This window comes from Campylobacter sp. RKI_CA19_01122, assembly GCF_025771325.1.
Lineage (GTDB): Bacteria > Campylobacterota > Campylobacteria > Campylobacterales > Campylobacteraceae > Campylobacter_D > Campylobacter_D lari_D.
Map to the genome: position 1 here is coordinate 1 of NZ_JAKMPZ010000007.1, position 98,241 is coordinate 98,241.

General features: G+C 28.9%; 89 protein-coding genes, 11 tRNA genes, 1 other RNA gene, 3 pseudogenes and 1 CRISPR repeat array. Of the genes and pseudogenes, 45 read left to right on the forward strand and 59 right to left on the reverse strand.

What is annotated here, in order from left to right; genetic code table 11:
- Window positions 1–49 precede the first annotated feature (49 nt).
- Together L8U37_RS04900 and L8U37_RS04905 are read right to left on the reverse strand one after the other, a co-directional pair.
- Complete coding sequence (locus L8U37_RS04900) at window positions 50–916, reverse strand: hypothetical protein (protein WP_263659583.1); 867 nt, start codon at window positions 914–916, stop codon at window positions 50–52.
- A gap of 102 nt (window positions 917–1,018) precedes the next feature.
- A tRNA-Leu gene (locus tag L8U37_RS04905) sits at window positions 1,019–1,195 on the reverse strand.
- Window positions 1,196–1,302: 107 nt separating this feature from the next.
- Here L8U37_RS04905 and L8U37_RS04910 point away from each other — a divergent pair.
- Window positions 1,303–2,433: a tyrosine-type recombinase/integrase gene (locus tag L8U37_RS04910; protein ID WP_263728729.1), complete on the forward strand. Its 1,131-nt coding sequence runs from the start codon at window positions 1,303–1,305 to the stop codon at window positions 2,431–2,433.
- Window positions 2,434–2,478: 45 nt separating this feature from the next.
- On the opposite strand, the gene L8U37_RS04915 is transcribed toward L8U37_RS04910, so the two are convergent.
- Together L8U37_RS04915 and L8U37_RS04920 are read right to left on the reverse strand one after the other, a co-directional pair.
- Complete coding sequence (locus L8U37_RS04915; RefSeq protein WP_167333027.1) at window positions 2,479–2,757, reverse strand: helix-turn-helix domain-containing protein; 279 nt, start codon at window positions 2,755–2,757, stop codon at window positions 2,479–2,481.
- Window positions 2,757–3,680 (reverse strand): AAA domain protein, encoded by a 924-nt coding sequence (locus tag L8U37_RS04920; RefSeq protein WP_043019841.1) that lies wholly within the window; start codon window positions 3,678–3,680, stop codon window positions 2,757–2,759. Before L8U37_RS04920 ends, L8U37_RS04915 begins: the two co-directional genes overlap by 1 nt.
- Window positions 3,681–3,796: 116 nt before the next feature.
- Between L8U37_RS04920 and L8U37_RS04925 the strand changes: the two genes are divergently transcribed.
- From L8U37_RS04925 to L8U37_RS04945, 5 genes are all read left to right on the forward strand, one after another.
- Window positions 3,797–4,489, forward strand: a complete 693-nt coding sequence (locus L8U37_RS04925; RefSeq protein ID WP_263666686.1) for a helix-turn-helix domain-containing protein — start codon at window positions 3,797–3,799, stop codon at window positions 4,487–4,489.
- A 238-nt stretch (window positions 4,490–4,727) separates the two neighbouring features.
- A complete protein-coding gene (locus tag L8U37_RS04930; RefSeq protein ID WP_039628371.1) occupies window positions 4,728–4,949 on the forward strand; it encodes a hypothetical protein in 222 nt (73 codons plus the stop codon).
- Complete coding sequence (locus L8U37_RS04935) at window positions 4,939–5,208, forward strand: type II toxin-antitoxin system YafQ family toxin (RefSeq protein ID WP_144667570.1); 270 nt, start codon at window positions 4,939–4,941, stop codon at window positions 5,206–5,208. The genes L8U37_RS04930 and L8U37_RS04935 overlap by 11 nt, the downstream gene beginning before the upstream one ends.
- A 91-nt stretch (window positions 5,209–5,299) precedes the next feature.
- Window positions 5,300–5,635, forward strand: coding sequence for a hypothetical protein (locus tag L8U37_RS04940; RefSeq protein ID WP_263666685.1), 336 nt, complete (start codon window positions 5,300–5,302; stop codon window positions 5,633–5,635).
- 212 nt (window positions 5,636–5,847) lie between these two features.
- Window positions 5,848–6,015 carry a hypothetical protein gene (locus tag L8U37_RS04945; RefSeq protein ID WP_263666049.1) on the forward strand — a complete coding sequence of 56 codons (168 nt, stop codon included), beginning with the start codon at window positions 5,848–5,850 and terminating at the stop codon, window positions 6,013–6,015.
- A 73-nt stretch (window positions 6,016–6,088) separates the two neighbouring features.
- Here the strand turns inward: L8U37_RS04945 and L8U37_RS04950 are convergent, their stop codons facing one another.
- Together L8U37_RS04950 and L8U37_RS04955 are read right to left on the reverse strand one after the other, a co-directional pair.
- On the reverse strand, window positions 6,089–6,562 hold the full coding sequence (locus tag L8U37_RS04950; RefSeq protein WP_263728730.1) for a hypothetical protein: 474 nt from the start codon (window positions 6,560–6,562) through the stop codon (window positions 6,089–6,091).
- A 93-nt stretch (window positions 6,563–6,655) separates the two neighbouring features.
- Window positions 6,656–7,126 carry a recombinase RecT gene (locus tag L8U37_RS04955; protein ID WP_263728731.1) on the reverse strand — a complete coding sequence of 157 codons (471 nt, stop codon included), beginning with the start codon at window positions 7,124–7,126 and terminating at the stop codon, window positions 6,656–6,658.
- 947 nt (window positions 7,127–8,073) lie between these two features.
- Here L8U37_RS04955 and L8U37_RS04960 point away from each other — a divergent pair.
- The gene (locus tag L8U37_RS04960; RefSeq protein WP_263666682.1) at window positions 8,074–8,271 is read left to right on the forward strand and encodes a hypothetical protein; all 198 of its coding nucleotides are present in this window, start codon (window positions 8,074–8,076) and stop codon (window positions 8,269–8,271) included.
- Window positions 8,272–8,332: 61 nt separating this feature from the next.
- A CRISPR array of direct repeats spans window positions 8,333–9,555; the repeat unit is 36 nt; unit sequence GTTTTAGTCTCTTTTTAAATTTCTTTATGATAAAAT.
- Between the two features lie 146 nt (window positions 9,556–9,701).
- Here the strand turns inward: L8U37_RS04960 and cas2 are convergent.
- The 19 genes from cas2 to tig form a co-directional block, all read right to left on the reverse strand.
- Entirely contained in the window at window positions 9,702–10,127 is a 426-nt protein-coding gene (gene cas2 / locus L8U37_RS04965; protein ID WP_263666681.1) for a CRISPR-associated endonuclease Cas2, read from the reverse strand.
- Window positions 10,114–11,016, reverse strand: coding sequence for a type II CRISPR-associated endonuclease Cas1 (cas1, locus tag L8U37_RS04970; RefSeq protein ID WP_263666679.1), 903 nt, complete (start codon window positions 11,014–11,016; stop codon window positions 10,114–10,116). Before cas1 ends, cas2 begins: the two co-directional genes overlap by 14 nt.
- The gene (cas9, locus tag L8U37_RS04975) at window positions 11,006–14,008 is read right to left on the reverse strand and encodes a type II CRISPR RNA-guided endonuclease Cas9 (RefSeq protein ID WP_263666678.1); all 3,003 of its coding nucleotides are present in this window, start codon (window positions 14,006–14,008) and stop codon (window positions 11,006–11,008) included. The genes cas1 and cas9 overlap by 11 nt, the downstream gene beginning before the upstream one ends.
- Window positions 14,009–14,558: 550 nt before the next feature.
- Window positions 14,559–15,056, reverse strand: coding sequence for a hypothetical protein (locus tag L8U37_RS04980; RefSeq protein ID WP_263665906.1), 498 nt, complete (start codon window positions 15,054–15,056; stop codon window positions 14,559–14,561).
- 1,163 nt (window positions 15,057–16,219) lie between these two features.
- Window positions 16,220–16,304, reverse strand: a tRNA-Leu gene (locus L8U37_RS04985).
- Window positions 16,305–16,309: 5 nt separating this feature from the next.
- Window positions 16,310–16,386, reverse strand: a tRNA-Arg gene (locus L8U37_RS04990).
- Window positions 16,387–16,413: 27 nt separating this feature from the next.
- Window positions 16,414–16,490 (reverse strand) — tRNA-Arg (locus L8U37_RS04995).
- Between the two features lie 3 nt (window positions 16,491–16,493).
- Window positions 16,494–16,570: transfer RNA gene (locus L8U37_RS05000), tRNA-His, on the reverse strand.
- 12 nt (window positions 16,571–16,582) lie between these two features.
- Window positions 16,583–16,660, reverse strand: a tRNA-Pro gene (locus tag L8U37_RS05005).
- An 88-nt stretch (window positions 16,661–16,748) separates the two neighbouring features.
- Window positions 16,749–17,471 carry a TerC family protein gene (locus L8U37_RS05010; protein ID WP_263728732.1) on the reverse strand — a complete coding sequence of 241 codons (723 nt, stop codon included), beginning with the start codon at window positions 17,469–17,471 and terminating at the stop codon, window positions 16,749–16,751.
- A gap of 42 nt (window positions 17,472–17,513) precedes the next feature.
- On the reverse strand, window positions 17,514–18,086 hold the full coding sequence (gene purN, locus L8U37_RS05015; RefSeq protein ID WP_133318986.1) for a phosphoribosylglycinamide formyltransferase: 573 nt from the start codon (window positions 18,084–18,086) through the stop codon (window positions 17,514–17,516).
- A complete protein-coding gene (locus L8U37_RS05020) occupies window positions 18,077–19,423 on the reverse strand; it encodes an NAD(P)H-hydrate dehydratase (RefSeq protein WP_263728733.1) in 1,347 nt (448 codons plus the stop codon). The genes purN and L8U37_RS05020 overlap by 10 nt, the downstream gene beginning before the upstream one ends.
- Complete coding sequence (gene rmuC, locus L8U37_RS05025; protein ID WP_220566475.1) at window positions 19,407–20,747, reverse strand: DNA recombination protein RmuC; 1,341 nt, start codon at window positions 20,745–20,747, stop codon at window positions 19,407–19,409. Before rmuC ends, L8U37_RS05020 begins: the two co-directional genes overlap by 17 nt.
- A gap of 2 nt (window positions 20,748–20,749) precedes the next feature.
- Window positions 20,750–21,436: an NYN domain-containing protein gene (locus L8U37_RS05030; RefSeq protein WP_220566474.1), complete on the reverse strand. Its 687-nt coding sequence runs from the start codon at window positions 21,434–21,436 to the stop codon at window positions 20,750–20,752.
- 8 nt (window positions 21,437–21,444) lie between these two features.
- Window positions 21,445–22,953: a YifB family Mg chelatase-like AAA ATPase gene (locus tag L8U37_RS05035; RefSeq protein WP_263660668.1), complete on the reverse strand. Its 1,509-nt coding sequence runs from the start codon at window positions 22,951–22,953 to the stop codon at window positions 21,445–21,447.
- A complete protein-coding gene (gene def, locus L8U37_RS05040) occupies window positions 22,950–23,474 on the reverse strand; it encodes a peptide deformylase (RefSeq protein ID WP_263664912.1) in 525 nt (174 codons plus the stop codon). The genes L8U37_RS05035 and def overlap by 4 nt, the downstream gene beginning before the upstream one ends.
- Complete coding sequence (locus tag L8U37_RS05045) at window positions 23,471–24,511, reverse strand: GGDEF domain-containing protein (RefSeq protein WP_133318992.1); 1,041 nt, start codon at window positions 24,509–24,511, stop codon at window positions 23,471–23,473. The genes def and L8U37_RS05045 overlap by 4 nt, the downstream gene beginning before the upstream one ends.
- A 12-nt stretch (window positions 24,512–24,523) precedes the next feature.
- Window positions 24,524–25,114 carry an ATP-dependent Clp endopeptidase proteolytic subunit ClpP gene (clpP, locus tag L8U37_RS05050; RefSeq protein ID WP_133318993.1) on the reverse strand — a complete coding sequence of 197 codons (591 nt, stop codon included), beginning with the start codon at window positions 25,112–25,114 and terminating at the stop codon, window positions 24,524–24,526.
- A complete protein-coding gene (gene tig, locus L8U37_RS05055) occupies window positions 25,114–26,433 on the reverse strand; it encodes a trigger factor (protein ID WP_263728734.1) in 1,320 nt (439 codons plus the stop codon). The genes clpP and tig overlap by 1 nt, the downstream gene beginning before the upstream one ends.
- Window positions 26,434–26,542: 109 nt before the next feature.
- On the opposite strand from tig, the gene folE reads away from it, so the two are divergent.
- The 10 genes from folE to L8U37_RS05105 all read left to right on the forward strand — a co-directional run bounded on the left by folE (window position 26,543) and on the right by L8U37_RS05105 (window position 35,239).
- A complete protein-coding gene (gene folE, locus L8U37_RS05060) occupies window positions 26,543–27,115 on the forward strand; it encodes a GTP cyclohydrolase I FolE (protein ID WP_133318995.1) in 573 nt (190 codons plus the stop codon).
- Window positions 27,115–28,422, forward strand: a complete 1,308-nt coding sequence (fliI, locus tag L8U37_RS05065) for a flagellar protein export ATPase FliI (protein ID WP_220566469.1) — start codon at window positions 27,115–27,117, stop codon at window positions 28,420–28,422. Before folE ends, fliI begins: the two co-directional genes overlap by 1 nt.
- Window positions 28,423–28,479: 57 nt before the next feature.
- The gene (locus L8U37_RS05070) at window positions 28,480–28,968 is read left to right on the forward strand and encodes a hypothetical protein (RefSeq protein WP_133318996.1); all 489 of its coding nucleotides are present in this window, start codon (window positions 28,480–28,482) and stop codon (window positions 28,966–28,968) included.
- A 53-nt stretch (window positions 28,969–29,021) separates the two neighbouring features.
- Window positions 29,022–29,201 (forward strand): putative motility protein, encoded by a 180-nt coding sequence (locus tag L8U37_RS05075; RefSeq protein WP_133318997.1) that lies wholly within the window; start codon window positions 29,022–29,024, stop codon window positions 29,199–29,201.
- Window positions 29,202–29,280: 79 nt separating this feature from the next.
- A complete protein-coding gene (locus tag L8U37_RS05080; RefSeq protein WP_263728756.1) occupies window positions 29,281–30,426 on the forward strand; it encodes a hypothetical protein in 1,146 nt (381 codons plus the stop codon).
- Between the two features lie 126 nt (window positions 30,427–30,552).
- Window positions 30,553–31,731, forward strand: coding sequence for a NifS family cysteine desulfurase (locus L8U37_RS05085; protein ID WP_263728735.1), 1,179 nt, complete (start codon window positions 30,553–30,555; stop codon window positions 31,729–31,731).
- Window positions 31,732–31,741: 10 nt separating this feature from the next.
- Complete coding sequence (locus tag L8U37_RS05090; RefSeq protein ID WP_220566466.1) at window positions 31,742–32,713, forward strand: iron-sulfur cluster assembly scaffold protein; 972 nt, start codon at window positions 31,742–31,744, stop codon at window positions 32,711–32,713.
- An 85-nt stretch (window positions 32,714–32,798) separates the two neighbouring features.
- A complete protein-coding gene (gene nhaA / locus L8U37_RS05095; protein WP_133319000.1) occupies window positions 32,799–33,959 on the forward strand; it encodes a Na+/H+ antiporter NhaA in 1,161 nt (386 codons plus the stop codon).
- The gene (gene nhaA / locus L8U37_RS05100) at window positions 33,956–35,110 is read left to right on the forward strand and encodes a Na+/H+ antiporter NhaA (RefSeq protein WP_263660661.1); all 1,155 of its coding nucleotides are present in this window, start codon (window positions 33,956–33,958) and stop codon (window positions 35,108–35,110) included. The genes nhaA (L8U37_RS05095) and nhaA (L8U37_RS05100) overlap by 4 nt, the downstream gene beginning before the upstream one ends.
- A gap of 54 nt (window positions 35,111–35,164) precedes the next feature.
- Window positions 35,165–35,239: transfer RNA gene (locus tag L8U37_RS05105), tRNA-Glu, on the forward strand.
- Between the two features lie 190 nt (window positions 35,240–35,429).
- On the opposite strand, the gene L8U37_RS05110 is transcribed toward L8U37_RS05105, so the two are convergent.
- The 6 genes from L8U37_RS05110 to L8U37_RS05135 are packed head-to-tail and all read right to left on the reverse strand — an operon-like array spanning window position 35,430 to window position 40,329.
- Window positions 35,430–36,056, reverse strand: coding sequence for a trimeric intracellular cation channel family protein (locus L8U37_RS05110; RefSeq protein ID WP_220566464.1), 627 nt, complete (start codon window positions 36,054–36,056; stop codon window positions 35,430–35,432).
- 29 nt (window positions 36,057–36,085) lie between these two features.
- Window positions 36,086–37,129, reverse strand: a complete 1,044-nt coding sequence (locus tag L8U37_RS05115; protein WP_133319003.1) for a Cj0069 family protein — start codon at window positions 37,127–37,129, stop codon at window positions 36,086–36,088.
- Between the two features lie 54 nt (window positions 37,130–37,183).
- Window positions 37,184–38,272 carry a chorismate synthase gene (gene aroC / locus L8U37_RS05120; RefSeq protein ID WP_263728736.1) on the reverse strand — a complete coding sequence of 363 codons (1,089 nt, stop codon included), beginning with the start codon at window positions 38,270–38,272 and terminating at the stop codon, window positions 37,184–37,186.
- On the reverse strand, window positions 38,269–38,937 hold the full coding sequence (gene rnc / locus L8U37_RS05125; protein ID WP_263659574.1) for a ribonuclease III: 669 nt from the start codon (window positions 38,935–38,937) through the stop codon (window positions 38,269–38,271). Before rnc ends, aroC begins: the two co-directional genes overlap by 4 nt.
- Window positions 38,930–39,370 (reverse strand): ribonuclease HI, encoded by a 441-nt coding sequence (gene rnhA, locus L8U37_RS05130; RefSeq protein ID WP_263660658.1) that lies wholly within the window; start codon window positions 39,368–39,370, stop codon window positions 38,930–38,932. The genes rnc and rnhA overlap by 8 nt, the downstream gene beginning before the upstream one ends.
- On the reverse strand, window positions 39,367–40,329 hold the full coding sequence (locus L8U37_RS05135) for a hypothetical protein (protein WP_263665677.1): 963 nt from the start codon (window positions 40,327–40,329) through the stop codon (window positions 39,367–39,369). The genes rnhA and L8U37_RS05135 overlap by 4 nt, the downstream gene beginning before the upstream one ends.
- A gap of 74 nt (window positions 40,330–40,403) precedes the next feature.
- On the opposite strand from L8U37_RS05135, the gene dnaG reads away from it, so the two are divergent.
- Both dnaG and L8U37_RS05145 read left to right on the forward strand, forming a co-directional pair.
- On the forward strand, window positions 40,404–42,191 hold the full coding sequence (gene dnaG / locus L8U37_RS05140) for a DNA primase (protein WP_263728737.1): 1,788 nt from the start codon (window positions 40,404–40,406) through the stop codon (window positions 42,189–42,191).
- Window positions 42,192–42,256: 65 nt separating this feature from the next.
- A complete protein-coding gene (locus L8U37_RS05145; protein ID WP_133319009.1) occupies window positions 42,257–43,240 on the forward strand; it encodes an MnmA/TRMU family protein in 984 nt (327 codons plus the stop codon).
- A 25-nt stretch (window positions 43,241–43,265) separates the two neighbouring features.
- On the opposite strand, the pseudogene L8U37_RS08220 reads toward L8U37_RS05145, so the two are convergent.
- Together L8U37_RS08220 and L8U37_RS08225 are read right to left on the reverse strand one after the other, a co-directional pair.
- Window positions 43,266–43,646 (reverse strand): annotated as a pseudogene (locus L8U37_RS08220) (methyl-accepting chemotaxis protein); the annotation flags it as partial.
- A gap of 1,077 nt (window positions 43,647–44,723) precedes the next feature.
- Window positions 44,724–45,347: pseudogene (locus tag L8U37_RS08225) on the reverse strand (hypothetical protein); the annotation flags it as partial.
- A gap of 372 nt (window positions 45,348–45,719) precedes the next feature.
- Here L8U37_RS08225 and L8U37_RS05155 point away from each other — a divergent pair.
- A pseudogene (locus L8U37_RS05155) lies at window positions 45,720–45,940 on the forward strand (hypothetical protein); the annotation flags it as partial.
- A 16-nt stretch (window positions 45,941–45,956) separates the two neighbouring features.
- On the opposite strand, the gene pbpC reads toward L8U37_RS05155, so the two are convergent.
- Window positions 45,957–48,161, reverse strand: a complete 2,205-nt coding sequence (gene pbpC / locus L8U37_RS05160; RefSeq protein ID WP_263728739.1) for a penicillin-binding protein 1C — start codon at window positions 48,159–48,161, stop codon at window positions 45,957–45,959.
- Window positions 48,158–53,443, reverse strand: coding sequence for an alpha-2-macroglobulin family protein (locus L8U37_RS05165; protein WP_263728740.1), 5,286 nt, complete (start codon window positions 53,441–53,443; stop codon window positions 48,158–48,160). The genes pbpC and L8U37_RS05165 overlap by 4 nt, the downstream gene beginning before the upstream one ends.
- 101 nt (window positions 53,444–53,544) lie before the next feature.
- On the opposite strand from L8U37_RS05165, the gene L8U37_RS05170 reads away from it, so the two are divergent.
- Window positions 53,545–53,907 carry a hypothetical protein gene (locus tag L8U37_RS05170; RefSeq protein WP_263726111.1) on the forward strand — a complete coding sequence of 121 codons (363 nt, stop codon included), beginning with the start codon at window positions 53,545–53,547 and terminating at the stop codon, window positions 53,905–53,907.
- A gap of 31 nt (window positions 53,908–53,938) precedes the next feature.
- Window positions 53,939–54,253: a hypothetical protein gene (locus L8U37_RS05175; protein ID WP_133319015.1), complete on the forward strand. Its 315-nt coding sequence runs from the start codon at window positions 53,939–53,941 to the stop codon at window positions 54,251–54,253.
- On the opposite strand, the gene L8U37_RS05180 is transcribed toward L8U37_RS05175, so the two are convergent.
- Both L8U37_RS05180 and L8U37_RS05185 read right to left on the reverse strand, forming a co-directional pair.
- Window positions 54,250–56,121 (reverse strand): mechanosensitive ion channel family protein, encoded by a 1,872-nt coding sequence (locus tag L8U37_RS05180; RefSeq protein WP_263728742.1) that lies wholly within the window; start codon window positions 56,119–56,121, stop codon window positions 54,250–54,252. The genes L8U37_RS05175 and L8U37_RS05180 overlap by 4 nt on opposite strands.
- The gene (locus L8U37_RS05185; protein WP_133319017.1) at window positions 56,118–56,756 is read right to left on the reverse strand and encodes a carbonic anhydrase; all 639 of its coding nucleotides are present in this window, start codon (window positions 56,754–56,756) and stop codon (window positions 56,118–56,120) included. Before L8U37_RS05185 ends, L8U37_RS05180 begins: the two co-directional genes overlap by 4 nt.
- A 160-nt stretch (window positions 56,757–56,916) precedes the next feature.
- On the opposite strand from L8U37_RS05185, the gene L8U37_RS05190 reads away from it, so the two are divergent.
- The 9 genes from L8U37_RS05190 to L8U37_RS05230 all read left to right on the forward strand — a co-directional run bounded on the left by L8U37_RS05190 (window position 56,917) and on the right by L8U37_RS05230 (window position 63,223).
- Window positions 56,917–57,618: a Bax inhibitor-1/YccA family protein gene (locus L8U37_RS05190; RefSeq protein ID WP_039629164.1), complete on the forward strand. Its 702-nt coding sequence runs from the start codon at window positions 56,917–56,919 to the stop codon at window positions 57,616–57,618.
- A gap of 102 nt (window positions 57,619–57,720) precedes the next feature.
- Complete coding sequence (gene secG, locus L8U37_RS05195; RefSeq protein ID WP_133319019.1) at window positions 57,721–58,065, forward strand: preprotein translocase subunit SecG; 345 nt, start codon at window positions 57,721–57,723, stop codon at window positions 58,063–58,065.
- A gap of 14 nt (window positions 58,066–58,079) precedes the next feature.
- Window positions 58,080–58,637, forward strand: coding sequence for a ribosome recycling factor (gene frr / locus L8U37_RS05200; protein ID WP_039668941.1), 558 nt, complete (start codon window positions 58,080–58,082; stop codon window positions 58,635–58,637).
- 2 nt (window positions 58,638–58,639) lie between these two features.
- Window positions 58,640–59,248, forward strand: coding sequence for an orotate phosphoribosyltransferase (gene pyrE / locus L8U37_RS05205; protein ID WP_133319020.1), 609 nt, complete (start codon window positions 58,640–58,642; stop codon window positions 59,246–59,248).
- On the forward strand, window positions 59,248–59,664 hold the full coding sequence (locus L8U37_RS05210) for an RDD family protein (protein ID WP_133319021.1): 417 nt from the start codon (window positions 59,248–59,250) through the stop codon (window positions 59,662–59,664). The genes pyrE and L8U37_RS05210 overlap by 1 nt, the downstream gene beginning before the upstream one ends.
- Window positions 59,661–60,683, forward strand: coding sequence for a ribonucleotide-diphosphate reductase subunit beta (locus L8U37_RS05215; protein WP_133319022.1), 1,023 nt, complete (start codon window positions 59,661–59,663; stop codon window positions 60,681–60,683). The genes L8U37_RS05210 and L8U37_RS05215 overlap by 4 nt, the downstream gene beginning before the upstream one ends.
- A gap of 124 nt (window positions 60,684–60,807) precedes the next feature.
- Window positions 60,808–60,975 (forward strand): dihydroneopterin aldolase, encoded by a 168-nt coding sequence (locus L8U37_RS05220; protein ID WP_133319023.1) that lies wholly within the window; start codon window positions 60,808–60,810, stop codon window positions 60,973–60,975.
- Window positions 60,976–60,985: 10 nt separating this feature from the next.
- A complete protein-coding gene (locus L8U37_RS05225) occupies window positions 60,986–62,503 on the forward strand; it encodes a disulfide bond formation protein B (protein WP_263660646.1) in 1,518 nt (505 codons plus the stop codon).
- Between the two features lie 90 nt (window positions 62,504–62,593).
- The gene (locus tag L8U37_RS05230) at window positions 62,594–63,223 is read left to right on the forward strand and encodes a protein-L-isoaspartate(D-aspartate) O-methyltransferase (RefSeq protein ID WP_263664091.1); all 630 of its coding nucleotides are present in this window, start codon (window positions 62,594–62,596) and stop codon (window positions 63,221–63,223) included.
- Here L8U37_RS05230 and L8U37_RS05235 read toward each other — a convergent pair whose 3' ends face one another.
- Complete coding sequence (locus tag L8U37_RS05235) at window positions 63,224–63,607, reverse strand: GNAT family N-acetyltransferase (RefSeq protein WP_263728743.1); 384 nt, start codon at window positions 63,605–63,607, stop codon at window positions 63,224–63,226.
- A gap of 117 nt (window positions 63,608–63,724) precedes the next feature.
- Here L8U37_RS05235 and L8U37_RS05240 point away from each other — a divergent pair, with 117 nt between their 5' ends.
- Entirely contained in the window at window positions 63,725–64,465 is a 741-nt protein-coding gene (locus L8U37_RS05240; RefSeq protein WP_263728744.1) for a carbonic anhydrase family protein, read from the forward strand.
- An 11-nt stretch (window positions 64,466–64,476) separates the two neighbouring features.
- Here the strand turns inward: L8U37_RS05240 and L8U37_RS05245 are convergent, their stop codons facing one another.
- Window positions 64,477–65,109: a poly(A) polymerase gene (locus L8U37_RS05245; RefSeq protein ID WP_263728745.1), complete on the reverse strand. Its 633-nt coding sequence runs from the start codon at window positions 65,107–65,109 to the stop codon at window positions 64,477–64,479.
- On the reverse strand, window positions 65,109–66,917 hold the full coding sequence (gene typA / locus L8U37_RS05250) for a translational GTPase TypA (protein ID WP_220567072.1): 1,809 nt from the start codon (window positions 66,915–66,917) through the stop codon (window positions 65,109–65,111). The genes L8U37_RS05245 and typA overlap by 1 nt, the downstream gene beginning before the upstream one ends.
- A 127-nt stretch (window positions 66,918–67,044) precedes the next feature.
- Here typA and L8U37_RS05255 point away from each other — a divergent pair, with 127 nt between their 5' ends.
- The 4 genes from L8U37_RS05255 to L8U37_RS05270 are packed head-to-tail and all read left to right on the forward strand — an operon-like array spanning window position 67,045 to window position 71,748.
- The gene (locus L8U37_RS05255) at window positions 67,045–67,383 is read left to right on the forward strand and encodes a hypothetical protein (RefSeq protein ID WP_133319030.1); all 339 of its coding nucleotides are present in this window, start codon (window positions 67,045–67,047) and stop codon (window positions 67,381–67,383) included.
- Window positions 67,384–67,386: 3 nt separating this feature from the next.
- Window positions 67,387–69,060 carry a flagellar hook-length control protein FliK gene (locus tag L8U37_RS05260; protein ID WP_263728746.1) on the forward strand — a complete coding sequence of 558 codons (1,674 nt, stop codon included), beginning with the start codon at window positions 67,387–67,389 and terminating at the stop codon, window positions 69,058–69,060.
- Window positions 69,061–69,110: 50 nt separating this feature from the next.
- Entirely contained in the window at window positions 69,111–70,118 is a 1,008-nt protein-coding gene (locus L8U37_RS08230) for a flagellar hook capping FlgD N-terminal domain-containing protein (RefSeq protein ID WP_263728747.1), read from the forward strand.
- A gap of 4 nt (window positions 70,119–70,122) precedes the next feature.
- Entirely contained in the window at window positions 70,123–71,748 is a 1,626-nt protein-coding gene (locus L8U37_RS05270) for a flagellar hook protein FlgE (protein WP_263728748.1), read from the forward strand.
- Between the two features lie 10 nt (window positions 71,749–71,758).
- Here L8U37_RS05270 and L8U37_RS05275 read toward each other — a convergent pair whose 3' ends face one another.
- Window positions 71,759–72,202 (reverse strand): hypothetical protein, encoded by a 444-nt coding sequence (locus tag L8U37_RS05275; RefSeq protein WP_133319033.1) that lies wholly within the window; start codon window positions 72,200–72,202, stop codon window positions 71,759–71,761.
- Window positions 72,203–72,254: 52 nt separating this feature from the next.
- Between L8U37_RS05275 and ffs the strand changes: the two genes are divergently transcribed.
- An RNA gene (gene ffs, locus L8U37_RS05280) (signal recognition particle sRNA small type) lies at window positions 72,255–72,352 on the forward strand.
- A gap of 4 nt (window positions 72,353–72,356) precedes the next feature.
- On the opposite strand, the gene L8U37_RS05285 is transcribed toward ffs, so the two are convergent.
- From L8U37_RS05285 to L8U37_RS05300, 4 genes are all read right to left on the reverse strand, one after another.
- Complete coding sequence (locus L8U37_RS05285; RefSeq protein WP_263691730.1) at window positions 72,357–73,580, reverse strand: HD family hydrolase; 1,224 nt, start codon at window positions 73,578–73,580, stop codon at window positions 72,357–72,359.
- An 83-nt stretch (window positions 73,581–73,663) separates the two neighbouring features.
- Complete coding sequence (locus L8U37_RS05290) at window positions 73,664–74,644, reverse strand: ABC transporter ATP-binding protein (protein WP_263728749.1); 981 nt, start codon at window positions 74,642–74,644, stop codon at window positions 73,664–73,666.
- Complete coding sequence (locus tag L8U37_RS05295) at window positions 74,644–76,227, reverse strand: ABC transporter permease (RefSeq protein WP_263728750.1); 1,584 nt, start codon at window positions 76,225–76,227, stop codon at window positions 74,644–74,646. Before L8U37_RS05295 ends, L8U37_RS05290 begins: the two co-directional genes overlap by 1 nt.
- A 19-nt stretch (window positions 76,228–76,246) precedes the next feature.
- Window positions 76,247–77,251, reverse strand: coding sequence for an extracellular solute-binding protein (locus L8U37_RS05300; protein ID WP_263728751.1), 1,005 nt, complete (start codon window positions 77,249–77,251; stop codon window positions 76,247–76,249).
- 190 nt (window positions 77,252–77,441) lie between these two features.
- Here L8U37_RS05300 and cgb point away from each other — a divergent pair, with 190 nt between their 5' ends.
- Window positions 77,442–77,882: a single-domain globin Cgb gene (gene cgb / locus L8U37_RS05305; protein WP_263728752.1), complete on the forward strand. Its 441-nt coding sequence runs from the start codon at window positions 77,442–77,444 to the stop codon at window positions 77,880–77,882.
- 11 nt (window positions 77,883–77,893) lie between these two features.
- Here the strand turns inward: cgb and L8U37_RS05310 are convergent, their stop codons facing one another.
- Both L8U37_RS05310 and L8U37_RS05315 read right to left on the reverse strand, forming a co-directional pair.
- The gene (locus L8U37_RS05310; RefSeq protein WP_133319039.1) at window positions 77,894–78,367 is read right to left on the reverse strand and encodes a GlcG/HbpS family heme-binding protein; all 474 of its coding nucleotides are present in this window, start codon (window positions 78,365–78,367) and stop codon (window positions 77,894–77,896) included.
- 9 nt (window positions 78,368–78,376) lie between these two features.
- The gene (locus L8U37_RS05315; protein WP_263662901.1) at window positions 78,377–80,005 is read right to left on the reverse strand and encodes a multidrug ABC transporter permease/ATP-binding protein; all 1,629 of its coding nucleotides are present in this window, start codon (window positions 80,003–80,005) and stop codon (window positions 78,377–78,379) included.
- A gap of 164 nt (window positions 80,006–80,169) precedes the next feature.
- Here L8U37_RS05315 and L8U37_RS05320 point away from each other — a divergent pair, with 164 nt between their 5' ends.
- Together L8U37_RS05320 and L8U37_RS05325 are read left to right on the forward strand one after the other, a co-directional pair.
- Window positions 80,170–83,793, forward strand: coding sequence for a filamentous hemagglutinin N-terminal domain-containing protein (locus tag L8U37_RS05320; RefSeq protein WP_263728753.1), 3,624 nt, complete (start codon window positions 80,170–80,172; stop codon window positions 83,791–83,793).
- A gap of 10 nt (window positions 83,794–83,803) precedes the next feature.
- Entirely contained in the window at window positions 83,804–85,483 is a 1,680-nt protein-coding gene (locus L8U37_RS05325) for a ShlB/FhaC/HecB family hemolysin secretion/activation protein (protein ID WP_263728754.1), read from the forward strand.
- Here the strand turns inward: L8U37_RS05325 and L8U37_RS05330 are convergent.
- Genes L8U37_RS05330 through L8U37_RS05360 form a run of 7 tightly spaced genes read right to left on the reverse strand, consistent with a single transcriptional unit; the run spans window position 85,480 to window position 91,881 of the window.
- Window positions 85,480–86,052, reverse strand: coding sequence for a type II secretion system protein (locus L8U37_RS05330; protein ID WP_133319043.1), 573 nt, complete (start codon window positions 86,050–86,052; stop codon window positions 85,480–85,482). The genes L8U37_RS05325 and L8U37_RS05330 overlap by 4 nt on opposite strands.
- On the reverse strand, window positions 86,049–87,056 hold the full coding sequence (tsaD, locus tag L8U37_RS05335; protein WP_263661599.1) for a tRNA (adenosine(37)-N6)-threonylcarbamoyltransferase complex transferase subunit TsaD: 1,008 nt from the start codon (window positions 87,054–87,056) through the stop codon (window positions 86,049–86,051). Before tsaD ends, L8U37_RS05330 begins: the two co-directional genes overlap by 4 nt.
- Window positions 87,053–88,441, reverse strand: coding sequence for a M99 family carboxypeptidase catalytic domain-containing protein (locus tag L8U37_RS05340; RefSeq protein WP_220566709.1), 1,389 nt, complete (start codon window positions 88,439–88,441; stop codon window positions 87,053–87,055). Before L8U37_RS05340 ends, tsaD begins: the two co-directional genes overlap by 4 nt.
- Window positions 88,438–89,517: a 1-deoxy-D-xylulose-5-phosphate reductoisomerase gene (gene dxr, locus L8U37_RS05345; protein ID WP_133319046.1), complete on the reverse strand. Its 1,080-nt coding sequence runs from the start codon at window positions 89,515–89,517 to the stop codon at window positions 88,438–88,440. The genes L8U37_RS05340 and dxr overlap by 4 nt, the downstream gene beginning before the upstream one ends.
- Window positions 89,514–90,242 (reverse strand): phosphatidate cytidylyltransferase, encoded by a 729-nt coding sequence (locus L8U37_RS05350; protein ID WP_263665114.1) that lies wholly within the window; start codon window positions 90,240–90,242, stop codon window positions 89,514–89,516. Before L8U37_RS05350 ends, dxr begins: the two co-directional genes overlap by 4 nt.
- An 11-nt stretch (window positions 90,243–90,253) precedes the next feature.
- Window positions 90,254–90,574: a hypothetical protein gene (locus L8U37_RS05355; protein ID WP_133319048.1), complete on the reverse strand. Its 321-nt coding sequence runs from the start codon at window positions 90,572–90,574 to the stop codon at window positions 90,254–90,256.
- A 2-nt stretch (window positions 90,575–90,576) separates the two neighbouring features.
- A complete protein-coding gene (locus L8U37_RS05360) occupies window positions 90,577–91,881 on the reverse strand; it encodes an NFACT RNA binding domain-containing protein (protein WP_263665115.1) in 1,305 nt (434 codons plus the stop codon).
- 41 nt (window positions 91,882–91,922) lie between these two features.
- Here L8U37_RS05360 and L8U37_RS05365 point away from each other — a divergent pair, with 41 nt between their 5' ends.
- The 3 genes from L8U37_RS05365 to L8U37_RS05375 are packed head-to-tail and all read left to right on the forward strand — an operon-like array spanning window position 91,923 to window position 93,859.
- Window positions 91,923–92,522: a molybdenum cofactor guanylyltransferase gene (locus tag L8U37_RS05365; RefSeq protein WP_263659548.1), complete on the forward strand. Its 600-nt coding sequence runs from the start codon at window positions 91,923–91,925 to the stop codon at window positions 92,520–92,522.
- Window positions 92,485–93,459: a phospholipase A gene (locus tag L8U37_RS05370; RefSeq protein WP_133319051.1), complete on the forward strand. Its 975-nt coding sequence runs from the start codon at window positions 92,485–92,487 to the stop codon at window positions 93,457–93,459. Before L8U37_RS05365 ends, L8U37_RS05370 begins: the two co-directional genes overlap by 38 nt.
- 1 nt (window position 93,460) lies before the next feature.
- Window positions 93,461–93,859, forward strand: coding sequence for a hypothetical protein (locus tag L8U37_RS05375; RefSeq protein WP_039629213.1), 399 nt, complete (start codon window positions 93,461–93,463; stop codon window positions 93,857–93,859).
- Between the two features lie 24 nt (window positions 93,860–93,883).
- Here the strand turns inward: L8U37_RS05375 and L8U37_RS05380 are convergent, their stop codons facing one another.
- Complete coding sequence (locus tag L8U37_RS05380) at window positions 93,884–95,236, reverse strand: Na+/H+ antiporter NhaC family protein (RefSeq protein ID WP_412174902.1); 1,353 nt, start codon at window positions 95,234–95,236, stop codon at window positions 93,884–93,886.
- A 134-nt stretch (window positions 95,237–95,370) separates the two neighbouring features.
- Between L8U37_RS05380 and ilvD the strand changes: the two genes are divergently transcribed.
- On the forward strand, window positions 95,371–97,047 hold the full coding sequence (gene ilvD / locus L8U37_RS05385; protein WP_263728755.1) for a dihydroxy-acid dehydratase: 1,677 nt from the start codon (window positions 95,371–95,373) through the stop codon (window positions 97,045–97,047).
- A 74-nt stretch (window positions 97,048–97,121) separates the two neighbouring features.
- Here ilvD and L8U37_RS05390 read toward each other — a convergent pair.
- The 4 genes from L8U37_RS05390 to L8U37_RS05405 all read right to left on the reverse strand — a co-directional run bounded on the left by L8U37_RS05390 (window position 97,122) and on the right by L8U37_RS05405 (window position 97,508).
- A tRNA-Ser gene (locus L8U37_RS05390) sits at window positions 97,122–97,209 on the reverse strand.
- Between the two features lie 36 nt (window positions 97,210–97,245).
- Window positions 97,246–97,319: transfer RNA gene (locus L8U37_RS05395), tRNA-Cys, on the reverse strand.
- 16 nt (window positions 97,320–97,335) lie between these two features.
- Window positions 97,336–97,424 (reverse strand) — tRNA-Leu (locus L8U37_RS05400).
- A gap of 9 nt (window positions 97,425–97,433) precedes the next feature.
- Window positions 97,434–97,508: transfer RNA gene (locus L8U37_RS05405), tRNA-Gly, on the reverse strand.
- Window positions 97,509–97,659: 151 nt separating this feature from the next.
- On the opposite strand from L8U37_RS05405, the gene L8U37_RS05410 reads away from it, so the two are divergent.
- A partial coding sequence (locus L8U37_RS05410; RefSeq protein WP_263661590.1) for a cache domain-containing protein occupies window positions 97,660–98,241 on the forward strand: 582 nt, incomplete at its 3' end.

The following is a 98,241-nucleotide window of genomic DNA, read 5'->3' on the forward strand; positions in this document are numbered from 1 at the left end:
GATAGAGAGTTAAATTTTAGTAAAACACAAAACAAGTGATACTATAACTTTAACCAAGTAATTCCATAGCATCTTTGTATACACTAACTAGCGAAGCTAAAGTAACAAAAGCACCGATGATTAAAAAAATCATTTCAATTTTTTTTCTTTTATTCTCTTTTATTTTTTCCTTTTTATCTTCTTCTTGATTTTGCTCAATATGCAAAATATCAACAAGATTTTCTATTTGAATTTTTAATTCTTGATGTTGTTCTAAAATATTATAATAATGAAATATAATTTTCCATATTGTGTGTTTTTGTTGGTAGTTATAATGTATTGGGTTGCTAAAAAAATATTTCAAATTAAAAACATAAAAATCTTTTTTAATATCAATAACATCATGGTAGTTTTCTTTATCTATAATACTTGAAGTCAAATTCAAATAATACTCCATTTTCTCACGATAAGCCAAAGAAAGTGCAAACATAGTCATTGTATCTTTAAATTTACTTTCACAATTGTTAAATTTAGCCTGAAACAAAAAGCCTTTTTCTGAAAACACAACTTTAATATCTGGATTATCATAACAATTTGATTTATCTATTTTTAATGTAAAACTACCTCTTAATAGTTGCGATATTTTACCATCATTCATATTTTCATCAGTATAAGCAACTATATAATCTATCACGCTTTTTTTAAATTGACAATACTCTTGACCTACGAAAACTCCATCTTTTATACATATAATACATATATCAAAAATTTTATATATTAGTATTGTACCTTTGGTATAATTTTGGTCTTCTATATTGGTATAAATTTCTAAATTTTGCGCCAAAAAGATATGAAAAAAATCCTTTAGCCTTGTATCTTTTTTAAATTTATCCTTGCAAAAATTTTCGATAATTTTAACTTGATATATATTTACCATAATATCTTCCTAATATTTGCAATATATTTTAATTTAAAATATTATTATTGTACAACTAAAAATAAATTATAGGTTTTCATATTTGAGTAAAATCTAGATTAGTGGTGCGGATGAAAGGACTTGAACCTTCACGCATTGCTGCACCAGATCCTAAGCCTAATGCGTTTTGTTATCATTTTTTATCAAAGTATTGAAAAATAGGCGTTTTATTGTTTAAGTTTATCTTAAAAATAGTATTATTTTATACCATTTTGAGAAAAAAACCGCTACCAAAACCGCTACCACTAAAATCCATTTGAGATACTATTTTTAGTATATTTTTAATTTTATATTATGTAAAAAATAATAAAATTTTCTGCGTAAATTAAAAGCAAAAAAGGAATATCTTGAAAAATCTAGTAAAAATAAAAGAATATAAGGGTATATATTTTATAGACAAAGATAAGAAATTAGAGGATATAAAAGAAATTAGTTTAGTAGAATTGCAAAGAAGATTAACTATACCATACGAATTAGCTATAAGATATTATGAAGGGAAAAAATCAAGTTATGAGATATTTCCTATTTTAAATAACACCCAGACCCTTAAAAAGAATTGTGAGTTAATTGCCTTGCAAAGAATTAATGGAAAATTTGCAAAGAAATTTAAAATTAAAGAACCTAAACTAAATGAAGTGTTTGAAGAATGGATTAGTATGCGAAAAAATACTATTTCTAAAAAACATTATGAGGTAACCATATTTTCATATAATGCACATATAAAAGATATTATAGGTAACATCAAAATAAAACAAGTCAAATTAAAAGATATGCAAAATATTGTTAATAAAATGATTGATCAAGGCAAATCTCCAAGAACAACAAAAACAATAAAAGATATACTTTCTCCAGTATTTGAATTTGCTATTAAAAATGATTATATAGAAAAAAATATAGCAAGAGAAATAGAGATACAAAAATTTGATAACAAAAGATATTTTACTATTGATGATGAGGATAGAAATGCTCTTTATAAAGCTATTATAAATTATGAAAATTTAACGATACGAGCTATGTTTATATTTCTTTTACATGGAAGAAGAAAAAGTGAAGTTCTTACATTAAAATGGGACAATATTGACTTTGCTAATAAAATTTATTTTTTACCTTCAAGCCAAAACAAATCAAGGAAAAACTTACAATTTCCGTTAAGTTCTTTACAAATAGAAGCTTTAAAAAGCATTGGAGTAAAAAATAAAGGATATATTTTTATTAAAGAAGATGGAAACCCTTATAAAGATATAAGATGGCATTGGGATAAAATAAATCAAAAATTAAAAACTCCTATTAGATTACATGACTTAAGACATTTAATAGGATATATAGGTATTAATATGGGTATATCTTTAGAAGCTATTGGAGAAACATTAGGACATTCAAGCATAGGAGTTACAAAAAGATATGCAAATATTAAAAATGAAACTATTAATAATACTCTAAATGCTATTTTTAGTAATTTTAAAACTGAAAAACACTAATTTACAATGGTTTTTTAGGTTTTTCGGTTTTTTGGTTAAGTGTGATTAAAATTTTAAACTATTTTTAGAGCTATTAAGTTTTAAATATTCATCAAGATCATCTTTTTTAAAAACAAGTTTTTTGCCAATTTTACAAAAAGGAACTTTTCCTAAATTACAATCCTTGTAAAGTTTTGAAGTGCTTATTTTTAAATAATTTGAAGCCTGTTGTACATTTAAATTTTCATCAGTTTTATTCTTGATTAATTCATTTTCTTTTAAAATCTTTTTAAAAATATCTTCAAGATCACTAGCTTTGCAAATTACTATATTATCCATATCCATTATTTTTCCTCATTTTTTAAGTAATAATAAATCGAATTGTTATCAAAACGATCTTTGAGCATGCACCATTTTCCTTTTTTTGCATATTCTTGCAAAAGTTTTCTTGCCTTTTCACGACCAACATATCTTTTGCAATTTCTTAAGACTAGGTTGATTAATTCATTTTGCTTAAAACGACCCATCTTTAAAATCTCTAAAACAGTTTTTATAAACTCTATCTCATAAGAACTCATCTCAACACTATCAAATTCCATTCTTTCTAAATTGCTAAAATTTAAAACTTTGAATGCTATTTTTTCAAGTATAAATCTTCCAAGTTTTTCTGGTCTTAACAAAATAGAATTCATCTCTTCAGTGTATTCACATCTATAGCTAAAATCAGCATAATCAACAATTTGATGACTATCAGAAAAAACTCCGCTTTTATTTAAATGGTGAATAAAAAGCACGGTTCCACCTTTTTTTCGAATTATTTTCTCTTTTGAAAATAAATAATTTGGATCAATAAATCTTCCTATTTTTCTAGTGACACAATTTAAAGAATCAACAATTATAAATACATTGAATTTCTCTTGAATTTTTATTATTTCGTCGCATATGTTTTCAAAATATATGAATTTTTTATCAGAGCATGTTAAATCTATTACAAAAAAACGGTTGGTAAAATTTTCAAGAAGATTTGCGAAACCATATTTTTTTAAACTCGAAAGTCCCATATCTGCATTTATATAAAACACTCTAATTTCATTATCTTTCTTTAAAATTTCCTTGCAAAAATACAAACAAACACTTGTCTTTCCACTACCACTACTACCATAAAGCAAACCCAAAGATTCTTTCGGTATCAAATCTTTTAAGAGCCATGATTCTTGACAAGATTGAAAATTTTCCAATTTCAATGAAAATTTTTTTATGTTTTCCATCTTATAATCCTTTTTTAGAATTATAAATTCTTTAATTTAAAATAATATAAATTTTTATTTTATTTTTAACAAAAATATTTTAATATTTTAATAATTTTATATAGGATAATTCTATTATGATAAAAGAAAATATTAAGTTTTTAAGAAAACAACGCAAATTAACACAACAAGAGTTGGGCGAAATTTTAAATGTAGGACAAAAAACAGTAAGTATGTGGGAAAAAGGAAATAACAATATTACACTTCCTACAATACTAAAAATATGTGAGCATTTTCAAATTAGTCCAAATGAGCTACTAGCAAATAATTTAGCGGATATGGAGCTACATAGAAATCTTAGAAATTACAATAGACTTACACATGAATTACAGCTAAAAAATGGCTTAAATGATTTTTTAAAATCAAACATTGTAAATATGCAACTTCAAAAAATATCTAAACATATTCGTTCTCTCAAAGGTGTAGGATTTATAGAGAAATTAAGTGAAAGCTGGAGTGGAAATGGAGAGAAAATGCTTTTAATTCTTCTCTTGTTTATTAAACATTTAAACAAGATAGAATTAAGCCGCACAACAATGAGTAAAAAAGATTTTATAAACATGTTAAAGAAATTTAAAATTTCTTTAAAAAATATCAAATTATACTCTTTAATTTTAAGTGAAAAAGACAAAATAAATACCATAGAGTGGGTAGAAAACAACTTAGATGAGATCGATGTAAATGCTTTATTTATTGATTTAAGAAAAGATGTTGAAAAAATAATTATAAATGAGCTTAATTCGTTTAATTATTTAATTTTTAAGGATTAAAACAGATAATATTTGCTGGTTGTTATTTACCAGCTAAAATTTTGCAACAGAATATGAAATCATTCTGTACAAAGATTTGTTAGTTTTTAAAATAACCGTTTTTGCTATTCTTTAATTCTTTATATTGTATTTTGATTGTTTTATTTATGTAATTTTACATAAATAAAAAGTTTTTCAAATTCACAACAAAATCCTTTATGCTATAATAAAAAATAAAATTATATAAGAAAGGATGTAGATGTCTATAAAAATTGAAATTAGTGGATTTGATAAGGATTTTTTGCCTGTTTTTGAGAGTTTGGCTAAAAGCCTAAGAGCTAGTTATTGTTTATTAGAGTATGATATCCCAGATGAGAATAAACAAAGTTCTATGAAAAAAGCTTTAGAAGAAATGAAAAATGGAGAATATGAAACTTTTAAAAACTTTGATGAGTATAAAAGGGCTATGCGTGAAATATGAAATTAGAGTTTTAAAAGAATACAAGAAAAATTACAAGAAGCTAACACTAAAAGAAAAAGATTTAGTAGATGAAATAGTTTATCGCTTATCTAACAATGAAACTCTTGAAAGAAAATACAAGGATCATAAACTAAAAGGTGAATTTAAAGATCTTAGAGAGTGTCATGTAAAACCTGATTTGCTCTTAATTTATCAAAAACAAGATGATAAGCTTATTTTAACCTGTATTAATATAGGTTCTCATAGTGAGTTGTTTTAAATAATTGAAGTTAAATTAATCAAGTTAATAAAATCCATAACTACACATTAAGTCACTTATGTCACTATAAAAAGAAAAAAAGGAAAACACTATGGAAAAATTATCCCAAGAAGAAATACAAAAAGCTATGAGAGAATGTGTAGTAGGTTCTTATACTTATGATCCAGCTAATCCTAATGGCTATTTTCAAGATTTATTTGATGTAGAAAATGAAGTTTTTGCTAAAGATTATGAGTTTATAGAAAAATGTGGTTTAGATGATATGGTAAAACACAAAGAAAGTGATTGTGTTTTTAAAGTTTTTTACAAACAAGATCACAAAGTTAGACTTCTTAGAGTTAGCAATATGCAAGCAATGAATAGTTTTGAAAGCTATAGGGGTATAATGGCAAAAATAATAGGTTTTAAGCCAGAAGATCAAGAGTGATAATAAAAGCAAACAGTTTTTAAGAAGTTTAGTGAATTTTTAGAAGAATATCATATTTTTCCTATAAATTCTAATATTAGGAAAAGAGATATCTAAAAAATTTTATCTCATCTAATGATAATATAATTAATAATATAGCAAATATAGCACTTATTACAAAAGAATATAATAATAAAATCAATAATAAAAATCCAAGCACATATATAAAAGAGTTGCTAAATAAAAAAATACAAGATAATCAACAAGAACAATTTTTTAAAGATTTAGAAACACATTTTATAACAAAAGATATGGTTGAATATTTATTAAATGATGATTTTGAGAATTTTATTATTAGTCGAACAGCTTTAATTTATGATTATATGAAAAACATTACTTAAATTCATAGGATAACTATGTTATCCTAACTATAAAAATATATAAATAAGATATAGTAAAAACTTTAAATAATTTTTATTTTAAGCTTTCTAGCATAAAATTCATCATAGCCCAAATGCTTGAAAGTATAGTTACTGTAGTTGCTACTGCAGTACCTAAAAGCCAATAAAGCGCTTTTTGCTTAGCGCTAGAAATTTGTTCTGAGAATTCAGTTTTAACTTCAGCTATTTCAGTTTTAATTTCAGCTATTTTGGTGTTAATAATTCCTTCTAGTCTTGCAACTTCAGAATAAATTAAACTTTCCAATCTTTTAATCTCTGATTGAAATAAATCTTTACTTACAAGCTCTTGTCTTATTTCTTCTATAGTTTGATTTTTAAGATTTTCAAAATTCAATCTTTGAGTAGTTGCTCTACCATTAACAAGTTCTTCAAAAGCTTTAATTAATTTTTGTGATTGTTCAGGATTAGAAAAAATACTTTCTAATAAAGCTTTAAAACTTTCATTAAGTATATACTCTTTTTCCTGAGCCATAATATTTCCTTGCATATTTAATCCTTTGTCATTATAACACAATTTGTTATAGGTTATTTATTTTATATATCAAGCTTTTGTATTTAACTTATATTAAGCTATTTTATACTAGATTGTAGGCATTTTCAATGTTTTTTGCGCATATTCACTATATGCAACTTCAACTACAAAAGGTTTATCGCCAACAGTTCTATAAACTTCACAAATTGCAACCAAATCTTGAGCGTATTGCCATTGATTATTCACTAATTTTGGATAGTTTTTAATCTCGCTATAAGAACGAATACCACCAAATTTTCCGCTTTTGTGAGCAATAGCTAAAAAGCCATCTCTGCCCACTAAAGGTTCTATTTTTTCAACCCACACATCTTTACCATTTTTTGTAACTTTTGCCCTATGAGGAACAAAAAATACTTGGTGCAAGAAAGGATCTAGATCATATTTAGTTACGACACTAAGGTAATATTTTATTTCTGTTTTATTGATCTTAGTTTCAGCAGGGAAGAAATGTTTTTTAATTAGAGCGATTCTTTCTTTGTTTAATTCTATATTTTGATTTGTATTTATTATTGCTGACATGTTTTTCCTTTTTTTTGATTTGATAATAAAAAAGGAATAGAAAATTATATTGCCCAGGAAGAGAATAAAAAAATCTATTCCCAACTTATAGGGTGTGCTAAGAAGCTAAAATAAAGACTAACTTTTTCTTTCATTAATGTATTTATCGTTAAAATAATGAGCTACTAAAACCAATGTGCCAAAAATAAGAGTGATAGCACCAATTAAAATAGCTATATTATAACCATCCATTCTCTCTCATTTTCTTTCAAAAAAAGATCATTCTTTAAGAAAGATCGATGATAGTGCAACTATCGCTCATTTGCAAACCATAAAGACTATTTACAAATAATCCTACGCCAATAGATTCCATGAATCTTAAGATTGTTTCGCAGGTATTTTTATAAATAATACTTTTTAAAATTTTTATTTATATTATTATCTAGCAATAAAAAATAAAAGCTAAAAGATATAAACATGCTTCTATTATAAAATATCAAAATCAATTATTTTTTATTATTATCGGTTTTTTTATCTTTATCAAAGTCATAAAATGTCACAAATATGGCAACTGCTATTGCAAAGGCTAATACAATATATTGTCCCATTTTATTTCCTTTTTTTGTTATAAAAATTATTAAATTAATATATTATCTAATCAACTTTAAAAATACAATATTATTTTTTAATTATAATATTTCAAAGATCTAGCTTTTATCAACTTTGTATTATATCCATAGTTACTTTGTTGATATTCTTGATATTTATGAAATCTACAAATTTCTACTAAGAATAGTTTAAATAATATATTTGCAGAAAAAATTGTTTATAAGTTATAAAGTCTATTTTTGATATATTCTTTATATTATTAGCTTAGGATTTTTAATGGGTGTAAGCGAAAATACTTTTGAAATTATCTTAGAAAAATTAAAATAAGCAAAATTAAATAATAAAACAAAAGGATAGATATGTTTAAAAACGAAGAATATATAAACCAGAGAAAAGCATTATGGATAAAAAGTTTTGAGGCTTTTAAAGATGATGAAGAATTTCACAAAGAACAGTTAGAGTTTGCTGAAGCAGGAATAAATGATGGATTTGAGGAAGATCAATTATATAAATTAATCCAAAATTGCAAAAATAATACAAAACAAACTTACCCATAAATATTTAAATTGTTTTAGCTAAAAAAACCAATTTCAGATATTATTGATTAATTTGTATATGATTTTAGTCTCTTTTTAAATTTCTTTATGATAAAATCCAGTTTGAGTAACCTTTAAACCGCCAGTGTTTTAGTCTCTTTTTAAATTTCTTTATGATAAAATTTCTTGGATTAGAAAATAAAGGTAAACCTTGTTTTAGTCTCTTTTTAAATTTCTTTATGATAAAATAACTAAAGCGTATGAGTTTGAAGCAAGAAGGTTTTAGTCTCTTTTTAAATTTCTTTATGATAAAATAAGTGGGATAGTGGATATTATTCTTACTTAGTTTTAGTCTCTTTTTAAATTTCTTTATGATAAAATATAGTTTAATCCTTTAAGTTAAATTGTTAAGTTTTAGTCTCTTTTTAAATTTCTTTATGATAAAATAAAAGACTTTTTCAAAATTTAGCTAGGCTAGTTTTAGTCTCTTTTTAAATTTCTTTATGATAAAATGTAACCATAGCTTGATATGGGGTAGCTTGAGTTTTAGTCTCTTTTTAAATTTCTTTATGATAAAATCATTAGTGTTTAACCTTACCTTAACTTGCGGTTTTAGTCTCTTTTTAAATTTCTTTATGATAAAATATAATGGTGTTGAAAATGAGTGTGAATCTTGTTTTAGTCTCTTTTTAAATTTCTTTATGATAAAATAGAGAACTAGAGCATTTAGGTATGCAAGAAGTTTTAGTCTCTTTTTAAATTTCTTTATGATAAAATTATGATGAGAGAAAGTCAAGCGATGATAATGTTTTAGTCTCTTTTTAAATTTCTTTATGATAAAATATGCAAGATTTATACGAAAAATATGATATAGTTTTAGTCTCTTTTTAAATTTCTTTATGATAAAATGAATTACAAGATGATGTAGAAAACGCAATAGTTTTAGTCTCTTTTTAAATTTCTTTATGATAAAATTCTTTTAGCTTGAACTGAATTGGAACACATGTTTTAGTCTCTTTTTAAATTTCTTTATGATAAAATCTAAGTTTAAATTTTATTGTTAGTGATATAGTTTTAGTCTCTTTTTAAATTTCTTTATGATAAAATCTAAGTTTAAATTTTATTGTTAGTGATATAGTTTTAGTCTCTTTTTAAATTTCTTTATGATAAAATGGTGATAATAAAAACGGAGAGAGTAAAAAAGTTTTAGTCTCTTTTTAAATTTCTTTATGATAAAATATATGGAAACTATAATATTTCAAACACAGGGTTTTAGTCTCTTTTTAAATTTCTTTATGATAAAATAGATCTTTATCAAATAAAGAAAACTAGGTGTTTTTCTATAGAAAAAAACCTAAAATATGCTATAATTCTTGCTAAAGAAATTTAAAAAGAGACTAAAATAAGTGGTTTTTGGTCATCCACGCAGGGTTACAATCCCTTTAAAACCATTAAAATTCAAATAAACTAGGTTGTATAAACTTAGTTTTTTTCTTTTCTTTACTTAATTTTTCATTACCGTATTTAAATTCTTTACTTTTTTCATCATATTCAAATAAAACTAGATTTTTATCATCATTTATTTTTTCATTAAAAGAAGCTCCGCCTAAAAGAATTTGCATATTGTCAAATTGTTTTTCTGTTATGGTTAAAACCCTTATATTTCCATAAGGTGGTAAAATTTTCTCTATAGATTTTATCGTTGTTTTAGCTGAAGCTGATCCTTTGCAAATTTTCACATACACGCTAAATTGCATCATAAAAAATCCAAGCTTTATCAATGAAGTTCTAAATTTATTTGCATTTTTTTGATCCTTTTTACTTTTTGTGGGCATATCAAACATCAATAAAACTCTCATAAATTTATCTTCTATCATATAAATTTACCATCATCAGCTCATCATCTTCCAATAAAGCGTTTTTAAAATTTTGAACATAGAAATTTATAGCCCTGTTTAAAGGATAAGATTTATTTTCAAAAACCACCTCTTCTTGCAAAATACCAATTAATTTTTGCTTTGTTTCCTTGTCTAAAAATTCACTATCTTTTGTATCTTTTAGCTTAAATACACATAAATCAATCAACGGTCTAAAAACTTCTATCAAATCATCACAAAGATTAAAATCATTATAAATATTATCGTGTTTTATACCCTGCCACGGCAAAAGCCCACTTATACAAACAGCCCTAACGATAAGCGACCTTATAATAGCATAGCCATAGTTTAATCCTGAATTTATAAAACATATATCATTTCTTGCAAAATCTTTGCCAAATAAAGTTTTAAAATATAAAGCAGCTGCAGTTGATTCTAAGTTTTTAGAGTCGTTTAAATTTATATTCTTAGCCATATTTAAAAGTTCTTTGGATTCTTTGGAATGATTGGTAATTTTTAAAATATAAGCTTGATTTGAAATTTTGTTTTTAATAATCTTTTGCCATAAAATTGCTTTTCTTTGCAAACTTACCGCAATTTGTTTTTTAGCTACTTTTGCACTTATAAAATGTCCCAAAAATGGAGAAAAAATTCCATTTATATTATGGGATTCATCACAAGTTAAAAGTATAATTTTGTATTTAGCTAAAGCGCTAAGCAAACTTGAAGTAATACTTGCCTGTAAAGATTCTAATATAACAAAATTAATATCTTTTAGAAAAATTCTAGCCTCTTTATCATCTTGTTTTATTACAAGATGATTTAATTCAAGACTTAGCTTTGCTTGATTTGCGATCAATACGCTTTTAAAAGCTTCATCATAAGCCATTTTTTTTACTTGATTTTAAAGAGATATTTTCTCTTGGTTGAAAATCTGCTTTTATTTTATCTCCAAGAGGGGTTATAATGTATTTTTCAAATACTTTTAAATTTTGAATCCCTAAATTTTCAACCTTAACACTTCCTTCTTTTGCATTAGAAAATAATAATTTTTGATTAGGTGTTAAATTTTCAAATTTATTATCGTGTTTTTCAACACAAATACTAGATGTACTGATACCAAAACCATTATAATAAGCAAATTCAGCTTCTTGCATATCTTTTTTCTGTAACAGAATTAAATCATTTTTATACAAAGAAAAACAAAATTCATAACTTCCATCTATTTCTTGCCATTGCTTTGGATTGTTATTTTTATCTTTACCAATGACCACTATTTTATTTGGCAAAATTCCTAAGGCAAAATCCATAGTATAAATAGGTATAGCATAAAATTTGTTTTGTTTTTTGAAGATATCAACCCTTACCATAGTATCATTTTCAACATATTTTGTACCTATTTTCCTTATTTTTCCACAGTCTAATGCTATATTTAAACCTTCTTTAGAATTATATTTTTTAATCATTTCATCTTCAGAATAAAAAGTTTCTTTGTGCAAAGCACCTCTTGCTCTTTTTCTAGGTGGTTTTGAAACAAATATTTCATCGATTTTACTTAAAATTTTTTCTCTAAACCCTTCAAAAGGTTCAAAAAATTTAACTTGATGTTTATAATTATCACTTGTAAGCTCTTTAGCGTAAAATCTTGCTTTTAGAAGCTCTTGATTTTTCCTAAAATCTGAAAAAGCTTTTATGATTGAGTTTGTACTATAAGCAACTATAATCGCATCAAGTGCATGATGAAGATGATTATTTCTATCTTTTTTATCAAAACCCCAAGTATGTCTTAAAACGGATGTGAGCATACCATTGACAGTTTGAACGTGGATTTTACTTCCTTTTTCCCCGCTTTTTAAATTTATATTTTCATTTTCATTTAAAGGTAAAAAATTTAAATACTCTTTTGTATATTTAGTTATTAAAGTCGCAATATATCTTGTGTCATTTAAATTTCTATCAATAAAATCTTGTTGTTGTTTATCTTTGAAATTTTCATCTAAAATTTTATTTTTCTTTTTATAAGGAAGATTTTGAACTAGTGTTTGAATTTTGCTCCATTTTTCTATGTTTTTTCCAAAAGCTTCAAAAGGTGTTTTGTTAAGTTTCTCTTGATTTTCTTTGGTAAAAACCAAAACTTTATTCATAAATGAATCATCAAAACTTCTTGAGTAAGGATATATATGATCAACTTCTAAGGCTTTTTCATCTTTTAAATGTTCTATGGATATTTTCTTGCCACTGTAAACACAAATTTCTTTTTGTTCTTTCCATAGTTTTAATTTTAAAATATTTTTAGCACTTGCCTTAAGCCCTATGTTTTCACACTCATTTAAAGCCCAAGCATTAACAGCTTGATTTTCTTTTTGTTCTTTTTCTATTTTTTCTCTTGCTTTCTTGCTAAGTCCTATATCTCTTGCTAATTCTAAATGAATTTTATGTACTTTGCCATATTTTTTAAGCAAAGCATTTAAGACCTTTCTATACTCACTTATAGCTCTATTAACAATAGGGTTGCTAAGCTCATGTACAAATATACTATTGCAAAAAGCTGGAAGGAAATCATGTTTTTGGTTGGTTGTTTTTGGTTTTAAATTTGCAATCTCGCATGCTTCATCATATCTTTTTCCCTCTCTCATCAAAGGAAGTATCATACTAAGTGCTTTAAAACTGAGATTAATATAATCATTAAATTCAATTTCGAGTAAATTATTGATTTGCTCATTGCTTAAATTATATTTTTCTAAAGCAGTTTTAAGCTTAACATTATCTTTTATTAAAGTAATATGCGTAGATATTTGATCTAACTCTTGTCTACTAAGAGAGTGTTCCCCTAAAGCTTTTTTAAATTCTACTAATTTTCTAAAATCAATTAATTTTGCATTTTCAGCATTTTCTTTATCATATTTAAGACTTTTAAAACTAATACTTTCATGCAAATTAATACAAGATCTAAATTTTTTATATGTAATACTTCCTTTATCTAAAATGAGATTTAAAACTTCATCTATTGTTTGAGTTGATACAATCTCTCCGCTTATTTTTTCCAAACTTTTTATTTCGTTAATAATCTTAGTTAAAGCCACGAACTCCCAAGTACTATATGAATTTTTGCAAGCTCGCTTTTCTTCCTCAAAAAAAGCACAAGCTCCTACTAAATGTGAAAAATCTTTTAAAGGTCTTTGAAAAAATGCAACTTTAAGAATCTCATTTATAAAATCTTCACTATAGTTATAGCCGAATTCTTTTTGTTTTTCTAAGATAAGCTTTAGTTCTTTTTCTAAATCACTTGCTAAAATACAATTATTGTAATTATCTTTGGTATTGCGAATCTTGATGAAATTTTTAGTGTTTTCTTTATATTTTTGGAAAAATTCTTTATAAAAATATTCTCCAACGCTTTGATAATTTTCTAATTTCAAAGCATTATTTTTTAAAGCACTTAGAATTTTTCCTTTTTCGACGTCGTTTGATTTTTTTTCGTTTTTGTTCATGTAGCCACGATGTTTTGCTATATGCAAAATCACTCTTGCTAAATCTTTAGCTTCTAATTTCTGAGTCAATGCTTTATATCTTAGTTCATAAATGCTTGTTAGCTTTCCTTCGTAAGCTTTTGGCAGATCTCCATCGTTTGCTATATAATCTTTGTAGTTTAATTTTAATTCTTTTGCAAGAATATGCTTTATAGCAATTAATCTCAACTTTCTTCTTTTAAGGCGTTTTCTAGAACTTCTTGCATTGCGTCTAGGCAAGGCTAAAGATTCCTTATTTTTCGGATTTTCAGCTTTTGTAAATATCCTAACTCCGCAATCTTTTAACTCATCGTTTTCTACAAAAGCCCAGCCTATAGAATTAATTCCTATATCAAAACCTATAACTTTCATCTTTTAATCCTTAAACAAGCATTTATGTTTTATTATAAATTTACAAAAAATAATGTAAAAAAACACTAAAAACAAATAAAATCATTCTTATTTTTGTGAGAAAACATTTTGATAAAAGATAAACAATAATTTTGTAATGAAGCGAATTTGGAAGAAAATAGAAGTTTAAAAGAAGATTTCTAATTATTATAAAGATTTATTTTTTTACAGATCTTAAAGGATTTAATGCAAGATATGTCTAAGTGGCTAGTAATTTGCAATACTTCTTGTCACATTTAGCCTTAAATTATAAAACTCCATTGCAATATGTTTTAAAAAAAGATAGTAAAAAGTGCTAAATATTATAGATAGATATACTATGTGGATTTTTAAAAATAAAATTGCTATAATACACAATCGTCACGGCAAGTAAGATCCGTTCGAGCTTGCCAAAATTACACAAATAATAACTAAACACCACTTCCTTAACATAATCTAACAAAACAAGCTTATAAATCGATTTTAATTATTTAATGCTAGGTTGATATTACTTTATAGTAGATTTTTGATTTTAGGCTTGTTTTTGTTTGTTTTTAGCGGTATTTAATTGCAATAAAATCTTTATAATATTTTCAAAGTCTTTAACATCTTCATTTAATAAAGCATATTTATTGCTTAATATGGCGTATTTATAAGCATTGATAATATCTAAATCAGGATATTTTTCTTGTAAGCTTTTTATTTTACTTGATTGCTTTACTCTAGCAAGTTTTGATTTATAGAGATTTTTATATTTATCATAAAGTGAAGAACTAATGCCAATTAAAGCACCTTCATTTTTGGTTTCTTTAAAGACTCTTAAGACAAATTTGATACAGCCATTTTTTCTGTTAATGCGTCTTGTATCATAAGGATTTTTTAAAGAATATTTAGTGCAATTTACTACCCAAGTGTGAATTATTTTTTCTAATCTATCGCTTTTGTTTTGCGTAGGAGTTTCATCTAGTTTTATCTCATCTTTAGGATTATCAGCAGATACAGTTTTTTTGAAAAATATATTTTTAAACACAGAATAACTTGCCTTTTTTAACAAAAATTTATAATATTTTATCATACAAAAATTACAAAATCATAACATTTTTATTTTTTAAAAAAACACAGCAAATCTCAAAAAAATACTAAAGGTAACGAAAACATATAATCTAATACTTACGAAGTAATGTATTGCAAAAACGATTATTTTTAACAAAAATGACAAATTTTATAAAAATCTATAAAAAATACACCAAAAATTTATCAAAATATACGAAATATATACTTTTTAGGCTAAAGGTAACGAAAACGACATATCTGCTTAGCATGGTGTAGTGATTGTTTTAAAATGGGCTATTTTTTGATAAATTTTAACCTATAAAACTCCAAAAAGAAAGCTTTAAAATACAGCTTAAAATTTCCATTTTACTAAACTTTTTATCAAAACAAAAAAGGTAAGATTTTTTGAAAAAATTAACTTGTATTTTTTGGATATTTTTTTCATAACTCTTTAAAAAAATGAAGATATATTTTAAGAAAAAAATGAGAGTATTTTTAAGCTAGTGATCCAACTAAAATAAATTTCATTTTTATAAAAAATAAAAAAGATAAAATCAGATTAATTTTTATTTTAATATCAATTATGATCACCTTCTTATAAATTAATAAAATATAAAAAGGATCATAGCTTAAGCTAATCGCTAGCTTAAAAATACTAAGTGATATAATTTTATAATAATTTTAAATTAAAATAATTTTTTTTATATTTTTGATAAAAAGATTAAGATGTATATAAAATAATATTTGCTTAATCCTAAAAGCAAAAAACCGAAAAAGCTGAGAAACCATTATTTTACCAATACTAATAATTATAAAATTTCATATGTTTTAATGGTTTAACTAATTTTAAGCCTTATGAATAAAACAAATACATTAATGTATTTAGTTTTATACTGTCTTCTTTTAATAAAAAAAGAAATAGAAAATGAATTAGCAATTGAATATAAAAAAGGTAAAATGTATTTTTTATTTTATTCTTTTTTTAAATATTTTTATAAAAGTCAATTTCTTTTTTAGATTATAATGGTAAATTATATTATTTTATATGGAGTGTTAAAAATTAATTTTTGAGAAAAAAACCGCTACCAAAACCGCTCCCTGAGTTTTTTAAAAATTTTAGAAAGTAGCTTCAAAGCATGGTGGTGCGGATGAAAGGACTTGAACCTTCACGCATTGCTGCACCAGATCCTAAGTCTGGCGTGTCTGCCAATTTCACCACATCCGCAAAAGTGGTACGCTCAAGAGGATTCGAACCTCTGACCTACGGCTTAGAAGGCCGTTGCTCTATCCAGCTGAGCTATGAGCGCAAAAAAATAAAAGTAACAATAGGCTTATGGTGCGCCCGATAGGAATCGAACCCATAACCTACAGATCCGAAGTCTGTCGCTCTATCCAGTTGAGCTACGAGCGCTGATGGGGTGAGTGATGGGAATCGAACCCACGACCCTCAGGACCACAATCTGATGCTCTAACCGACTGAGCTACACTCACCATTTATAAAAATGGTCGGGGTGAAAGGATTCGAACCTTCGGCCCCTTGGTCCCAAACCAAGTGCGCTAACCAGACTGCGCTACACCCCGATGTATAAAAATAAAGCGTTATTTTACATAAAAAAATATTAAAAGTCAAGATAAATAAGAATATTTAGCATAAAAAATGCTAAATATTTTAAGAATTATTTGTTTGTTTTTTTTGTAAAATGATGTTTAAAATTTCAACTACCAAAGAAAAGGCCATAGCTACATAAATATAGGCCTTATCTATATGAATATCAAAACTTTCACATACTAAAACAAAACCTATCATTACTAAAAATGCCAAAGCTAAAATTTTAATGTTTGGATATTTTTCTACAAAATCTGCAATTGGTTTAGAAGCAAAAAGCATTACTAATACTGCAATAATAACAGCAATAATCATAATCTCTATATCTTGAGCAATACCCACAGCAGTAATAACACTATCTAGAGAAAATACTATATCTATCACAGCTATTTCAGCAACTACAATCCAAAGTTTATTGCTGATTTTTATATTACTTTGACTTTCCTCTTGATGTGTTATACTTTCTTTGATTTCTTTGATAGATTTAACTATCAAAAACAATCCTCCAAGCAAAAGCACCAAATCCCTACCTGAAATTTCATTCCCTAATATACTAAATAAAGGTGTGACAAGCTTCATAACCCAAAACAAAGACAATAACAATAAAATTCTAGTAATCATCGCAAAAGCAAGGCCTAAAACTCTACCCTTATCTCTATGTTCTGGTGGTAATTTAGAAACCAAAATAGCCAAGAAAATGATATTATCAATCCCTAGCACAATCTCTAAAGCTGTAAGAGTAAGCAATACCACCCAAGCATCTACACTAAAAATCCACTCAAACATTTACCTTCCTTAAACAAAAAGCGTAATTATAATGATAAAAAATTAATCATTTTCAAAAATTTCAACAATAGTTGCAGGTAAAATTTCATACTCTAATTTATGAATTTTATCTTCAAATTCTTCAAAGCTTAGTTTAGCTTTTTCAAACGCCTTTTGAGCAATGATTTTACCACCATCAAGCTCTTCATTAACCCAATGCACGCTAACACCCGCAACTTTCATATCGCTCTCATAACTTTCTTTGATAGCATGAGCACCTTTAAATAAAGGAAGCAAAGAAGGATGAAGATTAATAGCTTTTATATTTTGAGTGAAAATAGGACTTAAAATTCGCATAAATCCTGCTAAGATGGTCAGATCTGCTTGACTTTCTTTTATAATTTTTACTAACTCTGCGTCAAATTCTTCTCTTGAAGTAAATTTTTTATGCTCTATGATTTGAGTATTAAGGTTATATTTTAAAGCTCTTTGTATACCATAAGCTTCTTTTTTATTGCACACACATAAAACCACTTCAAAGGTATTTTTACCAAAAGTTTTTTTATGTAATTTTTCTAAAATATTTTCCAAATTACTTCCATTGCCACTAAATAAAATTGCTAATTTTATAAGCATTTTAACCCCTTTATCAATTTTAAAGCATCAAAACTAATTTTGTTTTTCTTATAATTTTTAGCTACTAAAGCATGAGCTAATGCTGCATTTTTAGCAGCCTCTAAAGCATTAAATTTAGCTCCAAGCAAAGCTGCTATCATACCACTTAACACATCCCCACTTCCACCTTTTGCTAAAGCTTCATTGCCACAATTTACTATAAAAAATTTTTCTTTTTGAGCGATGATAGAATTGGCCCCTTTTAATACCAAAACACATTGAAATTTAGAACTAAACTTTCTTGCATAAAAAAAGCGTTTGTTTTGAATTTCTTCTACGCTTATATCCTCATTAAAACAAAGTTTTAAAAGCATACAAAATTCTTTAGGATGAGGGGTTAAAACAACATCTTCTCTAGCAAGATATGAAAGTAAATTTTCACTTTGAAAACAATTTGCATCTAAGACTAAAGGAATGTTTTTTAATCTTTCATCTTTTAAAATACTTAAATCATCAAGTCCCATGCCTATAGCAGCTGCATTTATTTTGCTTTCAATATCATCTTTTAGCATAATCAAAGGTGAAAAACTTTCTTTAGCCACTAAAGATACAAGTCCTGCTCCAAATTCTAAAGCACCGAGTCCAGCTAGAGTACCTGCACTTTTATTTGCAAAAATATAAATATGGCCAAAATCGCCTTTATTTGAGTTAATCTTTTTTGTAATAAGTTTTAAATCTTTTTTTTCTAGTAAAAAACTTGAAGTATTTTGCATATAAGGTTTTAAACCCAAATTTGCAATTTTAATTTTACCTGCAAATTCTTTTGCAAAATCTTCTAATAAAATTTCTTTAATCACTCCCATGCAAAGAGTGTAATCAGCCTTAAAACATAGCTCTTGTCCAAGCCCGCTAGGAACATCACAAGCTATTTTTAAAGCCTTACTTTTAGCAATTTTTTTAAAAATTCTTTGTAAATTTTCATCTAAAGCTTTATTTAAACCACTCCCAAAAATACAATCAACAATGATGTCAAAATCTTTAATTTTAGGTTCTTTTTTTAAAAATTTAAAACCTATATTTTTTAAAATTTGCTCTTGCTTGATAAACATTGTATTTTTTTTATATGGCATAACAAAAGCAAAAGCTTTTTTTAAATGCCTTATAGCCACAAGTCCATCAGCTCCATTTCCACCAGTACCGAGCAAAAATAAAATTTTGGCATTTTTTATGTTTTTACTTTTTTTCTTAATCAAATTTGCAAGCTCTATGCCTGCATTTTCCATCATTAAAAACTCATCCAAACCTTTTTCAATAAGTTTTTTTTCATAAGAAATATTATCTTTAAATACTGCTTTCATCGCTCATCTCACATTTTATAAATTTTTGAGTTTTAGCGCCTAGCTCTTTAAGCTTTATCACTCTTGAAGCGATATTTCCACTTCCATGAGTAAGCTTTGTTTGCATATTATCTACATTTGTGTTTAATCTTTTAACATTTTCTTTGATTTTTTCAAAATCATCCAAAACACCTGCAAATTTATCATGAAATTTACCCAGTTCATCAAAAGCTTTTAAGATATTTTCATTACTTTGTATATTTTTCCATGAAATATTTATAGTATTTAATGCCATAAAAAGAGTGTTTGGTGTAGTTAAATAAACCTTTTTTTTGTAAGCATATTGATAAATTTCAAGATCTACATTTAAAATCAAATCTAGAATATTTTGATAAGGTATAAAAAGCAAAACAAACTCATAAGTGTGTTTATCATACTGCATATAAGGCTTTTTAGCTAACTCATCAATCCTTGATTTTAGATTATAAGCCAAATCAAGACAGGTATTTTTACTAATATCTTCAAAACTAAAATCACTTGGTAGAGAAAATTTTGCATCTATAACTATACTTTTTTGTTTATCTAAAAACACAACCGCATCAGGAATGTAAGTTTTACCCTCATCTTGAAATCTCTCTTGCAATTTATACTGCACACCCTCTACTAAACCACTATTTTCTAAAACTGATTTTAGTTGCAATTCTGCAAAATTACCACGAATTTTTTTATCTCCTTTTAAAATTTTAGCTAGCTTATCTGCATTTTCTCCCATATTTTGACTAAATTTAAACATATGATCAATTTGTGTTTTAATGCTAACTTCATTTTGACTGAGTTTTTCACTATACTCTTTAACACTTTTTTTCACAGGCAAGAAAATTTCTTCTAAGATTTTTTTTGTATCTTCATTGAGCATAAGTTTGTTTTGATTTAAAATACTAGCATTTTGTTTTTGGAAATTTTGCTCTAGCTCTTGTTTTAATCCCGTCAAACTTTGTTTATATTTTTCTTCTAATTTTATTAAGGTTTGAGTGTATTCTTCTTTTAAATTCGCACGCTCTTTTAAATGCATATTTAAAAGTTCTTGTTGAGTTTGTTCTTTTTGTGCTAATTTTGCCTCTAAAACTTCATTTTTAGATAAATACGATATTTTTTCATCTAAAAGTTTGGAATTTTTTTCTATAAGTGCAGTTTTTTCAAACTCTAAATTAGAAAGTTGATTTTGCAAAGTCATATTGTTTTGATTTAAAAATTCTAACTTTACTTTTTCTTTCTGACTTTTAAATACCACCCATACAAAAGCTAAAATTACAACAGCCAAAAAAGCTATTAAGATATTTTCCATTTTTAAGCCTTTGCTTTTTCAAGGAAATAAATATTTTTCTCATTTGCTTCTTTAAATTGTTTCATCTTTGGTAAAAGTTCTTTCATCAAAGCTTTAAAATTTTTAAAGCCGAAATTTTGTGGAATAAAATTTGCATGTTTTCTGTTCATATTAGTACGAATTTGAGCATATTCTGCGCGACCTTTTTCTTCTATCAAAGCCTCTGCGATATTGATTAAATCTTTGATATATTCTTTTTCAATTATGACTTTTGTTTTTGTTTTATCTTGATCTAAATAAAAGAATTCACTAAAGGAATTCACATAAGATTTTACAGCTTGCTTTAAACCCATGCCTATAACTTGTTTTTTATTTTCTTTTAGCTTCTGTATCAAACTAGTATAATCACTATCGCTTGATACAATAACAAAAATATCAATATCTTTTTCATAAAAAACACTCATAATATCAGTAATTAAATACATATCACTTGAATTTTTATTAGCTAAAAAATTAAATTGTTGCATAGCAATGATAGAATATTGTGCGATTTGTTCTTTCCAATTTTGTATATTTTTTTGAGTCCAATCTCCATAAATTCGCTTTATAACAATTTCTCCATAATCAGAAGCAATACCAAAAATCGATTTTGCGTATTTTGAAGGAATATTTTCCGCATCTATAAAAATTGCTATGCTTTTATTTTCCATTTTTGCTCCTAAATATTTCTCATTCTAAAACTTAATGCTTTTAAAATATGAGTTTTTAAAATCAACTCACTTTGCTCTAAATCTGCAATGGTTCTTGCTACTTTTATAGTTTTATTTACCCCTCTTTGAGAAAGATTATATGAATTTATAGCCTTTTGCAAAATTTCATTAGCAGAAGACTCTAAAATACAAAATTGTTTCATCTGCTCATCATTTAATTTAGCATTAAACTCTTCTTGCTGTCTTTGTTTTTGAAATAAAAATCCTTTAAATACCATCTCGCTCATTTGCTCTGATGTTAAACTCATTTTATCCTTATGTGAAATTTCATCCATAGCTACATAAAGATCAATCCTATCTAAAATTGGAGATGAAATTTTGTTTTTATATTTTTTTATTTCTATTTCTTGACAACGACAATTTTGATTTTTAGAAAATAAATTTCCACAAGGACAAGGATTTTGCGCACAAGCAAATAAAAATTTAGTTTCATAAATCACTTTGGTATTAACTCTTGAAATAAGAATTTTAAAATCCTCCAATGGCTCTCTTAAACTTTCTATGATTTGTTTTGAAAAATGAGGAAACTCATCAAAAAACAAAACTCCTCCATTTGCAAGTGCTATTTCTCCTATCTTGGCATTTTTAGTTCCTCCGCCAAAAATACTAGCTCTGGTACTTGTATGATGAGGACTTCTAAAAACCCTACTAGCGCTAAAATCATCATCTAAAGAATTTAATGACTTATAAGCGTTTTGAGCTAAAATTTCTTTCAAGCTTTGTGGTGGCATGATAAAAGAAAGTCTTTTAGCACACATACTTTTACCGCTACCTGGACTACCTTCAAATAAAATATTATGCATTCCTAAAGCTGCTATTATACAAGCAAATTTAGCATTTTCTTGGCCTTTAACTTCCTTAAAATCATAAGGAAAGCTAGTGTTTTTTATATATTTTTCCCCATTAAGTTTTATAGCATTTTCAAATAAAGGATGAGCATTGCATATATGATAATTCTCATATTTTTTTTCTTTAAAAAAATCTACAGCCTGGGCTAAATTTTCTAAAGCATAAATTGTTAAATTAGGTATCATTGAAGCTTTTTGTGCTATGGCTTTTGGTACTACTACTTTAGCATTTTGTATTTTTGTACTTAAAAAAAGCAAGATAGAAAATAAACTAGCAGTGCTTTTTATACTCCCATCTAATCCAAGTTCTCCAAAAACAAAAAAATCATCTAAAATTTCTTTTTGAAATAAAATCAAAATTGCAATAGCTAAGTCAAAATGAGAACCATTTTTGGGAATATCCGAAGGACTTAAGTTGATAGTAATTTTTTGTGCTGGAAAGCTAAAATTCTGACTTAACAAAGTTGCTTTAATTCTTTCAGTGCTTTCTTTGATGGTAGAGTTTGCAAGACCCACTATGCTAAAGCCTGGCAAACCTCTTGTGAAAGTTGATTCTACATCGATGATATCAAGTTCTGTAGAAAAACTTGCACATTTTAGCTTTTTCATTTATTCTTTTTGGATTTTTTCTTAAAGTCTTTATCAAATTTTTGACGCTTTAAAAAAGAAAGTTTTTCTATAAATAAATGTCCATCAAGATGATCAACTTCATGTTGGATAGCCACTGCTAAAAACTCATGTGCTCGCAAACTTTGCGGCTTTCCAAACCTATCTTGATAGTCAAGTTGTATATTTTTATAACGCATTACATCTTCATAAAAACCTGGTATACTTAAACAACCCTCATTACAAGAAATTCTTTCATCATCTAAAGGTGTTATAATGGGATTGATGATTTCTAAAAGAGTTTGTTTGTCTTCTTTTTGCTCACCTTCTTCATCACCAATATCTACAAGTAAAGCTCTAATTGGCACATCAACTTGGATAGCTGCCAAACCTACACCTTTATTAGCTATCATTGTTTCATACATATCATCTAAAAGTATATGTAAATCTTTATCAAAATTTTCTACTTTTTTTGATTCTAAAAATAATCTTGGATTAGGATAGGTAATTATCTTTCTTATCATTTTTCTTTTTCCACTATTACAAAAGGTTCTAAATTTTTTCCCGAGTCTTTTAAAGCTTCAATGCATTTTTCTATTAATTCTTCACCTTTGCTGTCACTATTAACTGCACTAATAGCAACCTCCACATCTGCCTCTATTTCTTTATCTGCTAAGAAAAAATTTGAATTTTCTAAGGATTCTAAAATTTTATTGCATATTTCTTGTGCTTTTTCTAAATTAGTATGAGAGATCATTATAGCAAAAATATTATTTCCACAATGTGCTACTATATCACTTGAAGAAACATTTTTACTAAAAATTTTACAAACACTTTTTAAAAAGGCATTTTTCTCTTTTTGAGTATAAGTTTGCTCTAAAATTTCCTCTTTTACTCTAAAGAATATCAAAGAGGTATAATAATTATATTTAGCATTACTCTCTATGCTTTTTTCCAAATTTTCTAAAAAATATTTTTTATTAAAAACTCCAAATTTAGAGTCAAAATCACTCTGCTCTTCTATATGTTTATAAGTCTGTCTAACCTCATCAAAATTTTCTTTAATCTCATCTGAATACTTATCTAAAATGCTAGAAAATCTTGAAAGGTCTGTTTCAAGGGCATGGATTACATTAGAAACAGCTAAATTTCCTGTACTAATAGCAAGTTCTGAATTACGCCTTTTTAGCATATCTTTAACTGTTTCAAGATGCCTATAAATCATGGCAATATATTGCAATAATGCCGAAGTAGAATTAAAACTTTTCTTTATTTCTTGTTCTATATTTGCACGCTTAAGACCATCATCATTTTGCTCAAATTCCATAATCTCACCAACTTTTTTCTTAAAAGCTCCTGGACGCTCTTCAAGCATTTTTTGAAAATAAACCCCATAATTAGTAGGAGTTGGAGGCACATTATCTTTTACAAGTTCAGTTAAAATAGATTTCGCAAATTTCTCAAATTCGCCTCCACTAATTTTTTGAATTTTTGGAGCTTCTTTGGCTGGAGTTGGATCGCTATTTAAATTTAAATCAGCAAATAAATCATCATCTAGCATTGCTTTGTTTCCTTATTTAAAACTTTTTTCCAAAACCTTATCTATTAAACCATATTCCTTAGCCTCTATAGCACTCATAAAAAAATCTCTATCGGTATCTTTTTCTATTTTAGAAAGTTTTTGCTTAGTATTTTTTGCCAAAATATCATTTAAAATCGCTTTTAATCTTAGAATTTCTTTTGCCTGAATTTCTATATCTGTTGCTTGTCCTCTTGCACCACCTAGTGGTTGGTGGATCATAATTCTTGAATTTGGCAGAGCAAATCTTTTCCCTGGAGTACCACAACTAAGCAAAAATGCACCCATAGAAGCAGCTTGACCAATACAAATAGTACTTACATCAGCTTTAATATAATTCATCGTATCATAAATACTAAATCCACTTGTCACAACCCCGCCTGGTGAGTTAATATAAAGATAAATATCTTTTTGAGGATCTTCAGCTTCTAAAAACAAAAGCTGTGCCACGATAGAAGCAGCAAGATCATCATTGATCTCGCCACTTAGCATGATAATCCTATCTTTTAAAAGTCTTGAGTATATATCATAACTTCTTTCGCCTCTGCTTGTTTTTTCAACTACATAGGGTATATATGAACTCATTATTTTTCACTTTCTTTTTCGGTTTTCTTTTTATCATTTTTTTTAAAAATATCAGCAAAAAGTTTTTCTTCAATTAAAGACATTTTAATGGCAGGTAATGCACCTTGCTTTTTATAATTATCTAAATGTTCTTGTGGGTTAAAACCATATCTATAAGCTTCAAAATAAATTGCTTGGATTAATTCCTGATCGCTTACTGTAACATTTCTAAGTTTTGCTAGCTCATCTATAATGAAAGTTAATTTTACGCTTTTTTGCGCATCTTCTTTGAAACTCTCTCTTTTTTCTTTATATTTAGCCTCATCTTTAAATTCTTTTAATTCCTCTTCGCTTAAAGTTCTTAAAGAGCTTCTAAATTGCATATCTGTTTCTTGCTCTACTATATTTCTTGGTAAAACAAAGTCAAACTTAGCTACTAAAGCTTCTGCAAATTGATTTTTAAGCTCATCATTAATAAGTTTAAAGATTTTTTCATTTTTTAGTTGTTCTTTTAATTTTGCGTCTAATTTTTCAACACTTGGCTCTTTTTCTTCAGGAAGTAAGTTTTTTAAAAGCTCTTCATTTAATTCAGGTAATTTAAGTTCTTGAATTTCATGAATTTTTACTTTAAATACCGCATCTTTTCCTGCTAAATGTGCTGCACCATATTCTTTTGGAAAAGTTACATTAATATCTTTTTCTTCACCTGCTTTTAAACCAATCATACCTTCTTCAAATCCTGGTATGAATTGTTTTGAACCAATCTCTAAAACATAATTTTGAGCTTTTCCACCATCAAAAGCTTTACCATCAACAAAACCTTCAAAATCAAATTTAGCAAAATCGCCTTCTTTTAAAGCTCTTACTTCTTTAATCGCTTCAGGAGTAGCAAATCTTTTTAATAATTCTTCTTTTTTTGCATCAATTTCTTTTTGAGTTACTTTTGGTGTATTATAAGTTGGAATTAGTTCTTCATATCCATCTAATTTTACTTCTGGCTTAAAAGATAATACCATTTGAGCTTCAATATCGCCATCTTTTCTATCAAATTTTTCAAAATATGGCTCACCTACTAAATCTTTAGCCTCTTTTTTAACTTCTTTTAAAGCACCATCTACAGCATTTCTTAAAAGATCTTGCTCCGCATCTCTTGTAAGCTCTTTTTCATATCTTTTAAGTATAGCAGCAACAGGAACTTTTCCTGCTCTAAAACCATCCATTTTCATAGTTTTAGACGCTTTTTTAGCTAATTTTTCAACTTCTGCTTTAATAGCTCCTTGAGCAATTTTCACAGTAGCATTTGCATTTGCAAAATCAATTAGTTTTGCTGTAACTTCCATAATATTTTCCCTTTTTAAATAAAATTTCTTGATAATATACCAAAATTTTCCTTATCACTTTATATAAAAATAAAAATATGTTAAAATTTTAATTTTTGATGGAGAAAAAATGCAAGAAAAATTTGAACAATCAGTAAAAAATATGTTAGAAATTATCGGGGAAAATCCGCAAAGAGAAGGACTTTTAAAAACCCCTACAAGAGTTTTTAAAGCTTTTGAATTTTTAAATAGTGGTTATAAACAAGATCCAAAACAAATACTAAATGATGCCTTATTTGAAAGCTCAAACAACGAAATGGTTTTAGTAAGAGATATAGAATTTTATAGTCTTTGCGAGCATCATCTTTTACCTTTTTTTGGGCGCGTACATGTTGCGTATATACCGGATAAAAAAGTCGTAGGTCTTAGTAAAATTCCACGCCTTGTGGAAGTTTTTGCAAGACGCTTGCAAATTCAAGAACAACTCACAGAACAAATCGCAGAATCTTTAATGGAACATGTAGGTGCAAAAGGTGTTGGAGTAGTTATTGAAGCAAGACACATGTGTGTTGAAATGCGTGGGGTGCAAAAAGCAAATTCTACTACTAGCACTTCAGCACTAAGAGGTAGCTTTTTAAAAAGTGAAAAAACAAGAAAAGAATTTTTCACTTTAATTAACTCGGCAAAACAGGTTAGATTTTAATGGGTTTAGAAAAACTTCGTAGTAAAATTGCTTCACAAAATCTTGCTAGTGTTTTTGGTCAGATTACTAAAATTTCAAGTACTAGTATAGAAATAAATGGCTTAAAAACTAGCATAGGTGATATCATTAAAATAGTTTCTAGTGAAGATGAGAGTAAAGAAGCTATGGCTATGGTGGTAGAAGTAGATGAAAATTTAAGCTATTTGAGTCCTTTTGGTTTTGTGGAAGGTTTTAAAATAGGCGATCGTGCTTTTATTAACGATGCAGGTATGCAAATAGGAGTTAGTGATGAACTTTTAGGAAGAGTAGTCGATCCTTTTATGCGACCAAAAGATGGTAAAGGACCTATTGAGGCAAGTAAATTTATGCCTATTATGCGAGCACCTATTGATGCAATGAAGCGAGGTTTGATAGAAGAAGTTTTTCCAGTAGGTGTTAAAACAATAGATGCACTTTTAACTTGCGGGGTAGGACAAAAGCTTGGGATTTTTGCAGGAAGTGGGGTTGGTAAATCAACTCTTATGGGTATGATAGTGAAAAATTCCAAAGCTCCTATTAAAGTTATAGCTTTAATAGGAGAGCGCGGTAGAGAAATTCCTGAATTTATACAAAAAAATCTTGGTGGTAAACTTGATGATACTGTCATCATCGTTGCAACAAGTGATGATAGCGCGCTGATGAGAAAATACGGAGCATTTTGTGCTATGAGTGTGGCTGAATATTTTAAAGAACAAGGTAAAGATGTGTTATTTATCATGGATAGCGTAACGCGTTTTGCTATGGCTCAAAGAGAAATAGGTCTTGCCCTAGGTGAACCACCTACAACAAAAGGTTATCCGCCAAGCGTTTTAAGTCTTTTACCTCAGCTTATGGAAAGAACAGGAAAGGAAGAAGGTAAAGGCACCATAACAGCTTTTTTTACCGTGTTGGTTGATGGGGATGATATGAGTGATCCAATAGCTGATCAAAGCAGATCTATCCTAGATGGGCATATAGTGCTTAGTCGCGAACTCACTGACTTTGGAATTTATCCACCTATAAATATACAAAATTCAGCCTCAAGGGTTATGGGGGATATTATCAGTGATGAACATAAGCTAGCTGCTAGAAAATTTAAGCGTTTAAATTCTTTGCTTAAAGAAAATGAAGTGCTATTGCGTATTGGTGCTTATCAAAAAGGCACCGATAAAGAACTCGATCAAGCTATTGCTAAAAAAGATTTTATGCAGCAATTTTTAAGTCAAAATCCTGAAGAAAGTTTTGAATTTGAAGATACGATTAATATGCTTAAGATGATTGATACATAATAGTTGGAATATTTTTTGCTTTTTTTTGATAAAAAAGTCATGAAAAAAGGATAGATCATGTCAAATATAGCATTTTTAGATCATCAACAAAGCTTAGGTTTAAAATATACCGATATTTGTCAAAATATTTTTGAAAGAGAAATTTTTACACATATGTTTTTAGAATGCATAAGTTTTGTTTTACTAGAAGATAAAGCAAAATTAAAATATTTAAAAATTATCGCTTCAAAAGAAGATTTTATAATCGAATTTAAAATCAATAATCAAAAAAAATCTTTTATTATTAATAATAAAAAAGTTCTAAATGAAGAATTCAGTGCAAAAAGAATGACTCAAGATGAATATGAAAGAGAAGTGGCGAGAATTTATCAAATCGAAAGATATTTAAAAGCCCAAAATAATCTTCAAAATTTTTCTAATGAAATTAGCACTACAATGAAAAATCTTTTTAAAGATATGGATGAATTTAAAAATTATATCGATATGCTTGAAGCAAAAGAAAACACCCACAATCATTACTTATCAAAAATTTATAATATAGCTTAATATTTACCAAACTTTGCCGATAATACCTTTGATCCAAACAAAAGGAGTATGTTATGGGCGAAGTTACAAACAATCAAGCAAACTTAATGCTTAACATTGCAACTACTATGATGAAAAAAACCATAGAAGTTAATGAAAATGCAGTAATGCAAGTACTTGAAGGCGTAAATGCAAACCCTGCTCCAACTACTACTCCTACTGCTAGTTCAGGATTACTTGACATTTACGCTTAAAATTTTTCTCTTCAATTCAAAAATTTTGGCATAGCTTTTGCTTTTTAAAAGTTAAGCAATATTTTTGAAGAGAAGAGTTATGTTTGTAAATTCTAATGTTAATCCGTATCAGAATTTTGCAAATTATCCTTTTGCAAAAACTGGACACATAGAAGAAAAAAAAGAAAATACTAATATTAAAAGTGATTTACTTGATATCAATGGTTCTAATTTAGACTATAAAATTACTTATGCAAGTGAATTTGGTTTTAGAATCAATGAGCAAGGTTTTTTTGAAAAAGATCTTAATAAAGCAGCTGCTTTGCCTCTTGATTATGATATTAATATAAAAAGTATAAGAGAAATTTCAAAACAACTTATAAAGCTTGATGAGAATTTAAATTATAACAAAATAGATTTACCAAGACTTTTAAACACTTATCACAACACATTAAAAACTATAAATCCACAGTTTCAAAACAATGACAATGATTTTTTAAGTAAAGCTCAAATTTCAGAGTTAAATCAAGGTTATAGTTATACTTATGAGGGTAAAATTTTAAAAGTTTATGAAAATGCTAAAAATTTACAAAATGCAAAAGATTCAAATAAAAATTTAAACACCTTAATGCTTGATAATAAAATAGGTGATTTTGCGTTTAACGCAAGCATAGAAAATACAGCTAGTAATCCTGTTATCAAACCTTATTTAAATAAACAAGGGGAGGTTTCTAAAAGTGGATTGCTGCTCAATTATATTTATCATGATTTAAAAGAACAAAATCAAAATAAAGCTAATTTTTTTCTATCGCCTATTGAGTTGGATATGTCCTCTAGTGTAAATTTTCAAAAACTCATGAGAGGTCAAATGAGTATGCAAGATTATATTAATGAAAACAACAAAGAAAAAATGAGTTTTGATTTATATTTATATATCAATGGAGTAGATAAAAACAACACTTCAGAAGATAAGCTTTCAGTTTTCTTTCAACAATATATTAACTATCAACATAGCATTAACATGAAAGAATTTGCCAATTCAAGTTCTATTTATAGTCTTTATAGCGAGCAAGTTAGTAAAGAAATTGAAGTTTTAAAAGAAGAATTCAATCAAAACAATCCTAATATTGATCTTGAAAAAATCAATACTCAAAAAGAACTTTTAGATACTCAATTTTTAGAAAATAGAAAAAAACAAGCTAGTATTAACAAAATTTTACATTCTTATTTAAATGCTATGGCTTAACTTGTGCTAAAATAATAATGTAAATTATTACACAAGTTAAAAACTTACTTGATTTAATATTAAATTTAATATTTTAGTGTATATTAACAAAAAAGATAAAAATTATCCTAATTAAAGGAGTATAATTTGAAAGTATATTTAGATAACAACGCAACAACACAACTTGCACCAGAAGCTTACGAGCTTATGAAGCCTTTTTTAAAAGAGCATTTTGGAAACCCAAATAGCCTTCATCAATGGGGTAGTGCAACCCATCCTGCCTTAAAAGAAGCTATGGATAAACTTTATATAGGTGTAGGAGCAAGTGATTTAGATGATATTATTATCACTTCCTGTGCTACAGAAAGTATCAATTGGGTGTTAAAAGGTGTGTATTTTGATAAAATTTTAAATAACGATAGAAATGAAGTAATTATTTCTAGCGTGGAACATCCCGCAGTAGCTGCTAGTGCTATGTTTTTAAAATCTTTAGGGGTAAAAGTTATAGAACTTGGTGTTGATCATGAGGGTGTTTCTAGCGTAAAAGATTTAAAAGAAGTTATTTCAGATAAAACTGCCCTAGTGAGTATTATGTGGGCAAATAATGAAACTGGTATGATTTTTCCTATAGAAGAAATGGCTCAAATTACTCATGAATACGGAGCGTTATTCCATACTGATGCAACCCAAGCTGTTGGGAAAATCAAAGTTAATTTTGCAAAAGCTGGAGTTGATTTTGCTTCATTTTCTGCACATAAATTCCATGGTCCAAAAGGAGTTGGTGGGCTTTATATTAAACAAGATATAGAACTAACTCCACTTTTACATGGTGGTGAGCATATGGGTGGCAGAAGAAGTGGAACTTTAAATGTGCCATATATTATAGCAATGGCAGAAGCTTTAAGAATTGCAAATACTATGCTTGACTTTGAAAATTCACACATTAGAAGATTAAGAGATAAATTAGAAGATTTAATTTTAGCTATGCCTGATACAAGTGTAGTTGGAAATAGATCAAGAAGGGTTCCTAATACCATCTTAGCAAGTATTAAAGGTGTAGAAGGCGAAGCTATGCTTTGGGATTTAAACAAAAATGGTATAGCAGCAAGCACTGGTTCAGCCTGTGCTAGCGAAGCACTTGAGAGCAATCCTATCATGGAAGCAATTGGTGCTGAAAATGATTTAGCTCATACTGCTCTAAGACTTTCTTTATCAAGATTTAACACAGAAGATGAAATTGATTATGCAGCAGAGCAAATAAAAAAAGCAACGCAAAGACTTAGAGCAATCTCAAGTACTTATGCATATAAGCCTGAAAATATTTAAAGGATAAAAAATGGCAAAGAATAATTTAATTGGCGGATCAATTTGGGATGAGTATTCTCAAAAAGTACAAGATAGAATGAATAACCCTCAACATATGGGCGAATTTACACAAGAAGATGCACAAAAAGCAAATGCAAAACTTATTATTGCAGATTTTGGAGCTGAAAGCTGTGGTGATGCAGTTAGACTTTATTGGCTAGTGGATGAAAAAACAGATAAAATCATTGATGCTAAATTTAAAAGCTTTGGCTGTGGAACAGCAATAGCAAGTAGTGATACTATGGTTGATCTTTGCATAGGTAAAACCGTGGATGAAGCTGTTAAAATTACAAATTTAGATGTTGAATTTGCTATGAGAGATAATCCGCAAACTCCTGCGGTTCCACCTCAAAAAATGCATTGTTCGGTTATGGCTTATGATGTTATCAAACAAGCAGCAGCACATTATAAAGGAGTCAATCCTGAAGACTTTGAAGATCAAATTATAGTTTGTGAATGTGCTAGGGTAAGCCTTGGAACTATCAAAGAGGTAATTAAACTAAATGATTTACATACAGTAGAAGAAATCACACAATTTACAAAAGCAGGAGCTTTTTGTAAATCTTGTGTTAAACCTGGAGGACATGAGAAAAAAGATTATTACCTTGTAGATATTTTAGCTGAAACTAGAGCTGAAATGGAAAGAGAGAGATTAAAAGATCAAAGTAAAGCAGATATTGCTTTTGATGATATGACCATGGTTAAACAATTAAAAGCAGTAGAGGCTGTTTTAGATAGCGATGTGCGTCCGATGCTACACGGAGATGGTGGGGATTTGGAAGTAATTGATATACAAAAAAGTGAAAGTAAAAATATAGATGTATATATACGCTATCTTGGAGCTTGCAGTGGTTGCTCAAGCGGAAGTGGCGCAACTTTATATGCCATAGAAAATATCTTACAAGAAGAACTTAGTCCAAATATACGCGTTATACCTGTTTAAGCAGTTTTTCTGCTTAAACTTTTAAATTTCAAGCCTTTTTATGTTAAAATAACGCATTAATTAAAAATTTAAAAAGGCTATTTATATGCAAAGACTTCAAACCTTTGTTAAAAGCGAAACTTTTCCGGGTGTTTTGCTAATATTTTTCACTTTACTTGCATTAATTTTACAAAACAGCTCTTTAACAGATCAATACACCAACTTTTTAAATATTCCTTTTGGGTTTCAAGCAGGAAGTTTAGAAATTTTCAAACCTTTGCTTTTATGGATTAATGATGGACTTATTGCGATTTTTTTCTTTGCCATAGGGCTTGAATTAAAGTATGAAGTAACAAGAGGACAGCTAAATAGTATAAAAGCTATGTCTTTACCTGTATTTGCTGCACTTGGTGGTATGATAGTACCTGCATTGATTTTTGCATTTTTTAATTATAAAGATGCTTTTGCTTTGCAAGGTTGGGCTATACCAACAGCAACTGATGTGGCTTTTGCAGTAGGAATTTTAATGCTTTTAGGTAAAAAAGTACCTACTTCATTAAAATTATTCTTGCTTTCCTTGGCTATTTTTGATGATTTGGGTGCGATTATTGTGATTGCTTTATTTTACACAAGCGAGCTTTCAGTATTTGCTATGATCGCTGCTTTGGTATGTATATTAGCACTTTATTTATTAAATCATTTTCATGTTACTAAAAAATCCTTTTATATCATTATAGCTATAGTATTTTGGATAAGCATGCTAAAAAGTGGAGTGCATGCAACTTTAGCGGGTGTGATTACTGCTTTGTTTATACCACTTGAAACAAAAAATGGAAAATCTTTTTTAAAAGAAATCGAACATGATTTAGCACCTTGGGTAAGTTATTTTATTTTACCTATTTTTGCCTTTGCAAATGCAGGTGTTGATTTAAAAGATATGGATCCAAGCTTTATGTTTTCTTCGGTTAGCTTAGGTATTATTTTAGGTTTATTTTTAGGAAAACAAATAGGTGTCTTTTTATTTTCATATATTAGTATAAAACTAGGCTTAGCAAAACTTCCACAAAATGTTAATTTCAAACAACTCTATGGAGTTTGCATACTCACAGGTATAGGTTTTACCATGAGCTTTTTTATAGATGGCTTAGCTTATCAAAATAGTGATATTTTTGCATATTCAGATAAGCTTGCTATTTTAATAGCCTCTTTGTTAAGCGCTGTGATTGGCTATGTTTATTTAAAACTCATTTATAGTTTCAAAAAATGAAATTTAAAAACCTCCAAAGCTTTTTATCTCTTGAAATTTTAGGAGGATTGTTGCTTTTAATAGCAACAATCTTTGCTTTATTACTCAAAAATAGCCCTTATGGACAACACTATATGAATTTTTTAAGTGTAGAAATGGGTATAAAAATAGGAGCTTGGGAGCTTTTTAAACCTTCTTTGTTATGGATTAATGATGGACTGATTGCAATTTTTTTCTTTGCAATAGGACTTGAATTAAAAAAAGAATTTGTTCAAGGAGAATTTAAAACTCTTAGCAATATTACTCTACCCTTAATAGCTGCTATAGGTGGTATAGTAGTACCTGCTTTGATATTTTGCGCTATTAATTTTAATGATACTTATGTTTTAAAAGGTTGGGCTATACCAACAGCAACTGACACTGCATTTGCTCTAGTTATACTTGCAATGCTAAAACAACGCATACCAAGCTCTTTAAAAATATTTTTAGTTTCTTTGGCGATTTTTGATGATGTAGGAGCTATTTTAATCATTGCTATTTTTTATACAGGTGAGCTTTCAACTTTGGCTTTTTTTGTTGCCTTTTGCTGCATTGTTGGCTTGTTTTTACTTAATCGCTTAGGTAATGAAAGAAAATCATTTTATTATATACTTGGTGCTCTGCTTTGGCTTAGTGTATTAAAAAGTGGAGTACATGCGACTTTAGCAGGTATTATTACTGCTTTATTCATTCCTGTATATACAAAAAACAATCATGCTTTATTAGAAGAAATTGAGCATGGTTTAAAATTTTGGATAGCTTTTATAATATTGCCACTTTTTGCTTTTGCAAACGCAGGAGTTGATCTTTCTAAAATAGAATTTCATATGCTTTTTAGTGGTGTAAGCATGGGTATATTTTTGGGACTTTTTGTTGGAAAACAACTAGGTGTATTTGGCTTTGCCTATATGGCGATTAAATTCAAACTTGCAAAACTACCAAAAGATGCAAATTTTAAACAACTCTATGGAGTTTGCATACTCACAGGTATAGGTTTTACCATGAGCTTTTTTATAGATGCTCTTGCTTATGAAGTGAGTGATATATTTAATTTTGTAGATAACTTTGCAATCTTACTAGCCTCATTAGCTTCTGGTGTATTTGGCTATTTTTACCTGCGTTTTATTAAATAATTAAGCTTTTTTTAAATTAAATAAGATATAATTTCATTTCTTATTTAATGTTTTGGCCCATTCGTCTAGCGGTTAGGACATCGCCCTTTCACGGCGGTAACACGAGTTCGAGTCTCGTATGGGTCACCACTCTTTTAACTCCTAAATAAAAATAGCATAAACAATAGTTTCAATATTTAAGCTTAATATAAATTTAATATATCAAATAAATATTCTAAAATAAAATATAAATAAATATTGCTTACTAGCAAAGCTCGCAGGGATTTTATAAAAACATTGTAAATAACAAAACTTGCATTTTAAAATCTAAAAAATAAAATTAGCTTTCTTTATTTTCTCCATCTTTAAAAGAAAATATAGGCAAACTTAAACCATAATGTATCGCTAAAAGTCTTGCTATAGTTCCTACAATCAATGAAGCAAGAATTACCCATAATTCATCTATGCCTAAAATATGCAATATATAATACAAAGCTCCTGTTAATATGGCCACACCTGCATAAATTTCTTTTTGAAATACAAGTGGTATCCTAGCACATAATATATCTCTTAATATCCCGCCAAATACACCTGTAATCACAGCTGAACTCACAGCCACTATAAAACCATACCCCATTTCTATTGCAATTTGTGCCCCTAAAACACTAAAAACAACCAAACCTATAGCATCTAAAATTAAAAAAAGTTTTTCAAGTCTTATAACATATTTAGCAATTTTTGTTGTAATCATAGCCGCAACACAAATCAAAATGACATATTCAGGAGTTTTAATCCAAGTTAATGGATGATGATCAAGTAAAATATCTCTGATAGAACCTCCACCAATAGCTGTTACCAAAGCTATAAATATCACTCCAAAAAGATCCATTTTGTGCCGTCCTGCAGCAATAGCCCCCGTCATTGCATCAACAGTAATTCCGATAATATAAAGTATAGTTAAAAGCATAATGAGTTAAAACCCTTGTTAAACAAGGGTTAATTTTTACTCACGATATTAATGATATTTTGAGCTACTTTTTTAGCAATAGGCTCAACAAATTCAGCAGGAGAAGTAAATCCTACGCAAGAGCAGTTAATCTCACCTAAAACATACTTATCTTTACCATTTTCATCTGTATCTAAGATAAAATCGGCAGTCCAAATTAAAGGAATATCGTAATTTCCAAGCTTTGAACGAATTTCTGGTAAGGTTGCTAAAAACCAATCTATCAATTCTTGCCAATCTTTTGGCTCATCATATCTATATTTTGCACCTGAAAAGAGTGTAGCAGAGAATGCATCAGCACCTTCTGCAGGCTTTTTATGCACTACATAAATTGGAGTATGATAAAGCATTAAAATTCTAATTTCACCTTCTTTAATACGCGGTAAAAAAGTCATATCTACAAGCATACCATTATCACCCACAATGTATTGCTCACAAAAATCCATAAATTCACCAAGCTCTCTTTCTTCTGTATGATTGTCTTTTGCTTCTGTGCATTTGATTTTTGCATTTAATGGCACACTTGTAGTCCCTGCTGGCAGTTCATCTATTAATCTCACACGCCAAATTCCCTCACCTGTTGAACCACGATTTTGCTTCAAAACCCTCTCGCCTTTTGCTAAGGTTTTTACAAAACTTTCTTTAAAAGTTTTAATATCATAATACGCATAAGTATCTTCAGGCACTAAAGCTGTTTTATTAAGCTTAGTAAGTGCATCTTTAGCGCCATATCCTATCATCGCATCAGGATGAGGCATACCTATAACACCATTTGCACAAAGTTTTCTTAACATATCAAAGTATTCATTTTCTTCTTTTAAATTTCCTGGGTTAATTCTAGAAACATAAGCATCAGCATTGTTTTTTACATATTCATAAATTTCGTCTTTTTTTTCAACTTCAAAAAAGATAACCTCAGCGTTCCAACCTTGCTCTTTTAAAGCATTTACCATAGGCATGGTGTCTTTTCTATGGCCATCTTCACCTTTATCGCTACCACCTCTAACTTCAAAAAATACGATATTTTTTTTCATATTGCTCCCTTTTTAAAGATATTTTATCATCATATCAAAATAAGTATTAAATTTTTATTTATTTTTTCCATAAATACATTGTAAATTTTGCAAATTTGAACTTGCATTTAAAAGTAAAGCATCGGCCATGCATATAGCTATCATAGCATTTACTACAACACTGCCTCTTATACCCACACAAGGATCGTGTCTACCTTGTAACTCGTGTATAATATTTTCTCCTTGAATATTTTGTGTTTGTTGGGGTAAAAATATAGAAGGAGTTGGTTTAAAATATGTTTTTATATCGATAAAATTTCCATTAGAAATTCCACCCAATATACCTCCGCTATGATTGCTTAAAAACACCCCATCTTTTAGCTCATCATTATTTTGACTTCCATACATATAGCTACTTTGAATACCGCTTCCTATTTCTATAGCTTTAACCGCATTGACTCCCATAATTGCATGAGCAAGTTTAGAATCAAGCTTATCATACAAAGGCTCACCTAAGCCTTTAATAGGGTTTTTCACTCTAGTAAAAACTCTAGCGCCTATGCTGTTTTTAGCTTTTTTAGCTTTTAAAATTTCATCTTTAAAACTTTGCTCTAAATTTTTATCTAAAGCATAAATTTCACTATTTTTAGCATAATTAAAATCGAACTCATCATTACTAAGTTTGCTATCAATACTTCCTACCCCAAAAACTCCACTCATTATTTCTATATCAAACTCTTTTAAAAGCATACAAGCTAACGCCCCTGCTGCCACTCTTGCTACACTTTCTCTAGCGCTAGCTCTTCCACCACCTCTATAATCTCTAATGCCGTATTTGTGATAATAAGTAAAATCAGCATGTGCAGGACGAAACACATCTTTTTCATAATCTTTTGAGCGTGTATTTTCATTATACACCAATACACTTATAGGAGTTCCTGTTGTATAACCCTCAAAAACCCCACTTAAAACTTGAGCTTTATCTTCTTCTTTTCTAGGAGTGCTAAATTTATTTTGACCTGGTTTTCTTTTATCTAACATTTCTTGCAAAAAATCAAAGTCAAACTTCACCCCTGCTGGCATACCATCTATCACACAACCTATAACTTGACCATGAGATTCGCCAAAACTTGTAAATTTAAATCTTTTTCCAAAGCTATTCATAGTTTTCCTAATTTTTCAAGTGCTATTTTGGCACATTGTTGTTGGGCTTCTTTTTTACTACCTGCTATAGATCTTGCTACTTCTATACCTTGAATTTTTACTGCAATTTCAAATTGCTTTTTATGATCAGGTCCAAAAGCTTTCATCACTACATACTCGGGTGTGCCTGCCATATTTGCTTGTGTAATTTCTTGAAGTCTTGTTTTATAGTCTTTAAATAAACTTTGTGTATCAATATGCGGATAAACTTCATTGAGTAAATTTAATGCTATGTTTTTAGTTTTTTCAAAACCTATTTCTAAATACAAAGCTCCCATTAAAGCTTCAAAGGCATCAGAAAGTATAGAAGGTTTATTGCGTCCATCATTATTTTCTTCTGCAATAGACATAAAAATACATGTTCCAAGATCAAGTTTTTGTGCTAAGGTTGCAAAAGATTTTTCATTTACCAAAGCTGCCCTAAGCTTAGAAAGGTTTCCTTCTGAGTCTTTTTGGAATTTAAAAAACAAAAACTCCCCTACTACTAAATCCATTACAGCATCACCCAAAAACTCTAATCTTTCATTATTATAAGGCTTTTTATAGCTTTTATGTGTCAAAGCTTCGATGAGCAATTGCTCATTTTTAAAATGATAACTTAATCTTTCTTGGAGTTTTTTAAGCATTTATCAACCTTTCTTCTTGGAGTTTCAAAGCTGCATTTCTTGCTAGTTCATCACAACGCTCATTTAATTCATGGCCATTATGTGCTTTGATCCAAAAAGCAGTTATTTTATGATCTTTAGCAACATTTAAATACTCTTTCCAAAGATCAATATTTTTTTTACCTTTAAAATCTTTTTTTATCCAACCTTCAAGCCATTCATTAATACTTTGCACCATTAAATTTGAATCTGTGTATAATTTTACCTCGCATGGCTCTTTTAAAGCTTTCAAAGCTTGTATAATGGCCATTAACTCCATACGATTATTTGTTGTATTCTCACATGCCCCACTTTGTTCTTTTTGATGATTTTTATAAGTTAAAACATAAGCCCACCCTCCAAAACCAGGGTTATTTAAACACGAGCCGTCTGTATAAATTTCAATATTTTTCAAGCTTTTACCTCATAATAAATCTCACATTTTCCAAATTCATAACAAAATGGACAATGATAAAAAAACAAAGGACTTTGATTTTTGCAATTATTACACACATAAGTAAAGCTAAGATTAGCACTTAGCTTATTATCATTTAAAATTTTTAAAATTTTTAGTTTATGATTTTTAATAGAAATAGCTTTGGTACTTAAATTTTTTGCATAAAAAAACTCATGGTATTTTTCATCTTCAAGATTAAGTGGGCTTTTACATTCATTAAGTAAATCAATGACATTTTCAAATTGAGGCATTTGAGTAAGCTTATCTTTATAATGCAAAAAACAAAATCTTAAAACATACTCATTATCTTTGCTAAAAATTAAAATTTCTTTAATCTTTTGCTTTTGCTCTTTAGAACTTGCTTGAATTTTTAAAGCCTTTATCAAAGCTTTTTCTGCATATATATTTTCTCCAAGCTCAAATAAACATTCTAAAACATCTAAAACCTTATCATAATCTTTAAGTTTTAAATACACAATTTTTAAAAGTTTTAAGCTTTCTTTATTGCGTGCTTTGATTTTTAAAGCATTTAACAAAGCTTCTACACTACGCTCTAAAAATCCTGCTTTTAGATAAACTTGTGCTAATGAAAAAAAGATAAATTCTTTCTGGTTAGCCTCATTTGTCTTTTGCAAAGCTATGAGATAAATTCCCACAGCTTTTTCAAATTCACCACTTTTGGTAAAAATTTGAGCTAGGAAATTTAAATTTTCTATACTTAAATTGGCATTTTTTAAAATCTGCTGATGGGTAGAATTGATTTCAAATTTTTTTACAAAACGATCAAGCTTGCTTTTTTGATCTTTGCTTGCAAAAAACCGCCATATATAATGTGAGCTAGCAACGATAAAAATCAAAGCCGTCAAAACAATAAGACCGAATAAAGGATCGCGGTATTCTACAAAGAAAAAATCCATAATCTTGCAACTTAACTTTCAAATTTATAACAATTATAGCTAAATGCTTATATAATTTTCTTTAAGGTTTAAATATGATAGAACAAGCAAGTATAGAACAACTTTTACAAAAAACAGATATTGTTGATATTATAGCTCATTATGTTGAAGTAAAAAAACAAGGTTCAGGCTATGTATGCGTTTGTCCTTTCCATGATGATAAAAATCCTAGCATGCATATTAATTCTATTAAAGGATTTTATCATTGTTTTGCATGTAAAGCTGGGGGCAATGTTTTTAAATTTGTAATGGATTATGAGAAATTAAATTTTATTGAAGCGGTAGAAAAGGTTGCTTCGTGGAGTAATTTTTCACTTACTTACACCTCACAAAAACAAGACAATAAAAAATCTATCACTCACATCTTACCTACTCTTAATGCTTTTTATAAGCAAAACTTAGCTAAAAACAAAGAAGCTTTAACTTATCTTTATAAAAGAGGTTTAAATGATGAGGATATTAGAACCTTTGAGCTAGGCTTTGCACCAAGTTCTAATGAAACACTAAGACTTTTACAAAATGAGCAAATCACTCAAGAAGAAGCCTTAGAGGTTGGCGCAATAAAACAAAATGAAAATGGTGCTTATGCAAGTTTTATCAACCGCATTACTTTTAGTATTTATGATCATAAAAATTTACTCATAGGCTTTGGTGGTAGAACTTTAGATGAAGCAAATATGGCAAAATATGTTAATTCACCTCAAAGCAAACTTTTTGATAAATCACGCGTTTTTTATGCACTCAATTTAGCAAAAGATACCATTTACAAACAAAAAGAAATGATAATTTGTGAAGGTTATATGGACGCCATAGCCTTTCATAAGGCAGGATTTAAAAATGCTGTAGCAGTTTTAGGAACAGCTTTAGGTGAAAATCACATACCTTTGATAAAAAGATTAGAGGCGAGAGTGATTTTGTGCTTTGATAATGATAATGCAGGACTTAATGCTGCCGTGCGTTCAGCACATTTACTAAGTTTAGCAAAAATTGATGGAAAAGTAGTTTTAATAGAAGGCGGGAAAGATCCGGCTGAACTAGTGGCCGCTCATCAAGAAAAATTGCTTTTTAATATTTTAGAAAAAGGTATAGAACTTGGAGAATTTTATATAAGAAATTTGATCACAAATTTTGATTTAAGCTCAGCACTTAGTAAGCAAAAGGCTTTAGAAGAGGTACAAAAATACACTTTTAACCTTGAACCTTTAATAGCAAATTCCTACACTACCTTAGTAGCAAATCTTTTGGGTGTAAATGTTAATGATATAAAACTTTCTAAAAATACTAGACAAAATATAAATTTTTTTACTCCTACAAAACAAAATAAAATCAACAACATAAGCGAGTTGGAGCTTTTGAAATTTTTATATGAAAATCAAAAAGCCATAGGACTTTTTAAACTTTTAAGTGCAAAAGAATATTTCTTACATCAAGATATTGCTAAGGCTATTTTAGAACAAAAAGACTTTAATGATCCTAGCATAAGAGAACTTTATGAGATCGAAAATATTAAAATTTTAAACAATTTAGAAGAATTTTTATATGCTATTTGCAAAATTAATTTTGCTCATTTTAACAAATTAAAAAACTTAAATTTAAAACAAGCCTTTAAAAAGCAAATTTATAATTTGCTCAATCAAAATTTAGAAAAAATCAAAAAAAACTATCAAAATGATGAAAATTTTTTTAATCATTTAATGGAAGTTTTAAAAAATGTCCAATTTTTAGATGATGAGGGAAGTTTAGAATTATTTTTAAGTAGATTACAAAAAAATATAAAAGATAAAAAAGCAATTCATTATAACTTTGAAGAAGAAGTTTTTTAAATAAAAACTTACATAAAAATTAAAAAATATTCACTACAATATGCCAAAAATTTCGAAAGGAAAAAATGAAAGCATTAGCACTTTTTAGTGGTGGTCTTGATTCTATGCTTGCTATAAAACTTATAAGCTCTCAAGGCATAGAGGTAAAAGCTTTAAATATCAATATAGGCTTTGGTAGCACAAGCGATAAAAGCGAACTCATGGCAAAACGCGCTGCTATGGCAGGGGCTAGTTTTGAAATGATAGATGTAAGAAATGCATATTTGCAAGAAGTTTTATTTAATCCTCAATATGGTTATGGAAAACATTTTAACCCTTGTATAGATTGTCATGCTTTTATGTTTAAAACCGCTCTTTCTATGTTAAAAGATGAAAACGCAAGTTTTATCATCACAGGAGAAGTAGTTGGTCAACGCCCTATGAGTCAAAGAAATGATGCTATGGCTAAGGTTAAAAAACTAGCACTTGATGAAGAAGATTTAATCTTGCGTCCAATGTGTGCTAAAAATTTACCTTTAACCAAACCTGAGCGTGAAGGTTGGGTTGATAGAGAAAAGTTAGAAAACATCAGCGGAAGAAGTAGAAAAAGACAACTTGAACTAGCTGCCAAATTTGGTTTTGAAGATTTTGAAAGTCCGGGTGGTGGATGTTTACTCACACTTGAGAGTTTTTCAAATAAAATCAAAGATTTTATTAAATTTGATAAAAATATGCAAGTTAATGATGCACAACTTTTAAAATATGGACGCCACTTAAGACTTCCAAATGGCTCTAAAATGATAGTAGGTAGAAATGAGCTAGAAAATCAATTTTTAAAAGAATTAAAAACTCAAAAATATGAAGAATTAAAACTCTTTGATTTAATCGGTGCTTATTCTTTGGTAGATGAAAATATCAATCCACAAGATCTTGAACTTGCTCTAAGCATAGCACTAACTTATGCTAAAACTCAAAATAATACAAAATACAAAATAGGTTTTAAAGATAAAATTTTCCAAAGTATGGCTTTTGAAGATAAAAATAAAATTCAAGAGTATTTTATAAATTAAACTACCCTTAAAAAGGGTAGTTTTTTTAGAATTTCTTTCTTCTAACTTCTGCTACAATATCAGCCGACATAGAATCAACTTCATTTGCTACAGAATTAGTTGCATGTGCAATTTGTGAGTTTTCTTTAGTTAAACCATCTATTACTGAAACAGATTGATTAATTTGTGAAATTCCTAAAGCTTGCTCTTTAATACTCTCACCCATTTCATTAATAGATTGAACTAAGATATTAGTATTAGCTTCAATCTCACCTAAAGACTTTTGAGTTCTTTCTGCTAAGTTTCTAACTTCATCAGCAACAACAGCAAAGCCACGACCATGTTCTCCTGCACGAGCTGCTTCAATAGCAGCATTTAATGCAAGTAGGTTAATTTGATCAGCAATATCTCTAATAACATCAGTTACATCTTTAATATCGCTACTTTGTTTAATAACCTCTTCAGTTCTTGCTGCTACTGCGTTCATAGAAGCACTCATTTCTTCAACAGCAGCTGCGCTTTCTTGTAAAGAATCAGCTTGTTTTTGTGCGCCATCATTAAGCTTTAAAACACTCTCTTTTAAAGCATCAGCTTTAGTTTGAAGCATTTCCCCTTGTTTTAATGAAGCTTGAAGCATTTTTCTTATTTCTTCTCCGACTGCATTAAGCGATTTTTCTATCTCACCATCAGCATACTCAAGCTTATCTGAAAAATCAAGATTTTTAAAACTTTTAAAAACTCTTTCTATTTCATTTAAATCTTTACCAATTTTCATTTGCATATCATCAAGCATTTTATTTAATACTTCTTTTAATTCCACAAGTTTTGGATTAACAGGATTTGCTTTTATTCTTTGAGTAAAATGTCCTTTTTCTATATCACAAGATACTTCTAAGATATTTTGCACAGTTATGTCATCTTTTTCTAAACAAGTATGTATATATTGAACATTATCATTAATCATTAATGCCATTTTTCCAAGTTCATCATTATATCTAGGAATTAAAACCTCAACGGTTGGAAGCTCATGATTTAAGTATCTAAAAAATTTCATTAAATGATCTTGAAGTCTTTGCACTCTTATAGAAACTATTCTTTTTACTGAAGTACCAATCACAACTACTATAACAATTATCGCTATAATAGAATTAATCAAAATAATATTTCTTAAATCCACAATAGAAGCATATACAGATTCATTTGGGACAATAGCCAACATAGCCCAATAAATTCCTGTATTTGGCCATATTTCAAATACTCTTATAGCACCATGATATTCACTACCATCATCTGCTTTATAATCAATAGCTCCTGCATGGATAGTTTTTTGTGCTTCTATTATATGAGCTGTATTTTTATTAACCTCTGTAATCTTTTTTGTAACAAATTCAGCATTTGGATGCGTAGCTATAACACCATTACTTGCTATTAAAATCCTTCTTGCTCCTTGATAAATAGATCTTGAAGAATCATTTAAAAAATCAGCCGTAGGTTTAAGATCAAAAAGCATACCAACAACACCTATAGCCTTTCCTTTTTTATCTGCAATAGGTGCAGCTACATGAACACCTAGAAATTTATTTCCATGTATGTTATACCATCTTGGTTCTCCAAAATATAACTTACCCCCCCCCATCAAATTTTTTATAGCATTCGTTTTAGCAATCTCTTCACTTGCTACTAAAGTTTGCATACCGCCAGCATTGTTAATATCTACATCTCTCATTAACACCATAAATTCATTATTATTTGAAAAATATTTTACATCAACACCCAAATTTTTATATGCAGTTCCGTCTTTTAAATAATAATAACCATAAGCTATATCTCCATTTGCATCAATGGCTTCTCCGAGGATATTTTCTATCCTTTTTGGGTTTATAGCACCTTCTGAAATAAGATTGTTTAAAGTTCTTTGTGTACCAATAGTACTGACGAATAAAGACCTAATGCTCGCTTCAGCTTGATTTCCATAACGATGCACAGAAGCTGTGAGTGTATTTTCTATTTGTGTATTTAAAATAGCTGTGGATCTGTTTATAATCAAAAAAGATAAAATACTTAAGATTAAAACAACCGTTATAATAGCTATTGCAACTATTTTAGCACCAAGATTCCAATTACGCATTTTTTCTCCTTTAGTTAATAAATTATAAATTTTTATAATTATAAAAACTTTTCATTAAATAAAAATTAAAATTTATTAAAATATTAAATATTTTATAAACAATAAAAATTATCAAGTTAAAGCTAAAGAATTGAGTAGTTTTTACAAAGAAAAGAAGTTGAAGATTTATTTAAATGGATGAATGAAAATGCCAAATCACCTCGTTGGCTGAGCGTAAATGGAATAGATTATGATGAAGCTTATGTTAAAATTTTTCACACAAGCAAAAGCATAGATGAGTTTAAAGAAAAATACCTTGGGCTTCAAAATACATACTTTGTTGATTTTAGTAAAAAGATTAATAAACCTCAGGAAACTTTAGAAAAAGACAAAGAAAAATCTTTCAAACCTATACAAGGTGAAAGTAAAAACAAAGAAACCTACAAAGATGATAATACAAAAAATGAACTTATAAAAAACTTTTAAAAAATAAATTTAGCACAAGAGAAGAATTAGAAATTCTTTTTGGTATGAAATTTAATGATGATGTGGGAGAATTTAATCAATTTCTTTCTCAAAATATCACTCCAAAAATTATAGATATTAAAGTTTAAAAATATTTTTATAATATTAAAATATATTAAATTTTATAAAATCATTAGAACCATTTTCACTAATAATATTAATAACATATTTACTTTTTTTTAAATCCAAAGATAAACTTTCTTCTTTTCCTTCAAAAATCAATTCTTGATTTAAATACCAAAAAAGTTTTTCTTTTTTAGGGTTTATAAGTTTAATTAACAATTTTTGCTTACTTTTTAAATCTTTTGGCAAAATGATATTAAGATTATTTAGTGGATATATGATTTTTAAATTTTGATTAGAGCTTTGTAAATTTTGCTTTTCTTTTGCAAAAAATGCTTGTGCATTGGAAGGTAAATTTAATATAATCTTTTTCTTTGCATGGATGAAATTTTCATCTAAAGAATCAACTTCTTTATTTTTATACATAAAAACTTCTTTTAGAAATGGTGAAGTTCTTAAGACATTTGCACTTTGCGGGTAAAGCACTTCTTTAAAGTCAAATTTATAATCATATCTATATCCTGTTTGATTTTCAATTTTGATAGAAACTAAATCATTAGGCTTTTCAAATTCTAAATTAACTCTCTCAAGTAAGGCTAAAAGTTCAAAAAACAATTCCCCTGCTATGCTTACACCATATAAATTTGCATTTGCCTCGCCATTAAAATTTCCAACCCACACTCCTAAAGTGTATTTTGGAGAAGTTCCTATAGCCCAGGCATCTTTTCTACCATAACTTGTGCCTGTTTTCCAAGAAATAATAGTATTAAAATCATATTGTCTTAAACCCGCTCTATCTAAATCCTTTAAGGTTTGTAAGGTTAAAAAGCTTGCTCCATCACTAATAAGCTTTTTATTTTCTTTAGTAAATGCATTTTCTTCATATAAAAGCTCTTTAAAATTTCCATAATTTCCAAGTCCTAGATAGATTTTTACCATATCTTCTAAACTAAATTCTTTTGTGCCCAAAATCAAAGAAAGTCCGTATTTTTTAAAATTTTCATCTTCAAAATCTAAAATATCTTTGAGCTTATAAAAAAACTTCTCATACCCATATTCTGCAAGTAAGCTTACAAAAGGAACATTAAGTGATTTTTGCAAAGATTCTTTTGCACTAATAAAACCATGGTATTTTTTATTTGCATTTTGTGGAGCAAAGTTAGAAAAAAATGTAGGCACATCAAGCATTAAAGATTCAGGCACTATAAGTCCCTCATCTATAGCAAAAGCAAAAAGCAAAGGTTTTAAGGTTGAACCCACACTACGCTTTGCTATCACCCCATCAACTTGACCAAAACTTGCAAAATCATAAAAATCATTAGAGCCTACATAAGCTAAAACTTTATTTGTTTTGGTATCTGCTAACAATATAGCTAGATTTTTTATGCCTTTTTGTTGTAGTTTATAAGAATATTCTTTAGCTTTTTCTTCAAATTTGATTTGAATTTTTTTATCTATACTAGAAACGATTTTTTCTTTATCCGCTAAAAGCCTACGCGCTAAATGTGGAGCTAAGTTTTTCCTTGTTTTAAAGCTAGGAAGTTTTTCAGCCTTTGCAAGAGTTAAAATATCTTTAGAAAAACATCCCTTTTCAAAAAGCCTATCAAGCAAAGCATTGCGTTTTTTTAAAAGTCTATCTTTGTTTTTTTCAAGATTAATTAAACCTGGATTATTAGGAAGCACAGCAAGCAAGGCTGCTTCACTCCAAGTAAGATCTTTTAAATCTTTTTCAAAATAAAATAAACCCGCACTTGCAACACCTACTAAATTTCCTCCATAAGGAGCATTATTTAAATAAAGTCTTAAAATTTCTTCCTTATCATAAGCGTTTTCTAAAGCAAAAGCTTTGATGATTTCATTAAATTTATTAAAATATGTGCGTTTGTTTTGCTCTAGAAGTTTGATTGTTTGCATAGAAATTGTACTTGCACCACTTCTTTTACTTGAAAAAAGATTATTTTTAAAAGCTCTTATAATCGCTAAAAAATCTACTCCATAATGAGAATAAAAATTTTTGTCTTCATATAAAAGAACTGCGCTTTTTAATTTTTGCGGTATAAACTCACTCTCTAAATGCCATTGTTCGTTAGAATCTAAAAATACACTAAGAATTTCTTTATTTTTATCAAACAAAACCTTACTATAAGTGCATTTAAATAAATCCTTACTATCAAAGCTAAAATAAATTAAGCCTATGTAAAGACATAGACTTAAAAAGCATATTGCAAGGCTTATTTTGATTTTCACTGCACTACTTTGACTCTTTTACTCTCACTTAAAGCTCTATAAGCATTATCATACATTGCTTCAGCATAAGCTCCACTCAAAGTATAAACACCTGGAGTAACAGCACTTAATTTCACAAAAAATTCTCTTGACTCATCAGAGTATAAAGGAAAGAAATACATGATTTTATCATCTCTTATATCTACAAAATCATAATAAGAATTTTTCACAAAATTAGGAGTTTCATCATCTAAAAGATCATGTACTATCTCCCATCCACTTGGTAAAATTTGAGTTAAAGCTATATTAGAAGTGCCCGGATAATTTTTATTTGATATTTTTAATTTCATATAAAAAATTTGAGAGCTTTTTATAGCACTTTCATCTATTTCATTTCCATTTTCATCATAAAAACTTCTTTCTATATACATACGCTGCGCAAAAGGTTCGACAATGCCTTTTTTAATTCCCTCTACTCCAAAATGCACATAAGTATCTTCTTTAGCTTCTATCAAAGCGCTGCCTTGATTAAACTCAAATTTAGAAAAACTTGCATTGAGCTTTTTACTCTCACCATTAATTTTTACACTTGCATTGATAGTTTTAGGATTTTCATCACTAAAGCTATTTGCCAAAGCATATAAAGCATAGCCTGTGCTTTGAGTGCTAAGCCAAGCTTGACTTTCTAAAGTTTTTTTAATATCATCTAATAATTCATCATTATTTTTACCATAAATTATTTTATACGCATTTGCAATAATAGCTTCATCTCTTAGAAAAGATCCATAAGTATGAGTATAATTAGCTTTTTCATCAGGCTTTGTGCTTAAATTTTTAGCTATATTTAAAGCTACCTCATCAAAACCTGCTAATTTATAAGCTGCACTAAGTTGCCAAAGACTTACATTGTTTAAGCTTTGCAAATAAGTACTATCTTCATAAATAGCATTCATTATGCTTAAATTTGGCTCTTTGGCTAGAGCTAAAAGATATAAAGAATTTATTCTAATTTCTTTATTTGTTTGAGCTTTTAAAACATAGCGTTTTTGATAATCAAGCCATGCTTTAAACATTCCCTCGCTCACATAATAACCTCTTTCTTTGGCTAAAATCATAAACATACCTGCATAATTACTTCCCCATGCATCAGAATCTTTAAGTCCTTGCCAATAAGCAAAACCACCATTGGAAGTTTGAAAATTTGCGTATTTACTTAACAATGCATTGATATTGTTAATATTTTTTTGTTCATTTGCTCCTTGATCAAGTTTTTGTAAAAAGAGTTGCGGTAAAACTGCTGAAGTACTTTGCTCTATACATCCATAAGGATAATTTTGCAAGTATTTTAATCTATGATTTATATTTAAAATAGGCTTAGAACTCACACTTAAAAACGCCACTGGGTTGATATAATCTTGTGTGATTTTAAACTCCATAGAAGTATTTGCAGGAATTTTAAAAGATTTTCCCTCATAAGTAATCGTATTTAGTGCTTTTATGTCAATTTGAGTATTTTGAGTATAGGTGTAATCTTTTGCATTTAAACTTAACTCTATTTCTTCCACCCCAAGCTTGCTTGAATTTACTCTTGTGTTAATATAAATATCTTTTGTTTTTTCATTACCAAAATCAATTAAAATTTCATCTTTTTCAAAATTTATGAGTGAATTTTTTGTTTTTAGTTTAAGTTTTGCATTTTTTACATCATCATCTACTTTAAATACCTGCACCAAAAGCTTAAACTCATCATCAAGTCTTAAAACCCTTGGCAAAGTTTCAAGCATTACAGCAGGTGCGCTAACTTGGATATCTTTAGAAGCACTGCCAAAACCTGCTAAGTTGTTCGCCACTACCATAACTCTAACCGAACCTAGATACGAAGGCATATTAAATTTTAATTTTGCATAACCATTTTCATCACTTTGTACTGGCTCTTGAAACAACACAACAGGTTTAAATCGTCTTGCTTTTTCATCGTTTTTACTTTTATTTGCCCTACTTTCTAAGAAAACATCACCACCTGTAGTTAATACCTTGGAAGCATTAGAAATATTTTTAGCAATGATTTTATCATAGGTATCATATATGCTCATGTTAAAGCGAATTTTTTGATAAAAATATCCCCAAATATCTGGAGTTTTAAAAGCATTCACATCAAGCAAACCCTCATCTACAATAGCTATGGTATAAGTATAACTTTGCTTGTTTTTACTTTGAATTTCTACTTCAAAATCTTGTTTTGGCATGATTTTATCCGGTACTTTTAAATCAAGCTCGATTTTACTTTGTTCATCTACTACATTCAAAGGCACTACACCAAAAAGTCTTAAGGCTCTATCGTTAGTGTATTGATTATAATCTTGAAGCAAAATCACACTCACATACACATTTGGCTTATATTCTTTAAGAATAGGAATTTCAACCTTTGTAATATCTTCATGCGTATCTATCACAAAGCGTTTTAAAACCTTTACATTATCATTTAAAGTAACGATGGCTTTTGCACCCTTAACACTTTCAAATTCAATAAAAGCTGTTTCGTTTGGTTTGTATTCTTTTTTATCGCTTTTTATTTTTAAAGAACTCACTATATCAGCATTACTTGGCGCACCAAAACTACTAATATAAAAAAACTCTCCTGTGCTTGTTTTACTTTGTGTATCTTCAAGCTCTATAAACATTTCACCATGGTATTCTTTGGGATCAAATTCTATTTTAACCGGTTTATCCTTACTTAAAATAGTTCCTTGGGTAATGATTTGTGTGTTTTTATCTTTTTTGAGTGATTTTAAAAAATCATCATAATTATCATAATCCCACCACCAAGAATAATCATTTGCATAAATAGTATATTTAATCTCCCTATTTGCTATCAAATTCTCATCTAAATCACTCACAATAGCTTCAAAATTAATTGTAGAACCCGAGCTTAAATAGTGATTTTTTAAACGCTTAATACCCACAAAATACTCATGTAATATCACTTGTGAATTCACAAGCGCTTCAACTGATCTTGAACCTTTTTCAAAAACCCTAGCCCTTATGTTAGCTTCAAGATTATATGGAGTATTTTTAAAAAAATCTTTTAAAGCAAATTCTTGCTTTACAAAGCCACTTTCATCTAAAATGCCTTTTAAATTATCTTGATATTTTTGCACTAAAACACTAGGATTTGAAAAAATATATTCTGGATATTTTGAATTTTTATATTCTTTTTTACTTACAAATAAATCAGCTTGATATTGTAAATTACTTGCTGGTGTTCCAAAAAGATATTTTGAGCTAATATTAAAATCTAATTTTTCATTTTCTTTTATACTTTTTGGAGCTTGTATAGATACTTTTATACGATTTGGCACTATATTTTGCACTAAAATTTCTTTATCAAAAATAGCATTTGCAAATTCTACTCTAGCTAAATACACTCCACTTAAAGCTTGTTGATCAAGTGAAATCTTTTTATAAAAAGTTCCATTACTCAAAGGATCAAGTTTAATTTTATCTAAAAACTTTTTATTGCGTGGATCAAAAAAACTCAAAAATATAGGGTGATTAACAGCTCCTTTATCATTTCTTGCAACCATAGTTAAATGTATATCATCACCTGGTCTATAAACCCCTCTTTCTGTGTAAATAAACACTTTGTTTTGAGAATTTTGCTCTAAACCATCTACATCAAAACCATCATATAATAAAGGCGAACTTAAGCGTAAAATAGAAGCTTGCTTATCTTTTGAAGCAATGATAAATAAAGCTCTTGACTCATCAATATCATCAAAAACAGCCAAACCATTATCATCGCTTGTCTTAGAAGCTAAAATTTGATTGCTTTTGCTAATTATATCAACCCTAACCCCACCTAAAGCCTTTTGTGTGGTAAAATCTCTTACATCGACAAAAAGTTTTTTATTTAAATTTTGAGCAATTAAAGCTATATCTGAAAAAATCAAATTTTTACTAATCTTTGCTTTTTGATCGAAAAATCTTTGCTTTTTCCAACTCTCCATACCCTCATCAAAAACATAATCAATATCTTCTTCTTTAAAATAAAGCTTAACTATAAACACACCACTTAAATCTTTTAAACCATCTAAAGCTATCTCATTTTCTTGCCATTGATTTTTAACATTTTTAATATCAAAGTCTTTTTTTAATACTACTTCACTAGTATAATCACTCTCTGAAAAAATATCACTATCATAATCACTTAAATTTTTAGCACCTTGAAGATTTTTATATCTTAAATATTCACTTAAATTATTTGAAAATACCTGATGAACTTCTAAATGGATCTTTTTAATATTTAAACTTTTAAAAGCTATTTTTTTACTCGCTTTGCTAGATAAAAATACCCCTTGATTTGTAAAACTTATAGCAGGCTCATAGTCTTTTAAGCTCACTTGAGTTTTATAGCTTTCTTTTGTACTAATTCCATCAGCGCTTTTAATCCCTTGAGCAAGTTGAATTTCATAAGTTTTATTTGGAGTAAAATTTCCTGTGAGCTTGATTTTATTCCCAAATACCAATGCTTTAAAATCTACTTTGGGTGCAATAAAAATCAACTCTTTTAAATTTTGATCTTGCGAAATACTTTGAGAAAAAAGTAATTCTATGTTTTTATTGATTATATTTGCATTTTGAAATACAAATTCGTTCTTTGCAAGTAAAATATATTCTAAATCTATATTTTTCTCTAAACCTAAAATTTCTTTATCAAAAACTACTTTTATATTAGTGTTTGTATTTTTAATTTTTAATGGCTTAGAATACACACTTGCTATATCATCTTGGATGATAATTTTATCTATTTGAATTTCTTTTTCTTGTGCATTAATTTTTACAGCTTTTAACAACTCATCTTTATCAAAAGCATAAAAACTTTGAACATTTAAAATCAACACACTCTCATCATTTGATATATTTTGAAAATATCCTTTGACATCTAGTTTTTCAAAAGGAGTTTTTGCTTTTAATTGTATTTTTTCATCAGCTACAATATCACTTAAGTCTATAAAAATATCATAATTTTGATTTGCTTTTAAAGAAGTGTATATGTTTAATCTTGTGGAAGTTTCAAGTTCATACTTTGCTTTTATTTTTTGATTATTAATAACAATTTCTCTTTCTTTTACAACACCTATGTTTTCTGTAATGATATTGGTATTAAATTCTATAAAAATACTATGCGTATTTTCATTAAAACCATAAGATCTTATAATAGAATTCTTATCTTCATTTTTAGAACATGCAAACAACAAGCTTGCAAGCAAAAAAATAAAAAAATAATGTAAAAATCCTTTCATGGGTATCCTCTTTTTGGTAAATTTTTCAAATTATATCTAAATTCACTCTTGCTTCACTCAAAAAATTATATAATTCTTACATAAAAATAAAGGAGAAAAAAATGAAAAAGAAAATCGCTGCATTATTGACAACCTTAAGTCTTTCAAGTCTTGCTTATGCAGATGGAATTTATGGTGTGATAGCAGATGTAAATGATGGTGCAAAGACTATTTTAATCGATACTACCTATGGAGAAAAAATGAATATAAAAATTCTACCAAATACAGAAATTGATATGGATGATTGCGGTATTTTTGGTATGGATAAATATGGCACTTTTAGAGATTTAAAAGTAGGAACTTTTATAGAAGCTGAAGTTTTTCATGGCTATGCTCAAACAACACCAAACCCACAAACGCCAAATCAAGTTCAAAATATAACCGCTAAAGAAATTAAAATAGAATGCAAAAAAAGAGCTTATTAAGCAAAATAACTCCTAAAAAGGAGTTATTTTAATGCGTTTTTTTCTTATATTAATTTGCATTAGCACTTTTGCATTTGCTTATAAAATTCAAGGTATTTTAAAAAACACTACTACACATACAATAAGTATTCAAACAAGTTTTGATAATAACTTAATTATTACCATTTTACCCCAAACACATATAGATATTTATAACTGCGGAATTTTTGGTAGCAATAAAAAACAAGCCAATGTGCAAGATCTAAAAAAAGGAAGTCTTGTTAAAGTTAAAGGCAGTAAAAATGGAAGCATTATCATTGCTGAAAAAATTATAGTAGAGTGTGATGATCAAAGAAGAGCTTATTAAGATAATAACTCTTCTTTATCGTCTTTATTGATTTTTTCTATATAAAGACTTTGTGAAGGAAATGCAAAACTTAGTTTATTTCTTTCGACAATCTTCATTAATTCAAGTAAAATACTTTGTCTTGCTTCTCTAAAACCTGCAGCATCAACTGCTTTAGTATAAAAATATACTTCTATATCAATAGAACTTGCGCTAAAACCACTCACAGCCACATAAGTATTATTTTTATATCCTTCTAAATCATTCACTGAAACTAAATTTTGTCTATATCTAGCGCGGGTTCCACCATGATTTAGCGCACTATCATCAACTTGAGCTATCAAAGGACTAGTAGCTAATAAATATCTTATATCTTCTACACATTGCTCAAGTTGTTCAGGTCTTGCATCATAAGTTACACCTATAAATAATTTTACATGGCGTCCTATTTTTCTTTTACTCCAATTTTTTATATTAGTTCCCATAATAGTTGAATTTGGTAAAAATACCAAAGAATTATCAAAAGTTCTAATAGTAGTTTTTCTAAGCCCAATTTCTACTATAGTTCCTTCTATACCTGAAATTTCAACCCAATCGCCTTGATTAAAGCTGTTATCAAAAAGCAAAAGCACAGAAGCAAAGAAATTTGCAATAATATCCTTAGCTGCCAATGCCACAGCCAAACCACCAATACCTAAAGATGCAATCAATGCTGAAATATTAAATCCTAAATGTGATAAAACAAATAAAACAGCTATTACTATAATAATAAAATATAAAATTTTAATAATTAAATTAACCACTTCGCGTTTGCCACTTTTTTCAGCAAGCTTTGCCACAATTACCATACCATAACTATCAAAAATATTTATCACAAGCCAAGCAGTTAAAATAACATAAACAATTGATAAAATATTACTAATTCTTATATCTACAGGTGCAGGATAGTAAAAAATAGTAAAACAAATTCCAATAGCATAAGCAAACAAAAACCAACCCACTGGTCCTTGGAGCTTTTCTAAAAAGTGAGTTTTTATTTCTACATTTTCTGAATTTTTTCCAAATAAATGTATCAATACAAAATACAAAATTTTTGCAAGATAAAATTTCAAAGAATAAAACAAAACAATGACAATAATAGAAATAACTATTTTTCCAACATTTACACTACTAATAGAGGTTTGTTTATTAATATAATTAATGGCATTTTGCAAGCCCAAGCCCGTAAATAAAAAATTAGTTTCAAGCAAATTTGCATTATTTCTTAGATATACCAAAATTTCATTATATGACTTGATGGTATTTCTTAAATTATTTTCACTAAGCTCTAAAGTTCTAAGTTGAGTAATATCATTAATTTTCTCTTTATCTAAAGCAAAATTAAAAACTATATCTTCTTTTAATGAGTCAATGCTTTCATCAATAATTTTTTTTATTTTTTGACTTTGAGCACCTTCGATAAAAACTTTTTCTAATTCAAATATACAAAGATAAAAATGTTCTGCAGAGGTTAAATTTAAAAGTTTGATTTTACTATCCACATAATCATAATATCTTTTTTTAGCTTGGGCATTTTCAACACTTTTTTGTAAAGCATTCTTAGTTTTTAAAAAATCTTTTGCTTCTTTATCATCAATCTTTTGAGATACCATTTTTAAAGGTAAAGTAGTCAAAAGAGCTGTTTTTTGTTTTTCTATTTCTTTGATATTATCTTGAAATTCGGTGCTATTTGTATCACCGGTTTTAAAACTTTCCAAAAGTAAATTAAGCTCTATATAATCTTGTACCAAAGCAAAAATACTATTCTTATCCTCTAAAGCATTTTTTTCCTGTGCATTCAAAGTGCTGATAAATAAAAATAATAAAATAATATTAACAATCTTTTTCATACTTTTTTCACCCTCTCTTGTATTAAAACAAAATTTTCAAAATTAAAATCATACTCATAAATTTCACCCGTTTCTATGATGTAATACCAAGCATGAAGTTCTATTTCTTTTTTATTTAAAGCTTCTTCTATACCTGGATAGGTTAATAAATTTTGCAAAGAATTAACCAAGTTCATTTTTTCAGTCATCCAAGATCGCATGGCTAAATCACTGCCTGCAACTTTTAAAACCTTATTTTTAATAGGCTCGAGCAAGGTAAGCCATTTTCTCACATTCGGCATACTCTTTAGCTCATTTTCATTTGCATATAAAGCCGCACAGCCACCACAATTACTATGTCCACAAACTATGATATTTTTTATATGTAAAGAACTAAAAGCATACTCAATAGCTGAAGTAGTTGCCAAAAAATCATCTCCTACTCTATAAGGTGGAACTATATTGCCTATATTTCTTACAACAAAAAGCTCTCCTGGACCTGTATTAGTAATTAAATTTGGTATAACTCTTGAATCAGCACATCCTATAAAAAGCGTGTGGGGATTTTGTTTATTTTTTAAACTTTCAAAAAGTTCTGCATGCTCTTTAAAATCTTCTTGCATAAATTTTAAAGCACCCTCGATCAAGTCTTTCAAAAAAAGTCCTTTTTTGCATTTTAATAAAGCATTATACTAAATTATTTTTACTTAAAATAAATCTATAAATTTATTTTTTGTTATATTTTTATACAATTTTAATCTTTTATTTATCTTTTTTTTGTAAATTTTAATTTTTAAAAATTATTGGAGGATTTTAATGAGTCTTTATGATAGAGATTATTCTAACTCTAAAACTCAAGAATTTGAAGGTTATGCTAGAAGTGATTTGAGCATTTTTATAAAACAAACTTATCAGCTTTTTGCTGCTTCATTATTAGCTGCAACAGCAGGTGCTTACATAGGAATTTTTGCCTTAGCACATTTATTTGCACAATCTCAAGCAACTTTTTGGATTTTATTTATCGTAGAAATTGGCTTGTTATTTGCATTACAATGGAAAAAAAGAGAAGCTCCGCTTAATTTAGTTTTACTTTTTGCCTTTACTTTTGTTTCAGGACTTACTTTAACACCACTTTTATATTCTGTTTTAGCACTTCCTGCAGGAGCTAGCATTATCGCTCAAGCTTTTGCTTTAACAACAGTGGCTTTTGGTGCTTTAAGCGTTTTTGCTATGAATACAAAAAGAGATTTTACTATGATGGGAAAAATGCTTTTTATAGCTTTAATTGTTATCGTAGTAGCTTCTTTAATTAATATCTTTTTTCAAAGTTCACTTTTAAGCTTAGCAATTTCTGGTATTGGTGCAATTTTATTTTCTTTTTACATTCTTTATGATACTCAAAACATCATTAGAGGAAATTATGAAACACCAATCGAAGGTGCAGTTGCACTTTATCTTGATTTTATCAATCTTTTCATCTCTCTTCTTAATATTTTAAGAAGCTTTAATAGCAGATAAAAATTTGCGAGAAAAATTCTCGCAAATTTTCTTTACCTCTTTCAAGTTTTTATCAAACTTTTTAAGTTAAAATACTCATTTTATTTTCAATAAGGAAAATTCATGACTACTCTTTTAATTATTTTGCAATTTGCAATTGTTGTGATTATTTGTATTGCTGTTTTATTACAAAAAAGCTCAAGCATAGGACTTGGAGCATATAGCGGAAGTAATGAAAGCTTGTTTGGAGCAAAGGGTCCTGCAGGGTTTTTAGCTAAATTTACTTTTGTGATGGGTGTTTTACTTATCGCTAATACAATTGCTCTAAGTTATATGTATAATAATGCTAATTCTAACTCACTTGCTGAAAAAGCAGAACAAATTTTACCAAAGGCACCTGAAACAAACACAACTAGCATTCCAGTTGCACCAAGTGCTCCAATTAGCGAAAGTAATACTAGCAAATAAAAAAAGGAAATACCATGCTAAATGAAATTTATACCAAGCAAAAACAACAATCAGACAAAAGCTTAGAGGCCTTAAAAAAAGATTTTACTACCATAAGAACTGGCAAAGTAAATATAAATATACTTGATCATATTCATGTAGATTATTATGGTAGTGCAACTCCATTAAATCAAGTAGCAACAGTTTTAGCAACCGATGCTTCAACTATTAGCATTACTCCTTGGGAAAAATCAATGCTAAAAGCCATAGAAAGTGCTATAGCTGCGGCAAACATTGGAGTAAATCCGAACAATGATGGCGAAAGTGTTAAATTATTTTTTCCTCCTATGACAAGAGAACAAAGAGAGGAAAATGCTAAAAATGCTAAAGCTATGGGTGAAAAGGCTAAAGTTGCTATTAGAAATATTAGAAAAGATGCAAATGATGCGGTAAAAAAACTAGAAAAAGATAAAGCAATCTCAGAAGATGAAGCTAAAAAAGCTTATGATGAAGTACAAAAACAAACCGATAATTATACAGCAAAAGTAGATGAGTTAGTTAAAAACAAAGAAGCGGAACTTTTAAAGGTTTAAAAATGAACTTAGAACAAATTTATAAAGATTGTGGAGCATACCTACAAGGACATTTTTTACTTAGCTCAGGGAAACACTCTGAGTTTTACCTTCAAAGTGCTAAAGTTTTAGAAAATCCAAAACTAGCAGGTGAGCTTTGTGATGAGCTTGCGAAAGTTATTGCCAGTTTTAATATTGAATTTGATAGTATTTGCTCGCCTGCCTTGGGTGGAATTTTAGCAGGTTATGAACTTGCTAGAGCTTGCAACAAACGCTTTATTTTTACTGAACGCGTAGAAGGAGTGATGAGTCTTAGACGCGGTTTTGAAGTAAAAAAAGGTGAAAAATTTATCGTTTGTGAAGATATTATTACAACAGGTGGCTCAGCACTTGAGAGTGCAAAAATCATCGAGAATTTAGGTGGAGAAGTAGTAGGTTTTGCAGCTTTAGCAAATCGTGGTTTTTGTGCTGTAAAAAATTTAAACAATCCAAGAAAAGAAAATGCAAAATTACCACAAAATTTACCACTTTTTGCACTAGGAAATTTTGAATTTGATATTTATGATGCAAATACTTGCCCACTTTGTGAAAAAGGCACTAAAGCTATCAAACCTGGTAGTCGTGGTAACTAATGAAAACTAAAGCAAAAATAGCCACTCGCTTTTTAAGATTTAAAGCCTTTTTGATTGATCTATTTTTGCTTTATGTGCCCATTTTGTATTTGTTTTATTTTACTCTTGGCTCTAAAGAAGCTTTTTTAAACAATCAACTTATAATTTTTTTGTGCCCATTGCTTTTTGGATTTTTACAAGCATTATTTTTAGTAAAAAAAGCTCAAAGTCCTGGACTTAAAGCTTATGATTTATACTTGATTGATATTAAAAATGGACACAAACTTAATTTTTTTAGAATAATCCTACGCTATGTAATTTTCATTATAAGCTTTGGCTTGTTGATTGGCTTTTTGGTAAGCTTTTTAAGAAAGGATACCTTAGCCTTGCATGATATTTTAAGCCAAAGCGCTATTGTAACAAAGGTGGAAAAATGAATAGAAAAAGAATTTATAATCCAAAATCAAATGAAACTTTAAATGATAGAAAAGTATTTAACGGCAACCCACATGGTATTTTAAATTTTACTAAAGCAAAATACACATGGGCTTTAAAACTTTGGGATTTAATGGAAGCAAATACTTGGTTTCCAAAAGAAGTAGATACAACAAAAGATGCACTAGATTATCGTTGCAATCTAACCGTAGCAGAAAAAAGAATGTATGATCTAGTTTGGTCTCAACTTATCTCAATGGATAGTTTTCAAACAAACAATCTTGCTGATAATATCAACCCTTATATCACAGCACCTGAAATCAATGCGGTTTTAGCAAGACAAGCTTATGAAGAAGCAAATCACTCAAAATCTTATGCAGTGATGGTTGAAGCAATCTGTGAAAATACAGACTTAATTTATGAAATGGAAAAACACGATGAGACTTTAAGAGAAAAAAATGATTTCATTTCAAGTATTTATGAAGAATTAGCTGGCGAAGTAGATGATAATAAACTTTTACTTGCAATGGTAGCAAATCAAATTCTAGAAGGAGTGTATTTTTATAGTGGTTTTACTGCTATTTATGCTTTAGCGCGTGCAGGAAAAATGCTAGGTTCAGCACAAATGATACGCTTTATACAAAGAGATGAAATTACTCATTTATTATTATTTCAAAATATGATTAATTCTGTGCGTAAAGAAAGACCTGATTTGTTTAATGATATCAATATAAACAAAATTTATGATATGTTTAAAAAAGCAGGTGAACTTGAGATCAAATGGGGTAAATACATCACTCAAAATCAAATCATGGGTTTTACAGACGATATTATAGAAGAGTACATTCACTATCTTGTTGATCAAAGACTAATAGCTATTAATCTTGATAAAATTTATAATGCAAAACATCCTATTAAATGGGTGGATGATTTTTCTAAATTTAATGATCAAAAAAGCAATTTCTTTGAAAGCAAGGTTACAAACTATTCTAAAGGGAGTTTGAGTTTTGATGACTTTTAAGTCACAAAACTACCCATATTTTACATTTTTTTAAACTAAAATTCTCTTTTTATTTAATATTTTATTTTTATTTATTTCATTATTATAAAATCCGCCATTTTATTTTATTAGTAAAGGGGTGATTATGGAGTTTTTAGAACTTTTGCTAGTCTTTATTGCCATAGTTCTCATGATAATTAAGCCTGAAAAAGAAAAACTAGCTTTTTCTATACTTGTAATTTCATGGGCTATTATGGTATTTGACTATTTAGGTCGCAAATCAGGCGCAATCTTAGGCCTAATGAATCTATAAGGTGGCAAATATGTGTGATATTAACAAAACTAAATTTTTTTATTTTTTAATGTGCTTGGCAGGTTTTTTAATCATTTTAATGCCTGTTGGAATTGCAAATTTGATTTTTGGTTATATGCTAGGTGATAGCCCTTGTACTTCTTGTTGGGGCCAAAGAGAATCAATGATTTTCATTGGTGTTGCAGCTTTATTTATCGTACGTTATGGTATGAAAGGTAAGTTCTTAGCTTTTCTTTTAATTGCAACTGCATTTGGTTTATGGCAATCATTTAATCATATAAGCGGACATGCACATCGTGATCTTGATCAAGGTTTTGGTTTGCCTATTTTTGGTTTGCATACTTATTTTTGGGCTGAAGTAGTATTTTGGGCTGTAGTTTTATTACTTGGTGTAATTTTTGCTTTTGCTCCAAAATTTGGCTCCTTTGAAAAAGAAATGGAAGGAGTTAGTTTTAGAAAATTAACTAAATTTAACCTAGCTGCTATGGTTATTGTTGCTTTTATCGTAGCTTCAAATGTCTTCCAAGCTTTCGTAAGCACTGGTCCTATCCCATATAGCGGACAAGGTGATCCAGTTCGTTTTAGTTTAAATCCAAAATATATTATTTGGGATGATTCAGGCTGGAATAAAAGTTGGAAAAGCATTTCTTTCTTAGGAAAACGCGATGTTAAAGAACCTGATTTTGCTTTTGCTCCTGCTAATGAAAAACTAGGTATTGAATTTGATAATAATATCAGTAATGCTCCATTTACAAATATCGATGATAATCTAAAAATCGTAAATGAAACAAAAATTGATTTTCCTAAAGCTATCAATACACTTGATTATATCAATGGAGAATATGTCGCAAGTTCAAAATGGGAAGTATTTTTCCTAGATGATAATTTTAGTACTAAAACAGATTTTCTATTAGACCCATATTTTTCAGCCACAATTAATCCTATCATAGGAATTATTCCTTATTTGGACAACAAATACATCTTAATGGGCTCTAATAAAACTTTCTTAAGATTTGCTCAAAATCCTAATGCAGATGAAGCTTTACAATATGCTGATTTTATTAGAGGGGCAAATAATTTTGAAGGACAAGGTGAAAACCTTGGTCGTGGTAGAATTGACACAGTTAGAGCTAAATTCCATCATGTTTTAAGCACAACTACTGATGGAAAATACATGTATCTTGCTACCGTTCCAAACAATAAGGATGCTAAAACTTTTGTAATTTCTAAAATTTCTTTAGCAGATAGAGTTCTTTCAGCTGAATTTACTCCTAAAGCTGAGTTAAAAGAAGGAAAAACTTTAGGCGATCTTTATATAACTTCAATGGCTTTTAAAAATGGTAAAATTTATGCATTAAGTAAAAAGCATAATGTTATTGCTGTAATTGATCTAGACAAAGAAGAAGTTGTAAAAACTATTTCGTATCCAGAAAATATAACTAACGCAAGAAGTTTATTCTTCAAAGATGGCAAAATGCACATCTTATCTTATCAAGATGGATCAAACATCCTTTATACACTTGATTAATCTTAAGGCGTTTTTACGCCTTAAGGATTTTAAAGCTAGATAAATAAAATTTAAGATAAAATAACACTTTTTATCAAGGAGTGCTTATTGATTCATATATTTGAACAAAAACAATGCCAAACTATGGCAGAAGAAATTCGCAAAAACACTTTCATTAATGAAGAATTATTTGAAGCTTTTTGTTCTACTCCAAGAGAAATTTTCTCACCTTTAAAAATGCATGCTTATAGACTTGATGCGCTTCCTTTAATGGGTAATCAATGGATAAGCTCGCCTTTAACCGTGGCTAAAATGACTATGGCACTTGATTTTAAAGATGCTGATAGTGTTTTAGAAATAGGTTGTGGTAGTGGGTATCAAGCTGCGATTTTAAGTAAGCTTATTAGAAGAGTTTTTACCATAGAACGCATTGAAAAACTTGCAATTAGTGCTATAGAAAAATTTAAAAAACTAAACTATGCTAATATTCATGTAAAATTTGATGATGGGCAAAATGGCTGGAAAAATTATGCACCTTATGATAGAATTTTACTCTCAGCTTATATAGAACACATTCCAAATGTATTATTTGATCAACTTGAAAACAATGGAATTTTAGTAGCTCCTTTACTCATAGGAAATCAACAATTTATCACTAAATTTACCAAAAAAGATGGCGAGATTAGCAAAGAAGTTTTAGATGAATGCCTTTTTGTACCTATCAAAGATGGCAAAGAATAGTTAAAATTTCATTTTTAAAATAATAAAACCATATTCATCTTTATATTCACTCTCTTGTAAAAAACCATTTTTCTGATAAAATTTATATGCCTTATAATTATCTTTATTTACTTCAACATATTTCAAATGATAATCATTTATGGCTTTAGATATTAAAGTAGTGTCTATACCTTTGTTAAAATATTTTGAACTTAAAAACAACATTTCAATTTTATCATCCACAAATGCTAAAAATCCAATCATTTTGTCTTTATTATAACAAATCAAATAATTTAAACTAAAGAATACTTGAGAATTTAAAAGATCATTTTTAATCTTTTCTCTATCAAAATCAGATAAAAAATCATGGGAATGTTTCACACTATCCTCCCATATATCGATCAATTTATCCTTAATATTGTCTATAATTTCTTTAAAATATTTAATTTTAATATAATTATTTTTAAATATAAGCTTCTTGTAGGATTTATTTTTTTATAATTATATTAAAAAAGGAATATTATGAGTTTTAAAAAAATACTTTTTGGCTTATTTACTACTAGCATGCTTTTTGCCTATGAGCAAATGCCTCAAAATGCCTCACATGGAAATTTCATAGACAAAGACAAATGGAAAAATTTAGATAAAAACTGGATTTACTGTGAAAGTGGTTTAAATCAAGATTTTATCAATATAAATAGTAAAAAGGCTACAAATAAAAATCATTCTTTAGAATTTAACTACTCAAACGATTCTTTTGGTTTAATAAATGATGGTTATACCATAAAAATGTATTTTGCAAGCAATGGAAGCCATATCATGCTAGATAATACAGCTTATAATTTATCTCATTTTCACTTTCACGCTCCATCAAAGATTTCTATTGATAAAAAGTCTTATCCTTTAGAAATTCATTTTAGTCATGTAAGTCAAAAAGGTGATATAGCAGTGGTTGTGCTGTTTTTACAAGAAGGTGCGGAAAATCCTTTTATTAAAAAAATCATCCGTGCTTTTCCTAAAAAAGAAGGCGATAAACTTTATGTTCAAAGCTTAAGTGCCAATGAGTTATTACCAAATAATCTTCAATCTTTTTATATCTTTAAAAACAAACTCAACAAGCCTTGTAATCAAAAAATCACTTGGATAGTTTTAAAAGATATGAGCTATGCCTCTAAAGAGCAAATTCAAATCATACAAAATTTAATAGGAAAAAATGAGAATTTGAAAATACAAGAAATTAATAATTTAGAACAAAATGATTAAGCATAGCTTGCTTAATCATGTATAAAAGCTTGAATTTTTTCTAAATTAGCTCTAAAAAGTTTAAAATTTAACTCACTTGAAATTTTTAAATCAGCAAAAAAAGGATTTTTCAAACTTGCTATGAGTAAATAATCATCTTTTTTCAAAGCTCTTTGTGTAGAAAATTCTTTATCCTTTACTTTTTCAAAAATACTTTCACTTGAGCTAATATCTTCTTTTAATTTTTTACTATAAAGCAAAATTCCACAAAAGAAATTCCCAAATTCATCTTTAAATTTCACATCATAAAGAATAAAATCATCAAAAATAAAAGAATTTTGAGAATGATAAGTTTTTAAAGAAAAGTCAAAAGCAATTTTTTCAAAATCTTTCTGATAAAAGCCTTGTTTATCAAATTTAGCATTATTTTGTTTTAAAAATTCCTCACACATTTTAAATACAAGCTCATTGCGTCCCCACATAAGCTTTCTTCCTAAAATTCTAAAAAACAAAACTCCTGCTAAAACAGCAAAAAACAAAGCTATAATCACATCTTTGCTAAATTGAAAAGCAAGAAAAAATATAACCAAAGCTTCAGCAAATGCTAAAATTTGTAAAGCTTTGAGTCTTTTATTTAAAGCTTGTCTTATGGCTTCAAAATCCATTAAGACTTAGCCTTTTCCATTCTTTTTCTTTGAGTAGGATCAAGATATCTTTTTCTAACTCTAATATTTTGTGGAGTAACCTCTACAAGTTCATCTTCTTCTATCCACTCTAATGCTCTTTCAAGGCTTAATTTTCTAGGTGGTACAAGCTTAATCGCATCATCACTACCACTTGCTCTAACATTAGTTAAATTTTTACCTTTAATAGGATTAACATCTAAATCATTTGGGCGTGAATGCTCACCTATAATCATGCCTGTATATACTTTTGTTTGAGGATCAATGAATAATACCCCTCTATCTTGTAAGTTAAATAAAGAATATCCTAGTGCAACACCATTTTCCATAGAAATTAACGCGCCATTATTTCTTTTTTCAACTGCTCCACTAAATGGACGAAACTCTAAAAAGCTATGGTTCATAACACCCTCGCCTTTAGTATCTGTTAAAAATTGTGATCTAAATCCTATAAGCCCGCGCGCAGGAATTTCAAACTCAAGTCTTGTTTGACCATCTCCAGTTGGTGTCATAGTTTTCATTTCAGCTTTTCTTTTGCCTAGTTTTTCAATCACAACCCCGGTAAAATCATCAGGCACATCAATCACTAAATGCTCAAATGGCTCTGTTTTTACCCCATCTTCTACCTTAACGATAACTTCAGGTCTACCCATACAAAACTCAAAACCTTCTCTACGCATATTTTCAGCTAAAATAGTTATTTGAAGTTCGCCTCTTCCGCTTACTTTAAATTTACCCTCGCCTGTGCTTTCATATTTCATAGCAATATTAGTTTTCATTTCAGCTTCTAAGCGTTCTGCGATTTTATTTGAAGTTACATGTTTACCTTCAGTACCCGCTAAAGGACCATCATTTACTGAAAATACTATACTTAAAGTTGGCTCTTCTATATGTAAAGGATCAAGTGGCATAGGGTTGTTTGGATCTACCACGCTATCTCCTACATCTAAAGCTTCAAAACCTGCAATCGCTACAATATCGCCTGTCCCTGCTTCTTCAATGTCCATTTTTTCTAGACCCATAAAACCAATAAGCTTTGAAATTCTTCCATTGATTTTAGAGCCATCTGCTTTAGCAAGCATAACATTTTGATTTTTCTTTACTTTACCATTAAAAATTCTTGCAATACCTATTTTACCAACGAAATTATCATAACCTAGAGTAAAAACTTGAAGCTGTAAAGGATTTTCATCACTACCACTTGGAGCAGGCACACGCTCAAGTATAGTCTTAAACAATGGTTCCATGTTAGTGCTTTCATCTTCAAGTGCAAGTTTTGCATAACCATTTTTAGCAGCTGCATATACTACTGCAAAATCAAGTTGTTCATCATTTGCCTCTAAAGCCACAAAAAGATCAAAAATTTCATTGATTACTCTTTCAGGATCAGCAGCCGGCTTGTCGATTTTATTAATAACAACAATAGGTTTAAGCCCTAAAGATAAAGCCTTTTTTACCACAAATTTAGTTTGAGGCATAACCCCTTCTTGTGCATCAACTAAAAGCAAAACCCCATCAACCATTTTTAACACACGCTCAACTTCACCACCAAAATCAGCATGGCCTGGAGTGTCTATGATATTTATTTTTGTGCCTTTATAATTAATAGCAGTATTTTTAGAAAGTATAGTAATACCTCTTTCTTTTTCTATATCATTACTATCCATTACACGCTCTGCTATTTGTTCACGCTCATTAAAAGTTCCTGATTGTTTTAAAAGCTCATCTACCATTGTTGTTTTACCATGATCAACATGAGCTATAACAGCTATATTTCTAATATTATCCAAGTTTTTCTCCAAAGTCTTAAATTTAAAATCTAATATTATATAAAAAAAATGCTTAAAAATTAAGATTTAAAAATTGGAACACTTGTTGCTTTTGTCTTGAGTAAGAATTATTTTTAAGGAGAAAAATATGTCAAACCTAAATACTCAAATCTTTAACGCTAACTTAGAAAAACAAGGAACTTCAGTTTTAAATAGTAAGCATTTTATGGAACTTTTAAATTATTTAGAAGTTATAAATTCAAATGAAGAAAAAGAATTAAATTATGCAAAACTTTCAAGTAAAGTAAGTGAAATTTTAGATGATGCTCAAAATGAAAATGCGGTTTTAAATGCTAAAAACATAGAAGAATTATTAGTGATATTTAAAAATTTTAATCTTACTCATGAAAATTTAAAACTTGATTGTGCAGCACAATTACAAAATTTATTTCCAAATTTAGCAAAAAATAATTTTTTAGTAGGTTAATTAATGTCTAATATCCAAGCTAGTGATGCTTTAAACTTACTAAGCATCACTCCACAAAATGAAAACCCAAGTAAAGAAAACACTAGCTCACAAAGTGATGGCGAGGAATTTTTAAATTCCTTATTGCAAGCAATAAATGAAAAAGATGGAAGTTTACCAAAAGATTTCAAGACTCCACAAAAAGATGATAAAGTTAATGATAAAATTTTAAAAGATGATGTCAAAGATAAAATACCGCTGGATGAAAAAGATGCTTTGAAGCTTTTTGAGGGTGCAAATTTTATGCAAATTCTTTCTTTATTGGAGGTTTTACAAAGCGATAGCAAGGATATAAAACTAAACAAACTTGTCCAAGATAATACTGCTATTTTAGCTCTTGAAAAAAACCTACACAAGCTAAAAAATATAAAAAATATTAATGAGCTTTTTAATGTGGCAAAAGAGCTTGGATTAAACATCAAAAATATAAAATTTGAACAAATTAAAGATTTAAAAGAAGCTTTTCCAAATCTTGATAAAAAAGGTTTTTTTGAAATACCAAAACAAAATAATAATACTAATGTTTTTCAAGATTTAATCAATCAAAAAATTACCAAGCTTTTAAAAGAAGAACCAAATACAAGCAAAAATATAAAAAGCAAAGAAAACGAAGGTGTCTCTTTGCTTTCTTCTGCTTTAAAAAATATAGAACTTCCAAAAAAAGATATAAAAACACAAGCAAAAGAAAACATTCAAAACATAGATTTTAAAGAAAAATTAGTAGAAAAAATTCAAATTCAAGATGAAAAAGAAATAAAAAACGCAAAAAATATCCAAAATACAACAACAAAATTCAATGAAAAACTAAGTGATATTGAGTTAATTAATCTTACTCAAAACACAAACCTAAAAAAAGATATTAAAGAAAAAGAAAAGCTAGATTTTAAAGAAATATTAAAGAATGAAAAACTAACTATTAGCGAAGATAGCTTTAGTAAAAAAATAAGTTCTGTTTTAGAAAATTCAAAAGATTTAAAAGCTGAATTAACAAATATAAAAAATACTCAAAATATACAAAATCAAAATCAAGATTTAAAAATTAACTTAGAAAATCAATTGGCCCCTCAAGATAAACATTTAAAAATAGATAAAAATAATCAAAATATAGATAATTTTAGTGATATTTTTAAACACACAAAAGAGTTTTCAAAAGATGAAAATGATCATAGTGAAGAGAATTTAAATTCTTATGTAAGGGAAATGAATAGGGTTTCTAATAATTTTATAAAAAATCAAAATATTCCTATGAAAGAAACTATTAATGATTTTGCCCAAGAATTTAAAGAAAAACTAGAAAGCTACAAAGCACCTATAACTCGCTTTAGTATAACTCTTAATCCACATAATCTTGGAGAAGTAGAAGTAACTTTAGTCCAAAGGGGTTCAAATTTAAATATTAGCTTTAACTCTAATCAAAATACCTTAAATCTTTTCATACAACATCAAGCTGAGTTTAAAAATGCTCTTGTAAATATGGGATTTACAAATTTAGAAATGAATTTTAGTAATCAAGAAAGAAAAGAACAAAGCAATCCGCAAAGACAAAAAAACAACAATAGTAAAGAAGATAAGGTGAATTTTGAAAAAGAAATTCAAGAAAAACCGAGCTTAGAAATGGTTTTAGCAAAATATTTTTAAATGGAATATTTTTTGCTTTGAGCTTTAAAAATATATAAAAAAGGATTTTTATGTCAAATATAAACACACAAACCCTTCAAGGTCCTTTAGCAACGCTTAATACTAAAGATATGTCAAATGCTAAAGGAAGCACTAGAGCCGGTGAAGGTGATAGCGGGTTGATTTACAACCCTGGGGCAGAACTTGACAAGGATGCGTTTTTAAAGCTTCTTTTAATAGAACTCCAACATCAAGATCCAACAGATCCTATGGATACTGAAAAAATGCTTACCCAAACAGCACAACTTTCAGCACTTGAAATGCAAGATAATACTAATAAAACCATGACTCAACTTGTAACTGCAATGACAAAACTACAAAATTCTATTGCAGCAAGCACAGGTATGAGCGCACTAGCTGCAGTTGGAAAGCTTGCAACAGTTAAAGATAATTACCTTGTAGTGGCAGATGATGATATACAATTTCAAATTAATATGTATTTACCACAAGAACCACAAAAAGGTAAAAAGACTGATATTGATATTGAAGGTTTTGAACTTAAGAAAAATGGCGAAGATAAACTAGATATAACAGGTAAAGTTGATAAAGAAATAGCTGAACCTGGAGAAACTATACATATAAAATTAAAAGATGACAAAGGTCAAGAAGAAACGGTTCAAGCAGTAGTTGGAGAAGATCAAACATTTAAAATAGTAGGACATACCCCAAGTGTTGATATCAAAACAGCAAAGATTGATTCAGCTTATAAATCAGACAGTACACCTGTAACATTTACTATTTATAATGAAGCAGGAGATCCTGTAAGAACAATGAGTGTTAAAGATATGAGTGCTGGTATGAAACAAATCGTTTGGGATAGAACAGATGATAGTGGAAGTCCTGTACCATCTGGAAAATACTATGTAAGAGCAAGTTATATAGGTGAAGATGGTACAACCGTTAATTCAACTTATGGTGCTTATCCTATCACTGGAGTTAAATTTGAAGAAGGTGAAGCTCTAGTTGGTATGGGCGGTAGCTGGGTTAAATGGGAAGATATTAAAGAGATTACAGGATAAAATCATGTTTACAGCATTTTACAATGGAGTAAATGGAGTAAAATCCCAAAGTTATGGTATAGACAATACCGCTCATAATATAAGCAATGTCAATACAGTCGGTTTTAAATACTCTGATGTGGCATTTAAAGATGTATTTTATAGCACCATAACAACACAATCATATAACAAAGGTCAAACTGGTTATGGTAGTGTAGCAGGAGCTACTAATGATATTTTTGAACAAGGTCCGTTAGTTTCTACTGATAATGAATTTGATGTAGCAATTGCTGGAAAAGGCTTTTTTGGTGTAAGTAATGCCAATGGGGTTTATTATACTAGAAATGGTGCTTTTAAACCTGATGCAAATGGATTTTTAGTAGATTCAAATGGAAATTATGTACTTGGAACTATGAATCCATCATTACAAGAAATTCAACTAAGTGATAGAGTTTCTAATATGTTTGGTCAGATTATGGGACAAAAAGTCACTACAGCTTGGAGTGGAACACCTGGACAGAATTTACAAATGGGCGGAGTTAATACTCAAGGACCTATTTCTGTACCTAAAAATCTTTACTTACCACCTCAACCAACGCAAAATATAACTTGGAGTGGAAATTTAGACACAAGCACCAAAACAGAAGCAGTAAATGTAGATGTAGATGCTTCTAAATTTGAATTTAGTAAAAATGAAGATGGTAGTGTAAAAATTTCAGGTAATGTAAAAGATGAACAAATTTATGGTATAAAACCTGGCGATACTATATATTTTAAAATCACTGATGAAAAGGGTGCTAGTCAAACATTACAAGCTACTTTAGATGAAAATTTAGCTTTTAGTATCGACAATCAAAAACTAGATAAAGTCGATTTAGAAACAGCCAAACTAGAATCATCTCACTTAAGCGTTGAAAAAGAAGTAGCTGATAGCACAGAACTTTCTGCAAAATTAATAAATCCTGATGGATCTATTAGTTGGGTAAAAGTTAAATTAGATAGAGTTTTACCGCAAAATGGTACAGATTTAGAATACAAAGCCGTTGCACAAGTGTATGATAATGATGGCAATAAAATAGGTGGAACAACTGAAGGTTTAATCACTTTTAACGAATCTGGAGCTTTAGTATCTAACACCTTAAATTCAGTAGATAACAATGGAACAAGGGTTAATATAAATCTTGGTTCTTATTATGATCCAAATATACCAAATTCAGGCTATGATGGACTTCATGCTTTACAAAACAAACAACCTTCAGTGCATACACAAACAGATGGTAAGGGCGAGGGGTTTTTAAATAATTATTCTATTAACACAGATGGTACTATCATCGCCACTTTTACCAATGGAGATCAAATAGCTATGGCAAAACTTGCTTTGTTTAATTTTACAAACGAACAAGGCTTGGAAAAGCTAGGGGAAAATCTTTATGGGCAAACAGGAAATAGCGGCAATCCAACTTTTTTACTTGATGCTAATGGAAATTTCAGCACAGCAACTTTTAAAGGTTCTTATTTAGAGCAATCTAATGTAGATTTATCGGTAGCTTTTACTAACTTAATTACTCTACAAAAAGCTTATGATTCAAGTAGTAAAAGTATCACAACAGCCGATCAAATGATACAAAAAGCAATCAACATGAAACGCTAATTTTAGCTTTTCATGTTTTATTTATATTTTTTTGCTCTAAGATATATTTTACCTCTTGCTCAAAAAATTCATACACCCTAAGCTGAACCAAAGATTCTTCTTCATTTTTATCTATTAAACGCTCAAGTTTATCAAATTTTATCTTTTGTATATATCTTGGATTTTTTTTCAAAAGCAAAGCAATATTTTTAAGTAAAGTATCCAAACTAAGCTCACTTTTTAAAACTCTATCTACATATTCTTTAGAAGTTTGCACCAAAATTGCTTGCCTGCTTTTATCTTTTGGATAAATTTCACTAGCAATATCAGCTAAAACTTGCCAAATTTCTGCTTTTATATTTTTATTTGCCACAATAATAGCCGCAAAAGATTTTGCTCTAAATTCTAAAGACAGATGACTAGGAACAAAAAATTCTCTAAATTTAGATAAAAAATTTGCAAATATACTCAACATACTTCACCTCAATGTTTTTTAAGATATTTTAAGATATTATTTCAACTGCCTTCTCTTAGACCTGTGCAATGCTATTTTTAAGCACCGCTTCAGGGTGGGAACACAGCAGAGCACTTAGACTTAGTGTGTGCCGCAGTCATCTGGGAGAGGGTTTTTAAAGTTTAAAATACCATTTAATATCCTCACAAATTTTAAAGAAATTTACCCCATTAATAGTCGGATTTGTTTTAAAATACTCATGCATTCCCACAAAACCGCTTTCAAGCTCTTTAGACTTTACTCCATAGCTAATCGATAAAGCCGCTTCTATAAAAGCTGCTAGCTTATCACAATACTTCAAAGCCTTTCCATCAATAGCCTTAAAACGATCCTCATTAACCGCATCTAAACTACCACTATAAACACTTGGTTTGTTATTAAAAATACGATTTTCAAATTCATTTTTTACAAAGGCACTTTCTTCATTTTGTCCTTCTCTAATACCAAGTATATAACTAAATTCTTCTCTAAAAGATAGTGGTATAAAAGGTAAAATTTTCTCATTAATAAGTTTCATTTCATACTCATTGATGATTTCATTTAAACCATCTATGCCATATTTTACCGGAGAGATGATATCTCTAGTTAAACTTTCGGGTAAATCATGAAACAAAGCACAATAAAAATTGCTTTCTATCCTACCATCGCATGCTTTTACTTCTAAAGAATAAAAATAAGACAAAATAGCTACCACAAGCATATGTCCTAAAACCGCAGTTTCTGGAATCCTTGGAGTTTGTGCCCATCTTTTTTGAAAACGCAAGCGTCCGCTTAGATCGATTATTTTAGAAATTTTTCGATTAAGGGCTATTTTTCTTGCGCCAATTAACTCATAATAATCTTCTAATTCTTCTTCAACCTTAGCCTTAATCTCATCAATATCACTTAAAAACGAGCTAGTTTGATAAACTATATTAAACTCCCATCTTGTCGCAAAATACGAAGCAGCTTTTAAAACAAGCCTTTCTTTTGCACAATCTTTACCTTGCAAAAAAAGCTCATAGCGTTTTAAAAACTCACCATTTTCTATATCTTGAATCATCGGTGCGATTTTACTTAATACCCAAGCACTTACTTGCTCATTTTTTGCGCGCGTTATCTCATGATACACATCAGGGCGTATATCAGTCACTACCACCCTACTTAAAAACTCAAAAATTCCTGCTTCTATGATAAAACGCATATTGACATCTTTTTCCATTTTAGCAATGAAATAAGCAATGATAAATTTATGTGCTTGTTTATCAAGCTCAACTAAATTTGTCATTCTAGGATAATCATTCCACCTTGATATAGAAGCAGCTTTAAAAATATGCTCTATCAATTCTACACTAATCATTTATTTCCTTTTTTTGCTGTGATTTTACTTTATTTTATAATCTTTAGCAAATTTTAGATATGTTTGAAAACGAATTAGAGTGATTAAAAGCTTTCTATATCACTTAACTTAAGATAAACCTCATCATTTTTACTAAGCTCTTTGTGATGATAAATACTAAAAATATGTCCTTCCAAACTCACGCCTAGCTCATAAAAATCCCCATAAAACACGCATTCTAAAACGCTAGCCTTTAAAGGAGTTTGTGTTGTTGAAATTTGTATATCATTAGGGCGTAAAATGCCATTTTTACTTTGTAAATATGCTTTAAAATTCTCATCTAAAATTGTATTTGGATCTATAAAAAATGCTTCGCCCAAAAAACAAGCACTATCTATATTTTTAGGCTTACAAAAAAGCTCTTTAGCACTTCCATAGTCTAAAATTTTCCCATCCTTAATCAAAGCAATATTGTCTGATAAATAAAAAGCATCGTCTTTATCATGCGTAACAAAAATAGCACTAAGCTTATGCTCTTTTAAAATATTTTTGATTTCTTTGCGCATTTTAACACTTAAAGTGTGATTTAAATTTGAAAAAGGTTCATCAAAAAGTATGATTTTTGGCCTTGCGACTATGGTTCTTGCTAGTGCTACTCTTTGAGCTTGCCCACCACTTAGCTCATTTGGATAGCGCTTTAAAAGTGTATTTAAATTTAAAATTTCCAAAACCTCATCAAGTCTTTGTTTTTGCTCGTTTTTACCCAAAGAGCTTATACCAAAGCATATATTTTCTTCTACATTTAAGTGCGGAAACAAAGCATAATCTTGAAACAAAACCCCCACATCACGCTCTTGTGGGGCTAAATACATACTCTTAGAAGCAACTAGTTTATCCCCTATATAAATACTACCATCATTGATTTCAAAAAAACCAGCTATACAACCAAGCAAAGAACTCTTACCACAGCCACTTTCTCCCAAAATACTGACAATCTCGCCTTCTTTTAAGCTCAAAGAAATTCCCTTTAAGACCTCTGTTTTTCCAAAAGATTTGTAAAGATTGTCAATTTTTAAGATTTCCATTATTGTCCTTTTTGGTTGTTTTTATTTTGCAAATAATGCATTAAAAATGTAGGGATAATCCCAAATAACACTATAATCAAAGATGGCAAAGAAACATTATAAATTAACTCATTTTCACTATAAGCAAATACAAGCGATGAAAGCGTTTGAAAACCTGAAGGTGAAAGTATAGTTGAAATAGGTAATTCTTTTAAAATATCCACACAAATAATCACCACAGCCAAAGCTAAATAATGTTTCATCAAAGGAAAATGAATTTGAGTGAAAATTTTAAGTGGTTTTGATTTTAAGGTTAAATTTGCATAGTCTATATTTTTAGAAATTCTCTCATAGCCTGATTGAGTTGCAAAAATTCCAGAAGCTAAAAATCTCACAAAGTATCCAAAAAACAGCACTAAAAATCCACCACCTATGGCATATTCAAAAGACAAAAGATCAAAAATATAATTTAACACACCCAAAATCACTAAAATTCCCACAGCTACCACAGCTCCAGGTAAAGAATACCCCAAAGTCGTAAGCCAAAGGATGATTTTAGAAGCTTTTGTATCATTTAAACGCACCACAAAACATAAATAAAATGCCACTCCCACAATAGCAAAAGAACTCACCAAAGACACACTAAGACTATAAAATGCAGGTGTTAAGACATTGCTTAAATTTTGCATAAAATCAAACCCGGCCCAATAAACAAGCCACATAATAGGCACGACAAAGGCTAAAAATGCCACTAAAAAGCACCATAAAAAGGCTAAAAATGCCCTAAAGCCTTTTAACTCATCTTTTGGGGTAGGTAAAAATACATTTTGATTAAAACCTTTTTTACTTCTTTGAATTTTTTCTAAAAGCATTAAAAATGCGATAAATACAAGTAAAGCCACGCTTAAAGCCACAGCACTGACTTCATCGCCACCACTTCCCCATGTTCTAAAAATTCCTGCACTAAAAGTATCTACGCCAAAATACGCCACCAAACCATAATCACTCAAAACCTCCATAGCCACCAACAGCAAAGCACCCACTATACCCACACGACAAAATGGTAAAATCACTTTAAAAAATGTTTTTAAATTAGAAGCCTTAAGTGTTTTGGCACTTAAAATGATATTTCCAAGTCCATAAGCAAAGGTATTTTTAGCAAAAAAATACACATAAGGATAAAGAGCAAAAGATAAAATCACAATCACGCCATATGCATTCATGATATCTATACGCCTATCAACACCTAAAAGCGTGGGAATTAAGCCTTGAAATTCAAACAAATCAATCCAAACAAAACCCATTACATAAGAAGGTATAGCCAAAGGTAAAATCAAAAACCATTCAAAAAATTTCGAGCCAAAAAATTTATAAAAAGCTATCAAATAAGCACTAATTAATCCTATAATCAAACACAACACTAAAGTCCCAAACAATATAAAAGCACTACCAAAAATATACCTTGGTAAGACATTTTTACTCAAATGTTTTAAGGTATTAATATCTATAAAAGGAAGGTGTAAGATAATAGCAAGTATAGGCAGTATGATTAAACTACAGAAAAAAAAGGTGGCAAAAGACCACCTTAAACTTAAAAATTTCAAATTTTATTTTTCCTTAAAATTATTTCCATTGAACTTCATCAAAAATCATTAAAGCTTCTTTAGCATTACCCCAATAAGCTTCAAAATTTGGCTTTTCTACTTTAAACTCACCCCAAGATTGTAAAATTTTAGCAGGTTTTACTTCTTTATTTACTGGATACTCATAGTTTTGGTTTGTTAAAATTTCTTGTGCTTCTTTTGAAAGCATAAACTCAATAAATTTAACCGCAGCTTCTTTATTTTTAGAAGTTTTTAAAACACCTATACCGCTTACATTGATATGTGTTCCTCTATCATCTTGGTTTGGAAAAATCACTTTTACTGAATTTGCAGCTTCAACATCTTTAGGATTTTTTGAATTTGCTAGATGTCCTAGATAATAACTATTTGATATAGCCACATCGCCTTCTTTTGCATAGATTGCACGAATTTGATCACGATCCCCACCTTTTGGAGTACGTGCAAGATTATTTGCTATGCCTTGAGCCCATTCTTTTGCTTTTTCTTTACCCAAAGTGTCAATCATAGCACTTAGTAAAGAGATATTATAAACATTATTTGAACTTCTTACTAAAACTTTACCTTTAAATTTAGGATCAGTTAAATCCTCATAAGTTTTAACCTCCCCATCTTTAACTCTATCCTTAGAAGCGATGATGATTCTTGCTCTTGTTGTAAAAGCATACCATTCGTTATTTTTGCCTCTTAGCTCTTTTGGAGAAAGTTTTTCTAGCTCAGGCGAGCTAACTGAAACAAAAAGATTATTTGTGCGAACTTGTTCTAAATTTCCCGCATCAGCAGTCATAAATAAATCTGCTTTTGAATTTTTACCTTCAACTTCTAATCTTTTAGCAAGCTCATTAGCCTTAGCTTGCACCACATTTACACTAATGCCTGTTTTTTCTTGAAATAATTTGAAAATTCCTTTATCAGAATCATAATGACGATGAGAATAAATCGTAAGCTCTTGAGCACTTAAGCTCATAGCAGCTAGTAAAGATAGTAAAACTACTTTTGCTTTCATTTTATAAATTTCCTTAATTTTAAATTTTGAAATTGATAAGGATTATTATATTAATAATTCACTTTATATTTACTTAAATTGATATACATAATCAATTTAAAATAAAATAATACAAAATTAACATAAATCAAGATATTTTTTCTCTTATTTTTATATAATCATCAAAAATACAATATACAAAGGAGATAAAATGACACAAGAGCAAATTCAAATCATCAAAGATTGTGTACCAATTTTACAAAAAAATGGTGAAGTTTTGACAAAAGAATTTTATAAAATCATGTTTGAAGAATATCCTGAAGTAAAACCTATGTTTAATATGGAAAAACAATCTTCAGGCGAGCAACCAAAAGCTTTAGCAATGGCTATTTTAATGGCAGCAAAAAATGTAGAAAATTTAGAAAATATGAGAAGCTTTGTTGATAAAGTAGCTATCACTCATACAAAATTAAATGTCAAAGAGGAGCATTACCCTATAGTAGGTGCTTGTCTTTTAAAGGCTATTAAAGTAGTGTTAAATGCAGATGAAACTACACTAAAAGCTTGGGAAGAAGCTTACAAAGCTATCGCACAATTTTACATAAACATTGAAAAAGAAATTATGCAAAAGCTAAGTGACAATAGGCTTTGATTTTTCAAAGCCTATTTTAAAAACGCTATCCCCGCTTTTGCTATTTTTACATCCTCATCTAAGTGTGCTCCACCCACACCTATACCACCAACAACAACTCCATCTATAAAAATCGGTACCCCACCAGGCATAATAGAAAACTTATCATCTAAATAACGAATATCTTCAGGTATTTTACCCTCTTTTACACCTTTAAAAATAACTGCTGTTTCTCTTTTTTGTGAAGTGGCTGTGTAAGCTTTTTTATAACTAGCATTAATCGTATGCACACCTGCTTTATCATCTCTTAAAACTGCTAAAATTTGACCAGATTTATCTACTATGGTAATACTTACATGAAAGCCATTTTTTCTTGCTTCTTTCTTTGCAAGATCCAAAATCCCTTCAACCATTTGCGAAGTTAGAACAGGCTCTTTTACAAGCTCAAAAGATTTTGCCATCAAACTTACTCCTAAAAATAAACATAAAATAAATAATTTTTTCATTTTTATCCTTTAAAATTTTTCTACTGCATTTTTTGCTAGTTCTTTAATATCGCCTTTTAATTCACAAATTTGACCATTTTGTGCGAGTAAAATTCTATCAGCCATGTCAAAATATACTTCATCATGTGTTATAGCAAATATTGTAATGCCTTTTTGCTTTAAAAGTGGCAAAAGCTTAGTATAAAAAAACTTTCTAAACATAGGATCTTGATCAGCTGCCCACTCATCTAATATTAAAATATCTCTTTTTTCAAGTAAAGCATTAAGCATAGCAAGGCGCTTTTTTTGTCCAGCCGAGAGCTTTATAGTGCTAAAAGTATTTTCCACAAGCTCTACTTTTTCATTTAGTTCTAAAATTTCAAGCCAGTATGCCAAGTCCTCTTTGCTAAATTTCTCATCTTCTAAAACATGCTCAAATAAATGAAAATCACTAAAAATCGCACTAATTAAACTTCTATATTCATAAATATTTTCTGAAGTTATTTTTTCATCATCTAAAAAAATATCCCCTTTAAAGTCTATAAAAAGTCCTGCTAAAATCATAGAAAAAGTAGATTTACCACTACCATTTTTCCCTATTAAAAATACGCATTCGCCCTTTTTAAGCTCAAAATTTACAGGTTTTAGTGCAAAATTTTCATTATAAGAAAAAGATACATCTTTAAAACAAAGTTTTTGCCAAGTTTTTTTATTTTGACTAATTTTAAACTCATGAGAATAATTTTCTAAATTTAAATTTGAAATTTTATCTAAAGCGATTTTTGCCATCATAAGCGTAGGAAAACTTCCTATCATAGCTCCAAGTGGCGATCTTAAAAAAAGCACACTTAAAGCAATAGTAGTAGCACTTTGCAAACTAGCAAGTTCATAGCTTAAAGCTATATAAAACTCCACTCCTACTAAAGCTAGCATGGCGCTATTGCTCCAATTATTAGATAAGATATGTAAAATATTTCCTATAGTGGAGCTTTTTTTCTTTTTTAGAGCATTTTTTTCAAACTCGTTTTCATAATAATACTTTGCCCTTAAAGGATTTAAGGTTAATTCTTTATGCCCTTGTAAAATATTTTGATAGTTTTTTTGCAAAGCATCATCATTTTCCCTAGCATTTTTAAAATAAAAATACACCTTACTCATCAAAAAATTATCCACCAAAAAAACACACACTATCCACACAAAACACAAAAAGAAAATTTCTAAAGAAAGATAAGCTATATAAGCACTTACACAAATAATCAAAACACTTGATTGTATGAATTCAGGAAGTCTTAAAAGTCCAAAAGAAATACTACGCACATCATTATTCAAAGAAGCCAAAATCTTTGCTTTAGTAGTATTTAAAATACTCAAAACACTTGTATCTAAAATTTGCTTTACAACCCTTCTTTGCATTTTAAAAATAAAACTTTGTCCAAACGAGCTTAAAGCAATTTCTACAAAAGAAGAACTCGCAAAAAATACAAGCAACAAAAGCACAAAATACACGATAATATTTGAGTTTTCAAGATTAGCTTTTAATAAAAATTCATTGATAAAAACTAAAGTCAATACACCTAATATACTCGTAAAAATACTAAAAAGCAAAAAAAGAATGATTTTTAATTTGCTTTCTTTAAATAAAAAAACTAAAAATTTCATTTAATCTAAACCTTAACTCTAAAAGCAAATTATATAACAAAAATATGCATAATAAATTATTTATATTGTTTATGTTTATTTATTTTTATTTAACTATAAATAAATTTTGTTATAATATATTTAAAAATTACATATTGATATTAATAATTATTTAAGGATAGCTGATGTCTAGTTTTTCTAACCATATTCTTTTATCTGGTATTGTTATTTCTATCTTATTTGATCAAAGTCTAGCGCTACCTAGTGGTGGTAAATTTACACATGGAACTAGTGGTTCTATTAGCATAAATGATAATCATATGAATATCCACGGAAATGGGCAAAATTCTGTAATACAATGGGGGGGGGGATTTAGCATAGGCAAAAATGAAAGTGTAAATTTTAATGGCTCTAACAAAAACTACCTAAACATTGCTCATGGTACAAGTAAATCCACCATAGAAGGTTTATTAAATGCAAGTGGCAATAATGTCTTTTTAATCAATCCTAATGGAGTAATCATAACTAAAACAGGAACTATCAATGCTAATCGCTTTGTGGCTTCAACCTCATCAATAAGTTCTGATGAAATACAAAAATTTGCAAATGGAAAAACAAACACCATACAATCACCCATTATAAAATTAGATAAAAACAATGGCAATGTAGTTAATATGGGAAATATTAACGCTGAAGAAGTTGTCTTTATAGGAAATAAAATTTTGTTAAATTCAAATATTAAAAATTCAAATGATTTATTAACCAAAATCAACTCAAAAAACATCAAACTTATAGGAAACGAAATAGACATTGATACATCAAATATAAACGCAAATTCTTTATCAAAATTAGAAGTAAGCGCTAAAGAAAGAGGTTCTATATATTTAAATGCTAGTGGATATTACTACGATCCTAATTCTTTTGCAGTTTTTGATAAACTTAAACAAGCTGATTTTCAAAATATAAAACATAATAATAACTCTTTTAACATATATGATTTTGTAGGAATATCTTCAGATGTTGATTGGTGGCATTTTGCCAAAGGTTGGAATGAAAATAAAAAAGATTTTAGAAATACAGCTACCGAATACAGACTAACAAATGATATAGATTTTAAAGGAAAAAACTATGCAAATTACTGTATAGAAGGATATGGTTGCACCAATATGATAGTAGGATATAAAGATCCTATTTACAATGATAATTGGGAAATTATAGAAGATAATAGCTTTTATAATAAAATTTTTGACGGACAAAATTTTGCTTTAAAAAATATATTCATAGATACAAATGTATTATCAGATTCTTTAAGATATGTTGGTATATTTGGAAATGCTAATGGTTCTGAATTTAAAAATATAATAATTAATTATAACGATAATTCTATTCTATCAAACTCAATGTATACTGGAGGTTTTGTAGGACATGCAAGTGGTGGTAGTAAATTTGAAAATATAGAGTTAAAAAATATCTCTAAAATCTCTACACAAAATAAAAACAACCTCTACGCAGGAGGTTTTATAGGATATGTTAATGGTGCTAACTTTAACAAGATTGATATAAAATCAATAGGAGAAATCAGCGGTATTAGCCTTGAAAATAGATCACATATTGGAGGTTTTGTAGGTGGAATTAACAATGGAAAATTTGAAAATATAAACATATCACAAATAAATAAAATTATTAATGATAAAACAACAAAAGCAACATATACGGGTGGTTTTGCCGGAGAAGTATGGGGAGGAAAATTTAGCAATATCGATATAAGACAAATTGATGAAATTAATGGAGGCTTTGTTACAGGTGGTTTTTCAGGTAATATAGGCTATGCTGATCTTGAAAATATAAATTTAGATATAAACAACATAACCTCCACTTTTACTACTTTACGCCATACTTATGCTGGCGGGTTTGTAGGAAGTATTGATTCTGGTGATACTTATTTTAAAAACATCAATGTGCGTGTTAAAAATGTAAAAAGCATTAGTCAAGATAACAAAGATGGCTCATTGGAAGAAGATTTTTTTGATACAGGAAATGCTTATGCTGGCGGGTTTGTAGGTTTTGCTAATGGAGGTGTTTTTGATAATATTAGCATAGAAGCTGAAAAAATAGAAAGCATTAATAACAACTCCATGGAAGGCACTCGTGCTGCAAGTGGTGGCTTTGCAGGAAAAATAGAAGGATATAGAAGTGATAATTTATCTCTTTCAAATATCACAATAAAAAATATTGACACTATTTCAGGCAAGATTGAAAAAGACAAAAGCGGAATGGTAAATGTTGGAGGTTTTGCAGGATGGATTCAAAAAGAAGGTAAAGGAAGTTTTTCTAACATAAGCATATATGATATAAAAAATATACAAGCTTATGGACAAAAAGACTTTGCCAATGCTGCTGGGTTTATCGGATATATTGAAGGGCGTTCAATGTTTCAAAAATTTAATTTAGATTTTAAAAATATATATTTATTTTTTGAAAATGACTCCCAAATACAATCTTTTGCAAGTGATGGTAAAAATTTAAGTGGAAAATTTATTAGTGCCTATAACGATAAAAATGTAAATTTAGCTTTTAAGAATATACATATTTATCATCATGAAAATGATTTTAATGATGTTTTTAGCGACTTAAAATTATGGAAAGATATGAAAATTAATATTCATACCTATAATGATGATAATAAAAATTTAAAATTTGAAGATTTTTTAAGTAAAGATAATACAATAGCAAGACCTATTATAGAACTACCAAAAAAACCAGATTTTTCAAATAAAATAGAAATTAATTACCCAAATATAGACAATATCATACAAGAAGAAGCCATCCTCAGTAAAGATGATTTATATGAAGATGTCATCAAAAATGAAATTCTAGCGGATCTTATCAATCAGCATTATAAAATATATATTGATGTTTTATTGGATATGTTAGCAGAAAAAGATTATAATCTAATGACAGAAGATGAAAAAGTAGATTTTGTGGCAAAATACTTCATCAAAGATACAGCAAATAATAAATCACAAGCCTTGAAGATAGTTCAAAGTTTAGATTTTATAATGGCTTATCAAAACAACGGATTAAATAATGCAAATAATGATAAATTTGAAGAAGGTGTAAAAGATTTTTATCAAAACAATATAAAATCAAATATAGACAAAACAATTGAGAAAAAAATAAGTATATTAGAAATTCTAAAAGGAGAGTTAAAAGATATAGTTTTAAATTCACAACAACTTCTAAAAGAATTGGAAAATATAAAATTACAACTTCAAATAGCAGAAAAATCTTATAATGACTATATAAAAAACAATTCTTCACTAGATCCTAATAAGCTAGCTCAATTACTTAAAAATATCAATATGCTAGAAAAACAACAAGAAACAATAGCTTCCAAATTAGGATTAGCAGAAATTAAAAATAAAATAGAATATCAACACAATAAAGGTAGTTTTTTAATAATGGGAGATTATCAATATGACTTATATAAACCTATTTTAGAAAGCATTGATCTAACACCTAGTATTCCTGTTGAACCTGATTTACCTTGGACTGATCTAACACCTAGTATTCCTAGCATTCCTACACTAGAAAACAATCAAGCAAAATCAAGTCTAAACAATAGTCAAAACTATCCTGCAATGATTAATGACAATATTGCTAATTTATTTTTATTTAATTCTTTAGGAGATGATTTAGTTAAAGATGAAATAATAATCAAAGAAATTGGGGAACTTGATATAGAAGCTCGTAAAAAAACTTGTATTGTAAGTGATGGGTTTAAAGCTATGAACCCTTGTGCTAATTAAAGAAAGTTAAATGCATAAGATTATTGTTTGCACCTTAATCTTAGCATGTGCTTTACGAGCTACAAATGACAATATAAAAATAATAGAATTATCCCCTGATAGAAATATACCACAAAACAAAGCTTTAAAAGAAAATTTAAAAACCGAACAAAATTATGAAAAATTTCAAGATGCTAGAGAAATCATAAATACACACCAAGAACATTATGAAAAAGAAATACTTACTCACTATAATTTTCACATCACAAACAAAGGAATTGATTTTGAAAATTTAGGAATTGAAGAAGAGGAATTACATAATCTCATATTAAATTATGAACAGAAAAAATTTAATATCCAAGATTTGCAAGATGTATCAAATATTGTTGCTTATTATTTCCAAGTTAATGGCTATCCTGCTGCAACAGTGTTTATTCCAAAACAAAATTTTGAAGATGGCAATATAGAACTAAACATTGCTTTAGGAGTATTTGGAAAACACATAATAGAAAACAAAACCTCGATCAAAGATCATTTCATAAAAGATAAATTAGATAAAAAACTTAAAGGTAGAATTATCTCCACTAAATTAATAGAAGATAGCGCATATAAAGTCAATGAAATGTATGGAGTACAAACCCTAGCAGGCTTACAAGCAGGAGAGAATGTAGGAGAAACTGATGTAGTTATAGAAGTAGTTCCTGATACTAAGGCTAATGTATTATTATATGCTGATAATTATGGTATTGAAAGTTCTGGTAAATATAGAATAGGCATCAGCATGGGATTTAATTCTATATTTAATATGGGAGATTATTATAATTTTTACTTACAATCAAGCAATGAAAAACAAATTAACTATGGGGCTAGTTATACTTTCTTTTTAGGAAATTTAAAAATTACTCCAAGTGTATCAAAAGGAAATTATTCCTTGGGAGAAGATTATGAAAATGCCGGATTTTATGGTACTTCTAGAAATTTCGGTATAGACTTTTCTTATCCTGTGTGGATTAATACCAATTCATCATTTTACTTTACTTCAAGTATTTATCATAAAATACTTAGTGATACAAGTGCTGGATTTTTAACTTTTAATAAGCATTCTAATGTAGGTAGTATGGGTTTAGAAGGTTTATTTAGAAATTTTCATAACACTTTTATTTATAGTACCAAAATCAACCTAGGCAAGGTCTATGACGATGGGGTTAATTTTTTAGGCACTAATTATAAAAATAATAGTAATGGCATGGGTTGGTTTAGAAAACTCAATGCTAGTTTGAATAATTATTATAGTATTAATGAATACATTACTCATACTTTAAATATAAACTATCAAAAGGTATTAGGGAATTTTGAATTAGATTCCTCTGAGAGTTCATCTTTAGGTGGAGCTTATGGGGTAAGAGCTTATGATAATGGAGAAGGTGATGGAGATAATACCATAGTAGCTAACTTTGGTATAAGAATAAATATACCAAATACTAATTTTTATTTTACTCCCTTTTATGATATAGGTTATGCTTGGTATGAAAAAGCTTCAGGGGATAGATTAGCAGATGAGCATTTTTTAGATGCAGTAGGCTTACAAATACTTTATAATAAAGCTAATGAGTATTATATAAAACTTGATGCAGCAAGAGCAGTTCATCAGTATAAATATGATGATGAACATAGAATGAAATTGTATTTAAGTGGAGGGGTGTATTTTTAACTACCACTTAGAAAATACACTCTAGTAGCTAAATCTTTAAAAGCTTTAGAGTGGATTAGACCTTGACAAGCTTTAGATTTTGAAGTGCTTGCAAATTCACTTTGACTAAAAGCATTTAAAGCCTCATCTAATTGAGTTTTTATGCTTTGATTTTTAGGATCTTTCAAAGCTTGATTTTTTAAATCTGCTATATTTTGGGCTTTGCTTTTTTGAGCATTATCTACCATAAGCGCTAAAAGCAAAACACTTTCTTTATCTACAAAAAGCACTTTAAAACACTGCTCATCATTTCCCACACTAAAATCAAGCTCTTTGGTGGAATTTTGCAAAGTTGATAAATCTTCATTTTTTATATTTGCTACATTGCTCATTAAAGCTATATTTGAAAGACTTTCATTTTTTAATATATAAGCACTTATATCATTAATAAAAATTTTTAAATTTCCCAAAGCTTGAACTACACTTGCCTCATCTTTACTTGTGCTAAATTTTGGCAGAGCAACCGCAGCTAAAACTCCAAGTATAATTACTACAAACACAAGCTCTATAATAGTAAAAGCTTTTTTCATAATATGCCTTGTAAGTTTTTTACCTTAGGCTTTATAAGATCATCTTCTATATTTACAAATTCTTTACGCTCATAAGCCTCACAAGCTGCCCTTGCTATCATCAAAGCATTATCCGAACAATACTCAAGCGGAGCTAGCAAAAGCTCACATTGATAACTTTGGCATAAATGCTCTATTTGACTTCTTAAGCTTAAATTTGCACTAGCTCCGCCTACTATACCAAAGCGTTTAAATTTATACTCTTTAAAAATTTTTTCTAACTTGTTTAAAATATGAGCTATGGCTGCTTTTTGAAATGCAAAGGCAATTTTACTTTTACGCTCCAAACTTAATTCTTCTTTTAAAATTTCCAAACGCACTTGGTTTTTAAGTCCTGAAAAACTATAAGCTAAATCTTTAGAATGAAGCAAGGGTATGCTAAATTCTAAATCATTTTCTTTTACATTTTTAGCTAAATTTTCTATGATAGCTCCGCCAGGATAGCCAAGATCCATCATTTTTGCTACTTTATCAAAGCTTTCTCCAAAGCTATCGTCGGTTGTTCTTGCTAATTCTGTGATTTTACCTTGCTCATTAATAAAAAGCACCATAGTATGCCCACCACTTACAAGCAATACACCCATATCAAAATTAGCTTTTTTATCTAAAAACATAGAATAAATATGCCCTTTTAGATGATTAATCGCAATGAGCGGTAAATTTAAACTAATAGCAAGCATTTTAGCCATAGCTACCCCACCTATCAAACTCACACTAAGGCCAGGTTCATTTGTAACTGCTATGGCGCAAAGTTTATCAAAGTATTTTTGGCATCTTTTTAAAATCTTAGGTAAAGCTTCACTATGTAATCTTGCGGCAAGCTCGGGCACCACCCCTCCATAAGCACTATGGGCATTTTCTTGAGAAATTTTTGTATGAAAGATACACTCAAAGCTATTTTTATTAATGATAGCAATAGAACTATCATCACAAGAACTTTCTATGGCAAGAATCAAATCTCTCATTGAAATTCCACTAAAATCATACCGATAAATTTATCTTTTTGTTCTGCTTTTTCTATGGCTTTTGCAGGTATATTTGCTTTTTTAATTTCTTTAAAATTAGTCTTTCTTTCTAAAACTTGATCGGCTAAATTTGCATTCTTTAGCTCATAAAATTCTACTCTGTAAATTTTTCTTTTTTTATCCAAAGAATAACGGCTTTGCATTTGGTTTTTGCTTATAACAATATCACTTTCATCAACACCTCTATCAAAACCTATAACATTAACTCTTACACCTGCTATAGAAGGTATTTTAAAATTATCTTTTACCATAATTTTTTGAGCAAAATTTGTTTGTATATTTTTTCCATCTACTATCACTTCAACACTATCTAGAGCATTTGAAAATTCAAAATATTCAGGATACAATCTTGTTTGCAAGCGATTGCCATAATTGATTGAATATGAGTTAGCATTGGAAATTACTGCAGTAATCTCATTACTTGCTTCATAATTTAAAGCTTGATTAATAGGAAAAGGTAAAAAATTTATAGCACTAGCAGGTTTATCAAGATAAAGTAAAATTTTATCATTAAAAAGTTTTACCTCTAAAGGCTTTTCAATAGCTCTATAAACTCCATTTGGAGTTAAATCGAAAGTTCTTTGAAATTCTATATTTGCCTTTTTTAGATAATACTCCACCGCCAAAAGATGATAATATACTCTTAAATGCGTTGGCAAATTTTTGCTCGCTTCATTAGCAAAGGCTGCTTTGTGATTTGACACCACAAAATAAGTTAAAGCCTTTAGCATATCTTTATCATTGCTTTCTTGGGTTTTGGTGTTTTTTAAATGATATTGATGTTCTTCTTTAACCAAAGCTTTATTGATATTTTCCACTGCTTCTTTAGCAATATTTTCCAAATCTGCATATTTAGTAGAATTTACCTCACTTTGATCAATAATACTAGTATTGCCCCAGCGATTTGGATTTTTATCTTTGCTTTCATATTGAGGTCTGTAAAATCCACTTCCATCGTGCAAATTTATAACCATATTTACCTCAGGTTCCAAAATAAGCTTTTTTATGCGCTCTATAGTGTGAAAATCAGGATCGTTTTCATCTATATGGGCAAATTTTCTATTTAAATCTCCAAAATTTCCTCTATTTCTAGCAATAATACTTTCAAAAGCTAAATTTGGTGCGACAATAATTTTACCTTTAGTGATATTATAATCACTCAAAAGCAAACTAGCAGCATGAAACCCACCTGGCTCATCTCCTTGTATACCTCCAAGGATTAAAACCGTATTATTATCATCTAAACTTTTTCCATTTTCTTTAACGCTAAACTCTAAAGCAAAAACCACATTTATAAAAATCAAAATACTTAAAAAATATCTCACTTCATTTCCTTATCTAAATAAAGCCTAACTTGCTTATCATACTCAAAAACATCTTCAATTTGGTTAATCTTTGGCACACCAAAATAATCCAATGCTTTAAAAATACCCTTGGCTATGTCTAAAAACTGCGCTTTTTGGGCTAAAAATTGATACACCATATATTCATTTGCACTATTTATAATCACACCCAAGTCAGGCTTTTTCAAAAGCTCATCTTTAAGTGAAAATATAGGATATTTTTTTAAACTAATTTTTTCAAATTTTAAACTTGGCATAGCTAACAAATCCAAATTTTCTATAAAGCTTTGTTCATGCTCATCTAAAATAGCTTGAGCTATAGACAAACGCATATTTGCATGAGAAAAATATGCACTCATACCACCATCTTTAAATTCACATAAAGCATGCACTAAAGACTTTCTTTCTATCAAAGCATCTATTTGTTTAATACCATAAAGATGATAAGCTTCGATAATTTCAAAAAGTTTATTACACATGCTAGCACTATCTATGGTGATCTTAGCTCCCATGCTCCAGTTAGGATGCTTAAGAGCTTCTTTTACACTGACATTTTTTAAATCTTTGATTTTATAATTATAAAAGGCCCCGCCACTTGCTGTGATAAAAAGTTTTTTAATATCTTTTCTTTTATCTATCAAGCACTTTAGTGCTGCATGTTCGCTATCTATGGCTTTAATCTTAGAAGTGTCAAAAAATTTCCCTGCTACTACTAAGCTTTCTTTGTTTGCCAAGGCTAAAATTTTACCAAGCTTTTGCACCATAAGACTTGAACTTAAGCCTGCAAAACCTACTATAGCATTTACCACTAAAGAACTTTTGCACTCAGCTATCATCGCTTTTAAACCCTCTTGACCACAAAAAATCCTATCATGATCAACTAAGGTTTTATCTTTTTCATCTTGTATACATACAAATTTAGGCTTAAAAAGAGCTATTTGCTCATTTAAAAGCTTGATATTTTTACCGCAAGATAAGGCTTCTATGTTTATGTTTTTCTCTTTAGCAATAAAAAGAGTATTAACTCCTATACTTCCCGTGCTTCCAAGTACGATCATACTAAAGTTGCCATTGCAAATGCTGCAATGATAACAGCATCAATTCTATCTAAAACTCCCCCATGCCCTGGGATTAAATTACCACTATCTTTAATACCTGCTTGTCTTTTAAAATAACTCTCAAGCAAATCCCCTATCACAGCAAAAATAGCTACGATTAAAGATATATAAATACTTTTTATCAAGCTAAATTCAAAAGAGCCTATGATGGTTCCTAAAATCCCCGCACAAACAATGCCACCTACAACACCTTCTAAGGTTTTATTTGGACTTGTTAGAGAAAAAGCTCTCTCGCCAATTAGTTTTCCTATAAAATACGCCCCACTATCGCAAGCAACGACAATCACTATAAGCCAAAATAATACAAACATACCCTCATAACTTAATACTTGATAAAGCATTAAAATAGGCAAAGTAGGATATATATAAGGCATAAGTTCATTTAAATTTTCACTTTTTTTATAAACTAAATATCCTAAAATCAAAATCAAAGCCAAGAGGCCTATAAAGAAAGGTTTATCTAAAAATGCTCCTATTGCAAAAACACACAAAGCCACAAAAACACTTGCATGTTTGCTTTTAAACATAGTTTTTGCTTCATTAAATGCCAAAAACAATAAAACACCAAAAATCGCAAAATTAATCAAAAAATTATCCACCAAAGCAACAACAGCTATCACAGCTATCATCACAATAGCACTAAGAATTCTTGTCTTTGAAAACATTTTTATCCTTTCTATATACTTAAATCAAGCAAATGAGAACTTTTTTTAACTACTTCTTGCCCCTCTTGTTCATCTTCATCTTCTTGCTCTTGTTCTTGATGATGTTTAGAATGCTTTTTTTCTTCCTCTTGCCTTTCTTTTACCTCATCGCTTACTTCATGAGTTTGATTAACTTTTTCAAGTTTTTCAACCGCCTTTTCTTTTGCTTGAAATTCACTCATATTTACCAAAGTTGCAAAAGAATCTTTTGCCAATTCATTACTAGCTTGTGCTGAATGTACTGGTGCATTTTGGTTAGCAAAATGAATACCACCTATGGGACTTATAGGCATACTTACTCCTTTAAAACGCTTAAAGTCTTATAATTTGTATAATTTACAAAAGCCTTTTCTTTTATTTTTACAAAATTCTTACTAGTATAATCGACCAAATAAACTCCAGAACTTAGCTTGGAAAATTCCACACAAAGCTTTGCTGCAAATTCTAGCACTAATTGACTTATTTTTAATTTATTTGAAGTAATGATCACATGTGCACTAGGATAATCTTTCACATGCAGCCAAATATCATCTTTTTTAGCTATTTTTAATAAATACTCATTAGCTTTTTCATTGCGTCCTACGCTGATTTTAAACTCATCAAAATAAAAGCTACTAACCCCTGCATTTAACTCTTCTTTTTTTGTTTTTTTTGTTTTTTTAGGCATTAAAACTTCTAATTCTCTCAAAGAAGTGCTTTTAGCAATTAAGTCTTTTAAATTTATTAAAAAATCAAGTTTTTCACTTAAAATTTCTCTTTCTATATTGATATTTTTAGCCTTTTGTTTTAGCTTTTTAGCCATTTTATAAAATTCATTCGCACTATTTTTAGGTGTATCTTCGAGCTTAAAAGCAAGCTCATTTGCATTAAAATCTTGCAAAATAAATTCTCTTTGATAATCTTTTAAAGAATTTAAATTAGCAAATAAAACATCTGCTTTTTGGCTTAATTCTTGAGCTTTTTTTAATAAATTACTTTCTTGCTCTAAATTTTCTATACTCTCTTTAAGAGTAAAGATTTTTTTATCTATATTTAAAAGTTTATTTTCTTTAATATCTTTTATGCGCTCTTGCTGTAACTTTTTAGCACTTTCTTTAAAATACACATTAAAATCATCAATCTTTACAAATTCTTCTTTTATCTCATAAGCTTTTAAAGCTTGGAGTTTTTCGCCTATTTTTACAACGCGGTAGCTTTTATCTATATGACGCAAAGCTTCTATAATAATATCATCAGCGTCTGTGATGATTACATTAGTGTTTTTTCCTGTAAATTCAAAATAAATCTTAGCCCCATAAGCTTTATAAGATTTTTCCGATAAAACTTCAAAAGATAAAATTCTATTATTTTCTAATACTTCTAAATTTAAAATCTTTGCGTTAGAGAAGTATTTTTTTAGCATAAAATCAAAAGGTGCATTATAGACTTTTGCTTGGAGTTTATCTTGGTAAATTCCACTTTTTCCACGCGTTAAGTCTAGTATAAAAGCTTGATGGTCTAAGCTAAGCTCTAAGATATTATCATCAAGGCGTTTGAGATAATTTAGTCTTTGAAATTGTTTAAAATAATCTTTTATTTGTATTAAATCTGTATATTTCATAAATGTATTATAAAATATTTTGATGAATTTATGAGGTTTTTATGAGTGAAAAAATTCCCTATCCTTGTGTGATTTTATGTGGTGGAAAATCTTCGCGTATGGGAGAAGATAAAAGCTTATTACAAGTAGATAATAAAAACTTAACTCTTTATCAATATGAAAAAATGTCAAGGATTTTTAATCAAGTTTTTATTAGCAGCAAAAAAGATAAATTTCATCAAAAAAACTTAGCACTTATTTTAGATGAGGATTTAAACAACTACTCTCCACTCATTGCCTTAAATTCCATACTTAAACATTTTAAAAATACCTATGTATTTATCCTTAGCGTGGATACTCCAAACATAAACAAAGAAAGTTTTTACAAGCTTTTTGATCATCTAAAATCACAAAATATACTCTTAGCAAGCACAAAAAAACACAAGCATTATTTATGTGGATTTTATCATAGTAGGAATTTTGAAAAAACTTTGCAATTTTTACAAGAAAACAATCACAAATTAGCCCTTTTTTGTGATACAATGAAAGCAGAATTTATAGAATTTGAAGATGATAATGAGTTTATAAATTTAAATTATTTTAAAGAATATAAAAAGTGGCTTCATGAAAAAGACAATTCTACCCATAGTATGTGCTTTTAGTGCTTTAGCAAATGAGGATTTATTCAATCAAGCCTTAGAATATGAAAATCAAGGTAAGTACAAAAAAGCTATGCAAATTTATAAAAGCTTAGCTTTAAAAGAAAAACAAAAAGAAGCAAGTTTAGAAAAGTCTTTTAATTTTGAGCAAAATACATCCAAAGAGAAAAAATTAGATGATATTAATCCAAAAAATGAAGCTTTAGCAAACTACCTTGGCACAGAAAAATCATACAATCCCTTTGGTATTAGCACGCATAATCTTAGCTATTTTATGCCTGTTTCTTATAGTTTTAGCAAGAGAGATTATAAAAGCACTGAAACTAAATTTCAAGTAAGCCTTAAAAAAACTCTTTTTGAAAATCTTTTGGGTTTAAATGAAAGTTATAACATAGGCTATACGCAAATTTCATGGTGGCAACTTTATAAACATTCTGCTCCTTTTAGAGAAACAAACTATTTACCTGAATTTTTTATCAACTTTCCTATAAGCGGATATGGTGCTTTTGAGAATTTAAAAGATATACGCATAGGCTTATTACATGAATCTAACGGGCAAAATGATCCAAAATCAAGATCATGGAATAGAATTTATCTAAGCAATGCATGGTTTTTTGGCGATTTTATGTTCATACCTAGAGTTTGGCTAAGAATTCCTGAAAAAAGTTCAGAAGATGATAATCCTGACATAGAAAAATATTTAGGTAATTTTGATATTAATCTTGCTTATACCCAAGATGATTATTTTATCAATATATTGTGGCGTAATAATTTAAATTTTGCTAATAACCGCGGTGCAGTAGAAATAAGTGGAGCTTATAAAATTTCTAACAATGGCTTATATATTTACACTCAGTATTTTAACGGATACGGCGAGAGTCTTATTGAGTATAATAAATCTTCAAGCAGACTTTCAAGTGGAATATTGTTAATGTATTAAAATGGAAAAATTTTGCTTTATTAAGTTTATCATTAATAATGAAAAGTCTTTTAAAAGATTGTGCGATTTGTTTAATTATATCAAAATCTTAAAAGATGAGAATTTACAAATAGAAGATTTATACACAGATAAAAGTATATATAATTTTTACAGCAAAAAAGAATTAGAATATTTCTCAAGCAAAGATTGTTGGGAGTTTGATGATATTTTTGACTGCATAGGAAATGGAGAATACTATTTTCACTCCATAGAAAAAATAGAGGAAAATATCGCCAAATTGTATTTTTACCCCATTTCTTTTCCTTATGGTGGAGTTGAACCTATAATCGAGTTTATAAAATCATTTCAAATGAAAATTCTTACAATTGATTGTGGTTATATGGAAGAATTTGAATATTAAAAGCCTTTTTAGACTTTTAATATTTTAAATTAAGAAAAATGCTATAACACTACCCAAGATAAGCAAAGAGCCATTAAAGCATAAAAAGGTTGGTATACAAGTATCTTTTATATGATCACCTTGCTTATCTGCATTAAGCCCTACACTCACTCCCAAAGTCGTTTCACTAGCAGGTGATCCTGCATCTCCCAAAGCTCCAGCAACACCGATAATAAAAATAATCGCAGCAGGTGAAAAACCAAGTTCTATACATATAGGACAAAATAAGGCAGCGATGATAGGAATAGTACCAAAAGAACTGCCTATACCTATAGTGATTAAAAGACCTATAGCTAGCATAATAAAAATAGCTAAAAAGTGACTTTGCTCCATAAAAGGCACGCTTGTTTTTACAAGCTCAGCTATACCTCCACTTTGTTTTAAAACCTCTCCATATCCTGAAGCAACAAGCATTACAAAAGCTATATAACCCATGATTTTAAGCCCATCATCAAAAACTAAATTAACTTTGTTATACTCTACTCCACCCAAAATTACCATCAAAACAAAACCTAAAAGCCCTGATAAAGGTAAATTGTGCGTTAAAATTTGCAAAATCAAAGTCAATCCAAGGCCAGCTAAAACTCCCCATTCTTTTTTACTCATTTTTAGATTTTCAAAATCCATTTTGGCAATTTGTTCTTCTTGATATTCTCTTGGCTTAGCATAAAATACAAATACAGCCAAAAACAGACCAACTAACATACAAATAGCCGCAAAAGCCATAGTTTGAGAAACTTCTCCTAGGCTAATTTGCACCCCATTTGAATTTAAATTATCCACAAGCAAAGTTTGAAAAATAAGTCCAAAACCTAAAGGCACAACCATATAAGGTGTGGTAAGTCCAAAAGTTAATGCACAAGCTATGGCTCTACGATCTATTTTTAATTTATTAAAAAGTTTCAACAAAGGTGGAATTAATAAAGGCACAAAAGCTACATGGATAGGGATTAAATTTTGCGAAAAACAAGCAATAAGTGCCAAAGAAAGTATAAGTAAGTATTTTTTATGTGAAATATAATGCGAAACTATTTTAATCAAATATGCTGTTAGATTAGTTTTTGATATAGCAGCGGCCACCGCTCCAAGCAAAATATAACTTAGTGCTGTTTGCAAATTCCCTTGCATACCATCAATTAAAACTTTCATAGAATCCATCATTGCTTGCGGAAGTTGGGTAAAAAAATCCACCAAACTTAAATGCTCCATATGCATAAATTTAGACCAAATACCTACAAAAAGCCCAGAAAGCAAAACACTAAGTAAAACATTAAACCTAAAAAAACACAAAAGCGTCATTAACAAAACGCCTATAAATACTGGATTAGTTAAAAGCATTACATTCCTTAAATCAAAATAATTGCACATTTTAAATAATTTTCTTTAAAATACTATTTAAGTTTAAAAAATTTAAGCAAAAATTGCAAAATAAAAGCATAAAATGATAGTTTTTACTTTAAAAAAGGATACAAATGAGAAGTGACGCAATCAAAAAAGGACACTTAAAAGCACCAAATCGCTCTTTACTTAGAGCATGTGGCTTAAATGATGAAGATTTTAATAAGCCTTTTATAGGTGTAGCAAATAGCTATATAGATATCATCCCGGGACATTTTTTCTTAAATGAATATGCAAAAATCATTAAAGATGAAATCCGAAAAAATGGCTGTATTCCTTTTGAATTTAACACCATAGGTGTTGATGATGGTATAGCTATGGGGCATGATGGTATGCTTTATTCTTTACCAAGTCGTGAAATCATCGCAAACTCTATTGAAACAGTGATGAATGCACACCAACTTGATGCACTAATTTGTATCCCAAATTGTGACAAAATTACTCCAGGTATGCTCATGGGGGCTTTAAGAGTTAATGTGCCGACTATTTTCGTTAGTGGTGGACCTATGAAAGCAGGAGTAAATAAACACGGAGAAAAAATCAGTCTAAGTTCTGTTTTTGAAGCAGTGGGAGCTTATGAGGCTAAAAAAATCGATGAAGACGATTTAAAAGATATAGAATGCAAAGCTTGTCCTAGCGGTGGATCTTGCTCGGGTATGTTTACTGCAAATTCTATGAATACTTTATGCGAGGCTATGGGTATAGCACTAGAAGGAAATGGAACTATTTTAGCACTTAGCAAAGAAAGAGAAGAGCTTTTAAGAAAGGCTGCGCGTAGAATTTGCGAGATTGCCTTAGATGAGCGTTTTAAAATTCGCAATATCATTACTAAAAAGTCCATTAATAATGCTTTAGTTGTTGATATGGCTATGGGTGGAAGCTCAAATACTATCTTACATATGCTTGCCATTGCTTATGAAGCAGGTGTAAATTTGGATATAAAAGAACTCAATCACATCAGTGCTAATGTGGCCCATATAGCCAAAATCGCTCCATCTTTAAATACTGTTTATATGGAAGATATACACAAAGCAGGTGGAGTAAGTGCGGTAATAGCTGAAATAGCTAAAAAACCAGGCCATATTTTAGAACTTGACACTCTAGATATTAGTGGAAAAACTTTAAAAGATCGCATTGAGAATGCTGATATTAAAGATGAAAACATTATAAAAAAAATAGACAATGCCTATTCAAATGTAGGTGGGCTTGCTATACTTTTTGGGAATTTAGCTGAGCAAGGCTGTGTGATAAAAACTGCAGGTATTATGGGCGAGCGTAAATTCAAAGGAAAAGCAGTTTGTTTTAACTCTCAAGAAGAAGCCATTAAAGGCATTATAAAAGGTAAAGTTAAAGAAGGCGATGTGTGCGTGATACGCTATGAAGGACCAAAAGGTGGACCTGGCATGCAAGAAATGCTTAGTCCGACTTCATTACTCACAGGCATGGGGCTTGGTGCTAAAGTTGCACTTATAACAGATGGTCGTTTTAGCGGAGCTACAAGAGGACTTAGCATAGGCCATATTTCTCCTGAGGCTGCAGAAGGTGGTCTTATAGCGCTTTTAAAAGATGGCGATGAGATAGAAATTGATGTAGATACTTACAGCATTAATGCAAATTTAGCCCAAGATGAAATTGCTAAACGCAAAGCAAATTTTAAAATGCCTTATAAGCAAATAAATTCAAGATGGCTTAAAATGTATCAAAAGCTTGTTAGTAATGCTAGCAAAGGCGGGGTTTTAGACTTAGAATAATTTTCTTAATTTCTTAAAGAAATTAAGAAATATCTTTTTAAATGTAAAACAAAATATGAAAAATTATGTTAAAGTGGCCGGGAGAAAGGGATTCGAACCCCTGGAGGTGTGACCCTCAACGGTTTTCAAGACCGCCGCTTTCGACCACTCAGCCATCTCCCGTAAAAAGAATAAAAATATCAAGTATTAACATCGCATTGGAGGCGACATCCGGATTCGAACCGGAGATCAAGGCTTTGCAGGCCCATGCCTTACCGCTTGGCTATGTCGCCTTGAGTTACCAAAAAGTGGTGCCCGAGGCCGGACTTGAACCGGCACGGAAGAAAAATTCCGAGGGATTTTAAGTCCCTTGTGTCTACCAATTCCACCACCCGGGCGGGTGATAATGGAGCGGGAAACGAGATTCGAACTCGCGACCCCAACCTTGGCAAGGTTGTGCTCTACCCCTGAGCTATTCCCGCATTAAAGTTGAAATTATACTTATTAAAACTTAAATGCACATAAAAAATATAAAAACTACATATGTTTTCAAAAAGATAAAAAATTTTTATTTTTTTCTAATTATTTTATAAGTAAAATACCCGGCCAAAAAATAACTAAAAAGGAACAAGTATGTTTAAATTTAACAGTTTATCTAATAAATTGACAACAATAGCCTGTTTTTTAATAGCTATTATACTAATAGTTGTTAATATGATTAGCTATTATCAATCTAAAGAAAGCACTAGTTATTATCTAGAAGAAATTCAGAAAAAAACTATGTTTGATGTTAATTCAGCATACAATATATATTCTGGAGCAAAAAGAGATGCCATTGCTTCTATTGTTAAATTTGTAGAAAAAAATCCAAGGGTTAATTCTGGCGAACTATTTGATATATTAGAAACAGTAAAAGAAGCAGCTGGCTTTAATGTAGTATATATTGGATTTAATGACGATGGAAAATTATATCAATCTAACAGAATTATTAGAAGTCCTGAAGAAACCGGATTTGATGCAAGAACAAGGTCATGGTATCAAGAGGCCAAAAGCGTGGGAAAACTTGTAGTATCAGATCCTTATAAAAGCATAGAAGATGACTCTATAACAGTTTCTTATACAGCTCCAATATATTCCAATGGAAAACTCTTGGCAGTAGTTGGAGGTGATTACAACCTGCATACTTTTGCAAAAGATGTATTAATAATGGGTCGC

Bases quoted from the DNA above. Each gene is read 5' to 3' on its own strand.
- L8U37_RS04900 (WP_263659583.1), bottom strand. From the start codon at position 916: ATGGTAAATATATATCAAGTTAAAATTATCGAAAATTTTTGCAAGGAT.
- L8U37_RS04915 (WP_167333027.1), bottom strand. From the start codon at position 2,757: ATGGATATGGATAATATAGTAATTTGCAAAGCTAGTGATCTTGAAGAT.
- L8U37_RS04920 (WP_043019841.1), bottom strand. From the start codon at position 3,680: ATGGAAAACATAAAAAAATTTTCATTGAAATTGGAAAATTTTCAATCT.
- L8U37_RS04925 (WP_263666686.1), top strand. From the start codon at position 3,797: ATGATAAAAGAAAATATTAAGTTTTTAAGAAAACAACGCAAATTAACA.
- L8U37_RS04930 (WP_039628371.1), top strand. From the start codon at position 4,728: ATGTCTATAAAAATTGAAATTAGTGGATTTGATAAGGATTTTTTGCCT.
- L8U37_RS04940 (WP_263666685.1), top strand. From the start codon at position 5,300: ATGGAAAAATTATCCCAAGAAGAAATACAAAAAGCTATGAGAGAATGT.
- L8U37_RS04950 (WP_263728730.1), bottom strand. From the start codon at position 6,562: ATGCAAGGAAATATTATGGCTCAGGAAAAAGAGTATATACTTAATGAA.
- L8U37_RS04955 (WP_263728731.1), bottom strand. From the start codon at position 7,126: ATGTCAGCAATAATAAATACAAATCAAAATATAGAATTAAACAAAGAA.
- L8U37_RS04960 (WP_263666682.1), top strand. From the start codon at position 8,074: ATGTTTAAAAACGAAGAATATATAAACCAGAGAAAAGCATTATGGATA.
- cas2 (WP_263666681.1), bottom strand. From the start codon at position 10,127: ATGATAGAAGATAAATTTATGAGAGTTTTATTGATGTTTGATATGCCC.
- cas1 (WP_263666679.1), bottom strand. From the start codon at position 11,016: ATGGCTTATGATGAAGCTTTTAAAAGCGTATTGATCGCAAATCAAGCA.
- cas9 (WP_263666678.1), bottom strand. From the start codon at position 14,008: ATGAAAGTTATAGGTTTTGATATAGGAATTAATTCTATAGGCTGGGCT.
- L8U37_RS05010 (WP_263728732.1), bottom strand. From the start codon at position 17,471: ATGTTTGAGTGGATTTTTAGTGTAGATGCTTGGGTGGTATTGCTTACT.
- purN (WP_133318986.1), bottom strand. From the start codon at position 18,086: ATGCTTATAAAATTAGCAATTTTATTTAGTGGCAATGGAAGTAATTTG.
- L8U37_RS05020 (WP_263728733.1), bottom strand. From the start codon at position 19,423: ATGAAAGCAGTATTTAAAGATAATATTTCTTATGAAAAAAAACTTATT.
- rmuC (WP_220566475.1), bottom strand. From the start codon at position 20,747: ATGGAAAATATCTTAATAGCTTTTTTGGCTGTTGTAATTTTAGCTTTT.
- L8U37_RS05030 (WP_220566474.1), bottom strand. From the start codon at position 21,436: ATGGAAAATAAAAGCATAGCAATTTTTATAGATGCGGAAAATATTCCT.
- L8U37_RS05035 (WP_263660668.1), bottom strand. From the start codon at position 22,953: ATGAAAAAGCTAAAATGTGCAAGTTTTTCTACAGAACTTGATATCATC.
- def (WP_263664912.1), bottom strand. From the start codon at position 23,474: ATGATAAGAAAGATAATTACCTATCCTAATCCAAGATTATTTTTAGAA.
- L8U37_RS05045 (WP_133318992.1), bottom strand. From the start codon at position 24,511: ATGCTAGATGATGATTTATTTGCTGATTTAAATTTAAATAGCGATCCA.
- clpP (WP_133318993.1), bottom strand. From the start codon at position 25,114: ATGAGTTCATATATACCCTATGTAGTTGAAAAAACAAGCAGAGGCGAA.
- tig (WP_263728734.1), bottom strand. From the start codon at position 26,433: ATGGAAGTTACAGCAAAACTAATTGATTTTGCAAATGCAAATGCTACT.
- folE (WP_133318995.1), top strand. From the start codon at position 26,543: ATGCAAGAAAAATTTGAACAATCAGTAAAAAATATGTTAGAAATTATC.
- fliI (WP_220566469.1), top strand. From the start codon at position 27,115: ATGGGTTTAGAAAAACTTCGTAGTAAAATTGCTTCACAAAATCTTGCT.
- L8U37_RS05070 (WP_133318996.1), top strand. From the start codon at position 28,480: ATGTCAAATATAGCATTTTTAGATCATCAACAAAGCTTAGGTTTAAAA.
- L8U37_RS05075 (WP_133318997.1), top strand. From the start codon at position 29,022: ATGGGCGAAGTTACAAACAATCAAGCAAACTTAATGCTTAACATTGCA.
- L8U37_RS05080 (WP_263728756.1), top strand. From the start codon at position 29,281: ATGTTTGTAAATTCTAATGTTAATCCGTATCAGAATTTTGCAAATTAT.
- L8U37_RS05090 (WP_220566466.1), top strand. From the start codon at position 31,742: ATGGCAAAGAATAATTTAATTGGCGGATCAATTTGGGATGAGTATTCT.
- nhaA (WP_133319000.1), top strand. From the start codon at position 32,799: ATGCAAAGACTTCAAACCTTTGTTAAAAGCGAAACTTTTCCGGGTGTT.
- nhaA (WP_263660661.1), top strand. From the start codon at position 33,956: ATGAAATTTAAAAACCTCCAAAGCTTTTTATCTCTTGAAATTTTAGGA.
- L8U37_RS05110 (WP_220566464.1), bottom strand. From the start codon at position 36,056: ATGCTTTTAACTATACTTTATATTATCGGAATTACTGTTGATGCAATG.
- L8U37_RS05115 (WP_133319003.1), bottom strand. From the start codon at position 37,129: ATGAAAAAAAATATCGTATTTTTTGAAGTTAGAGGTGGTAGCGATAAA.
- aroC (WP_263728736.1), bottom strand. From the start codon at position 38,272: ATGAATAGCTTTGGAAAAAGATTTAAATTTACAAGTTTTGGCGAATCT.
- rnc (WP_263659574.1), bottom strand. From the start codon at position 38,937: ATGCTTAAAAAACTCCAAGAAAGATTAAGTTATCATTTTAAAAATGAG.
- L8U37_RS05135 (WP_263665677.1), bottom strand. From the start codon at position 40,329: ATGGATTTTTTCTTTGTAGAATACCGCGATCCTTTATTCGGTCTTATT.
- dnaG (WP_263728737.1), top strand. From the start codon at position 40,404: ATGATAGAACAAGCAAGTATAGAACAACTTTTACAAAAAACAGATATT.
- L8U37_RS05145 (WP_133319009.1), top strand. From the start codon at position 42,257: ATGAAAGCATTAGCACTTTTTAGTGGTGGTCTTGATTCTATGCTTGCT.
- L8U37_RS05165 (WP_263728740.1), bottom strand. From the start codon at position 53,443: ATGAAAGGATTTTTACATTATTTTTTTATTTTTTTGCTTGCAAGCTTG.
- L8U37_RS05170 (WP_263726111.1), top strand. From the start codon at position 53,545: ATGAAAAAGAAAATCGCTGCATTATTGACAACCTTAAGTCTTTCAAGT.
- L8U37_RS05175 (WP_133319015.1), top strand. From the start codon at position 53,939: ATGCGTTTTTTTCTTATATTAATTTGCATTAGCACTTTTGCATTTGCT.
- L8U37_RS05180 (WP_263728742.1), bottom strand. From the start codon at position 56,121: ATGAAAAAGATTGTTAATATTATTTTATTATTTTTATTTATCAGCACT.
- L8U37_RS05190 (WP_039629164.1), top strand. From the start codon at position 56,917: ATGAGTCTTTATGATAGAGATTATTCTAACTCTAAAACTCAAGAATTT.
- secG (WP_133319019.1), top strand. From the start codon at position 57,721: ATGACTACTCTTTTAATTATTTTGCAATTTGCAATTGTTGTGATTATT.
- frr (WP_039668941.1), top strand. From the start codon at position 58,080: ATGCTAAATGAAATTTATACCAAGCAAAAACAACAATCAGACAAAAGC.
- pyrE (WP_133319020.1), top strand. From the start codon at position 58,640: ATGAACTTAGAACAAATTTATAAAGATTGTGGAGCATACCTACAAGGA.
- L8U37_RS05210 (WP_133319021.1), top strand. From the start codon at position 59,248: ATGAAAACTAAAGCAAAAATAGCCACTCGCTTTTTAAGATTTAAAGCC.
- L8U37_RS05215 (WP_133319022.1), top strand. From the start codon at position 59,661: ATGAATAGAAAAAGAATTTATAATCCAAAATCAAATGAAACTTTAAAT.
- L8U37_RS05220 (WP_133319023.1), top strand. From the start codon at position 60,808: ATGGAGTTTTTAGAACTTTTGCTAGTCTTTATTGCCATAGTTCTCATG.
- L8U37_RS05225 (WP_263660646.1), top strand. From the start codon at position 60,986: ATGTGTGATATTAACAAAACTAAATTTTTTTATTTTTTAATGTGCTTG.
- L8U37_RS05240 (WP_263728744.1), top strand. From the start codon at position 63,725: ATGAGTTTTAAAAAAATACTTTTTGGCTTATTTACTACTAGCATGCTT.
- L8U37_RS05245 (WP_263728745.1), bottom strand. From the start codon at position 65,109: ATGGATTTTGAAGCCATAAGACAAGCTTTAAATAAAAGACTCAAAGCT.
- L8U37_RS05255 (WP_133319030.1), top strand. From the start codon at position 67,045: ATGTCAAACCTAAATACTCAAATCTTTAACGCTAACTTAGAAAAACAA.
- L8U37_RS05260 (WP_263728746.1), top strand. From the start codon at position 67,387: ATGTCTAATATCCAAGCTAGTGATGCTTTAAACTTACTAAGCATCACT.
- L8U37_RS08230 (WP_263728747.1), top strand. From the start codon at position 69,111: ATGTCAAATATAAACACACAAACCCTTCAAGGTCCTTTAGCAACGCTT.
- L8U37_RS05270 (WP_263728748.1), top strand. From the start codon at position 70,123: ATGTTTACAGCATTTTACAATGGAGTAAATGGAGTAAAATCCCAAAGT.
- L8U37_RS05275 (WP_133319033.1), bottom strand. From the start codon at position 72,202: ATGTTGAGTATATTTGCAAATTTTTTATCTAAATTTAGAGAATTTTTT.
- L8U37_RS05285 (WP_263691730.1), bottom strand. From the start codon at position 73,580: ATGATTAGTGTAGAATTGATAGAGCATATTTTTAAAGCTGCTTCTATA.
- L8U37_RS05290 (WP_263728749.1), bottom strand. From the start codon at position 74,644: ATGGAAATCTTAAAAATTGACAATCTTTACAAATCTTTTGGAAAAACA.
- L8U37_RS05300 (WP_263728751.1), bottom strand. From the start codon at position 77,251: ATGAAAGCAAAAGTAGTTTTACTATCTTTACTAGCTGCTATGAGCTTA.
- cgb (WP_263728752.1), top strand. From the start codon at position 77,442: ATGACACAAGAGCAAATTCAAATCATCAAAGATTGTGTACCAATTTTA.
- L8U37_RS05310 (WP_133319039.1), bottom strand. From the start codon at position 78,367: ATGAAAAAATTATTTATTTTATGTTTATTTTTAGGAGTAAGTTTGATG.
- L8U37_RS05315 (WP_263662901.1), bottom strand. From the start codon at position 80,005: ATGAAATTTTTAGTTTTTTTATTTAAAGAAAGCAAATTAAAAATCATT.
- L8U37_RS05320 (WP_263728753.1), top strand. From the start codon at position 80,170: ATGTCTAGTTTTTCTAACCATATTCTTTTATCTGGTATTGTTATTTCT.
- L8U37_RS05325 (WP_263728754.1), top strand. From the start codon at position 83,804: ATGCATAAGATTATTGTTTGCACCTTAATCTTAGCATGTGCTTTACGA.
- L8U37_RS05330 (WP_133319043.1), bottom strand. From the start codon at position 86,052: ATGAAAAAAGCTTTTACTATTATAGAGCTTGTGTTTGTAGTAATTATA.
- tsaD (WP_263661599.1), bottom strand. From the start codon at position 87,056: ATGAGAGATTTGATTCTTGCCATAGAAAGTTCTTGTGATGATAGTTCT.
- dxr (WP_133319046.1), bottom strand. From the start codon at position 89,517: ATGATCGTACTTGGAAGCACGGGAAGTATAGGAGTTAATACTCTTTTT.
- L8U37_RS05350 (WP_263665114.1), bottom strand. From the start codon at position 90,242: ATGTTTTCAAAGACAAGAATTCTTAGTGCTATTGTGATGATAGCTGTG.
- L8U37_RS05355 (WP_133319048.1), bottom strand. From the start codon at position 90,574: ATGCCTATAAGTCCCATAGGTGGTATTCATTTTGCTAACCAAAATGCA.
- L8U37_RS05360 (WP_263665115.1), bottom strand. From the start codon at position 91,881: ATGAAATATACAGATTTAATACAAATAAAAGATTATTTTAAACAATTT.
- L8U37_RS05365 (WP_263659548.1), top strand. From the start codon at position 91,923: ATGAGTGAAAAAATTCCCTATCCTTGTGTGATTTTATGTGGTGGAAAA.
- L8U37_RS05370 (WP_133319051.1), top strand. From the start codon at position 92,485: ATGAAAAAGACAATTCTACCCATAGTATGTGCTTTTAGTGCTTTAGCA.
- L8U37_RS05375 (WP_039629213.1), top strand. From the start codon at position 93,461: ATGGAAAAATTTTGCTTTATTAAGTTTATCATTAATAATGAAAAGTCT.
- L8U37_RS05380 (WP_412174902.1), bottom strand. From the start codon at position 95,236: ATGCTTTTAACTAATCCAGTATTTATAGGCGTTTTGTTAATGACGCTT.
- ilvD (WP_263728755.1), top strand. From the start codon at position 95,371: ATGAGAAGTGACGCAATCAAAAAAGGACACTTAAAAGCACCAAATCGC.